The organism is Paenibacillus senegalimassiliensis (assembly GCF_001486585.1).
Taxonomy (GTDB): domain Bacteria; phylum Bacillota; class Bacilli; order Paenibacillales; family Paenibacillaceae; genus Fontibacillus; species Fontibacillus senegalimassiliensis.
The window spans coordinates 57,672-173,014 of sequence record NZ_LN909046.1 but is presented as its reverse complement, the minus strand read 5'-3'; the positions used below and the strand labels follow the sequence as shown (position 1 = coordinate 173,014).

The window sequence follows — 115,343 nt, the reverse complement described above, 5'->3', positions numbered from 1 at the left end:
AAATATATCCTTTGCCCATGCTGTATTGATAAGCAGTATAATCCACAAGGTCCCCACTTTGGTCAACGTATACATATTTGTCTTCGCCGAGTTTGGCTTTAGCTGCCTCGCCAAAGGCGAAGTAATCGTCCCATGTCCATCCGATTTCCGGTGCTTGCAGATCAAGCTTGTCAACAACCGTCTTGTCATACACCATGCCAAGTGCTGCGACACCTAAAGGCATCGCGTATTGTACACCTTGTACTTTACCCCCATCCAATACAGTAGCTTCTATATATTCAGAATTTACATCCTTCAGATCAGCCAGCAAGTCTCTGCCGGCATAATCATTTAAATAAGCTGCATCCATCTGGATGATGTCCGGTGCTTTCTTAGCCGAATACTGTACGGCAAGCTTATCGTAATAGCCGTCCCAACCAGAGAACTGTGTTTGGAAATTCACGTGCGGATTAAGCACCTTATATTGCTCAATAGCCTGTAAAGTAGCATCATGACGAGCCTGAGATCCCCACCAGGCAATGGTAAGGGTCACCTCTTCACCATTGCCCCCGCCGTTAGCTGCCTTGGAAGATTGATCTGACCCATCTTGTGCGGCGGTATTCACAGGACCCCCATTTCCTCCACAAGCACTTGTTACAGTCACCAGTACAATTAAAGCGGTTACAAAAAACCATTTTTTAAAATTTCCCACTGATTTTCCCCCTCTTAATTCATCATGGTAAATAACAGCTGTTTCTATGTTCGATAGTAGCATCAGGGGTATATCCCGTATAGGATAGTAATGAACAAAAAAGTTTCACTATTCACCTGAATCATTTCTTTAATAGCTCACTTGGGCTACACCCACAATATTTCTTAAATAAAGTGCTGAAATAAGGCACATTGTTGTATCCTACCATCTCTGAAATCTCATAAATCATATATTTTCCTTCTATTAAAAGACCCTTGGCCTTTTCAATTCTCACTCGAATGACATAGTTGGTAAATGTCTCACCCGTTACTTTTTTAAATAATTGATTCAAATAATTTTTAGAGATATAAAGCTGTTGAGCCAGTTGCTCCAAGGTAATATCTTCAGCATAATGCTGATGGACATATTCAACCATATATTGAACTGCCTTTCGATGTTTCTCATGAATCACGGGAGTTCTAGCCTCCACCCGTTGAACAAAATCTTGTAAAGAGGATTGCTGTTCCTCTGAGTGATTGCTTCCTTCTATAACATGCTCATATTGCTCTAATAAACAGCGCGTTGCTTCATTCGCTGACTCTTTAATGTTCTGCCAATTTGATCTCACACTACCTGCGGCATAACGAAGGGATAACCCTAGATAAGTCATAATCTGATGACCGATTAATTCTCCTATTCGGCGCGTGTCTTCCTGAATTGTCTGCTCACAAATATCGCTTGAGGCTTGAATTAACAAGGAAGCATGATTTCCAAATAACCAAACAAAGCGAAAAGAATATTCTTCCTGCTCCATAATCTCTTCTACAATATTGGTGATCGCAAAGCGGAATAAATTCCAATCCGCATTAGACAACCCACGAATGCGTTCCGTCCAGGATATTTCGGTAATTATGGCGACATGCTTACTCTGCTCCCAAAATGCCAGGTTATCAGGGAGTTGCTGAGGTTGTTCCTGACCGTTCAGTAGAGAGAGTAGCCACTCTATTTCTGATTGGCTGTTCAGCATTCGTCCATTCTCCAATCGGTCAAGATACGTTGCCTCTAACTTCTCTATAGTTGTGGTCAATACACTGGCAATTTGCTCTAGCGTGACGGGTTTAGTCAAATAATCATCCACACCTAATCTTAATGCAGTTCTTGCATACTCAAAATCGTTGTACCCACTTAAGATGACAAAGCGTCCGGCAAATCCTTCCGACTTTAGTTGCTCTATCATTTCAATTCCGTTGATATAGGGCATATAAATATCGGTAAGTACAATATCAGGTTTTATTTCTCGAATTAATTGAATACCAGCTTGTCCATCAATCGCTTCACCTGCAAATTCAGCAGCAAGCTCGCCCCAAGGGATCGCCGCCCGCAGCCCCTTGACTACTTGAAAATCATCATCAATAATTGCAATTTTCCACATCAGAATCCTCTCCTTGGGAAGTTAAAGATGTAACGATGGGCAGACGAATCACGGCCTGTGTCCCTCCATAGGAAGATGGCATTAACTGAAACCCATATTCCGCTCCGAATAAAGCTTCAATACGCTCACGAACATTACGCAATCCGTATCCTCCTCTGGCACTGCGTTGCTCATGCCAGTTGTTAGGCAACTCGCAACCGTCATCGGTAATTGTAATTTCCAGAGCTTTGTCTACCTGCTTCAACGATATCATTAGGAGCGCTTCTTTTTTCCCGTGAAACCCATGTATAAAAGCATTTTCAATGAAAGGTTGAAGAATTACTTTGGGAACATACCAATTCTTGATTTCCTCATCCACTTCAAACTGAAATTTCAACCTATCCTGCCAACGTATTCTCTGAAATGATAAATAACTTTCAATATGGGCTAATTCCTCTCTGACCATAATCAAGTGATTCGTATTAGATAGGGATAATCGAAAGAACTGACCCAGATAGGACAACATATTACTAATCTGATGCTGACCCGCTTCAATAGCCATCCAGTTAACCTGATCCAGGGAATTATATAAAAAATGTGGATTAATCATCATTTGCAGGGCTTTAATTTCAGAGACCCGCTGCCGTTCATGTTGCTGTTCCAGGGAGTCATATAGTTCGTCTATCCGCAGCGTCAGTTTCTCATAACCCTGAAATAATCTTCCAAATTCATTTTTATAGCCCGTTGGAAGCGTTGTCCTTTTGCTTAATGAAAAATTGTTCATGGCATTCAGTAACATAGCAATAGGCCTTACAAACTTGCGGGACAGAAATATGGCAAGCAGTAAGATCATGATGATGCTGACGATCCCTAAGCCTAAAATAATTTGTGTCTCCTGCAAACTTCCCTGCATAAGCTCTGTCCAGGAAGTAATCTCAACCAGGGACCATTTAGAGGACAGCGAAGATGACCAGACTAAGAGTTCGTCTCCGGTACGCTTGGACCCCGTCGAATTCATATCAATCTGATGCTTGATATCATTGCTGTTCTCTAAGAAAAAGGCTGTATCGCCTGTGCTCGTAATCAGCTTACCCGTATCATCAAATAGAGCAAGCTTGGAACGGGCATCATCAGTAGCAATAATCTCTTTGAAATTGGACATTCGCACATTAAATACCATTACAGCATTGGCTCTATTAAAGCGGTTGTAGACTTTCCGGGCGAAGCTGATGACCTGAACTTCTCCGTTATTGGATTGAATGGTTCTCCCGCTTAACCAGGTGTAGTCTGAATTGCGTAATAAATCATACCACTCTTCCTTCTCCAAACTATCAAGAGATAAGAACTGAACAAATTCCTGTAAATTGTAAGAAGGGGTAAGATCAGAATAGACATGAATAGATTGAAGTAGCGGCATGCTGAATACATAGTTATTCAATTGTCTACGGATATCAGCCTGTCCCGTCACTCGATCGTAGTTATCAACATCACCCAGCAACTCCTCATAAGTTGAGCTGAAGTTCTGTGAGGCGGTGCTTGAGCTTTGTTCAATATCTACCAAGTTGGTATTTAATTTCTTGTGTAATTCAATTAACAGCTTCTGTTGGTAATAGGACGTATTTTCTGCGATATCCCTTGAGCCATTAACGTAAGTTACCGTGATTACGATTCCCACTAGAATTGTCACGATAAGAGCAAATCCAAAGAAGAACACCACATCAATTCTTAATGATTTAAATGGATCTTTGAACAATTCATACACCTCCGGTCATCCATTCATGAGTAAGTAAAGAAAAGAAAGCTGCGAATTTTCGCAGCTAACTTTTTAATTATAAGCATAAATGATTAACCGGCCATGCTTCTCCAGACGGCTAGCCTTTAAGTGCTCCGGCAGACATGCCCTCTACAAAGTGTTTCTGCGCCAGGAAGAAAATAATGACAGAAGGCATAATAGAGACAAGAGACATAGCAAGCATCTGCCCCCATGGAACCGAGCCTTGGGAATCGATAAACAATTTCAATGCCAGGTTAATCGTATATTTCTCGATAGAGTTAATATATATCATCTGTCCGAAAAAATCGTCCCAATTCCACAAGAAAGCGTATATTCCCACAGTCACCAGTGCTGGTTTTATGAGTGGGAGCATGATTCGCCAATAAATACCGAACCAGTTACATCCGTCAATTTTTGCAGCCTCATCTAACTCTTTGGGTACGGAACGCATAAACTGAACTAGTAGATAGATAAAGAAGGGACCTCCGATGCCCCCTGCCAACAAATGGGGAATATAGAACGGAAGATACGTATTGATCCAATTCCATTGACTGAACATGACATACTGCGGAACGATCGTCACCTGAGTTGGCAGCATCAAAGTGACCAGCATAATAGCAAACCAAAGCTTGCGAAGTGGAAAATCCAATCTGGCGAAAGCAAAAGCAACCAGACTGCAAGAAACGATACTTGTGAATAACACGCCTAACACCAGTTCAAACGTATTGATGTAAAAATGGGTAAACGTAAAGTTCGGAACGGATACCCAGCCCTCGCTAAAATTAGACCAGTGCGGTACCTTGGGAAACAGACCTGCCGAGCTCATCTCTTCATTGGTTTTGAGCGAAGCCCCTAGCCACCAGAAGATAGGATACATCATAAGCAGACTGACCGCGAGAAGAGAAAAATGATTTATCAGCCGTCTGGCTGAACCGCCTACTCTCATTATTTTTTCCCTCCTTGCGTTTCATAGAATACCCAATACTTCGAGGACCAAAAGAGCACCCCGGCAAACAAACCAATCAAAATCAACAGAATCCAGGCCAATGCCGAAGCATAACCCATATGGAATTTGGTGAAGGCCTGTTCATACAAATACATGACATATACAAAGGTGGATTTAACAGGACCGCCGTTAGTGATAACAAAAGCCTGCGTGAACATTTGGAAGGTATTGATCATGGATTGCACGCAGTTAAACAAAATCATAGGGGATAGCATCGGCAAGGTTATGGAGAAGAACTGCCGAGCTTTTCCCGCTCCATCCACCGAAGAAGCCTCGTACAAATCGCCGGGAATTTGCTTAAGCCCCGCTAAGAAGATAATCATAGAAGAACCAAATTGCCATACCATTAGCAGAATTAACGTACCCAGCGCATACTTGGGATCAGCAATCCAGGAGGGACCTTTGATGCCGAAAATACCCAAGAAGTCATTGATAAAACCGTTTCGACTAAAAATGTTCTTCCACAGAATCGAAACCGCGATACTTGTTCCGATTAATGAAGGGAAATAAATCATCGTTCTGTAGAAGGAGATTCCTTTAATCTTGCGATTCAGCATCATGGCAACGCTTAGCGCGAACATCAAGCGAAGAGGCACGGTTAACAATACGAATACGATGGTTATTTTCAAAGATTTTGGGAAGATATCATCCATCGTAAAAATTTCCTTGTAGTTAGCCATTCCAATCCAATTAGGCGCTTCAAGCAACGAATAATCAGTGAACGAATAATACAATGACATAATCATCGGACCCAAAGTTAGTAGAAAGAACCCTATCAACCAAGGGGATAAGAACAAATACCCGGCAAAGGGAGCTTCCCAACTTTTAAAGCGCTTACTAAACCTAGAACGCTTTGTTGCAGGAATGCCGGTAACAGGCTGATTCACGCGAATGTTATTCATGCAGACTCTCCTATCTCACACTTATTCACCACTTGGGTTCATTATAAGTGTTGGCTTTTCTGCCTTGAAGGAGAGGAATGAATGCTTTTCTTTCACTATTTATCGATTTTTCAGGTGAACCTAGACTACCGGTTCATCATATTTTCCAAAACCACCCTCGCAAACGATATTCTTATCCAGAACTTCTCTCAGATTTTGCTTGGACTCCTCCAGCTTTCTTTGAGCTCCTTCAATCTCCGCAATTTTCGCCTGAATGACCTCAATTTGCTCAGCTTTGGTAAATTCATTCTTGGCGACCATTAATTTGACGTCATGAATGGAGAAGCCCACCTCAAGGCAGTTCTTCACAACATTTAAGTGGCGGACAATCCCCACTTCATAGTTCCGATAGTTATTTTGGTCTCTCAGTACATATTCCTCAGGGATCATGCCCATCTTCTCATAGTAACGAATTGTAGATATTGATAGGCCAACCCTTTCGGCCACTTCGCTAATTTTCATCATAAACACCTCATTTTTTCCCTATTGCTATAAAGTATACTTCATAGTTTACAATCCTGATAGTGATGACAGTTAAACCGTTAGCTGCCTCATTATTATAAATATAAAGGAGACAAGAAGATGCAAGCTCTAACTCACACTAGTCAGTTCCAACAATCCAACGATTTCAATAACATCGTCTTGGAGCGCCGTTCTGTTAAGGTTTACGATCCAGAGGTAAAAATTAGCCGGGAGGAAATGACTGAAATTCTGTCTAAAGCATCCCGTGCGCCCTCTGCAATTAACATGCAGCCCTGGCGTTTTCTCGTCATCGACAGCGCCGAAGGTAAAGAAAAGCTGGCCAAGCTAGCCTCCTTCAATCAAACGCAGGTACAGACCGCTTCTGCTTCCATTGCCATATTCTACGATGTGAACAACATTGAATATATAGATGAGATTTTCAGCAAAGCCGTGGAACTGGGATACATGCCGCAAGATATTATGGACATGCAAATGCAACAACTTAAGCCTTATTATGCAAACGTAACTGCAACCGAACTTCACAACATGAACTTGATCGACGCAAGTCTCGTATCAATGCAGTTGATGCTGGTTGCTCGTGCTCATGGTTATGATACCAATCCTATGGCTGGTTATGACAAAGAGAAGATTGCAGAAGCCTTTGGCCTCGACTCCAACCGTTTCCAGCCCGTCATGTTAATTTCCATAGGAAAAGCAGCCAAAGAGGGTTATCCTTCCTATCGTCTGCCAGTTGAGACAACTACTACTTGGGCTTAACCTGGCGTTAAATTCTGTTATGTTAGAACAAACAAGAACGGTCTGGAGTCCTCAACGGAGTCCCAGACCGTTCATTACATAAGGACGCACCAGATCTGCAAGCCTATCCACTCGATCTTTATCCTCCGCATTTAACCAATACAGCGCAGCTCCATAGATTGCCGAACCTGTCATGGCCGCCATGATCTCTAGGTAATTTCTCTCCGCTCCAGGGTAGGTATCTCCTCTCAGAAAAATATTTTCTATGGTCTGCTGTAGCATTTTCTTGATCTTCTTATCCACCAAGGTTGCCATGGAATTAGAGCTCATTCTACAGATACGGTAAAAGTCTACAATATACCCGTGCGTCGCCAAGATCAGCTGGGTGCATATCTCATCTGTAAATTCCCCTGCATTCTTCACTTGTTCAGGAATCATCTCATGGAATACCTCTTCTGTAACTTCTTCAAGCAAAGCGTATTTATCCTCAAAATGAGCATAGAATGTGGCCCGGTTAATGGTAGCATGTTGAGCAATATCCTTAATGGTAATAGCATCAAATCCTGTGCTAAACAACAAATCTCTGAACGCTTCTCTAATGAGCTGTCGTGTGCGCAACACCCTCGGATCTTCCTGATTTACCATGTTCAACCCCCTTTTTAGACATCAAATATTACATTGTGTTGCTTAAGCAACGTTCCTCTAACTCTGCTGATTGAAATCATATCCATGCCATATTATCATCTTATCAAACAGGTGTTGCTTAAACAATCTGTGACTGATTCTTTTGAAAGAAGGGTTTATGTTGAATACCAAAGCATATCGAATTCTGATATTTGGCGCCGGCGTGATTGGTAGTGTATACGCCCTCCGGTTCGCACAGTCGGGACTGGATGTCACCATCCTGGCACGGGGAAAGAGATTGCAAACGTTACAAAGGGAGGGGCTAATCTATAACGAGCACGGAACAAATAAGCAAATTCCAATTCGAACGATTGAAGCTCTTGATGATGACGACATCTATGATTTCATTTTCGTCCCTGTCAGATATGATCAGTCCGAAGCTGCTCTCTCGGCGATCCAGCATAATCGAAGCAAGAACATTGTCACCCTGACCAACACCATTGGATATGGCCCTTGGCTGGACATTATAGGCGATCGTTTGCTTCCGGGATTCCCGGGCGCCGGTGGAGATATTAAGGAAAATGTCCTATATGCTCAATTCGGATCTGAAAAACATCAAGGAACCATTTTCGGGGAAATCGATGGAAGGATGACCGAGAGAGTGAATGAACTGGCTCAACTATTTGAATCGGTGGATTTGCATTATGAAGTCCAAAAAGACATTCAGGCATTCCACATTTCGCATACGGCATTAGCCATCGTTAACAAGCATTTCTATACCGATGACGGCATGATGAGCATAGAGCAAGCAAGAAGTGAAGATATCTTAAGCAGGATTGCTAGGGATATTAAGCACAATATTCAACGGGTCGAGCAAGCTGGTATTTCGGTAATCCCACCTGAAACGAAGGCCATGGGACAATTACCGCACAACGATATTATTTCTCGTTATCGCCAGATGCTGAGCAATGACTTCATTATTGATGTCAAGCTTGGGAACCATGCGATTAGCCAAAAGGCCGAAATTCTGTTATTGGACAAGATGTTTCAAAGTACGTTCAATTTGAGAGGAGGATTATGATGAAAGCTATTGCTTTGACAAGCTTTGGAATCCCGGAAGTGCTGAAGGAACTGGAACTGCCAATTCCCTCACTCACCGATACACAGGTGCTCATCGAGATGCGTGCTTCTTCCATTAATCCGGCAGATTATTTATTTCGCAACGGCGCGATTCTCCAAAGTCCCATGGCCCACAAATTTCCGGATCAATTGCAATTGCCTTTGGTTCTTGGTAATGAAGTAGCTGGCATCGTTCAAGAAGTAGGCAGGAAAGTGACTCATTTCAAACCGGGAGATCGTGTTATGGGCATGATTCAACGAGGTTCTTATATGGACTATGTTGCGGCGGAAGAAGATCATCTTGCCGTCATCCCTGAAAATGTATCCTTTGATGAGGCAGGTGCTGCTCCCACGGTTACCCTGACAGCCTGGCAAGCACTATTCGAGCATGGTCATCTTCAACCGGAACAACGTATTCTTATTCATGCGGGGGCTGGAGGAGTGGGACATGTAGCCGTCCAGTTGGCCAAGCAACATGGAGCCTATGTTATTGCGACCGCGAGGAACTACAATCATGATTTCGTTAGAGCACTTGGTGCTGACGAGGTCATCGACTACACCAAAGTCGACTTTACGACCCAAATAACAACTCCTGTCGATATCGTATTGGATACCGCCAAGGACCCCTCCACTTTCGGCACAGGGTTACCAGGTGAGATGGGAGAGAAGAACTTCTCGGTTATCAAGGAGGGTGGAACTTATATTTCAATAGTGGCATTTGGCATCAGTCAGTATCCGAAGGTACGCAACATTCACGCCCATTTCTTCCAAGCTCAACCCAAGCGTACCGATTTCGAATTCATTGCTGACCATATGAAAAACAATAAATTAAAGATCCATATCAATGAGACATTTGCCTTCACCGCTCAGGGCCTGCTTCAAGCTTATCGCAAAAGTGAAGAAGGCCCGAAACGAGGCAAAGTTGTCATCACCAAAACCATCAAGTAAGTAAATTTGAACGATGGTTCGTCTATCCACCCATTTAATATATTTTTTTGGCGCAAATATTTATTAAAAAATGTATATTATTCCCTAAATTTTTGCGCCAAACTATATAATTCCTTCCATTTAATCAAAAATCCTGCTTGAATTATCTAAATTTTACTCTATAATCTCTAGTTAAGAGCGCAAAATCCAAAGAAAATTTGCGCCAAATTATCTGGAGGTGCTTAATGAATATCAATACCATTATTCAGAAAGACCCGTCCCACCCATCGCTAGGCAAGAGAGCCACAACGTTGCGTCTGCTGCTGGCTTTTGTGCTGGCTGTGAGCAGTCTGGTCAGTTTGGCCCCCGCAGCTTCGGCCGCAACGTTTACTCCTGCCGAACTGGACAGTCCGCTTAACAATCCATTTAAGGGCTGGGCGCCTCCCGCTACTGGCGGACCGTATGCGCAACCGCACAAGCTGGTCTATGCCGGTGTCACCTGGAAAGAACTAGAACCCACCAAAGGCGTCTTCGACTGGAACGCCATCGAAACCAAGTTCAAGTTTGATTATTGGCGGAGTCAAGGTGTGAGAGTGGTCTTCCGGCTGTTGCTGGACAATCCGACTGGCTCCGCACATCGCGACATCCCCGACTGGCTTTATAACGAAATGCTCACACAGGAAGGAACAGCCGGCACCGCTTATCAGGACAATACCGGCGGCATGGGAACCGGGAACAACACAGGCTTCTCTCCTAACTACAGCTCATCCATCCTCCTCGCCCGCCACAAAGTGTTGCTTGATGCCATTGCAGCCCGCTACTACACCCAAGATGCTCCTATTGCATTTGTCCAAATTGGCTCGCTGGGTCATTGGGGCGAGTTCCATACCTGGCCTTATGTCGGCCCTAACAATGAACAGAACTACACGGGGGCATTTCCACCCAATGCGATCTCCAATCAATTTATTCAGCACTATATTGATGCCTTCTCTAATAAATCCGACCGCATTCAGGTCATGATTCGCCGAAGCGTACAACTAGCTTCTACCCACGGACTGGGCATGTTTAATGACATGTTCGGGGACCAACCCAGCTTCGATTCGTCCTGGGGCTGGTACACTGGCACACAAAATGGCTACTGGGATGATATCGGCCAGTTGCAGCCGGCTTATGCGAATTTCTGGAACAACGCGATCTCGGCCGGGGAATTCTATGGTGGCGCAGGTGGACTGCAAGCCAGTCTGACGAGCGGCGCAGGATTTACGGAAACGATGCGTCAAGCCGAGCTTAGCAAGCCAAGTTGGTTGGGACCCAATTCCCCTGCCTCCTACGCAGTGGGTGGACCGTATCAGGCCAACATGGATACCTTGAAGAAACGCATGGGCTACCATCTTGTCGTCAAGCAAGTAACGCACAACGATTCGGCTGCCAGCGGCTCCTCGCTGTCGGTATCGCTTAGCATAGAGAACAAAGGTCTCCAGCACTTTCCGTTCAACTGGCCGGTTGAGTTGCAGATTCGCAGCGGTTCTACCGTCGTTGCCCGGACTATCACTGACATCCAGCTCAAGAACTGGAAGACGGGTACCTATGCTCACACCAACTCCATCACCATCCCGTCAAGTCTAGCAGCAGGTAACTACACCGTTGCACTAGCCATTCTCGACCCGGCAACAAATACGCCGGCCGTGGATTTTTCCAATACCGGTCGCACGACCGACGGCGCCTTCCCTGTGAGTACCATTAATGTCACGTCAGGCACCGGTGGCGGTGGTGGCGGCACTTCAATCGTTGTGGATGGCTCCGCCTCCGATTGGAGCGCTATCCCCGCTCTAGCTTCCGGAAGTTCATCCGTCGCCACACTGAAAGGAACACGAGTAGATTCCAATCTTTATCTGCTGGTGCAAGGGAGTGGCTTGACCGATTCCGGGGCGTTCTATATTAATGCAGATAACAACACCGCAACTGGCTACAATGCAACAGGCTGGCCAAACAGCGGTGCGGATTATTTGCTGGAAAACAATACGCTCTATGCATACACCGGTACGGGAAATAGCTGGTCCTGGAACCAGGTAGCAACACTTGGAACCAGTCAGTATGCCAAGAATGCCTCCGTAGTTGAAATTGGCCTGCCGCTGTCGGCAATTGGCGTAAGCTCAGGGCAAACTATCCGGGTGGGTTATATCCTCGCCGGTTCGGTCGCAGAACGGCTACCGGGAGAGAGCGGCACTTTGCCCGCGCTTGAACTATAACCAAGCAAGATAGGCAACAACCTTGAATGTGTTTTGACGTTTAGTTTGCTCCGCATTGAGGTATAACCTTGCCTGTGCTTTGATAACAATAGATAAGGTGAAGTGCTCCCTGTCAAGTAGACAGTGAATAAAACAAAAAAGCGATTGGACATATCCCTCAGTTTAAATGAAAAACTGGGGGAGTTTTTCATGTGTTTCTGTCGCTTTCACGTACCTTGGACGCTTCCTAAGAATTACGGCTTGGAGTCTAAGCGCACCCATAATCCGATAATATCGCTTTTTGTTGTAAATCCCTCACTTTCCTATGCTCCAGTCATAATGCGAATTCGAATCCTGCCTAAGACATTTTCCTCCTTGCTCACTCTTCTCACTCTTATCTACATACTTTATCAAAACTTTATTTTAGCTATGGCACAACTTTATTTTCGTTTGATACATTGTGAGCCAATCCCAACCTAGGAGGCAAACTCATGACAGAAAAAGTACAGACCCCCGTCCTTGAGCTAAAAGGACTCACAAAGATAATTCGCCACAAAACCCTTGTAAATGATTTGAGCTTCAGCTTGAACCAAGGGGACATTTATGGTTTTCTGGGACCAAATGGTTCAGGAAAAACGACTACCCTGCGCATGATTACCCATTTAATCTTTCCCACCTCAGGAGACATCTTTATCCATGGTCATTCGGTTACAAGGGACTATCGCAGAGCCCTGTCCGTCGTAGGAAGTATTATTGAAAATCCCTCATTCTATCTCAATCTGACGGCGATACAGAACCTCAAATTAAGTGCCAGCTTAGCCGACACACCCGTCGGAAGCTCAAGAATCAATGAAGTCCTGGAGATTGTAGGCTTGGCAGATGCCAAACAGGATAAAGTAAAAACCTATTCGCTTGGCATGAAGCAACGACTTGGTCTCGCCAATGCCCTGTTATGCCACCCTGCTATCATTATACTGGATGAGCCTACCAATGGTGTTGACCCTGCCGGGCTTCGGGAGATGAAGGCTTTGATCAAGCGCCTGGCTCAACAGGAGCACATTACCTTTCTCATTTCCAGTCATATGCTGCGTGAAATGCAGGACCTCTGTAACAAAGTAACCATTATACAAAAAGGCAAGCTGGTGGAGACAGGACGGGTTCATGAGCTTCTCGCCAGCTATCAAGTAGATAACCTGGAGGATTTGTTTTTTGCCTGTGTAGAGGGGGATCAGCTATGAGAAGGATCGGTGTTCTGGTTCAATTTGAAATAAAAAAGATGCTGTTCTCCCAAAGCACCGCTATTTACACGGGAATCTATTTGATTAACTTTATCATCTCTGCCATCTTCTTCAACATCATGGGAAGTGACGGAACTGTACTCACAGCAGGCAATGCGCAGTCATTTCCTATTCAGCATTTGCAGGCCAGCTTCCTGTTCACCGGAATCTTTGTAGCTATCTATGTCGGGCAGATTATTTCCCAGGAGCGAGCACAAGGAACCCTGAAGCTGATCCTGACTCGCGCTACCTCCCGACTTGAATACTTTATAAGCAAGGTCGTGTCTATCCTTTTGTTTTCCGTATTTGTAACTCTGATGATGATTGCTTTAGGCTATGGGGTAGGTATGCTGTTCTTTGGGTGGGGAGACACCCTTAGCTTCTTCTCTGTAACAACATCTGGCCTTCCGGGAGTAGGCCTTACGCTATTAAGCGGACTTGCCTTCGCGTTCTCCTATTTTGCCTTCGGGATGATCGCGATGGTGGTGTCCATGCTTTCAAGCCAGTTTCTCATCAACACCACCATGATTGGAATCGCTCTTATGATGGGACAATACTTTGAATTACTCCCCTCCATCAAGCAATATACGATTTTTCATCAGATGCTGTTTTTTCATATCAATATATTTGAACAGCCGTTTGACTACAACCTGCTGAGCTTTTTTATTCTGCTGGCGTATTGCGCAATTTGTGTTCTGCTGGGTTACCAACTTCTAAGAAAGAAAGACCTGTATGTCTGATATCGGGAGGATAAATTCATGAAAAAGCAATTACGCCATGATTTCCAAAAATGGATCGTTCAAAAAAGATATTGGATGATTTTAGGGGGCGTACTTCTATTTAGTCTGGGCTATGCGGTATATTTGGTGCAGAAGGGCTTACCTGGCATGGTGGTCATGGAGCTTGGACTTTCACAGCTTCGGCCCCTATACTGGCTGCTTTGCTGTTTTATGATAGGGGATGTGATCTCCAGTGATTATCATTATAAGACCATGAAGACCACGATTCCGTCATCGAGCACCCGTACGGCTTATTTGATCTCCAAGTCTGTTACCTCTGTGGTCATTTGCCTGTTACTCTTATTTGCTCATATGACAAGCTCTTTTATTGTGGTATACATGTTCTCGCCTCAAATTGAGTGGGGTCTGTTGGGAGAATTATTCGCCTCGGCAGCTATCGGTGCATTCATCACCGTTATTTTTCTGGTCGGCCTCATTACCCTGTGCATGATACTTACAGAGAATGAAGCAGCCACCATTGGCTTCTCCATGGGCACCATCTTTATCATGCTTGTCTTAGAATCATTGAAGCAGCTTGCAATATATATCCCCACCATGCAAATGATTACATTAAGCTCAACCCTGCATTCAAGCCTGACCACCGGCATGACGATCATCGGCGCCCTTCTTTTATCGGGCATCCTGTTCATATGGAGCAGCATAAGCATTTTCAGAAGCAAGGATTTATTTATATGATTGGAACAGGAGGCTGTTATGAGCAGAAAAAATATACTTATTATTGAGGATGAATATGACCTGGCGACAATCATTCAAACTTATCTGACGAAGGAACAATACGATACGGAGATATGTGCTAGTGGCAATGATGCCTTGGCAATATTGGACAGATTTCAGCCCCATATGGTGCTGTTGGACTTAATGCTGCCTGGCAAGGATGGCCTAGAAATTTTGCGTCAGCTCCGATTGAAGACCGCCATTCCTGTTATTATCATTAGCGCGAAGGAGACTGAATTGGATGTCATCCTAGGGCTAAAGCTTGGTGCAGATGATTATATGACCAAGCCCTTCTCCATTAAAGAGCTCGTAGCTCGTATAGATGCCCTTTTCCGGCGATTAAGTCCAACTCCACTCACTTCAGAGGGGGATCATAAAGTCAAATTTGACCAAGTATTGGTTGACTTTTCCTCCCGAATAGTGACTCTTGGGGAGAAAGCTGTCAATCTGACAGCGAAAGAATTTGATCTACTGGCATTTATGTTACGACACCCGAAGCAGGCGCTTAGCAAAGAGCAAATCTATGACCAAGTGTGGGGATTACATGAATATGGGGATATCAACACGGTTGCCATCCATATTCAGAAGATCAGGGAGAAGTTGGGACAAGCCCATCATATAACTACCCTTCGGGGCATTGGCTACCGATTTGATGGAGAATTTATATGAAGGACAGCATCATTCGCCGTTTAGTCATCATATGCTGCCTGATGTGTATCTTCCCACTGGTTATGGCTACCTTTTTGGGACAGGTGCAATTTGTCTGGTTTGTCTTTTTCCTGTTAACCCTTCCCACCCTGTTTCTGACTGTATTAATTACCCTTTTTATTAAAAAGCGCTTGATCTCCCCCTTAAGCATGTTAGTAGAACAAGCGAATACCATCTCCACAGGCGATTTATCTCAACCCATTGTATATGAGAAGGAGGACGAGATTGGACACTTTATCGCCTCCTTTGACCGCATGAGAACTAATCTGTACGTACAGCAGCAACAACAGCAGCAATTCGAGATTGAACGTAAAAATTTCATTAATGGCATCTCTCATGATCTTAAGACTCCCATCGCTTCCATTTCAGCGTATATTGAGGCTCTGCAGGATAAGATGGCAGCAACACCGGAGGAAGAGAAGCATTACTTTGAAATCGTTGAAAATAAGCTGTCTGTGCTAACCGAGCTATCTAATCAACTTAGCCTGAGCTATACAACTCCCGACAGCTTGCATTTAACCTTGCAGGAGGTAGGCTGTTATGAGTGGTCTGTCGATCTGTTCAAAAGCGTTCGAAGTGAATGTCTCATTCGCGGTATTGCATTTGAGTTAAGGAACAGAATTGATGTCAACAATCCTGCCGCTATGTGTATCAATGTTTACCAGCTTGAACGAGCAGTCCAGAACATGCTGAGCAACGCTTATCGCTATACCCGCGAGCTATTAGCTGTTTCGGCCGAGATTAACGCGCATCGCTATGTGCTATGCATCGAGAACGATGGCGTGAGGCTTGACCCGGGCAAGACTGAAGTGATCTTCGAGCGATTCTATACCGAAGAGACTTTAGAGGCTCAGGGACATTTGGGATTAGGCCTGCATATCGCCAGGACGATCATTAAGTCCATGCAAGGAACGATAACGGCTGACGTAAATGCTGGCCTGATCAGGTTTGAGATGAGTCTGCCGCTCCAGAATTGATCATGCTCTCTCCGCTCAAAACCTCTACTAAAACGAATTATAAAATCTGTACTACTGGCTGCCGATATCAATTTCTTTAACTTGGGCATACCAATACCCCCATAGAAAACATATTATTTTTCATTGTTCTCTATGGGGGTAGCATATCATTTTACCCAGGGCGGTCTATTTCTTTGTGTTTTGATTAATCGCTACGACGATGGCCACCACCAACGTCAGCAGCGCAATAATGAGCGGCCGGCTGATGCCAAGCTCCTTGGCGATTTTCGCGCTGAGTCCGTTCTTCTCCCTCATTCAAAATATCCTTGCTCCGCATTGAGGTATAACCTTGCCTGTGCTATGATAACAATAGATAAGGAGCCGTGCTCGACACACGACTCCCCTGTACACTTACCGCTTTTAAAGAGCGGTCGGCTGTAGGGTTAGTTACGCGACTTGAAATAGACCGCATCCTTTACCCAGGGCGGTCTATTTCTTTGTGTTTTGATTAATCGCTACGACGATGGCCACCACCAGCGTCAGCAGCGCAATAATAAGCGCCCCAAAGCTGATCATGATCGTCAAAGCATCCTTAATCGCCACAGGCATCACCTCCCTTCCGGGAGATTAGCCGACCGTCCCTTTTAAGCCAGTTTCATGTACATGCTATATTATAGCAGATTTTACCTGTAAAACAGCAAAACAAAAAACACCTTCAAGAGTTAGCCCCTATCGCAAGATAGGCAGCATCCTTGAAGGTGTTTTGCATTACTATTTCTTCTTATAAAACTCATGATACAGCTTCATGAGCGCCCTTTTCTCTATACGCGACACATAGCTGCGACTGATGCCTAGCTCCTTGGCAATTTCGCGCTGGGTCCGTTCTTCTCCCCCATGCTCCAGCCCGAAACGCCCTTTGATGACTTCCTGCTCCCGCGCGTCCAAAATGTCCAGATTGCGATAAATTTTGCTCTTCTCCATCTTGAGCTGAACCCGATCTACGACCTCATCGGCCTCCGTGCCCAATATGTCAATTAATGTAATTTCATTACCTTCTTTATCCGTTCCGATGGGATCGTGCAAGGACACGTCCTTGCGGGTCTTCTTCAACGATCTTAAATGCATAAGGATTTCATTCTCGATGCACCGCGCCGCAAACGTAGCTAGCTTCGTACCTTTGTTCGGCCGGAAACTCTCGATCGCCTTAATCAGGCCAATCGTACCGATTGAGATCAAGTCCTCCAGATCCTCGCCGGTGTTGTCGAATTTCTTGACAATATGGGCCACTAATCTCAAATTATGTTCGATCAACAGGTTGCGACTAACCGGGTCGCCTTCGGCCATGCGCTGCAAATGAAGCGCTTCTTCAGCTTCTGTGAGGGGTTGGGGAAAAGCGTTGTTTTTGACATAAGAGACGAGCAAGGTAAGCTGTTTGATAAATAAAGCAATCGTACTGATCAGTCCGGGCAAGGATGACACCTCCTGAAGAAATGTGCATTTGTCTGCGGTCTGTTCATTTTATGTGGGCAGAGGCCCAGTCGTGCCTGTACGGGAAAAAGAAAAAGCACCGCCCCTTAAATAAGGTGGCGATGCTTTTATTAACCTACTGTGCAGCAAACAGCCCTCTAGCGTTAAACTTGCTGCTTATACCATTCCAGCGTTTCGCGAATCGCTTCGGAATGCGGGGTGGTGTCCGTGCCGAAAGCAGCCGCGTATTTGCCGTGATCCACTACGAATGGCTTATCGAACATATAGATCGTTCCCTTGACCTCCCGCATTTCTCCCCCGAACAGAGCAAGCATTTGAAGCAATGGCTTAGGCAGAGCACTGATTTTGGGCTTCTGACCAAGATGGGTGAAGACCAACTCCACGATTTGGCGGGTCGTTAACGTTTCCGCGCTAGGGATATGCCACACTTGGCCCAAAGCAGCTTCTTGCTCCCCAAGAGTAACCAAGCCACGTGCATAATCACGAATATAAATATAGGTATGTGGTGCATCTACATTTCCTAATACCCCAGCCGCTTTTCCAGCCAATACCGCCCGGAATACCCGCGCACCCAGTGCGGATTCGAGCACGCCAGGGCCATAGAAATCCGGAGCGCGGCCAATTGCTACGCGAGCCTTACCGCTGCGGTGGGCATCCAGCAATGTCTTCGCCATGGCAGCACGCACGATTCCCTTGCCGTCGGTCGTCCGTTCCGGCAAATTCTCCTTCAGGGGTTGATCGGTGGGTCCATACATATACAGATTATCCCCGTATACCAGCTTCGCTCCCGTCGCTTCGGCTGCTCCCAAGATACCTTCCGTAATCGGTGGGAACAATTCCGGCCAGCGGGTATATGGAGCTTTGGCACAATGATAAATGACCGTAGCCCCCTGACAAGCTGCCAAAATGCTTTCACGGTCAACCGCATCTCCCTTCACCACCTGCACCCCGGCGGGAACCTTTGCGGCTCCACTCCGGTTCACCATACGTACCTGCTTGCCGCGAGCCAGCAGCTCATCCATGACCGCCCTACCCAGCGGCCCGGTGCCAATCACAACGTGTAGTTCCTCCTTGTTTGCCATACCCTGTCTCCTTTTTTGTGAAAAAGTATACAAAGCTCTTGTAGAGAATCTTATACATGAATTATACAAACATAATTAACTTAAGTAAAGTTTTTTAATCATGTTCACCTTTCGACAAGGACTAAGTATTTTTTTCCAAAAGTTGCAGGTGTTCTTCATAAAATCCAATAATATCCTCTGAACCAAATTGTTGCGCCGTCAGATACGTCCCATAGAAAATCGTAAACAGCACCTTACTCGCCGTATCAATGGAAATCAAAGGATTCAACGTGCCTGCATCATGGGCTTCCTCCATGGCACGCGTGAATAAATCGAGCATATCCGGTGTCGCCCGCCCGGCTTCAATATGCTCAGGGAATAGCAGCCGAACCTCAGCTTCGCTTAATTCCGGCATGGCGGGATGCATATTCATTTCCGCCAGAAATGAAATCAGGCTGGGCAGCAAGCCCGGCTTATCCTCAGCTTGATTGGCCACCTGAATAAGCAGATGACGGATGGCGTCGAAGCCCCGTTTTTGCAATGTATCAATCTCGATAATGCGCTCTGTCAACCATACCCTCATGAAGTAGACCAACACATCCTCCTTTTTGGGGAAGAACTTGAAGAAGGTCACGCGAGATACCTCCGCCTTACGGCAAATATCCTCCAGCATTACCTCATGAAACATCTTCTTCTCGATCAATTCGAGAGCGCTATGATAAAGAGCCAACTTGGCACGCGCTTTCTTTAATTCCCTAAGCGGAATATTGGATAGTCCCATATTCACCATCCCATCTCATAAACTTAACTCGTGTTAATTATTTTATTCATGATTACATTTAAAAGTCAAGCTACAAAAAAACGGAGACCCCGCTTCACATTCAGCGGGACCTCCGGCTATTCTGTCAAATCAACCTTTTCAGTGTTTAGATATGGTGCGTAACAGGCTCTGCTACGCTACCTTCCTGACTATGCTCCTTGGAGACGAGCGGCGTTGGCTCCTGATTCGTAGAGCGCAGCGGCAACTCCTTCAGGAAGAAGACCAGGATGAACGCAACGACCAAGACCAAAGCCCCCGTCAAGAAGACCGTGGATAACGTGGTGCCCAGAGCATCGCGAATCCCTTGAATCATTTGGGCGAACAGCACTTGCGCATCCGCTGGCAAACTCGCCTGAGTTTGTTCAATCAGCGGCTTGTTCATTAACGTTTGTGGGTTGGCAAAAGCCAACATCTGCTGGGACACCTGCGGGTCTAAAGTGCTCAAATCCGGCGCCAAAGATGATTGCATCGTGGCTTGCAAGTTTTTCGCCAGATTATTGGACATAACCGTCCCCATCACGGCAATCCCGATCGTACCACCCAGGTTACGGAATAACTGAATGGACGCTGTTACGACGCCAAGCTCCTGGTGAGGCACTGCATTTTGCGTAGCCAGTGAGAAGACCGGCATACCGACGCCAAGTCCAAAGCCGAATACAATCATGCTAAGGACGGCCATAGGCACATTGTTCATAAAGACCATAATCCCTACACCAGCTACCATGATTGGCACGCCGATCAGCGCAAATTGCTTGTATTTGCCCTTCTTGGCAATCAATTGCCCTGTCACTGCACTGGAAATAACCATAACAATCGACATCGGCATCGTCACGTAACCAGCATAAGTTGGGGAGATACCGAGCACACCTTGCACAAAGAACGATAAGTAGACCAATGCCCCCATCATGCCGAAGTTCATAATAAATCCGATAATATTGGAAATCGTTACTACACTGTTTTTAAACAAATGCAACGGCAAAATCGGATTTTCCACCTTGGATTCGGCAAAGATAAATAGAAGTCCGGATACCACGGAAGCCGCCAATAAGCCCAGAATCTGCACCGATCCCCACGAATACGTTGTTCCCGCCCATGAGAAGGCAAGCAATAGTGGCACAATGGTGGTGGTCATAAGCAAAGAGCCCCAATAGTCGATGCTCTGGGAGCTGCCGCGCTCCACTTTCGGAAATAACATCATGATCATGACAAAAGCTACGATACCCAGCGGCAAGAAAATCCAGAACAACCAGTGCCAGTCCAGATGATCGACCAGATAACCGCCAAGTGTAGGACCAAGCACACTGGAGAATCCGAAGATTGCTGTCATGTAACCCATCCATTTACCACGCTCACGCGGCGGGAAGAGGTCGCCTACGGAAGTGAAGGCGCTTGACTGTATAATCCCGGCACCGATCCCTTGAAGCCCGCGATAAGCGATAAATTGAAATACATTAGAGGACGTCCCGGTCATGAAAGCCCCTGCCATAAATAGCAAAATACCAATAAGCAAGAACGGCTTCCGCCCGTACATATCGGACAGCTTCCCTACCAATACCGTGGCAATCGTTGACGTTAGCAGATAAATATTAATCGTCCACGTGTAATAATCCATGCCGTCCAGAATTGAAATGATTCGAGGCATAGCCGTGCTCACAATCGTCTGGTTAATCGCCGCAAAGAACATGGCAGCCATAACCGCGATCATGATTGAAACTTTACGTTTCATTGTTAAGTGTTCCATGGTGTTTCTCATCTCCGTTATGATTGATTTTCTATATTTGAGAGCATAACGTCAAAAATCCGGCGCAAATGCTGCAAATCCTCTTCCTGCAATTGATCAAATACGTTCTCAAGCATTTCCTTCTGCTTCTCACCGACCTGTCGATTCACTTCCCGACCCTGCTCGGTAATCGAGATATGAACCACCCGGCGATCATGCTCCGAACGCTCGCGACGTACATAGCCATCCGTAATCATGCGATCCGTAATCCCCGTAATGGCCGCTGATGTAAGACATAATGCCTCCGCCAATTGAGATACCTTCTGCGTGCCTATCGTATCGAGCATGTGCAGCATCTTGAACTGCGGAAAGCTCAGATTGTATTCTCCCCCGCGCTTCTTCCATTCCTGGGTAATCGTTTTGATCAAGGTCCCGAAGGTTGAAGTCACCTCAAACAACTCGTCTCTTCTCGTCAATGAGCTAATCCTCCTTGTCAATCCTTGCCGATCGCTGTCCTGCTTAGTTAAACTTTGAATTAGTTTAGTACTTAAATATTTTAGCATTTAACAATATACCTCTTAATGATTGCCTCGTCAACTCAAAAAATGTAACAAAAAAAGCCGTCCCCGGTCTAAGCCAAGGACAGCAATGGTCATACAACATCTATTCGGATTTTATTGATCATATCCCTCATAATGAAAATTACTGAAATCTGCATAGCTACCTTGGTGCATCTGCATATCGTGAGCGGCTATGCCAACAAAGTTGCCTGTAAAGCCGCCAGATAGAAAGCTGATCGGCTGAGCAGCAAATTGCGCTTGCCAGCCTGCTTCAGCGGGATGATCCTTCATATGCGGCTCTTCTGCCCGGCAGTAGAACCGGGCTTCCGTGCCCCGTACCTCTACTGCCAGATGTACTGCGCCCTCGTTCGGAAGAAGCACCGGCTCTGGCTCCAGAATAACCTCGTCTCCGGCGCAGCGCAGCAAACGCAATACCTTGCCCTGAGATTCCTCGTGACTAATATACGCATAGAGATAATTGTCTTCGTTCAGATACAGCAGCAGCCCCGCCATTTGCAAATAAGTGTATGGCGCATAGTCCAAGCAGGTCTCCGCACGAAAGTGCACATCCCGCTGACGAATCGCCAGCAGATGATGCCGGAACAAGCTCTGCGGGGATTCCCCCGCGGTTAGCCGTAAATATCCGGGCCGTTTCTTCAAGGAACACCAGCTTTCGTTGGGCATCATCCGCAGCGTGTTCCATTCGGATTGCAAAACATCACCATCAAAATCGTCTTGAAATCGATAAGGCAGCGCATGACGTCCCCGCCCGGAATCTTTGTCACTGGCAGGCTTCTCACCCGAAGCAGTAAGCAAAGTCTCCCGAGGTGCAGGGACCTTAATCTGCGGGGTGTTCCCCCCTGCGGATAGCCGCAGCCAGCCCTCATCATCCCAATACACCTGCTGCAAGGCCGTCTCTCGGCCGAGAATGGCATATTTGCCCTCTACCGGACGTGTGCAGAGATGGGCCATGTACCACTCTCCCCCCGGCGTTTCCACCAAGCTGCCATGACCAGCACATTGAAGTGGTAATGCCGGATCATCCCTTGAAGTCAGCATCGGATTGTGCGGGTCAACCTCATAGGGGCCCTCCAATTGCAGGGATCGGGCAACCGTAACGGCATGTCCGCTGCCCGTCCCCCCTTCGGCCGTCACCAAATAATAATATCCGTTCCGCTTGTAGATATGCGGAGCTTCCGTCTTCTTCAACGCCGTGCCATCAAACAATTTAATCGGCTTGCCCACCAAACGCCGCTGGCGAGGATCATACTCCTGCATAACGATACCACTGGACTTGTTGCCTTCCGGAATACGGTAATCCCAGATTTCGTTAAGCAGCCACTTGCGTCCATCCTCATCATGGAACAGGGAAGGATCAAAGCCGCTGCCGTTCAAATAGATCGGTTCCGACCATGGCCCATTTATGGAAGGGGCCGTAATCAGATAATTATGTACATCCTTGAAGGGCCGCCGGGTGCTCTTGACATCACTATAAATCAAATAGAACAGCCCATCATGCCAGCTTAGCTGAGGTGCCCATACACTGCAATCCTTCGGGTTCCCTCTCAGATCAACCTGGTCAGTCAACAAATCGGTGCAATGCTCCCAATCCGTTAAATTATCCGATCGATACACACGCACTCCCGGCAACCACTGAAACGAAGATACCACGATATAGTAAACATCCCCAGCCCGTAAGATGCACGGGTCCGGGTTAAAGCCGCGCAAAATCGGGTTCTGAATTATCGTTCTCAAACTCCCAGCCTCCTTCTGACAACCTGAGGATGCGATAGAAAAAGTGCTCCTCGGCTTCCCCGAAAACCTCTTGCCTGCTCCAAGCCTCTTCCCCGTGCTCGCAACAGGCAGCCCACGGTACCCGGCTAACTCGTAGTTCGATGGCCCTTGTCCCCAATCCGTATTCTCCATAGCGGACCGTCTTCTCCCGGCCCGAGTCATCCCAAGGGTCCCAGCCCTGTCGATGAATATGTTCCCCCAGCTCACAATTCACAAAGGATGTAGCCGCGTGCTCGCGCCAAGGCCTGCCAAGGAACACCGAGCCCTTGCCCACTTCAGGCTCTGCGCTCAAGCGACATCGGGAGAACACATATCCCGCCGCTTGCTCCGGCGCGGTCGATGCCGCTGTAATATAGCCGGGACTGAGCGGATTCATGCGGGCCAAACTATGAATCTCACAATCTTCAAAATAAGCCGTCGCCCCGCCAAAGATAAAATCGATATTCCCCTCAATTCGGCACTGATCATAAAGCTGACGATACTGCTGATGATGCTCCCTTAACGGAAATCCCCCGAACGCGGGCCGGGTCAGTGGATAGGGTGGCAGTGGACCCGTGAACAAGGTATCCTGCTGCCCTATCAACCTACAATGGCGAAAGACCGCCAGATCACAATGCGCATAGACCGCCAGTGCCTGGCCAGCTTGCTCCCCTGGTCCGGCTGTATTTTCAATGGTCAGATGCTCCAGCACTAGGCGGCTTCCCCCAAGAAACAGGGTTGGCGTTGCGAAGGTTCCGATTTCCTCGCCCGCTTCGTTAAGCTCCGTCGCATGACGATTCATGCGAATCACAACCTCGCCCAAACCAATCAGGGCCAGATTTGAGCGGTCAATTCGCACCATCTCTTCATATACACCAGGATGGATATAAATGATTGCCGTCCTATCAACCGGCTGCCGTTCCGCCAAATCCACCGCTGCTTGAATGGTCGAGGTATCACATCCCGGATGCTTCCCTACCCAAAGCTTCATTCCGTCGCCTTCTCCCCTAGATGATGGAGTCCCGAACATAATCAGTTAGCCCAATAGATGTTGTCGCAAGAACGCCAGCCAATCTGTGCGCATCTCGGCCGTTTCCATATGACCGCCGCCGGTCATGATAGATTGCCAATGCTTTGGACGTCCCGCAGCCGCATACGCCTCTTGCAAGCCTTGATCCAGCAGCCGTACGCCTTCCGGTGGACAGAGACGGTCATGAATGCCCGTCAGGCTCATCCGGGGGCGTGGCGTGATTAGCTTCTGAATATCCAGTGTCGTAAAATGCTTAAGTAGCCCCGGAACATAGTAATAAAATCCGTGGTGATCTAGTCCCCGTTTGGCAATCAGTGTGGCTGCATCCACCTGGCCGCATAGATCCACTACAACCCCGATGCGTTCATCAAGGGCAGCCAGCCACCAGGCCATCAGTCCGCCCATCGACATCCCCACAGTCGCCAGACGTGCCGTGTCTACATCCTCACGCGTACAAACATAGTCAATAAGCCGGTGGCTATCGTACAGCATCATGCCCCACAGGACACGTCCCTGCCACAGCATCTCCTTGACAAGTTCATGCTCACTCTTGCCGCTTCGTTCATAAAATCCCCACATATCGATGCAGCAGACGGCACACCCCAATTCCGTCAAGACCTTGACATAAGGAGGCTGCTGCAAATAAGAGCTGCCCTCCAATAACTCCTTGCGACCATGCGTATAGTTACCCCCGTGAGAGTGATTCACCACGACTAATGGAAAAGGACCCTTCACCTTCATCGGCTTGGCAAAATAAGCCGGGACCGGCCCCTCCCCGTTCAGGTCCAGCAACAGCGTCTCCAGTACATAACCTTCCCGCCGCTCTTCCTTCAGCAGGCGGGACGTCAGCGCCCCTCCCTGCGGTAAATCACCCAGCAAACGCCATAGCTTCTCACGTTGCTTATCTGCCGTGTCCCCCGAACAAGATTCCTTTGAATTCATAGACGCACATCCTTACTTTGGACTAACCCGCTCATCGGAAGGAATAACCTCAACCTGCTCCACCAATTTTTCTGGCTGCTTCGTGTGCTTTGATGCGCAGTCACGGAACTCAACGCCTTCCCCATTCTCGACATAAAAGGCAGGGCCCACATGATTCTCCACCGTAACACGATTGAATGACACATCACGTACATTGCCGAGGTAAAATCCCCGCCCTGCCATTTCCTCAATACCGGCCATCATGGCAGGCACCCCTGGAGTCGGATGCTCCGCCATAGAAATATCTACGTCCGTGAAGGTGACCTCCGAAATATAGCGTTCTGCCAATCCGTACATAAATCCGGCGGCGGCTTGCACTTGCCGGGCCGTGATATGACTGAAGTGAACTCGCCGAAAGCAAGGCGTCTCCTCGGTGATGGGGTACGGATTTTTGTCCCAGACATAACGTTCCTTGCCACGAGGGCCGCAGAAATAATACAGCTTCAAAATAAACGGACAAATAACATTGTCCATCACGATGTTGCTGATACGTATATCTTCCACTACGCCACCCCGGCCGCGTCTCGATTTCAAGCGAATGCCGCGGTCTGTATGCTGGAACACGCAGTTGCTGATCGTCACGTTTCGAATGCTGCCGCTCATCTCACTACCAATAACGACCCCGCCGTGTCCATGAACCATTGTACAGTTCACAATCAAAATATTTTCACAAGGTACCCGTTCCGATGCATCTTCGGTCCCGGCTTTGATCGCAATACAGTCGTCGCCAACATCAATATGGCAATTACTGATGCGCACATTACGGCAGGATTCCGGATTAATTCCGTCTGTGTTGGGTGAATCGGCGGGGTTCAGAATGGATACGTTGTCGATTGTCACATCGGAGCAGCGAATCGGATTTACTGTCCAGCTTGGTGAATCGGTCAGATTTACATCCCGAATCGTAATTCGCCGACAGCGATCGAAGCTGATCAGCTTGGGCCGGGGGAAGGCTAGCGTCTCCGGAGCGTTTCGGTGCATATCCCACCAAGGCTGGCCATTCCCGCGAATTGCCCCTCCGCCCGTAATTGTGACCTGCTCCAGGTCCTCCCCGTACAGGCAAGAAGCGTAAACCTCCCGGTCCACACCCTCCCAGCGGGAAGATACAACCGGATAATCCGCAGGATCGGTGCTGAACGACAGCACCGCCCCCGGGCTTAGCCGCAGCTCGATACGACTCGCCAGCCGCAGTGCACCGGTCAGGAAGGTGCCGGCAGGGACGTATACCGTCCCTCCCCCAGCCTGAGCGGCCTCGTCGATGGCCTGCTGAATCGCTGCGGTGGACAGCTTGCTCCCATCCGCTCTTGCCCCGTAATCGACAATGCTACGCACCAGCGGCCTCCCCTTTCCTAAGTGCCTCATATTCCGCACAGGCCAGCAAGAATGCACCAACGCCCTTCTGGTCATTAACAATAATCGGCTCGCTAAGATAGTAGGCGTAAGTGCCATCCCTTTGATCGGCACCTCCAAGCCCGGCTACCTGACAATTCTTGTTCAGGTTCAGCCAGCCCTCCTTGGTCTCCAGTACAAATTCAGCAATCAGACCACTGAACGCATGGTCCAGCACATTGTTCCAGTTCCCATCCAGCAAGCCCAGACGCTCCCCCTTTGCCAAAGCATAGACGATCATCGACGAAGCCGAGGCTTCCAGATAATTTCCTTTCCGTCCGCCCATATTCACGACCTGATACCACACACCACTCGCCGGATCTTGCACCTTCCGCAGTGCAGCTAACAACTCATTGAACATCCGCTTCAGTTCCCCGTAGTCGGGCTGGGTCTCTGGTAACAGTTCCAGTACATCAGCCAAAGCCATCACCAGCCAGCCCAGCGATCTGCCCCAGAAGTTCTGAGATAATCCCGTCTCCGGATCACACCAAGGCTGTACCCGCTTCTCATCCCATGCATGGTAGAACAGCCCACTCTTATCATCGCGCGTATGCCGTTCACATAACAAAAATTGCTTAGTTACATCCTCCAGTCCTTGCTGGTTCTCATACTCTAGCAAATACTCCAGATAGAACGGTGCCCCCATATAAAGCCCATCAAGCCAGATTTGGTAGGGATAAATCTGCTTATGCCAGAATGCTCCCTCTGACGTCCGCGGATGCGTGCGCAATTGATCCCGCAGTTGATTGGCCGCTAACCGATATTTCTCCTCCCCGGTCTCTCGATAAAGCAGGAATAACAGCTTGCCGTTATTGATATGATCGATGTTGTATTCATCCTTGCGATAACCCCGAATGCTGCCATCTTCGCCGATAAAGTGATCCATATTCTCCTGAATATATTGGAAATAACGTGGGTCACCCGTTTGCTGCCACAAATTGGCGAAGCCCTTAAGCACAACCCCGTAGTCATAAGACCACTTCCCGCCGTACCCCTTATCCTCATACAATTTTGGCGTACGCTGCATCACCGATTCCGCCATTTTTTTGGCCCATGCTGTATAAACTGTCTGTTGCGTCAACTTTATTCCCTCCCTATTTCCTGATACTCTGCTTCATATTCGCTAATGATTTTGCTGCCACCTGACTTTTTCCAATTCTCTACAGCAGCCTTGAAGCCATCGGCATCAATCTTGCCAAGAATATATTGATAGGTCGCATCGGTAATGATCTTCTGTAGCTCCGACCCTTGTGTATTGAACGTCTCCGATTCCAGTGAATAGGCGGGGTTCAGTACGGCATAGCTAGCATTCTCGGCAATGAGTTTATCTGCTTCGACCTTGAGTGGATCCGCATCATGAATTTGGAAGCCGGACTCCTTCGGGCGGGAAGCCGCAAACGGCTGCACCTCCTGCTTCCATACATCAGAATCGATAATCGTGGCCGCCTGAGCGTCATCCACCGTATAATGCACATCCTGAATACCGTAAGTCATGAGTGCATAGACTTCTTCATTCATCAAATCATTAACGAATTTCAGAATTCGCTTGAGTTCAGCTTCGTTCTTCACCTCGGATTTGGGAAAAGCCAGCAGCCCCCCAATCCCGTTATTAGCCGCCCAAATGGCCCGTTCGCTATCATTGCCCGTCACCGTAATATCGTTCACCAGCACCAATTCCATATGATCCTGAATGCCTTTGGACAAATTCTTCAAATTTTTGCTATCGAACAAGGCACCAACATAAATGCCAGCCTTCCCTTGAGCAAACTTCTCTTGTTGATCTGTCTTCGCCGTCACGGCAAAGTCCTGATTTATGTAACCGTTATCATACAATTCCTTCATAAAACTTAGCGTTTGGAGATAACCCTCGGTCTCAAATTCCGGCGTCATCTTGCCGTCCTCGCTGACCTGCCAAATATTTGGTGTGCCAAAATAGGAGCCCAAGGTCTTGAACGCCCCATAAATAAGATCATTGCGGTCCACGAACCCGGTCGTATCGTTAACTCCGTTCCCATCCGGGTCCTGCTCGGTGAAAGCCTTGGCCACCTGCATCAGTTCATCCGTTGTTTTCGGAACTTCAAGGCCCACCTTATCCAGCCAATCTTTGCGAATGACTACGCCGTTGCGAGCCAAATCCTTTTGCAGCGGAATCCCATACAATTTGCCTCCTATAGAAGCTGAACGGCGCGTATCCTCGGAAATCGCCTGCAAATTCGGAAATTCGTCCAGATAAGGCTCCACTTCCCAGAACATGCCTGATTTGAGCGCGCTCCGCACGGATGAATTGTCGAGAATCGTCAATGTCACAATGTCTGATAGTGAATCGGAAGCCAGCGCTGTATTGATTCGTTCCTCCTTGGAGGCATCCGGTACCCAGGAGAATTTAATTTCCGTATTGGTTAACTCTTGAATTTGTTCCAGTACCGGTCCCGATGGTGGAGAAGCAGTATGCAGGACATTGAGCCAGGTAATCGTAGCTTTCTGATTCAGGTCAATCGCCGCAGTGCCGTCTCCCCCGGATTGCCCGTTGCCGCCTGCGCCCGATGAACCTCCGTTCCCCGTTCCTCCTCCGCAAGCGGATACCAGCAGCGCACCGCAGAGCAAAACAACAGCCGTTCTCAACCATCTAGCAGACATGGTTTCAACTCCCCTTTTCGTTTGTTATGGGCAAGCTACATAAAATTCTCTTATATCTTCCTCTTCTACACTAAAGCAGAAGCAAGAATTCCAATTAGCGGCGAATTGGTCAATATACTCCGTCTTCGCCAAGCTTCTTCGCCAGCTTGTTAGAGCCAACGACGAGAAGCAATCCCACCAAGCCTTTGAACAAGCCTACGGTTGTACTGAAGCTGAGCTGCCCGTTCTTCAAGCCGGCGGTGTAAATATAAGTATCAAATATTTCGGCCACCTCGCGGTTTAACGAGTTCAGCAGCAGGTACATATGCTCAAAGCCAAGGTCCAGCGTGCTGCCGATTTTCAGAATAAGGAGTGTGATAATAACCGGGCGAATCGCCGGCAAGGTCACATGCCAGGTCTTGCGCACTCTTCCTGCCCCATCCATCTCCGCAGCCTCATAAAGCTGGGTATCCACGACGGTGATCGCGGCCAGATAAATGATGGTTGACCAGCCTAGCTCCTTCCAAATGATCTGACCGATATATACCGTCCGCAACCATTCCGTTGAAGTCAGGAAGCTGATCTTGGGCAAGCCTACCGCGGCCATCAGTTCATTTAGGACGCCTCCGTCCAAGGTCAGAAATACGTACGTAATGGACACAATGATGACCCAGGACATGAAGTGGGGAATATAAATCACCGTCTGAATGATATTTTTGAACCATTTGCGGCTCACCTCATTCAGCATGAGCGCCAATAGAATTGGCAATGGGAAGAAAAAGATCAAATTCATGGCAAACAAGATCAGCGTGTTGCGCAGGAGCATAAAGAAAGTAGGCTCGGTGAACAAACGAATAAAGTGCTTGAAGCCAACCCATGGACTGCCCGTGATGCCCAGATAGGGCTGGTAATCCTGGAAGGCGATAATCAAGCCGCCCATAGGCAAATACTTAAAGACCAGAAAATACAAAACGCCCGGAAAAATCATAAGATACAGTAGCTTATTGCGCCGTATTCCGGCCCGGAACGAAGAGGTTTTGTGCTTAGGGTCCGGTCCCACGGTTAGTTGCTCTGGATCAATGACAACGGTGCCTGATGCTTTCACGGGGTTAACCTCCTTCAATCTCCAAGGTGGTGTGGTAACTCGCACCTTTAGCGTAAGGCACCGCCCCTATTCCGTATATAATCATTACATGATAGCGATTTCAGTTCAGCTTGTATCGCGGTTTTGCGGCTTGTGGACCTTAAGCTATGATTATGAGCTAAGCTAATGAGCATCTGCTTCTACCTGTTGTTTTGTCCCCCTATAGAACACCTCAGAATGGGATTATATACGGAATTCCAGACCCCTGTTATGGTGAAGCTGGATACGTTAACCGATTAGGAGGAGGATTCACTTCATGGCGCAAACCTTACGCAAAAGAACAACCATCGGCAGCCGCATTTTTACTATTGTTAACAGCACGCTTCTGGTTCTGATTGCTCTTATCTGTTTGCTTCCCTTCATTAATGTCATCGCCAGTTCCTTCGCCTCCACCCAAGAGATGGTGGCCAAGCGCTTTATTCTGTTCCCTACTACCTTCTCACTGGATGCTTACAAATACATTCTTTCTACGCCTACGATCTTCAAGGCGCTGGGAGTTTCCATCGGCGTCACCCTGGCAGGCACGGTGGTCAGTATGATCTTGACCTCTCTGATGGCATATGGCTTATCGCGAACCTATCTATACGGAAGGAATTTCATCAACTTCGTGGTTGTATTCTCCATGCTGTTCAGCGGCGGGATGATTCCTACCTTTCTCGTCGTTAAGAGCGTTCACTTGATCGACTCCTACTGGTCCATGATCATTCCTGTAGCCATCAATGCCTTCAATCTGATCATTATGCGCAACTTCTTTCAGGCACTTCCGGATAGTCTGGAGGAGTCGGCCAAAATTGATGGCTGTACCGATTTCGGTGTGTTTTTCAAAATTATGCTCCCCCTGGCCTTGCCCTCCATCGCCACCATTTCCTTATTTTACGGCGTGGCCTACTGGAACACTTATATGAATGCCATTCTCTATATTAATGACTCGCTCAAATGGCCGATCCAGGTATTGCTGCGGCAAATCGTCATCGTCTCCAGCGGCATGCAGGCGGATAACACGTCGGTGGACGTCATCCCGCCAGCGCAAACCATCAAGATGGCTGTCATCGTCATCGCCACAGTGCCTATGCTGCTCGCCTATCCCTTCGTACAGCGGCATTTCGTCAAAGGGGCTTTGCTTGGCTCGGTCAAAGGATAGTCAGCCAGAGGCCGGGGCGCGGAGCTTTCCTCTAAGTGGAAAGCTTCCGTCAACTCACATGCATCCCTTAGTTGGCCTGCTTCATCCGGCGGAATTCTCCTGGCGTGATATGTTCTTTTTTGCGGAAGGAACGGATAAAGTTTTGCGAGTTGTGATATTGCAGCCGTTCGCCGATTTCCTTCACGGTCATATTGGTCTCGACCAGCCATTTCTTGGCCATTTCCAGGCGATAGCCCATCAAATATTCACTGAATGTCATACCGTATTCCTTACGGAATATGCTGCTGAGATAATTGGGATTGTAATGCAACCGGTCAGCGATGTAGTCCAGCGACAACTCCTGGTCATATTCAGCCCGGACAATCGCAGCAATCTCTTCAGATAAGCTGCGGAACTGCTGATTCGTCTTGTCCTTGATGCTCCGCACCATGGGGAAAATGACCTCGCTAACCAGCATACGTTCGATCTCCTCGGGATTGCGGGTGTCCAGCAGCACATGATAGAGCGCATAATTGTTCTGGGTTAATAGCACTTCGATTCCAAGCAGTTGCTCCAGTTGAATCAGATTGTTCACGAACCGCACGAGAGCAACCTCGAAGTTCATGGAGTTCTTGTTCTTCTTCATCATTTCAGCGAGCAACAGATACAGACTTTGGCTTACCTGCTCCTCATCGCCCAGGCGAATGGCATCGAATAGCTGGGATTCCAGCTCTACCGGATAATGCAGCAGTACAGAGCCGGACAGGACCATGGAGATATCTTGGTAGAAAATAATTGATTCCTTGCCAAGGTTCAGGCGATGATGTAAAGCCTGTTTACCCATTTCGCATGCCAGCTTGCTATCCAGTAAGCTGTCGTAGATCTCGCTGATGCCAACGCTGATCGATGCCTTCAAATATTCACGGACGCTTTTCATCAACAGGGTGGCTTTCTCCAGCACTTGCTTGCGGATATCCTGTTCACTCTGCCCCTTGAACATCAGAATGGTGGCCTGGGTCTTGTCATTGAGCAAGATAGGCAGCATACGCTGGTCTGCGGAAATGTTCTCTTCCACCAGCTTATTGATGGCCAGCAGCAGCAAATCCCGGTCGGAGGCCAGGCGGTCGCCCAGATGATCCAGTTGAACGAGCATTGTGACAAAGCGCCAGCCCTCCAGTTCGTGGTATCCAATTCGGTCCAGCTTCTGAGCTAATTCCTCGGCCGAGACCCGGCTGCGGAACAAGTTCAATATCAACTGCGTCTCAAGCTGCGGACGTTCTGCCTCCATGAGACTCTCCAAGCTTTGCTTCTCGGAGACAATGGTATCGATAGAAGAGATAATCCACTCGATTTCGTTCTTGGCGGCGGGAAGCGTATCTCCAGGCAGCCGATGCTTGATTTGCTGAATGGGCTTCGTATAACGGGAAGCAATGACATAAGCAACAATGACGATCAACAAGGTCAATACCAAACTTAACGTAACGAGGCCAAAGCGGGTCATTTTCAGCGCTCCCGCAATCTCCTCTTGATCCAGCACCGTCACATAAGTCCAATTGTTATAACTGGATTTGGCGTAAATAAGCTTGGCAGGCAAATGGCCGCCTTCCGACTTCTCCGGAGTCAGTGTCCCATTTGAATCACCGGCAGCAGCCAGCTCGGCAATCCGTTTCAGTTCCCCTGCGCTAAGCAGGCCTTGGCCTGGATGCGTTTCATACATCAAGTCTCCCTGCTTGTTCAGGATAAACACTGGGGTAGACTCCTCCGTCTGGATCATCTGGTCTAACGTTTCCAGGGAGATATCCGAGAGGGCAATCGCCTGCTTTTGAGTAGAGAATACGGGCAGCGTATTCACAAACCGGATACCGGTATCGGTACGAATCCAGAACAAGCTTTGTGATCCAGGCTTAATATACATATCCACGAGTTGCGCACGTTCTTCGTTGGTTAGCAAGGTCAGGCGGCCATCAGCCACCTGCCAGTTATGTACCAGGCTGATCAGGGCATACTCCGTCCCCTCCATCCCCATGGTGGCGATATAGTTCAGTTGCGAATTTACATTGCGGTAAGCGATGAAGTCCTGTGCAGTAAGCGGATTGTTTACGACTTCGCGAAAGGAGGTGGTTGTGCTGTAAGTATCAAAGGCGTATTCGATGCTCTGGATTTTGTGTTCGAAGTTGTTTTTTGTTTGCGTAATGAGACTCTGCTTGCTTCCGGCCACCCGCTCGATGACCGAACCTACAGTACTGAAATAAATATAACTGCCAAATGAAGCGACGAGACCTACGCCAAGAATCAGAATAGGGATAAAGATTTTGTAAAACATCCTGCCTTTATTCATAACCATTGCCCCTTTTTCCAATAGATACCACTCTCATTATAGCGCTTACAGTAAATTAATGACAAACTAATTTTCACGTGTGCATAGTTTATTTTAATTGACTTTTTTAGAATTTGAGCCTTAAAATGAAAACGTGAAACCTATTCTGCTTATTTGGAGAAGATACGATGCTATGATTACGATTAAAGACATTGCCCGCGTAGCCGGCGTCTCCCACACCACGGTATCCCGGGCCTTGAACGGGAACCCGCTGATCAAGAAGGAGACTCGGGACAAAATTGAGAAAATTGCCGCCGAAATGAACTATGTGCCTAATTTCAGCGCCAAAAGCCTGGTCATGAAGAAATCCTATACGATCGGCCTGTTCTTCTCCAGTATCGATGAGGGAACTTCGGACAGCTTTCTGGTCGAGGCCATCAAGGGAATTCATCATGCCCTGGACGAGAATTACAGCCTTACTGTACACGGCATCGACGGCATCCTTCATCTGGAAGGCATCTCCTCCCAACGCTTCGACGGCATTCTGGTTATGAGTCAAAGCGAGGCCGACAATGCCTTCATCTATCACGTCAAGCGTGCAGGGATTCCGCTGGTTGTGCTTAACCGCCAGTTGGATGATCCGGGCATCGCCAATGTGGTAGCTAATGATCGCGAGGGCGTGCGTGAAGCACTGGATTATGCCATCGCCCAAGGACATCGCCGACTAGCGATTATCGAGGGCAAACCCGGCTTCAAATCAGCGGTTGAACGCAAGCAAGGTTTCCTGGAAAGCTTACTCTCTCATGGCCTTTCACTCCCCTCTACCTACCAGATGGTCGGGGACTATAGCATCGATAGCGGATACCGGGTCATGGAGACGTTGTTATCCCTTCCCGAACCGCCAACGCTGGTCTTCTGCGCCAACGACGACATGGCCATTGGAGCGATGAACGCTTGCTTCGCGCATAACATCACGATACCGGATCAAATTTCTTTTATCGGCTTTGACGATATCGTATTCGCCCGATATACCAACCCTGCTCTCACGACGATTCGCAAGCCCGTGGCTGATATTGGGGAGCTTGGCACCCGCACACTGATTGAATTAATGCAGCCGAAGAACGGCGACTCTACACAGGATGTAACAACGGGTGGGCAAGTATTTGTGCCGACAAGGCTGATGACCCGTCACTCGGTAGCCAAACTTTAAGAGGTCGTTGCTTTCTTGCAGAAACATTTGAGTTGCTCACGTACCCGTACGCTTCCGAAATCGTTTTCTCCAAAAACGTTTAGCTCCGCTACTTACGTCCCTAGATTCATGAGGGCTCAAGCGTTTTGGAAAAACACACATCGGAAGCATAGCCTTCGGTCCTAGTTAAGCACAATTCGGAGCCTATTGACCTCTTGAGAATTTTTTCACTTATGACTCCGTGTTTTTTTACTCAAAAATGTTCACGTGTGCATTCACCATTCTGTTATTCTCACTCTATTATAAAAGGAGACGATGATTTCTATGTCCACCATTCTATCCCGCACTCTTTATCCTAATCTGCCCTCTTATCCGGAACGTGTCATTCAATTCGGTGACGGTAACTTTCTCCGCGCCTTTACAGTGTGGCAAGTTCAGCAGATGAACAACCAGAATTTGTTCGAAGGCAGCGTCGTTATGGTCAAAACGCTGGCCAGTCCGCGGAACGAGCATTTCGACAACCAGGACCACCTTTACACTGTGCTGTTAAACGGAATTATGGATGAACAAACAGTACGCAAGCCGGAGATTATGAGCTGTATAAGCCGTATCGTGGACCCTTACAGCGAATATGAACGTTTCCTTGCCTTGGCCGAGCAGAATTCCCTGGAATTCATTACTTCGAATACTACCGAAGCGGGCATTGCCTATGATCCGAAGGACCGTCTGGACGACGGACCTCAGAGCAGCTTTCCCGGCAAGCTGACGGCTCTGCTCTATCGCCGTTTTCAACTTGGCAAGAAGGGCTTCACCATCATTCCTTGCGAGCTGATCGACCGTAACGGAGAACAATTGCGGGACATCGTGCTCCGTTACGCAGCAGACTGGAACCTGGGCACCGACTTTATCCGCTGGACCCAGCAAGAGAATACCTTCTGTTGCAGCCTGGTTGACCGGATTGTCCCCGGATTCCCGCATGACACGGTCGCCGAGTGGGAGCAAGAGCTGGGTTACAGCGATCGGCTGATGGTTACGGCTGAACCTTATCTGCTTTGGGTCATCGAGGGCCCTGAGGAAGTGGCCGAGCGGCTTCCCTTGCGGCAAGCTGGAGTTAACGCCGTCTTCACCCAAGACATGACCTTATATCGCGAGCGGAAGGTGCATTTACTGAATGCTCCGCATACTGCCATGGCTGCCCTGGGTCTACTCGCTGGTATTTCTACCGTTGAAGAGACGATGACCGACCCCGATTTCTCTGTATACGTCAAGCAGCTACTGGAAGACGAACTGATTCCAATGCTGGATTTGCCAAAGCCGGAGCTGGAGGAATATGCTCGCACAGTTAGAGAGCGCTTTCTGAATCCTTTTATCCGGCATGAGTTGGCTTCAATCTCCTTGAACAGCGTGTCGAAATTCAAGGCCCGGTTGCTGCCGATACTTCTACGCTACCAGCAGGAACGTGGAGAATTGCCGAAGCTGATCACGCTTGCCCTGGCCGCCCTGCTACTCGCTTATCGTGGAGATCGTCTGGAGCGCAAGGATAATCCTGAGGTATTGGCTCTGTTCGATGAAGCCTGGCAGCAGCCGGAGAATTTGGTTCCATCGATTTTGCAGAAGAGTGAATTGTGGGGCGAAGATCTTACCAATATTCCGGGCCTCACCGCAAGACTTAAGGAGGACATCCAGCAGTTGGATGCTCTGGGTGCCCGGGCCGTAATACAAAAGACGGGAGGCGAAATTCCGTGCAACGATTAATGAAAATGAACGCTCGCGACAATGTCGCCGTAGCCTTGCAGCCCATTGAAGCTGGTGAGAGTCTGGAATTTCAAGGCTTACAGCTTATTGCTCATGAAGCGGTGCCTCAAGGACACAAAATGGCTCTGCAGCCCATTGCAGCAGATCAGGATATCATCAAATATGGTTATCCCATCGGTCATGCTACCCTGGAGATCGCTGCCGGAGATTGGGTGCATACGCATAACGTCAAGACCAACCTTGCCGGAACCGAGCAATATGAATATGTGCCAGATTTACAGCCGGTAACTTATCCTAAGCGGGATTTAACCTTTGAAGGTTATGTCCGGGGGAATGGTAAGGCAGGTATTCGCAATGATCTCTATATTGTGCCAACGGTGGGTTGCGTCAACGGTATCTCCGAGTTGTTGATCAGTGCCTTCAAGGCAGAGCATCCTGATCTGGGGGCATTCGACAATATTACCGTGCTTAAGCATCCCTACGGCTGTTCACAACTTGGCGACGACCACCAAATGACCCGCAGTATTCTGCTGGATATCGTCAAGCATCCCAATGCCGGTGGTGTGCTCGTCATGGGTCTGGGCTGCGAGAACAATATTGTAGCCGAGTTCCGCGAGCGGCTGGGTGATTATGACGAGAACCGCGTCAAATTCCTCGTCGCCCAAGAGGTAGAAGACGAACTGGAGGCCGGACTGAGGCTGCTGGAGGAGATTTACGAAGCAGCCAGATATGATCGACGCGAGTCGGTGCCGCTTAGTGAGCTGAACGTCGGCTTGAAGTGCGGTGGCTCCGATGGATTCTCGGGTATTACAGCCAATCCGCTGCTTGGTGCTTTTTCCGACTTTCTCATCTCGCAAGGGGGCTCCACCATTCTGACGGAGGTCCCCGAAATGTTCGGGGCCGAGAAGATGCTGATGGCTCGTGCCGAGAACCAGGAAGTATTTGAGCAAATCGTTTCTCTAATCAACGATTTCAAGCAATATTTCCTGTCCTATGGCGAGCCTGTATATGAGAACCCTTCGCCCGGCAACAAGGCTGGCGGCATCAGCACGCTGGAAGATAAGTCGCTGGGCTGTACCCAGAAGGCTGGCACCGCCCCGGTGGTTGACGTCCTGCAATATGGGGAGAAGCTACGCAAGAAAGGCCTGAGCCTGCTGCAAGCGCCCGGCAACGACCTGGTCGCCTCCTCCGCCCTGGCTGCGGCGGATTGCCAGCTTGTGCTGTTCACTACCGGCCGCGGCACACCGTTTGGCAGCTTTGTGCCAACGGTGAAGGTAGCGACCAACGAACAATTGTTCAAGCGCAAGCAGCATTGGATGGACTTCAACGCTGGAACTGTATTGGAGACGCCAATGCAAGAGGTACTGGAGCAGTTTATCACTGATATTATCGACATCGCCAGCGGACGCAAGACACAAAACGAACAAAACGAAGTTCGTGAGCTGGCCATATTCAAAACAGGTGTCACCTTGTAGTATGTGTTAGGAGGAGTAAGCATGTCACTTACCGTATTTATTGCCGGTGATTCCACCGCAGCGCACAAGGGAACGACCGAGAAGCCAATGACCGGCTGGGGGGAGTACCTTCAGGATCATTTCGACGACTCCGTACGGATCGATAACCGGGCCGTCAACGGTCGCAGTACAAAATCGTTTCTGGATGAAGGTAGACTGGAAGCGATTGAACGGGATTTTCAACCAGGCGATATTCTGCTGATTCAGTTCGGTCACAATGATGGTAAACAAGAGGACCCAGCACGTTATGCCGATGCCGAGGGAGCGTACCCGGACAATTTGCGCCACTTCATCGCCACAGCCCGTAAGCTAGGAGGCACGCCGGTGTTGCTCACCTCCGTCAGCCGTCGCATGTTCACAGCGGAAGCAACGCCCGACCCGCTGGCTGTGGGCATTTATCCGCAGGTGATGAAGCAGCTCGCAGCCGACTCTGGCACGCCCCTGCTTGATATCTTCACCGCCTCCCAGCGCCTTTACGGCGCACTGGGCGAGGAGGGCTCGCGGCATCTGTTCATGCATTTGCCGCCGGGTGCCCATCCGAATTATCCTGATGGTATCCAGGATAATACCCACTTCTCCGATACTGGCGCCCGCCACATCGCCAGACTGGTTGCCCAGGCCATCCGCCGTGCGGAAGGATTGGATACGCTGAAGCAACATCTGCTGGGCGGTGCGGTCGGCGTCGACGCTTAAATTCAAGCAGGCAAGAACCTCAGGCATAACTTCTGCCAGGTCCTTGCCTGTTTTATTTCATTTTCTTGATCTGAATCAAGAATAAACCGGGCAGGCAGTGTTAAGATGTGAACTAACAAAGAAGAAGCCCCGGTTCCCAAGCAACCGGACAAGGAGGATTTGACTCATGGAAAAGCTAACATTAGGATCATTGCAGGATTATCAGACGGACAAGTTCACGAAGCGTATTGCCTTCAAGAAAGGCGAAAGTGTCGTATTTGTACTGAATTTTATACCCGGACAAGGCTTGCCCACCCACACTCATCCCGGTACAGAGGTCTTTATCTTGGCTCTGGAAGGCAACGGCACCGTAACGGTCAACGAACAAGCCTCTCCGCTGAACAAGGGCGATATCATCCATGTGGAGGGAAGCGAAGCCTTCGCCTACACCAACTCCGGACTTCAACCTGCCAGCCTGTACGTGACTTTGACCAAAGTCCCCTCCCCGGAATACGCACAAAATATTTAATAACAGCAAAAGGATAGGCTCTGCGGCTAAATGATGATTACAGCCGAGTGCCTATCCTTTGTTTATGCTTTCCCTACTTGTGTGCCTATGCTTCCTATAAGAGGTTGTTCAAAAAGTCACCTTCCCAGAACGAAGTTGTTCAAGGAGTGAACTCGACATCAAATCTTGAATTCACCCGGGCCTTCCGTTGCTCACGTACCCACTACGTACGCTCCGCTACTCAGTCCCTAGCTTCATCCAACTCAAGCGTTTTGAAAAAACGCACATTGAAAGCATAAGCTTCGGTCCTGAAAATTCAACTTTTTGAACTCGCACTATAACTGAATGATCGACTTCTCCCGAATGGAGCGGTAAGCTGCCTCCATCAGACGGGTCAGCTCCACCGCCGCTTGAATATTTTCCTCAGCCTCGGTTCCCTGCTGAATATGACTAATCCATTGGCTGAATGCACTTGGACGCCGTTCTGGCAGCGGCAGTTCCTGCCAAGTCTTGGCAAGTTCCTCCCCTTGCTTCGTGGTACGAAGCAGCAGCTTCGGCTCAGGTGTCCCGTATAGCAGTGTGCCTTCCGTACCGTGAACCTCGATGGTAAACGGCGAGAAGGCATTGACGAAGCCCGCCTCGACGATGCCTAGGGCACCGGATGGTGTAGTCAGTGTCAGCACCGCATTATCTTCCACCGGCTTGCCCGTTATGTACCCGAACTGAGCAGTGACTTGAACAGGTGCTTCGCCCAGGAATAATCGGGTCAAATAGGCGGGATGGCAGCCCAAATCAATCAGCGCCCCGCCGCCACAAGCCTCCGCATCGTAGAAATGCTCGGGCAACCAGCCTGCCAGAGACCCATTATGCGATAAACGTACACGTACCTGAGTGACACTTCCGAGCAATCCTTGACCCAAGGCTTCTGAAATAGCCAGCGTATAGCCGTCATTCAGCCGCGGCAGGGATACGGTCAGCTTCACATGATGCTTCTTGACCTCATCCAGAATCTCATTCACTTCCTGAAGCGTAGGAGCCAGCACCTTCTCGGTAAAAATATGCTTGCCCGCACGTGCCGCTGCTACCATCACATCCCGGTGCATATTGGTCGGAGCATCCACAATTACGCCATCGATGTCACTTGCCAGCAATTCATCCAGTGTATCAAAGAACGGAACGCCCAGCTTGGCCGCCTGTTCCCGGCCTCGTTCCGGCAATTCGTCCCATACTGCCGTTATCTCCGCATCTGGATGTGCCTGAGCCTCCTTCGTGTAGTCCCAGGCATGCACATGCCAGAAGCTAACTTTCCCTATCCGTATAGCTGCCATAATAACCATCCCTCCCAGGGTGAGTAAATATCTCTAATGTATCATACGTCTGGCTGTATTTTAACCCCGTTTGATCTCCAATCCACACAAGCTTAATACGAACTCCACGAACATGGCGTTGGACCAAGAGAACCACTCGCGAGTATACTCATCCGGATTATCCTTGTGGAAGCCCTCATGAACGAGCCCGGTCCCGGCATCCGTGCGTTCGAACATACCCAGAATCTCTTGCTTCTCGGCCTCTTCCGTCGCTGTAATGCCCTGAATGGAGAGCGCGATATGCCAAATATAATTTTCCGGCGTATGTGGGCTTCCAATGCCCTTGGCATATTCCCCTTCATAATAGTAAGGGTTTCTCTTGCTTAATATCATTCGCCGCGTGTTCAGGTACACCGGATCTTCCTTGCCGCAATAATCTAGATAAGGCAACGACAACAGACTTGGCACATTGGCATCATCCATCAGATGAACGCCACCAAGCCCGTCTACCTCATACGCGTACACCGGACCAAATTCCTCGTCCTGGATAAGAGCAAACTCCCGGATTCCCTGCTCAATTTCCTGCCGCAAGGAACGTGTCTCCTGCTCCAGTTCCCCGTCCTGATAAGCCAACTCATTGATCTCCAGCAAATAGCCAAGGACAACCACGGCGAACATATTGGACGGTACCAGATAGCCGTACTTGCAGGCATCATCACTCGGACGGAAGCCAGACCAGGTCATCCCGGTATATCCCGTCTTGCCCGGCAATGTATTGGTCTCGCCACCATTTTCCCGGACGAACGTATACTTTGACTGCTCATCATGGTGCTGCTCGATGCGCCACGTCTGCAAAATCAGCTTGGCCGCCTGCTTGAATTCCTCCGTGAAGTGCCGGGTCTCCCCGGTATTCTTCCAATATAAATAAGCTAATTGAATAGGATAACAAAGCGAATCCACTTCATATTTGCGTTCCCAAATCCAGCCCGACATCTCGGTCAGGTCCGTATGGTGGCCGTGGAAATTGTCAAATTCGTTAAAGGCATTGGCATAAGGGTCCCGCAAAATATTGCGATATTGAGCAGCCAGCACCCCTTCAATCACTGCCCGCAAATCACTGTCCTGGCCGGCGGGAATCAGGTAAGGACGAAGCTGGTTGACGGAATCCCGCAACCACATGGCCGGGATGTCCCCGGTCAGCATAAACACGGTGCCATCTTCCTGACGGCGGATCGTCGTTTCCAGCGTATTCTGGTAACAACGTTTGAACATATCTACAATTTTAGGACGGTCTTGCAACTTCTGCTCTACCATAGCAATAATATCAGCCTGCGTAAGCGGTTGAGTCATCATCATTCTCCTTTTTCCTGTCATCATAAATTCATCATCAATTCAGTCATCATCACGCTGTTCCAGCTCAAGCTCGGTTGTCCATCAGCTTGTTCACTACGCATCAGTCAGTTCCCCGGTCAAGATAGCGGCCGCTTCAAGCAACATCAGTCCACTTAGTTGCACACTGAGCTGTACCGGAAGCGTAGGCGGTTCCTTCCAGGAAGGGCCGCACAATCCCGATGGTTGCAGTACCCCTGCGTTCCAGAGCCGCTCCGCGTTGGCCAAAATGACACCGCGAACTCGCGGACATTCCGGATCTACCCGAAGCAATTCCACCAGGTAACGAATCAGGATACCCTTGAACAATCCCGTATCATCGATGCCCTCATCCGGAAGCAAATCGCTATCCGGCTCACATACCTGGTCGAAGCAAGCCGCCGAAGTTCTTTGCGCCTGCTCCAAATATGCGGCATCCCCGGTGCATTGATACAGCTCCACGCCCGCCCCGATGAAGACCCCTTGGCAATACGTAAATGTCCATTCCTTATCGATCTGTCCATCCCCCAGCCGATTAATACCATCCCAGACAAAGCCTGTGATCGGGTCTACCAGATGGGTTAGATTCCACGCGTAGATCTTCTTGGACCAAGCCAGATTTTCGCTGTCTCCAAATCTTCGGTAGAGCCGGGCGGCCAGAATAGCAGCAGTGGCATTGGCTGGCGTGTTTTTATAATCAAGTTGGTCCTTCTTCCAGGCCATGCCGCCCCCAAAGTGTTCGTTCCAAGCCGTCTTGATGTCCTCCCAAAGGTCCAGCGTCTTTTCTTTATACCATGAATCGCCGGTTGTGTCATAGGCACGAAGCAATGCCAACGCCGTCCATTCCATATCATCATAGTAATTATGCTTGAACGTATTCCCGTTATAGCTCTCCAGACTGTGACAGAATCGGGCGATACGCTGCGGCAGCTCAGCCTCTCCACTCCGTTCCCATGCATCTACCAGCACGTCCAGAACATGCGCTTGCCACCAATAGTAGAAGTTCTCCCCTTCTTTGCTGGCTGCTTGCGGATACCACTGAGCCAGAATCCCCGTCTGCTCATCCGTATAACAAGTAAACAGGTCATTATGCATTTGTGCTGCCCGTTCACTCCAAACTCCGGTATATTTTGCCGAAGGCCTTCTTGCGCTTGTTTCTGACATTCGTCTACCTCCTCTGCCCTTGGCCATTTGGTTCAATTCCTGGAATGAATGGCCGACATCATTTCCAGCAGCATTGTCCCGCTAAGCTGCGAGCTAAGCTGTACAACATCTCCCGGCAAGGGGCGCTTTGCCCATTCCGTACCGAAAAGTGGCAACTCGGCCTCGTCTTGCACCGTCCAGACTCCTTCCGCTTGCGCCGTTAAAAACCTGGTAACTTCTTGATACTCAGCCGCCTCTAAGGACAATTCCGCCACATAGCGCATTAGAATTCCTTTAAATAGCCCGGCGTCGCCATTCCCTTCATCGGGAAGCAGTCCGGAAGCAAGCTGCACCAAGCGGCTCTTCACCATACGGAACGTGCGCATTGCTTCCTCCAGATAGGATGGCTGACCTGATAACCGGTACAACTCCACGGAAGCTCCGATAAATACACCTTGGCAATACGTGAACTCCCAATCCTTATCAATGGTTCCGTCTCCCGTCCGATTCATGCCGTCCCAGACGAAGCCTGTATCGGGATCGACCAAATAGGCCCGCTGCCAATCATAAATCCGTTGTGCCCAGGCCAAATCCTCCTCATTCCCGAAGCTGCGATATAACCGGGCAGCTAGAATGACCGCTGGGGCATTAGCCGGTGTATTCTTGTAATCCAGTTGCGACTTCTGCCAGGCAATCCCTCCGCCCATGGCGTCATTCCAACCCGTCTGGATATCCTCCCAGAGCACCCGAACCGCCTGCAAATACCTGGGTTCGCTTGTGGCCTGGTAAGCACGTAGCCAAGCCAGCGCCATCCATTCCATATCATCGTATAACTCATTAGGCCAGACGCCACCATTGCGTCGCAACAGCCCATCATATAATTGTCCCAGGCGCCGGACATAATGATCTTCTCCCGTACGCACCAGCCCATCTACCAGCGTATCTACGGCATGGGCCATCCACCAATAATGAAAAATATCGTTGCCTTCGCCGTTCTCACAAGGGGTCTGGATATCATACATCAGGATGCTTTCGTTCCAGAACTGCTGGTCCAGTGCCTGCTGCGCCCGATCCGCCCGGACTCCCCATAAGCCTGTCGTTGTCTGATTCATCTTATCTCTCCTATCCCTTAATTCCACTAAAGGCAATGCCTTGGATAAAATAACGCTGCAGCAGCAGGAACAACACCAGAATCGGTAAAATCGCCACCAGCGCCCCTGCCATCATCGGACCATAATCGGTCTGGTAGTTGTAAGAGAACGCCTGCAGTCCCATCTGAATCGTTGCCTTCGCCGGATCATTCAGCACAATCATCGGCCACAAGAAGCTGTTCCATCCAGCCTGGAAGGTGAAGATCCCCAGCGTCGCCAAGGCTGGCTTGGTCAGCGGTAAATAAATACGCCAGAAAATTTTAAACTCTCCGCATCCTTCAATCCGTGCCATCTCCATCATGTCCTTCGGTAAAGTCAGGAAGAACTGGCGCATGAAGAAGACCGCAAAGGTCCCCGATGCCCCGGGCAGAATAATTCCCCAGAACGAGTTCATCAAGCCGTAGCCCCCGCTACCAAACAGATCATTGCCGCCCATCAGCGGAATATGCCGCAGCACGTAAACGCTTGGAATCATCGTGACGATGCCGGGAACCATCATGGACACCAGCAGCAGCCGGAAGAACGGTTGATTCATCTTGAAGTTCAGCTTGGCGAACGCATACCCACTAAGCGATCCGAAAAACAGATTAAGCAGCACGCCGGAAGCAGCCAACACGAAGGAGTTCCAGAAGTAAAGGCTAAACGGGACCGTCGTGAACGCATTTAAATAATGCTCAAAGGTCAAATTTGTCGTGACCCACTTGATCGGCATGCTGAACATTTCCTCATCCGGCTTGAAGGAGGTCAGCAAACTCCAGTAGAAAGGCAGGAACATAATGATTGCGATAATGCTGCATAGCAGATAGAACAGAATATTTAACGTCCGTTTTCTAACTGGAAGCCCCAACTTCATCGGGGAAATATGTTTCTCCCTTGTTACGCCCATTTCCCTCATACGATCGGCTCCTCTGCCTTGGTAAGCTTCATGCTGATCAATGAGAAAATAAGAATTGCCATCGCCAGCACGAAGGCTTGCGCTGAAGCATATCCCATTTGCAGTTGATTGAAGCCCTGCTGATAAATGAGATACACCGGCGTCTTGGTCACATTGGCCGGTCCACCCTGCGTCAAGACAAACGCCTGGTCGAACAATTGCAGCGCGCCAATAATCGCCAGGATGCTGACAAGGAAAGTCGTTGGCCGCAGTTGTGGCCAAGTGATATAGCGGAAACAGGCGAACCGTGAGGCCCCGTCCAGACGGGCGGATTCGTATAGATAATCTGGCACACCCTGCAAGCCCGCCAAATAAATGATCATGTTGGAGCCTACCGATTGCCATAAGGTCATCAAAATAATGGAGATCATAGCCGTCTCCGTCTGCGATACCCAGGCGGGACCGGCGATGCCGACATAAGACAGCATTCCGTTAATTAACCCATATTCGGGATGCAGCATCCAGATCCATACCGTCGCCGCGGCAACCGCAGAGGTTAACGTCGGCAGGTAATAGAAGGTGCGAAATAGCTTCACCCCACCCTTGCTCTTGTTCAGCAGCATAGCCAGTAGCAATGAAATCAGGATATTGAACGGAACGAACACCACCGCATAAAACAACACGTTGACGAAAGTCTGCCACAACAGCGTATCGCCGATCAAACGACGGTAATTCTCCAAGCCCACCCAATCGTTTGTACTCAGCACGTCGTAGTTGGTAAAGCTCAAGTAAAGCGCCATCACGACGGGGATGACCATGAATACGGCAAATAGCAGCATAGTAGGTGTGATAAACAGATAGCCCATTCTGGCTTGATGCCGCTCCAGCTTATTAATGGATGCCATTTTCCCTTCCCCCTTTGGCGATCGTTCTACTTAACGACCGCATTGTCCGCAAGCAACTTGTCACCTTGCTCCTGGGCCTTCTTCAATGTCCCCTCGATGCCTTGCTTATTTTGCTGTAATAGCTCCAGGCTGGGAATCAGCGCATTCTCCTCCATCACGGAATACCCCGGATGCGTTGGACGCGTCTTGGCGAATTCCAATGTTTCCGTGAACGGCTTCCAGAGTGGATCGGCTACGAAGAAGTCATCCTCAAGCGCCGGCTTGAAGCCCGGCATATTCAGACTTGTTTTAGCCCACAACATGGCGTTATCCTTATTGGCCGTCCACCATTTGATAAACTCCCAGGCTTCCTCCGGATGCTTGGAGCCTTGCGGAATAACCAGCCCAAAGCCGCCCATGACGCTGCCCTGATCCCCTTTTGGACCGCTTGGCGGTGGCACGATACCGTATTCCAGGTCCTTCCCGTATTTGTTGTAGGTGCTCATCATCCAAGGTCCGGTGTACAGCATGGCAACCTTGCCGGTAACAAATGCATCATTTCCCTCGCCTAGCCCTTCCTCGAATCCAACCTTATATACCTTGTTGTCATTCAGCAGACGTTGCCAAAATTTCAGGACCTGCTTGCCCTGCTCGCTGTTGAAGCCCGTCTTCCCGTCTTCACCAAGCATTTGCCCGCCAGCTTGCTGCAAATACATGCTAAACAGACCAGGATCGGCCATGGAGAAGCCAGCAACCTCCAACTTGTTGCCGTTCCACTTGGTCAAAGCGGTGGCGGCCTTCTCTAATTCATCCCAGTTGGTCGGTGCCTCTAAGCCCGCTTCCGCAAACATTTTCTTATTGTAGAACAACGCCCGTGCGTCTACCGTTAACGGCAATCCATATAACTGCTCGTTGTAGGTTAACTCCTTGAGCGATTCTTCATAGAAATCTCCTGCATTGATTCCGTCCCGGGTCATGTATTCATCTATGGGACGTAGCACGTTCTTGGGAGCATATAGTGAAGTTCTCCAGCGATCCCAGAACAGAACGTCTGGTGATCCACCGCTTGTCGCAGCCGTCAGGAATTTCGTAATCATATCCTGCTGAAGCACGTATTTAACCTCGATTTTATCTTGTGACTGGTTGAATGCATCTACCATTGTCTCAAACTGCTTCTGTCCTTCTCCGCCCCAATCGCCCCAAAATGTCAGTTGGACCTTGCCATCCTTGCCCTCACTGCCTTGGCTTCCCTCATTACTACCTCCGCACCCAGCCAACAGAGCGCCTAGCATAACAATCACCAATGTAACCATAAGTCCTTTTCTCATGCCCAAAACCTCCCTTTTCGTTTCAAACATCATGGTTTTTGAAGCGCTTTCAATAGATAAAGTATATTAGCATAATATCATTATGTCAATAACTCACAAATAATTCTCCTGGTATATAAAAAAACTCCCTGATAGCTTTTATGAAAGCTATCAGGGAGTTGCTTATTACCTTGCTATGAGAAGTATTCTTTAGGCTTATTCACCCTTGCGAACTACGAGCAGGTCCTGTAGATTGGCCCGGAATCAGCTCAGCAGACAGCTTAATTTTGCTGGCTACCGGTCGCTGCTCCATGATCTCCATCACATTATCGATTGCTAACTTGCCCATACTCTCTTCGCCTTGGCGCATATGGGTGAAGACATAACCTTCCCCCATTCTGAACTGTGGATTATCGAAGCAGATGATTGAGATGTCCTCTGGAATACTCATTCCCAGCCGTTTGACCGCGGCCTTGGCAAGCAAGGCGATATAGTATTCAATCGCAAAGAACGCAGTAATCGCCGGGTTAGCCTGCAAATGCTTCATAATCTTCTCAATGTCCCGCTCGATGTTCTCGTCGCTGAACGAGTTCGGCAAGGTGGAGGTCAGATTGCACACCCATAGACTGCGGTCTACCGCCACCCCTCTTGCCGCATGAGCCTGCACAAATCCCTCAATCCGGTCCTCTACTGCCGAGGTATCCACCGGGGGCGGGGATAACAATGAGATATGGGTATGATCTAAGTCAAATAGATATTCCGCTGCCATTGAGGCTGCCGCAGCATTATCAGTGCTGACGGAAGCTGCTGCAACGCCCTTTAACTCACGGTCAATCAGCACCAGCGGGAATTGCTTGATCACCAGCTTCAGAATTTCCGCATTGAAATACTCTCCTTGAGCGGGGAACACAATCAGGCCGTCCACCCCAAGCTCCAACAACTTACGGATGGTCTCTTCCTCATTCTCCTGAACCCCAAACGTCCGGCGCAACACCACGTAACAATCCCGTTCGCGTGCCGCATCCTCAATACCGTAGATAAGCCGGGTACCATAACTGCCCGCGAAGTCCGTCAGAACGACACCTATTAACTTCCCGGTACGCTCTTTGCCGGAGGTAAACCTTCTTCGTTCAGACTCTGGACCTCCCGCTCCCGCGGCCTCAAATCCCTCCGATTCGGGGTCGGCCACAAAGGAGCCCCGCCCCGGCTTCCGCACGATGAACCGCTCGGCCGCGAGCAGTTCCATTGCCTTCTTGCTCGTAATCCGGCTTACATGGTATTCTTCGGCCAGCTCTTTTTCCGAGGGAATCCGATCCCCTGGCTTATAGCCGTGGTCTATAATTTTCTTCTTTACATCATCGAATATTTTTTCGTACATCGGCTTTGACGAGGCTGTTTCGTTCATACCCATCCTCCTACACATCCTTACAGACTTACAAGAAATTGATATATACAATAATATATCATGATATATATCCAATGTCGAACGATGTTTAAGTAGTATGCTATAATCAAGGCACCGCAACGAAGTTGTTAGTCTACTTTTGCATATGAGAGGAGTACGCTATGTTGTCCCGCAAATTCCGACATACCACCGCCGATACGGCTTCCCGTATCCCAACCCCACCTTCATCCCCCCGGAATGTATGCATCCGAATGGGAGTTGGCTTTCTCTGTACCGCTATCTTCATGATGCTCCTGACCTGGAGCACAGCAAGCGAACATAGCCAAGCTGCAGCAATACCAACCAAGCCAGCCTCCGAGAATGCCCCGGATAACGTAATGCCTGTGAAGCAGAACCGTTTGCCGGAAGGCAAGGGCTTTGTCTACCTCGACGAGATTCTCCCGGATGCGCTGTACGATATCCGCTATTACAGCGACGAGAATTTTATCGGCAAACGCATTGATGGTTATAACGCACCCTTCGCCATCATGACTTTGAGATCTGCGCGGGCCTTGAAGAAGGTAAGCGACGAGGTCGATAAGCAGGGATACCGGCTGAAGATCATTGATGCCTACCGCCCGCAAAAGGCAGTAAATCATTTTGTGGCCTGGTCCAAGCAGCCGGGGGCCACCGAGATGAAGGAAATATTTTACCCGGATATCGACAAGAAGAACTTGTTCAAGCTGGGTTACTTGTCCTCCAAATCGGGACATTCCCGTGGCAGCACCGTCGATTTGACCCTGGTCTACAAGCGAACCGGCGAAGAGGTCGATATGGGCAGCCGAGTAGATTTCCTTGGTACAATCTCAGCCCATGGTGCGAAGCACCTGACCAAGGAGCAGCGGACGCACCGTTATATCCTGAAGACCGCGATGGTCAAGCATGGCTTCAAGCCATACAGTAAGGAATGGTGGCATTATACGTATAAAGACGAGCCTTACAAGAATACCTACTTTAATTTTGATGTCGAATAGTCCTATATTCCCCTACCATTTCAAACGGTAGATGCCCTTGTTCTCCAGGCCGCGAATGTACGGTGTCCATTCCTCCGATTCCGGCGTGGTGGACAAGGCATCCTCCGCCATTTGCAATTTGGCATCCAGCGCATCGATATGATGCAAGGCTACCGCTTCGGCAATCTGAGGTTGCACCGGACTGCCCCATTCCCCTAAATTATGATGCGACAACACCAGATGCTGTAATCCGACCACCTTGGGCGAATCAAGCGCAATGCCAAGGCGAATCGCCGCTTCGGTAATCCACTGGGAAGCCATGGAGATATGTCCAAGCAGCTTGCCTTGCGTACTATATTCGGACACGATACCAAGTTCGGCCACCAATTCCTCGGTTTTGGCGATATCATGCAAGATAATGCCAGCCTTTAACAAATCACGATTCAGGAAAGGGCGCTGTCCGCACAGGAATTCGCCGATCTCCAGCATTCTTACGGTATGATAAGCCAATCCGGCAAAATAGGCATGATGATGCGTTTTCGCTGCCGGATACACGGCCAGCTTCTCCTCCACCTTGCCTACACAGAACTGAACTAGCGAGCGAATCTCTTCATCCTTGATTTCGGCAATGACCCCTTGAATGGTCTGAACCAGTGTCTCCGGGGTAATCGGCGCTGAACGAATGAAGTCTGTCAACTTCACCTCATCCTCTGGCTTGACCGGGCGAATCTGCATCACCTTAACTTGCAGTTTCTCGCGATACGTTTGCACAAGTCCTCGAACCTTAACCAGTCCCATGGGGAAAAATGTTTCTTTATCTGTAGATGAGGCGTCCCAGAACTTGGCCGGAAGCTCCCCGGTGGCGTCACACAGGACCATATCGAGATAATCCTTGGGCGGATTGGCATTTGTCTGCTTCACTTCCAGCGTTTTCAGCAAATAGTAGCCTACGAATTCGTCCTGAGTTTTTAATTGATTAATTTGCGTCAACGATAATTCCTCCCGAAGCTATAATATCCCTATTATACATCGGGACTGTGAAAAGCTCAGCCCAAAAACACCGATTTCTATGACAAGAAGCCCCGGCAGGTGCCAAGGGCTTCTTGTTGTTAAGCTTTGAGCAAGTTGATTCGCAAATGCTGTTGCTTATCTTCCCGCATTCTCAAGCGCATTTTTGACAGCATCCACCACTTTGGCAGAAAGCTCCTTAACGCCATCCGTATCCCCGAACGCTGCCGGACGATATCCGTATTTATGCAACGGACCTTCCGTAGTCGGAGTTTCAATTTCGTCCTTGACCGTTTTCTCGTCTTCCGTCAATTGCTCTACCGGCTTCACCTTGCTGTTCTCGTCAAGATAGAATACTTCCATCTTGAATGGCACGTTATTCTGCACCGTAACCATGACGTAAACTGAACGCTCTTGATCTACTCCGGCAAAAATGCCATTGATATATGCAGCCTTGTACGGTTCGCTAATTTCAGCCTTCTTATAGGCATGATCTACAGCCGCCTTCAACGCATTGCTGCTGCTTGTTGCGCCAGCAACCGCATCTACTGTCGCTGCACGTTCTCTCGTCCCGGCAAACAACAGGTCACGAGTCAAAATCGGAATGCCTCTGACCACATCAGCATAAGCCGACTCTCCACGGTCAATCATGTTAACGCCAACCCGGTACAACTTCAATCCTACAATAACACCGTTACGCAGTGTGACATCGGCGCGATTCGTTCCTTTATCATAAGCATCTCCGTAAGCAGTGAATTCCCCATCCTTGTAATTGCCCTGTACCTTTGAGGCATTATTCAGCAGATCAGCAAAGGCGGCTCTGGCCGACATGGACAAATTCTCTTCGCCCACAATCGGTGTCATATTTGCGCCCTTGGCGATAAGCCCCTTCTCCAGCTCCAGCACTAATGTTTGTTGCTCATCCGTCAGCTTGTCATTAGCAACCAACTTGCCGTCAGCCCCGAACAAATGAACTTTGACCTTGGTAACCAGGTCCTCCTGAATGTCAGCTAATACCAGCACTTTGGACAAATTGTCTACTCCGGCAAAGGTACCCTCGAAATATTGAACCTTGCCAGGAACCTTCAAGGCCTTCTCAAATGCTCGTTCCACGGCCACGTTCCAGCTATGACAGCTCTCCGTTGCCCCGGATATTGCATCCACGTCATTGTTGAAATCAGCTACATACGAGCCTTTCTCCAGCAGCTTGGCGACCATAGGTGCATTGGCCTTTACCACATCCGCATACGCCGTGTCGCCACGATCCAGCAGGTTAGCCCCCAGTCTGTACAGCTTCACATCAACCAGCTTGCCATTACGGATATAGATATCGGCTCGCTCTACGCCCTTATCACGGGCTGTACCGTAAGCGGAGTAGAATCCATCGATATATTTCGAGTCGTTGTTCACCTTTGCATTCTGCTCGGCATCCCAATAAGCGTTTGCTGCAGCTTTGAATTCGGCCTCTTGGCCTTTCACTGCAGCCGCTTCGCTTCCGTTCGCCAGCAAGGCCGAAGCGAGAGATTTAACAAGTGCCGCTTGTTCTTCCGTCCATTTGGCTTCATCTACGGCATTGCCGCTGGCATCCAGTGGATACACTTTGACGTCCGTGCGCTTCGTGGCATCAAAGCTGGCGAACACCATATATTTGCCTTCAGAATCTACACCCATGTGCTCACCAGCAAAGTAAGTTACCCCTTGCGGCTTCTCCTTCAAGGCTCTCTGGAAAGCGCGGTCGACGGACAGCTTCCACCCTTCGGCAGAACGGGTAGCTCCTGCTACAACGTCCACTTTGGCAGCTTGCTCTTGCGTCTTGCCTAGCAGATTCTTCTTCATGATTTCATAAGCCTGCCACAGGCCGCTGTAATTGCTGCGCGCATCCCGGTCGATAAGCTTGGGACTGGTTCTGAGCAGTTCCAGCGCGCTTATCTTCCCATCCTTAATTGTAACCTTGGCTCCCTCAGTTCCCTTGGAGTATGCATCTCCGTAAGTAACATATACGCCATCGGCATAGCGGCTTTCGGCGGGTTTAACAACCGGGGCCTGTGTTTTGGCCGGCGTTGTTGTCTTTGCAGGTGCCGGAGTCGTCTTGCTAGGCGTCTTGGTCGTTGGTGTCTTCGTCGTCGTTTTACTTGGTGTGGTCGTTTTCGTAGGAGTCTTCGTTGTTGGTTTGGCAGGTGTCTCCTTGGCTGGCGTTTCGGCAGCTTCCGAAGCTGCGGATACGGCGTCGATGCCCGTCAATTTAAATCCGGACACCCCTACCGTCAACGACAAAGCTGATAAGACCAATGTCGCACTAATGGTAATACATATTAACTTTTTCAAAATAAAATCCTCTCCCTCATGAAATTCATCGGACGTTGCCCTTGCTTATGTATGTTCATGATGTTTACCCCAACTTTTATCTGCCCTTCGCCCGAAAATGACGAACCATTCTCCGGGCCGTCGCGCCCCTCCCCGACCACGCAGGTATTGTTCAGACCACTCACTTGCAGTAACGTGAAATCATTCACATAACAAGATAAAAAAATAATTTGCAAGCGGTTTCCACTATAGTAGGTAATTCGTCGCAGAATTGCTGTACGCAAAATCACAGGCACTGAAATATATGTCACCCTCATGTAAGAAGCCTCTTTTTCAAAACAAAAAAAGATCGCACTAAGGCGACCTTTTCTTGTTTTGCAGCCATTACATACTTGCCTGTATAGCTTAAATAATCAGATGCTGCCAACCGCAATCCAGGTGACACAACCGTAATTAACCGAACTGTCCTTGAGTCTGGAGACCGTTAACACCGCCGAATCCGCAGCTTGCTCTTTGAGCGTCGCATAATAAGCAGAATGATTCGTCATGGCTACGATCACGAACTCGGATGAGACAAACGGTGCCTCAAAGGTTATGACGATTTCCGTCTCGGCTTCATGTTGTTGCAGCAAGAATGCGGCCATACCGAATTGCTGCTGTGCGACTCCTCCGCTGGCGGCTTGCACCGGAGCAAAGGTGAGGTGCTCGGGGCCAAATGCTCCGGATTGCACATGATGACTGCCCACCGATTCTGCGCCAAGCTGCTGTGCACCGACGGCTCCTGCCGCCAGATGCTCCTGTTGCACTGCTCCTGGCTGCAAGTGAGCGGAACCAACCGCTGCTTGATTCAATGCTTCAGCATCCACTGCCCCTGGTTGCAAATGCGCGCGTCCAATTGAAGCGGGCTGAATGTCCTTGCCGTTGATGCCATCCTCCGGCAGCAATCCCTGTTGCAGCACTTCAGGAGCCAGATGCTCCAATTTGATCGTTTCGGCCACAAGATGATAGCCATTGACCGAACCGGCTGACAGATGCTGCCCGGCTACGCTAGCCTCAGCCAGATGAGAAGAGCACACAGACCCTTCGCTCAACTTATCCGCCGTAACTACTCCCCGTTGCAAAGCCCGTTCCGACACCGAATCAGCCGCCAAATGCCCCGCTTCCACCGCTAGCGCGCCCAATTGCTCCGACGTCACTGAACCTGGGCTCAGATGCGCCGCTTGGATGCTTCCTGCTGCCAATGCTGCTTCGTCAACAGACCCGTGAGCCAGATGTCTGGACTCTACCGACTGAAGCCCCAGCTTCCCGGAGGTTATACTGCCTTCAGACAATTTTGAAGAAGTTACGGACAAATCGCCTAATTTGTCTGTGGTCACACTTTCAGGAGATAACTTCAAGCTTGTAACCGCGTGATCTTGAAGATGCTGCGAGAAGACAGCTCCCTCGCCCAGATGCTCCTCTCGGACCGCCCCCTCTTGCAGCAGTCTTCCATCTACACACCCCGGAGCAAGATGAATCCCGTGAACTGCTCCCAGCGCCAGATGGCCTGACGTAATTTGCCGCCCTCCGATCGCCGCTTCAGTAATCGCACCAAAGCCGATGGACCGCATCGTCACGCTGCCCGTTCCCAGCTTCTCCGCCGTTACGCTACCGGCTTGCAAATGTTGGGTACCAACTGCTCCCGAGACGAGATGTTCTCCTGATACCTCAGCATCCCCCAGCTTCTCGCCAGTGACGGAACCATCAGCCAAATGCCATTCCTGCACCGCCGATGGAGCCAATTGTCCGGCCTGCACCGAGGCGGGTGCCAGATGAGTGTCCGTGACTGCGCCGGGGGCTAGATGACCAGACTGCACAGCGCCTGGAGCTAGGTGACGGGCAAGCACGGCTTCATTGGATATTTTCCCCGGGAGAATGCTCTGATCGGCAATTTTGGAGGAAGTAATGGACTGCTCAACAATATGTGAGGTGCCCACGGACTGGTCGCTAAGCTTGGTGAAGAGGATCGACTTGTCGGCAACATGCCGGCCTTTGATTTCTCCATCTCCAATATGAGCTTGCCCGATGCTTCCCGTCTGCACATGCCCGCCGGTTATTGCCCCTGGCTTGATATGACGGGAATCAATGATCCCTTCCCCCACATGATCTCCTGTGATGCTCCCTTCCTGCAACTGGTCTGTCCCTACACTCGACCAGGCCAGATGCTCCTGACCGATCTGCCCTGGGGCCAGATGTCTTGGTGAAACGGCATGATCCGCCAAATGGCGGCTCTCCACAGCTCCTTCGGCTAGCTTACCCGAAGTTACAGAAGTGTCACGCAGCTTGGATGTCGTAACGGATTGATCGCCCAGCTTGGAAGTATCCACCGCTCCATTCGCCAACTGGGATGCCTGAATTGCGCCGCTACGAATTTTCTCGCCCGTGATGGCTTGATCCTGCACCAAGTCCGACGTAATCATCCATTCGCCGAGATGGCGACTTTGGATCGTTCCTTCCGCCAGCTTCTCGCCCGTGATGGCCCGGTCGGCCAGCTTCTCCGGTGTGATACTGCCATCCGCCAATTTCTCCCCGCGAATAGATTGGTCACGGATAGCTCGGCCCTCGATGGACCCCTCCGCCAGATGATTGCCGTTCACCGACGATGGAGCCAGCTTCTGGGAGGTTACGGCCTGATCAGCCAGCTTGGCATTCTCCACCGCATAATCCGCAATCCAGGCTGTGCCGATGGAGCCACGCATAATCCGGGACGCATCAATGGTAAATGGAGCAATTTTCTCTCCCGTTACAGCAGCATCGATGAGATCGTCAGTGTAAATAATGCCCGCTTCCTGATGGGGTGCCGCCTTTTCCACCAACAACTCATTTAATCCTTGTTGTTGATTCCGGCCCAAGGCAGCCTCCTTCCCCGGCAGACCAGTTGCCAAGTTAGGCTGGTCCTTCTTGGGAGGTGCCGGTGACAGCGTTGGCGTCTGATGAATATGAATCTCCTTCGTCTTGGATTGCGCCGATCCTTTCCGTTCTTCCAACATCTTTAATTCATTAATCTCGGGATTATCCACATAGTAGAGCGATTTCTTCGCTCCGCCGGATTTTACAGGCTTGATCTTTTTCAGAGCCGCCCTCTCCTTTGCCAAAAGATGATCATCTCCGGTATCATATGCGGATAATTAGGCACTTGTCACAGCCTCACCCGAGAAGGGCAATCAATGTTCGCGCAGCCACACCGTCATCTCTCCCTCCCCCCGGTTCGCCCAGGCATAATACGGAATAAATTTGAGCGTCACCTGCTCCTCGGAAGGATGGGCAGCAGAGCTGTACAAGCCACCTTGCCAGCCCTGCTCCGACAGTCTGATTCCCTCAGCCTCCACCGTGACCACCCCACCAAGCAATTCCTTGGCCCAGGTATCACGCAAGGCGGCAGACCTTGGCAAGATCATCTCATGCAAATGAGGCCCTTGGTCCGCTTCTTCAAGGCAGTAGACCAGCGGTCCACGTTGCAGTGCCACCTTCCCGGCATTGGCTCTCACAAGCGGATGGCTGTACATCCGGGTAACAGGCATTTGCAAAGTCAATTCCACCTTATCTCCAGCCTGCCAGTCCCGCTGCAGCAAATAGTACCCATTCCGAACTAGGGCTGCATCCGGTGCCTGAACCTCTCCGTTGACCACTACCTTCGCTTCAGGACACCAATCAGGAATGCGAAGAGCTAACGTGAAGTGCTCTACTCCTGCTGGCTCCACCGCAAATTGAACGGTCCCGTCCCAAGGGTAATTCGTCGTTTGCGCCAGCTTGACTGCTCCAGTCCCTACCTTAAGCTCCGCTTCCCCGCCAATGTATAGATGGGTGTAGAGGGTATCCCCTTGAACTGAATAGATATACTCACCCAGAGAGGCCAGCAATCGAGCCACATTGGGCGGACAGCAGGCACAACCGAACCAGCCCTGACGTACCGGCTTAACGTGATCTACGCTATGATTGCCCCCTCCGCAAGCCTTGGGATCTACCTCAAGCGGATTGACGTAGAAGAAGTGCTTCCCATCCCTGGCCATACCACCAACCACTGTGTTATACAGTGCGCGTTCCAGCACATCGGCATATCTCGATTCGGGAGCAATGCGCAGCATCCGATGGGCAAAAAAGATCAGACCGATGGAGGCACAAGTCTCCGCGTATACCGTATCATTCGGCAAGTTATAGTCAAACGAGAAGGCTTCGCCCTGAGGCATGGAGCCTACTCCGCCGGTAATATACATCTGCTTCCCGGTCACGTTGTCCCATAGCTTCCGGCAAGCGGCCAGCATCGTGTCGTCCCCGGTCATTCCCGCTACGTCAGCCATCCCTGCCAGCATATACATGAGCCGCACGGCATGTCCGGTGGCCGTCTCCTGCTCTCTAACGGGGAGATGGGCCTGATGATATTCCAAGTCCACTCGTTCCCCCACCGTACCGGGCCAGAAGGTCTTGCCGCCTCGTTGCTTGAACTCCTCTTCGAAGAACGACGGCTGTTGCCCGCGCTGATCCAGAAAATACTGACTTAGCTGCAAATAACGCTCTTCCCCTGTCACCTCATAAAGCTTTACCAGCGCAAGCTCAATCTCCTGATGCCCATCATAACCGGCCAGCTTGCCGGGCTCGTTACCGAATACTTGATCAATATAGTCCGCAAATTTACTCACCACTTGAAGTAGCTTGTTTTTCCCCGTAGCCCGGTAGTAAGCAACCCCTGCCTCGATCATATGTCCAGCGCAATAGAGCTCGTGACACTCCGTCAGATTCGTCCAGCGTTTATCCGGCTCCTTCAACTGAAAATACGTATTCAGATACCCATCCTCCCGCTGAGCCAGAGCAATAATATCAATCATTTCATCAGCAATTTGCTCCAACTGCGGATTTGTATCCGTTTCCAAAAGATAAGCCACCGCTTCCAGCCATTTGGCCACATCACTATCCTGGAACACCATCCCATAAAATTCACCCTGCTCCAAGCCGGCGGCAATCCGAAAATTACGTACCGCACCACTAGGTTCGGCTGCCTCGACCCGATCATTCAGCGCCTCCCACTGATAGGGCACCACCACATCCTTGACCAGACCAATATAATAACTCCAGAAATCATCCTGAATTCGCACTTGATGAAGCGCCACTCTTTCGGACCCTGATTTTGTATGATTAGCTTGCACCACGAGATATCCTCCTTTGGGGAAATAAGATACTAACCTCCTTCATTTTAGCTCATCTGATCCAAGCAGCCCATTCATCCCCTCAACCGAAAATTACAATATTTCACACTCCTTATCCTGGAAAAATATCCTGGAGATTCTGCCTAATTGCTCGCAACACAAAAACGCCCGCCACAGCCAAGGCCGCACGGACGTTACATGTTATTATTAGTCCTCCAGCTCTTCCTCAGCGGGCTGCTGCCGGGCCGCCAGCAGGAACAACACAATTAAAATAGCGGCAATTAGCGCCATGAAAGGAATCGTGATAAAACCAAGCCACCCGCTGCCGAGGTAATCCACGTTGCAGGGAACCCCTACCTTGCAAGGAAGCAGACGGGATAAGGCAGGGATTTTTTGTTCGGCGTAGTGATATACGGATATTGCACCTCCCACGATGCTAAGCAGCAGAGAGTACGGAATGATATGCCGATCCTGACGATACGCTGCCACTCCCAGTAGCAGAACCTGGGGATACATGAAGATACGCTGGAACCAGCACAAGCGGCAAGGCTCGTAGTGCAGCACCTCACTCAGGTACAGGCTGCCCGCCGTAGCCACCAGCGCCACCAGCCAGGCCATATAAATACCGTAATTCCTCAGAAAAGCCCGCATACCCTGTTATTCCTCCCGTCTATCCCCTCTATTTTGCCAATTCCAGATCAATGGTCTTCTTAAGCGCCTCGTAATCTCCCAGATGGCCAACATATTCAATACCGTTGATGAAGAAGGTCGGCGTGCTGTCCACCCTCAGCTTGTTCCCTTGCGCCAGGTGCGCCTCAACCTCACTCTGGTAAGTCGCTTCGGCGATGTCTTGTTGCAGCAGGTCGTAATCAATCGGCAATTCCAATTGCTTGGCCAGCTCTACCAGGAACTCCTGGGAGGCCCATCCGGCATTTTCTTCTCCCTGATGCTCGTAAATCGCATCAAAATAAGGCCAGAAGGCTTCCTGATCCTGATGATACACGGCTTGTGCAGCCAGCGCTGCTGTGAAGGAATCCGTGCCGATAAACGGCAGGTTCATGAAGTAGAAGGCCACCTTGCCTTCATCTATGTAGTCTTTAACCAGGCTTGGCTTAACCAGTTCATTGACGCTCTTGCAGGCCGGACACTGATAGTCCCCGAATTCCACCACTTTGACTGGCGCGTCAGCTTGTCCCAATACGGGCAGATTGGCATAATCAAATTCCGCAGCCTTCGGTGCAGGCTGGAACGCCAATACGGCAATGATCAGGACGATCAGTAGTCCCACCGTCGTGAACCAGATCAAACGTCTCGTTTTCATCTTTTGCTGCTCTTTTAATTGCTCGGCTTTGCGCCGGGCCAAGGCATTGGTTTTGGTTTTTGGCGGCATGCGACCCCTTCTTTCCTTATCATATAAATTGTATTAATCCTGCAACCATTCTAGTTACAAAAGCTGGATTCGTCAAGCCGGACAAAAAAAGCAGGCTACCCCCTTGAAGTCGAAATACATGGGATAACCTGCCTTCCGTTAGCCTGAAATTGCTTGATGTTTCTGACAACCGTTCCGAAAACCAGGCTTAGCCCTCGTCCGTGTTCTTAGCCTCTGCATCCGGCTCACTATCCGCTGCACCCGCATCCTCCGCTGCCGTATCCAGCGTTTGTTGCAGAACGACCGCAAGTACCTCTTCCGGCTGAGCGTGCAGGATAATGCCTTTCGGCAATTCGACCTCGCTGGCTGTCAGCTTGTCACCAACATCAAGCGCAGTAATATCTATCTCCAGGCTTGCAGGCAATACGCCCGGCAGCCCCTCTACGTCCAACTCTGTTGCCTGAAATTGCAGAATGCCTCCAACCTTGGTGCCTTGCGCTGTACCCGTAAAGCTTAAAGGTACTTTTACGCGAATTGGCTTGTTCTTGGATACCTGCTGAAAATCGGCGTGAATGATTTCTCCTCTGCGCTGTTGAAGGTCCTTGATCAACACTGGCAAGGTTTGTCCTCCTTCTACCTTCAGGTCGAAGAATTCCGATCTTCCCGTACGTGCTACCTTCACAAGCTGCTTCACATCCACATGAACCGCAAGGTTCTCGGACTCGCCTCCATAAACGACGGCCGGAACACGGCCATTTTGTCTCAACTCGCGCAGCGAAGAGCGATGGAATTCCGTTCTGGGCGTAACGTTTAGTTGGAACGTGTGATGGTTCGTACTCATCTTGCAACAACCTCCTCAGAATAGTTCCCTGTCTGGCGCACATCGGCGCCCTACTCATATATTACCCATCTTTTACAACAACCTACCAAGAAACTCTCAATTTCTTGAATAAACTTTACATAGAGTTATAATTTTTACATAGAGTTTACAAAAGTATGCAATTCGCTTCTTTCCGGCATAGTAAAATGAGGAGGAGAACAGCTAACTTGCCTGTTCTTCAGTCAGAATCGTCACTTAAAGCGGAGGTCATACAAATGGCGCTTACGGGAATCAAAAAACTAGGACCACGGTACTTGAACCGCGATCTCAGTTGGGTGGAATTTAATCGGCGTGTGCTATTGGAAGCAAGGGATTCAAGTACCCCTTTGCTGGAGAGGGCCAAATTTCTGTCCATCGTCTCCAGCAACCTGGATGAATTCATGAGTGTGCGTGTCGCCGGCATACAGGATCAAATCCGGGCAGGATATGTGAAGAAGGACTTTACGGGTTATACCCCAGCCGGGCTGTACAAGCGTCTAATCAGTCGCATCTCGGCCATGGTCACCGAACAGTATCGTACCTTCCGGGATATATCCAGGCAGCTTGTTCGGGAAAATATCATGTTTCTCAAATACGATGATCTGAATATGGCGCAGCGGAAATCGATGGAGACCTACTACCACGATATTGTCTTTCCGGTCCTCACTCCGATGGCCGTCGATCAAAGCCGCCCATTTCCACTGGTACATACGGGATTTGTCTATTTATCTGTCGTGCTCAAGAGAGAGAACGAGCCGCAAATCGATGAGGACGGGGAAGAGAGATCCCCTTATTTTGCCATTGTGCAAATCCCGTCGAACTTGTCCAGAATTATTCCCTTACCGAACCATTCCAACAGTAAGAAGCAAGCGTTCATCCTTATTGAAGAACTGATCCGTCATCATATCCAAACGTTGTTCAGCGGTTACGAACCGCTAGCCGTTCATGAATTCAGGCTTACGCGTAATGCGGACTTGGCCTTTGATGAAGAAGGCGCCGAAGATTTGCTGGAGGAGATCGAGAAGGAACTGCGGAAGCGGCGTTGGGGCTCACCCGTCAGGATGGAAATTCAGAAGGGTATTCACCCTTACGCCCTTGAATTACTAGAGGATGAATTTGAGGTCGGGGAAGCGATCTTCGAGATTGACGGACCGCTCGATCTCGGCTATCTCGGCCGCTTGCCCGGTGCGGTCAAAGGGTATCCCAAGCTCCGTTATCCCCAAATTGATCCCGTATATCCACGGGAATTCGGGCACAACACCGATTTCTTTGAAGTGTTGCAAGAACGCGATGTGCTGATGTACCACCCTTACGAGAGCTTTGATGCGGTCACCGATTTTATTGACCAGGCCGCAGAGGACCCTGCGGTGATGGCCATCAAGATGACCCTCTACCGAGTCAGCGGCAATTCTCCGCTGATTCAGGCTTTGGCCAATGCCGCTGAATCCGGCAAGCAGGTGACCGTCGTCGTGGAACTGAAGGCACGCTTTGATGAGGAACGTAATATTGCCTGGGCGCGCACGCTGGAGAAGGCCGGCTGCCATGTCGTCTATGGTCTGGTCGGATTGAAGACCCATGCGAAGATTTTGCTTGTCGTTCGCCAGGAAGGCCGCGACCTCAAGCGCTACATTCATGTAGGGACAGGTAACTACAACGATACCACCGCCCGCCTGTATACCGATATCGGCTTGTTTACGACAGACCCGCTTATCGGAGAAGATGCTTCCCAGTTGTTCAACCTGATCACGGGATACTCGGAAGCGGGGCATTGGAAGACGTTGACCGTCGCTCCCACCAGCATGAAGGACAAGCTGTTTGAGCTAATTCAACGGGAAGCTGGACATGCTGCTGCAGGAAGACCAGCACGAATCATTGCCAAGATGAATTCCTTATCCAATCAGGAAATGATTGATGAGTTATATGAAGCCTCGTCGGCTGGCGTCCATATCGATTTGATTGTGCGTGGTGTCTGCTGTCTTCGCCCCGGTGTTGAAGGGCTTAGCGAGCAAATTACCGTACGCAGTATCGTGGACCGCTTCCTCGAGCACTCCCGCATCTATTATTTCGAGAATGGGGGGCAACCGGAGGTCTATATTTCGAGTGCTGACTGGATGACACGCAACCTGACGCGCCGGATTGAACTGATGTGTCCAGTCACCAAGGAGGACACCCGGGAGACCTTGGTCCAAATCCTGAATCTATCACTTGCTGATAATGTCAAAGCAAAAAGGCTGGTATCCAGCGGAAAGTATGAACCGATCCGCAATACCCAGCCAGATTGCCGCAGCCAGTTCTCCGCCCACCAGATTAATCTGTGGAAGACGGATGAACCGACCAATCTAGTGTAATCCCCCAAGCTCGCTTGAAGCTTTTGGCCGCAGTCGCAAGCTGCCTGATTTCCAGGTAAGTTTGGCTGCGGCTTTCTAATTTCAGCCGCAAGGCAGCCCCTTTCAGCTCCATCTCCCGAATCTGTACCGACTGTGTCTCGCTGGCATCCATAGCAAGAGCAACCTCCACCAAAGCACCCAGTCTTTCAACTAACTCATCATCCTTGTCCTTAAGCAGACCCCGATATACGCCAAAGTTTACTTTCTTGCCATGGTTGGCTGGGTAATCCACAATCAAGCTGCATAATACAGCTTCCCGATGGGTTAAGGCCCCAAGGGGGGCTTGAGTCATCCAGTACAAGGTATGCTTATCATATTGATGGTAACGAATGTCCCCACCAATCTTATATAGGCGCGAAGCAGTCTGCAAGAGCCGGCTGATTTGCGGCTCCTCTGCACCTGCTAGCAAATGGTAAATCTGTTCAGCATGACGGCTTACTTGGCGAAAATGCTCCCGTGGGGCTTGCGTATGGAAGGTAAGCAGGGTCTCGGCCTGACGCTCGAGTACCTCGGCCGCAGCAGGTAACTCCAGCCCTAGCGTATTTTGGAGCAGGCCTTCGCGCAAGCCGGCGCCGCTAACCTGACAGTAGATGGACCCGATCCGCCGCAGAACGGTGTACAGGATAAGCGTACCTGGCACTATAATATCCACGCGCGACTTGGATAATCCGTCCATGCGCTTACGCTTGTCCAGCGGCAGGTCGGGGAGCGTTTCGGCATAGTGCCGAAGGCTGTCCGTCTCCAGCAGATAGTTATGGGCCAGGCGGAGTGGATACTTCCGCCGCCGCTGATCCAGCTTGCCCAGCGTACGTATAGTCCCTCCCAAGCCGATAAGCGGCAAGCCCGGATGTGCATCGATCCAGGGTAAGCCGCTCAGCAAGCGCTCTACCTCGCTCTGCAAGCGCCCGATCTGCTCAGCCGTCCAAGGCTCTGAAGCCGGTCCGAACCTCACCTGGGCATTGACGGCTCCAATCGGCAGCGATACGCTGCTTATCATACGCCGTCCTTGGAACAGCGCAATCTCCGTGCTCCCCCCGCCGATATCAATAATAAAGCCGTCCTCGTTGGTCATCCCCCCAGCTACGGCCACGAAGCCGTAATAGGCTTCCTGCTCTCCGGTGAGAATCTCAATGTCCAGACCAGTCTCGGCTTCCAGCAAAGCCTTGATTTCTTCAGCATTTGCCGCGTTGCGAATCGCTGCCGTAGCCGCAACTCGGACTTGTCCGCAAGCATAAGCTCGGCAAACCTCGCGAAACTGGCGAAGAATAGGCACAATAGAGAGGATTTCAGCCCGCTCCATCGCTCCCTCCGGATTCATTTTTTCACTTAACCGAGCCGATTCCTTCTTCTCATTGATGAGCCGATAAGCACCTTGCGGCGCCGTTTCATATATAGCCAGCCGAATGGAGTTGGAGCCGATATCAATAATGCCTATATTAGTATAGTTAGTCTGCATATAGAGTTACTCCTGTGATCCTAATAGAGTTAGTTCAAATAGTTGATTTTAATTCACTTTATCCCAAAAGCGACCAAAAATAAACCATATTGCAAAAAAAACCGGCGCACAACGGCGCCGGCCTATAGGAAACCCGCAAAACGGTTGGAAAAGCTAACCCTGTTATTCTTCGATGCTGCGAACCAATTCAACCACTTGCTCAGCGGTCTGCATTTGCAATGCTTTGGCTGCCAGTTCCTTCATTTCTGCTCTAGACAACCGGGAAATTTGCGAACGTGCTGGCAAAATGGAGGTTGCGCTCATGCTGAATTCATCGAGACCCAAGCCGAGCAGCAGCGGAATGGCTGTAGCATCGCCTGCCATTTCACCACACATGCCAGCCCACTTGCCTTCCTTGTGAGCAGCTTCAATCACCATGCTGACCAGACGCAGAATCGCCGGGTTGTATGGTTGATACAGATAGGAGACACGTTCATTCATGCGGTCTGCGGCCATCGTATATTGAATAAGGTCATTGGTTCCAATACTGAAAAAGTCCACTTCCTTCGCGAACTGATCCGCCAGAACGGCAGTTGAAGGAATTTCTACCATGATACCCAGTTGAATTTCGTCGGATACTTGAATGCCCTCAGCCTTCAATTTATCCTTCTCTTCCAACAGCAGCGCCTTGGCCGCCCGGAATTCATCCAACGTAGCGATCATCGGGAACATAATCCGCAGCGGTCCATACACACTGGCCCGCAACAACGCGCGAAGCTGAGTACGGAAGATATCCTTCTGCTCCAGGCACAGGCGAATGGCCCGGAAGCCCAGGAACGGATTCATCTCCTTCGGCAGGTTCAGATAAGGCAACTCCTTGTCGCCACCAATATCAAGCGTTCTGACGACAACAGGCTTGCCTTCCATCTTCTCCAAGACGGTCTTGTAGGCGTTGAACTGGATGTCCTCGGAAGGCAGTTCTGTACGTCCCATGTAGAGGAACTCGGTCCGATACAGGCCTACGCCCTCCCCGCCGTTCTCAAGCACGCCCGTCACATCGTTAGGAGTCCCGATATTAGCCGCAAGCTCCACGTGCACGCCATCCTTGGACTCTGTCTTGACCCCGCGAAGCTTCTTCCATTCTTCGATTTGACGAAGATGGTTGTCGCGTTTATCCGTATATTCACGAATAACGTCTTCACTAGGATTGACGATCACATGACCGTCCAAACCATCCACAATGACAAGATCGCCACTGTTCACTTGCTCCAGCACATCCTTGGTTCCGACCACAGCCGGGATCTCCAGGGAACGAGCCATAATTGCAGAGTGCGAAGTACGTCCGCCAATGTTCGTGGTGAAGCCCTTGACATAATTACGGTTTAATTGCGCCGTATCCGATGGTGTCAAATCCTCGGCAATGACGATGACTTCTTCGCTGATATCAGCCGGATTAACATAGGTCAATCCAAGCAGGTGCGTTAATACTCGCTTGGTAACGTCCCGCATATCTGCGGCGCGTTCTTTAAGATAGGCGCTCTTCATGTTCTCGAACATGGTGATGAATTCAGATGCCGTTTCATCCAGCGCAAATTCTGCACTAGCCTTAGCCGATTGAATCTTATCGCGAACCGGAGTCAGCAGTTCAGGATCGTTTAGGATCAGCAAATGAGACTCAAAAATCTCCGCTTTTTTCTCACCAAGCTCTTGAAGCGTGCGCTCTTTGATCGCCTCAAGCTCCTGCTGGGATTTTGCCAGTGCATCATCCAGACGCGCAAGTTCTGCGGCCGGATCAGCAGCTTCCCGGCGAGTTACCGTGTAGTCGGGATGCTCCAGCTTAAATGCCTTGGCAATAGCCACGCCGGCGGAAGCGGCAATACCGGCAATATTAAGCATTCACTTCTCCCAACCCTTCGTTGACCATGACATCAGTGAGCGCTTGAAGTGCATCTGCGGCTTCTTCTCCTTCAACGATCAGCTTGAACGAATCTCCTTGCTCCAGACCCAGGGACAATACACCAAGGATAGATTTCAATGTTACTTTCTTGCCGTTAGCCTCTGCAAAGGATTCGGCTCCTTTAAATTTATTTGCTGTATTAACCAGTGCCGTAGCCGGGCGTGCGTGAATTCCATCCTCATCGGTAATTCTGAACGTTCTTTCCATATTCAATCCTCTCGCTTTCTGCTTATAATTTAGGTAGATGTATATGATACGCTCCCTTTATTGTAAGGGATGGCGATAACCAAAGCCAAATGTGTAACGGATACAAAAAAATAAAAGCATGAGCTAATAGAGTCTCCTCTCATGTATCAAAGCCACCTAGGGATATGTTACCCCGGATTCACGCGATACAATCAAAAAAACTATAATCAACTCATGCCTGATCGAATCAGTCACACATTGTGATTATGAAGTTAGTTGGTTACAGTTCAAAAGTATAACAGAGCTTTTTTTCACATGCAAGCGAAGTCTATTGAACATTCTCCGGAGCGACACGGTGCAAATGCAGCGTCAAGTAGCTGACCTCTGCCTGATACACCGGCATCTTTAAACGCTGCTCCATGATCAGGGTAAGTTTCTCGGCCAGCAGATAAAGCGAAGGGTATTCCTTCTCTAGCAAGCTAGCCAACTTATCGACTTCGCTCACTTGTTCACCCCGGCGTACCCGTTCAATGGCAAAACGCAAATGCGTCAACAAACGGGAATAATCCAGCGAATCCCTCAAGATCGTAAAGTGGAGTTCCTCTTCAATAATCTTGACCAAATCGGCAATCAATTGAGCATGTCCGCGAACCTCGCTAATATGACGGTTGGTCATGGCGCTATTGATGTGCAGGGCAACGAACCCTACCTCGTCCTCGCCCAGATCAACTCCCATTTTCCGATGAATCAAATCAATGGCATATTGCGCCAGCTCAAATTCCAACGGATAGATTTCCTTTGTTTCGAACAAGAAGGGATTGTGGAAAGCGAGATCCTGCTCGGCACGCTTGATTGCGAACGCCAAGTGGTCCGTGAGAGCGATATGAATATGCTCATTAAGCTGTACATCCGTCTTTCCGGAAATATACATAATGATCTCGCCAATCGTCTCGATTAACTGCTCATCCACCTGAGGTACGAGTTGCTTATATTGCTCCTGTTCTTGCTGGCTTGTGAGAATAAACAGTTTCTCAATCGCTTCCAGCGGGATCGAGTCTCCCGTCTTGCGATTGAATCCGATGCCTTTGCCGATTACAACGACCTCGCCATGCTCCGGGTGTCTTGCGATAATGACGTTGTTGTTCAACACTTTGGCTACGCTTAGGCTGTTCACAATCGGTTGCACCTCTTCTTGTCTGATTCTCGGAAATCGCTTACACCCATTATAATCGATTTGTTTCGCTTCTGTCAGCCGATTTCACGGCAATTTGAAAGCGTCCTCGCCCAAGCAGGGCGGGACGCTGCATTTCTTGCATTCAGTTATCTCTATGCCAAGTTACCTTTCTCCTTAGACATTGTCAAGCATCAACCAAAGAAATTTCATGAATAAATTAAGGTCTTCGGCTGATAGCTCATTCCTCTTCTAGATTTGAGGGTCCAAAGGAGGCTCCACAATCTTCGGAGCAGGCTGCTCAGCCTGTGGCTGTGGCGGAAGAACCGCAGCCGGTTTGTTCTCAACGGAAGCCGTGAACGGAGCTGGTGTAGAAACGACCTTACCCTTGGTCAAGCCCTGGATCAGCTTATCCAGTTCAATTCCCGATACGCTCTTCAGCATATCCGGTGCCGTAGCCATCAGTTCAGTTACATAATTGCTAACCCGTGCGGCGCCTTCACCTTTTCCTGTATCCACTACAGTCAACTTATCGATGCTGGACAACGGCTCAGCAATTTGACGGGCCAAGTCAGGCAGCATCTTGACGACAATATCGAGTACAGCGGCTTCGCCAAATTTCTGGAACGCTTCAGCCAATTTCTCCTTCGCTTCGGCTTCAGCCAAACCACGCAAGCGGATAATTTCCGCATCGGCGGTACCTTTGGCACGTTCGGCATCGGCAATAGCCAGACCTTCGAGACGCTTCTGTTCCGCAGAAGCCTTGGCTTGCGTCTCAATCGAATATTGCAAGGCATCGGCTTCCCGCATTTTACGGGCTTTGTCGGCTTCGGCCGCTTGTTCTACCGCATAACGATCGGCATCGGCTTTCTTCTTCACTTCAGCATCATATTGTTTCTCACGAACGGTAATTTCTTTCTCTTGCAGGTCAATTTCCCGTTCCTTACGCACGAGTTCGACCTTCATTTGCTCCTCGACCATCAACTGCTTGGCTTTAGCCTCCTGGATATGGTAGGCCTGGTCCGCTTCCGCCTTGGCCGTATCCTGAACCTTCTTAAAGGAAGCTACCTTCAGTTCCTTATCCTTCTCGGCTTCGGCAATGTTGGTATCACGCAGCACTTCCGCCTTCTGCCCGGATTCTTCGGCAAGCGCCTTCTGAATCCGCGCATCCCGCAGCGCTTCCGCCTCGGCAATGTCGGCATCCCGCTTAACTGCAGCGATCCGTGGTTTACCCAGCGCTTCCAGATAACCGTGCTTATCTCTTACGTCCTTAATGGTGAAGGAAACAATTTGCAGACCCATCTTCTTCAAGTCGCGGGCAGCAACGCCTTGCACTTCTTGAGCAAATTTGTCGCGGTTACGGTATACTTCCTCAACCGTCATGGAGCCCAGAATGGAACGCAGATGACCTTCCAGTACTTCCTGCGCCTCACCCTTCAGCGATTCAATAGGCTTGCCCATGAATTGTTCGGCTGCTGTCGCAACATCCTCAATGGAGCTCCCTACTTTGATAATCGCAACCCCGTCCGCGGATACCGGAACGCCCTGCTCCGTATATACTTCAGGGGTCATGACATCAAGCTTGTGAGACAGCAATGACATGAATTCGGCCTTTTGGAAGATCGGCCAGATAAATGCACCGCCACCACGCACGATTTTGATTTTACGACCGGACTGGTCGTCAGAAATATTTTTGTTGCCCAGGAATGAACCCGTAACGATCATCGCCTCATCCGGGCTAACCGTTTTGTATCTAGCCCAGAAGGCCAGACCCAGAACCAGAATCACCGCAATAACAATCAAAGGAATAAACAAAAAATCCGGAATGTTCTCAAAAAACAACTCACATCAGCTCCCTCTTCTTGATTAGATACTTCGTTTCGTCGCTACAATGAGCCAGTATCCAGTTCCGACACCTGCACAGTCCCTTCCTTCGTCGTATCTACCACGACGACAGACGTACCGGCGGGAATATCTTTGCGATCCCAGCTAGAGGCAATGTGAATCGTATTGCCAGCGACTAGCCGTATCATGATCTCCCCATAACCCTGTGCCGGAATCGGAACGGTGACCTCGCCCATTTTTCCGGGCAGTTCAGAGTTTGAGAAGCCGGTAGAATTTTCGCTGTTTTCCATGGGCTTAACGTAGGCGAAATAGACCCCCACTGATAATAAGCCTGCAATCAATATAGACGCAATCACGATGACTGCCGGACCAAGTCCGGTATAACGGGTTAGCAAGATACCCGCTCCACCAAAGGAAGTAACCGCCGAAGCCGAAATGACCGGCTTCAGGAAATCAACGGACATAAAATCGAACAGGCCGTCCAGCCAGCTTCCAATCAGATCCCCCAGCACCGCGCTAATGACTGCGAACAAGGCCCCTCCAACAAAACAGCCCCAAAACAGCGTCTCCATGCTCTCTCCCCCCTCTGCCCAAAATATGCAACTCTAATTGTTTCATACGTTCTTCCAGCCCTTTTGTTTCAAAAAAACGGCCGGACTACAGGGCTAAGCCCCTTCAAATCGGCTTTGTGAGTGGATTTCCCCGCTCATAGGGACATGCGGTAAATCTCCAAAACATCCGCTTTGCCCAGCACCGCAAAATTGCCGAAGGGACCGAACCGGACTGCCTTGTCGGCCATCGTCTCTAGCTGGCTGTCATCGATGCCATAGTCGGCCAGGCGGCTTGGAGCGCCGATGGAAGACCAGAAGGCCCGCAGCGCCGCAATACCCTCAAGAGCAACCGTCTCATCATCCTTACCGGATGGATCGATATGGAACACCTTCTCCGCCAGTCGCTTGAACCGGGCAATATCATGATGCAAATTGTATTTCATCCAGTTCGGGAATAGAATAGCCAACCCGCCGCCATGCGGAATATCGTAAACTGCGGACACGGCATGCTCGATGTTATGAGTCGCCCAGTCACCGGAATACCCCATGTCGAGTACCCCGTTCAAGGCCATCGTACCGCATAGCAAAATCGTCGCCCGATGCTCTTCGTTCTGCAAATCCCCGGCCAGTTTAGGAGCCGTCTCGATGACAGTCCGTAGTAAAGCCTCAGAGAATTCATCCTGTAACGGAGTATTACTCGTGTGATGGAAGTAATGTTCGAACACATGCGACATAATATCGACCATGCCATATACCGTTTGCTCCTTGGGCAAAGTTATCGTGTAATACGGGTCAAGAATGGAAAATGCGGGATAGGCGAGTTTACTTCCCCAGCCCAACTTCTCCTGCGTAGCTTCGTTAGATATGACGGAGTTCCCGTTCATCTCCGAACCCGTGGCTGCCATCGTCAGCACCGTGCCTAGCGGCAGGGCCTCCTTCGGCACCGCCTTATGCTCCGCAAAATCCCACATATCGCCTGCGTATTTAGCCCCTACCGCAATAGCCTTGGCACAGTCGAGCACGCTTCCTCCACCAACCGCCAGAATCAATTCAATCTCCTCAGACCTGCACAACTCAACACCGCGGTGAACTGTCGACAGACGTGGGTTGGGTTCAACGCCGGGCAGTTCCGTCCATACGGCCCCGATCTCCTGCAAAATAGTAACGACCTGATCATACAGACCGCTGCGTTTAATGCTGCCTCCCCCATAAACGAGCAGCACCTTTTGCCCATATGCAGGTACTTCGGTTCTTAAGGCTTCCAATTGACCTTTTCCAAAAATAAGCTTCGTTGGATTACGAAATACAAAATTGTCCAACCTGTATTCCTCCCCACTGTTATGTACGACCTGAATAATATTGACATCGCCGTAAGCGCCTTCCACCTTGATTATACCGTCAAGGGCAAGCCAATCACAAACCAAAAGCACGACTTCAGGCCCTAAGTCCCAAAACAAAAGAAGCCGTCCCGGTCTTGATCTCCCCGAGACGGCCTTGCTTCTTGTTCAGACTTATTGCTTGCCGTAACCGGCCGATAAAACAAACCGCTCAAATGCCGCTCGTCCTTCGATAGTTGTCTTGAACACGCCTGCATGCTCAAGAATTTCGGCAAATTTACGCCCAACCTGATCGCGGAGCAAGGCATCTGCCGCTTCCCAGCTCAATGTCCCTGCGGCATTTGCCACCAGTTCCTTCACCCATTCCGCATGCACAGCGAGCGGGGCAGCAGGGTCAGAAATCGTCTGCTCATAAAGAGCAGTATTTCCTGCCAGAATGTCGGCGATATCCGCCAGTTCTTCCTTCAGGCGGCCAGGGAGAATAGCCAGACCCATGACCTCAATCAAGCCGATATTCTCTTTCTTAATATGATGCATCTCGCGATGGGGATGGAAAATCCCTTCCGGATGCTCCTCGCTCGTGCGATTGTTCCTCAGCACGATATCCGCTTCATATCCCCCGTCAGCGCTGCGCCGAACGATAGGCGTCACTGTATTATGCGGCACCGATTCACCGTTCTCCTGGCTAAAGGCCAGCACCTCTACGGATGGATCGCTATAGGTCTTCCATTTCTCATACAGGTCATCCGCGGCATCCAGTACGGTTGCCGGGTCCTTCCCATTAATACGGAGTACGGTCATCGGCCAGTGAACAATGCCTACGGTGACCCCAGCAAAGCCGGGATGAGCATATGAGCTTTCCACAGGCGCCTGCTCCAGCGGGAACGTGTGCCTTCCCCCCTGAAAATGGTCATGCGTCAAAATCGAGCCGCCCACAATCGGCAAGTCAGCATTTGAACCAATGAAATAATGCGGAAATGCCGTGGTGAAATCCAGTAAACGTTTAAATGTATCCCGCGTCAGCTTCATCGGTACATGATCGTGGTGGAACACGATACAATGCTCGTTGTAATAGACATACGGAGAATATTGGAAGAACCAAGGTTCTTCGTTTAACGTTAACGGGATGACCCTCAGGTTCTGTCTGGCCGGATGATTCAGCCGACCGGCATAACCGACGTTCTCCCGGCAGAGCTGGCATTTGGGATATACCGGAGGAGGCAGCAGCTTCGCCATAGCGATTTCCTTCGGATTCTTCTCGGGCTTCGACAGATTAATCGTAATCTGCATCTCCCCGTATGTCGTGGACTGATTCCAGGCCACATTTTGCTGTACCCGATCCATACGAATATAGTTGCTATCCACCGACAGCTTGTAGAAAGCTTGGGTAGCAGCTTCGATCCCCTGCTCACTCTCCGTTTTGCGGAAGGCTGCGATCGTCTCAGACGGTCTGGGCATCAGCAAACCCATAATTTTAGCATCCAGAAGATCCCGATAAGTTGCTGTATTCTCTGGAATCAGTCCGATTTCGAGACCATAGTCAATCAAAATTTCAAGCGGCTCCTGTGGTCCTGGCAATACCTCCGCAGCAATAACACCAGCATATGGTTCATCAAAAGCAAACAACTCCATCAAGCGGTTCCGCGAATAGTCTACATCCCACCAATCGATCATCCCATGCTCAAGCGCATAATGGACCAACCGTTCAATGGCATGCCGGGCTTCCTGACCCTTGTTCTCTCCTGCTCCCATTGCTTCTCTCACTCCTTAATCGTTGTAGCCATTCGGATGATTCTCATGCCATTGCCATGCGCTCTGAATGATATCTTCCAGCTTATCGCGAGAAGGCTGCCAGCCAAGAACAGACCGCGCCTTATCCGACGAAGCAATCAATACCGCCGGATCTCCGGAGCGACGTGGGCTGATGACCACAGGGAAATCGCGTCCTGTTACACTTTTTACCGTCTCGATAACTTCCTTCACCGAGAACCCTTGCCCGTTCCCGAGGTTGAATATATCGCTTGACCCGCCCTCTTGCAAATGAGCAACTGCACGCAAATGAGCATCGGCCAAGTCGCTTACATGAATGTAATCGCGGACACAGGTACCGTCAGGAGTGCTATAGTCATCACCGAATACCTGAATCGAGGGGCGCTTGCCTAAGGCAGCTTCAATAATTAACGGAATCAGATGGCTTTCCGGACGATGATCTTCGCCAATCTTACCACCATCATGGGCGCCGGCGGCGTTGAAGTAACGCAAGGAGACGTATTTAATGCCTAGAACCTGATCGAACCAAGCCATCATCCGTTCCATCGTCAGCTTCGTTTCGCCATACACATTGGTCGGACGCGTAGGATCGCTCTCTTCAATCGGTACCTTCTCAGGTTCACCATAGGTTGCTGCCGTCGAGGAGAAGACAATTTTGCGCACATCTGCCTGGTCCATCGCTTCCAGCAGGCATAGCGTGCCATACACGTTATTATCATAATATTTCACAGGGGCCTTCATGCTCTCGCCTACCAGTGAGTTGGCTGCAAAATGAATGACCGCTTCAATCGAATTCTCCGAGAATAATTTGGCTAACAGCGCCTTATCACGTAGATCACCTTCGTAGAACTTCCCGCCCAGCACCGCCTCGCGATGCCCGGACTGCAAATTGTCAATAACGACTACCTCTTTGCCTTGACTAAGCAGCGCTGCCACCGTATGCGAACCGATATATCCCGCTCCACCAGTCACCAAAATTGCCATGTTACTTCTCCCCTTTCATTTCATGTACTCCGTCGCCCACACCACACACATAGAATTCGCCTTCCAGCCCGGTCTGCTCCTGATAAGCCTTGCCCACCTCAGCCACAAATCGGTCTACGGATGCCTCGTGCACCAGAGATACCGTACAGCCTCCGAATCCAGCGCCGGTCATCCGCGCGCCAAGCGTTCCGTCGATCTTGCGAGCTTCCTCAACCATCACATCTAGTTCCAGACAACTTACTTCATATAAATCCCGGAGCGAATCATGGGATGCGTTCATCAGCTCACCGAAGGCCTTCAAATCATTGCCGCTGAGCGCCTCCACCGATTGCAGCACCCGAGCGTTCTCTTCTACCACATGTCTGGCACGATTGTATAATACCTCGTTAGCAAAATCGCCCTTCCACTGCTCTAGCTGCTCTGGCTTCAGATGGGCCAGGTAGTTCAGCTCAGGCACACGTTTCTGTAGAATCTCCAGTGCAGCATCACACTCCGAGCGGCGCTCATTATATTTGGAATCGACCAGCCCGCGCCGCTTCTTCGTGTTGCTAATAACCAACTTGTATGCGCCGGTGCGGAAGGGAACCAGCTTGTATTCCAGCGTGTCACACATCAGTAGAATTGCCTGATCCTGCGCCCCATTGGCAACTGCAAATTGGTCCATAATGCCGCTGTTCACGCCTACATATTGGTTCTCTACCCGTTGGGAAAGCTTGGCAATCTCCACCTTGTCCGTCTCCTTACCCTCCATGCTCAGCAAGGCAAAGGCCGTCACCACTTCAATGGATGCGGAGGAAGACAGGCCTGATCCATTGGGAATCTCGCCATGGAACAGCAGGTCATACCCACTCGTTAGCGGAACGCCCATCTTCTTCAACTCCACAGCAACCCCGATGGGATAATCAGTCCATTCGCCGGTTTTCTCTCTTCCGAGCTCCTCCAGAGCAATCTCTGTGGTAAAAGGAAGATTAGTTGAAGCGAAGGACACTTTACCGTCCTGACGCTTGCGAATAGCCAGCGATGTGCCAAATTCCAATGCTGCCGGAAATACGTAACCTCCGTTATAATCGATATGTTCGCCGATCAGGTTAACACGTCCTGGCGCATTAAACACGCGAAGCACAGCGCCATTATCCTCATATTTAGACATAAACAATTGTTCCATTTCCTGTTTATTCATTAATTAACACCCCATCGTCATGGAATCATTACTTCATGTATCCAGTATAATAAAGACATGCCAAATTGATAATGAAGGATTGCGAGTTGTATATAGATAAATGTGACTTTCGAAGATAGAATAGAAGAAGGAACATACCAAAGGAGACAACGAGTATGAATCGAGAAACCTACAGTGCAGCGGCTAACCCCGAATTAGAAGAAGCCAAGGATCTGCATGTGCTGTTTGCAGGGGAAAGTCAGACCCTGCCGGATCACCGGCTGGGGCCCAAGGTGTACGATTATTTCCTGCTGCACTTTGTGGAGCAAGGTAAAGGCTGCTTCCGCACCGAATCCGCTGCTTACGATTTGCGCGAGGGAGATTGCTTCCTGATTCTACCCGAGCAGTTGGTCAGCTATGCGTCCGATTTGACCGAGCCTTGGCGTTACCGCTGGATCGCCTTTGCCGGGACCAGAGCCGCAGAACTCGTCCAACAGGCTGGATTTGCACCCGAGCAGCCCGTGTTCCGTCATGGTCCGGAAAGTCCGATCCCGGCTATGTTAGACCGTGTCCTGCGGGCCTTCCAAAGTAAAAAGACCAGCGCTCATTTGTTATCGCTGGGTCTTCTCTATCAACTCATGGGGGAAGCTCAGGAGACACTGGTCAAGGAATCGGCTTTGCCCGCCGGTGAAGCGGGTGTACAGCGCATCGTCAAGCAGATGATCCACTATATGACCAGCCAGTACGCCCACCCTGTATCCATCGAGCAGATGTGCTCTTCATTAGGATATAATCGGGCGTACTTATCCCGCATCTTCAAGCGTGCTACCGGACTTGCCCCGGTTACGTATTTACTGAAGCTACGAATTGATAAATCCCGTCAGCTTCTTCGCGAGCGCCCGGAACTGTCCATCGAGCAAATTGCCGCCTCCGTCGGTCTGACTGATCCGTTGTATTTTTCGCGGCAATTTCGGCGCTTCCATCACCAATCCCCCAGCGAATACCGCCGATCCGTCAGCGGTGCCAATAAGCCAGCACCGTAGCTTTCTTATTCACCCTGAATTGCAGGAGCATCAGCGGAGCCAAAGCCTAGCCGACGGCCCACCTCACCCAATACCACACCAATCGGTTCGTTTATGAGCAGATCTGCCCGGTGGTCATAAGCTGTGGCTGAAGCGTTGAGCAATACGGTTCGTTCTCCCCGGAAATAAGTGACCAGGTGTGCCGCCGGCTGTACAGTCAGCGAAGTTCCCCCAATCAACAGCATATCTGCTCCGGCAATGGCCGTCACGGTACGCTCAATAACCCCATCATCCAGACTTTCACCATAAAGCACTACATCCGGCTTAATCACACCTCCGCAACTGCAATAAGCCACGGTATGCTCGCTCCTCATCACCTCGTCCAAGGTATACGCCCGCCCGCAGCCCAAGCAGGTATTGCGATGGATCGAACCGTGGAGTTCAAGCACCTTACGGCTTCCTGCCAGTTGATGCAATCCGTCTATGTTTTGCGTAATAACGGCATCCAGCTTGCCCGCCCGCTCTAATTCAGCCAGAAATACATGCGCAGCATTGGGCTCTGCTTCGGGATGAATCATCTTTGTCTTGTAGAAATCATAGAACACTTCCGGATGCTGATCGAAAAATCTTCGACTCAAAATCTCTTCCGGAGCATAAGGCGTATCATTCTCCATCTGATAAATACCCGCAGCGGAACGAAAATCGGGAATTCCACTCTCCGTAGAAACCCCTGCACCGCCAAAAAATACGATTCTTTGGCTCTCCTTCACCCACGAGGTTAATTGCTCTATAGCTGTCATGTTATTCTCTCCCTTCCTATTCAATTATCAACTCATCGTATCCTTGGATTAAAATATCTGCATCCCTGAGATAAGAAACAGCCGTAGCTAGTTCCTCATTAGCTTCAGCCAGACCAATCGTCAGGCGAGCCCCCGCATACCGGCCCATCTGCATGTCTGCATTGCTGTCTCCAATAACTATGGCTTCCCCGGGCTCAACCCCAAGCTCCCGGCAGGCCAGCAACGCCATATCCGGCTCCGGCTTGCCTCGCTTGACCCGATCCCGACCCACAATACTCTCGAACTCATTTTGGATACCCATCCACGTCAAATGCTCCAGCGCTTCAGCGGTGCCGTCTGACGTAACAACGCCCAACTTCAGCCGAGCAGTACGGCACATCTGTACGAACTCGTATAGCCCCGGGAGTGGCCTGGCCTCCCGCCGTTCCCTAAGCTCTGCCATGGCCAAGGCGTTAAGCCTCCGTATCGCCATGATCGCCTCGTTCCACGGAAGTCCCGCAGCGTATAGGGAAGAGGCCAGCAAGGCAGTGACCTCGTCTTCCGTTCCCATAGCGAGAGGACCTTTTTTATCGTAAGCCACAACCCGGCCCGTCTCGTCCATCTGCACCCCCGGCAAAATAGCCTCCTGCAGCGCCTCGGCGTATCCCAGTGCCGTGAGCTCCTGACGAACCAAACGAATCAGCGTCTCAGCCCAGCTACCCCAAAGCCCCATAAAATGCAGGATTGTCCCATCCTTATCAAATAATATGGCCTGACACTCTATCGCTTTACCTTGTACCCGAATGATCGCCATTGCTTATCTCGTCCCTTCATAGGTCGGCATACCATCAAACCTGCTTTCCTAATTATAACATTTCCATCGGCCTATGACGCCTTACGACATTCAAGGGTTCGCCACATTTGAAATCGCTAACAATTCATTAATTGTGATTATTATCACAATTTTAAATCGCTGAACATCGTATTTTTAACTTAAGCTAATATTTAAATTTTTAAACTTTAAAAAAGAAGCCAGATCTGGAGGAAGAGAGCAACCATGAGCATACCGGTATCAAGTAGCCATACGCAAGGCGAGGTGTTTTTTCTTAATTTGCGTTTCCTGCTAATCGTTTGCGTCTTTGTGGGCAATGCCATCGAGCCCCTCATCTGGCGGATGGATAGTATGTACTCGCTGTACCAGTGGATTTTCACCTTTCATATACCCTTATTCGTGTTTGTTACCGGCCATTTCGCCAAGAACAATCTGAAGGGAGCACCTGGCCGGAAGGTTATGCTGCAAATCGGCTTGCAATATCTGATCTTCCAAAGCCTCTACTCCATCATGGATGCGATATGGTTCCAAGTCGATTCTGTTCATCGCTCCTTCTTTGCTCCTTACTTGCTGCTCTGGTTCCTTGCCAGCCATTTGGGATGGCGGGCCTTTATGTTGCTCACCCGCCAGTGGCCGCCGAGCCGACAACTCGCTCTTTCTGTTATTCTGGCTGTTCTTGTCGGCTACCTGCCGATTGATGGTGTATGGCTCAGCATTTCACGAACCTTCGTATTCCTGCCCTTTTTTGTACTGGGCCATCATTACTCTGGACGGCTGCTGTCCTATTTCCAAAAGCCCAAGATTCGTATAGCTGCCATCTGTGCTTCACTTGTTTGGCTGCTCATCCTCGGCCTGGGCCTGCTTCATATCGCACCCGGCTGGCTATACGGCAGCTTGACTTATAAGGAACTAGGCTCTGCGGCCTGGATGACCGGCTTGTTCCGTTTACTGTTGTATCCTGTACAATTACTGGCAGGTCTGGCCTTCCTAGGTTTCGTTCCTATCAAGGCCGGCCGAATTACAGAATGGGGCAGTCGTACGTTGTATGTTTTTTTACTCCATGGCTTTGTCGTACGTATCGCCGCCCTGTCTCCTATTTATAAGCATATTGATAATCAAGTTGGAGCACTGCTGCTTATTATTGCGGCTGCTGCGCTTACCATACTGCTGACCCATCCGCTCGTCCGGCGATGCACTGCACCGTTAATCGAACCTCCTGTGCAATGGTTGCTGGCACCGGAACGCCATACGCTGAATCAACCCAGCACAGCAAGCAAGTCCTAGCTCACCTATAGTGCGTATTTAACTTTAGACCATAAGGTCCCCAAAGGGGGACTTTTTGCGTTATTTCAACTTTCTGCTCCCAGGCTCGTTTCAAAATGGATATACGTGGTAAATAGAACATACGCAGTCCAAAAATGGAGCAAGGAGGGATATGATGGCACGAAATCACAACAAAATGACCCGAGAAGAGGCCGGACGTTTGGGGGGACTGGCCACTGCCAAAAATCATGGCAAGCAATTTTACCAGGAAATTGGTCAAAAAGGCGGCGAAGCAACTTCCCGAACTCATGATCGGGATTTTTATCAGGAAATCGGCCAAAAAGGCGGCGAAGCAACCTCCCAAAAACATGATAAGGACTTTTATCGTAAAATCGGCCGTAAAGGCGGGGAATCCCGCAATAAAACATAATAAATCGACTCTAGTGTCTAAATCTCCGGTAATCCGGGGATTTTTTATTTTGTGTAGAAAGAATCGCGTCCCCATGCGGGCTCTCCCATAGATATGCTGTAGAAAAAGCTACCTACTTGTGATAGACTTTAGAGAAAACCTTTAGCGGTGTAAAGCTACAAAATACACTCTATACCTGGGGGGAGAAGGAATCATGACAGCCAAGAAAATGCGTTCAGATATGATAAAAAAAGGCTTCGACCGTGCGCCTCACCGCAGTTTGCTGCGAGCAGCCGGCGTAAAGGAAGAAGATTTCGGCAAACCGTTCATCGCGGTCTGCAACTCTTATATTGATATCGTACCTGGACATGTGCATCTGCAAGAGTTCGGTAAGATCGTTAAAGAAGCCATCCGGGAAGCCGGAGGCGTTCCTTTCGAGTTCAACACCATCGGGGTAGATGACGGCATTGCTATGGGACACATCGGCATGCGCTACTCCTTGCCTAGCCGGGAGATCATTGCAGATTCGCTGGAAACTGTCGTTTCCGCCCACTGGTTCGATGGCATGGTCTGCATTCCCAACTGTGACAAAATTACACCGGGCATGATGATGGGCGCCCTTCGCGTTAATATTCCGACAGTCTTCGTTAGTGGTGGACCGATGAAAGCTGGCGTGGACAGCAAGGGCCGCAAGCTCTCGCTTACCTCTGTCTTCGAGGGCGTTGGTGCACACCAAGCTGGACAAATTGATGATAAAGAGTTGCTTGAGCTTGAACAGTACGGCTGTCCAACCTGCGGCTCCTGTTCCGGGATGTTCACAGCCAACTCGATGAACTGTCTGGCCGAAGCTTTGGGCCTGGCATTGCCTGGTAACGGTACAATTCTCGCCGTCGCTGATGAACGCCGTGACTTCGTGCGTCAATCCGCTAAGCAATTGATGGAACTGATCAAGATTGATTTGAAACCCCGGGATATCGTAACCCAGGAATCCATCGACAATGCGTTTGCTCTGGATATGGCGATGGGCGGGTCCACCAATACAGTGCTGCATACCCTCGCTTTGGCTCAGGAAGCCGGGATCGAATATTCATTAGAACGGATCAACGAAGTAGCTAACCGCGTGCCTCATATCGCCAAGCTGGCACCCGCTTCAGACCTGTTCATTGAAGACGTACACCGTGCCGGGGGCGTGAGCGCCGTGATTCATGAGCTCTTGAAGAAGCCGGGGGCTGTATTCGGTGATCAAATGACCGTCAGCGGCAAGACGCTTGCCGAGAATGTAGCAGGTTGCGAGATTACGGATCACAGCGTAATCCGTCCTATTGATAACCCTCACTCAGAAAGAGGCGGGCTTGCCGTTCTCTTCGGTAACCTGGCTCCGGAAGGTTCTGTAATCAAGGTAGGGGCCGTTGATAAGTCCGTTGGCGGCTACCATAAAGGCCCTGCCATCTGCTTTGATTCCCAGGAAGAAGCCTTGGAAGGAATTGCTTCCGGGAAAGTCAAGGAAGGCTGCGTCGTGGTCATTCGTTATGAAGGTCCTAAGGGAGGTCCTGGTATGCCAGAAATGCTGGCTCCAACCTCGCAAATCGTTGGGATGGGACTCGGTGCCAAGGTTGGCTTGATTACCGATGGACGCTTCTCTGGAGCCTCCCGTGGTATCAGTATCGGTCATATCTCTCCGGAAGCCGCGGAGGGCGGCCCGATCGCCTTCGTCGAGGACGGAGATATCATTGAACTGGATCTCAACAACCGCAAAATCGAATTGCATGTCAGCGAGGAAGAATTCAACAGCCGTAAAGCAAATTGGAAGGGCTTTGAGCCGAAGGTCAAAACCGGTTATCTGGCTCGTTATTCCAAACTGGTTACAAATGCCAGCTCCGGCGGCGTAATGAGAATCTGACCTGTATGAATTGCAATTAAATAACTTAAAGAAGCCGTTCCTATAGAGGAGCGGCTTCTTCTTTGATATTACATTTAAAATCAACTAAGGACGGGTCGGGACAGTGGCTGCTGCACCTAATAAAGCTTCCTCCTCATGCTCTTCGGGCTCCGGCTTGTTCTCTGCCGCTGCCGTAGGCAGCTCCTGCTTGACAGGTTCCTTCTTCACCGTGTGCTGACGATGGGAACCATCCTCCGTGAAGGTACCCAACAAATGGTCCATCGGCATAACGATCATTTTGGGTACAAGCTCCAGGGAAGCTTTTACCCTTGAAGTTCCTGCGGGATGAATCACGCTCATTAATAATTTTAGATAGATCTGAGAAGACCAGGCGAACCAGCCCTTTGGCAAATCCGTGACAATAAAGCCAAACTTCTCTGTCCCCCGATTAATCATGCTAACGCCATATAGAGCCTTAACATCCCTTAACTCAGGGTGCTCCAGGATATATTCAGCCAGCTTTGGCAAGCTCTTCTCCACGCCTCGAATCATTTGAATAGCCAATTGTACCGACGTTCTCGAACGCATCCCAAACTCAAACAGCTTCTGGTTATCGAAGTGAAGCTCCATTACCCGATCACCATTATCCAGCGATTTTCCTTCGTTTAAAGGAATCGTCTGACCATGATATGGGCGAATTCGGAAATGTAGCAGCGGCTCCTGCTGATTTGGCGTTTTGATTTGAAATAGAAGGTGGAACAGCTTCTCCCACAACAGCCATAAGGATACAACTACCCGCTTGAACCAAGAGATTTTGGCAGGACCCTTACGTTTGGAAGACGCCGCCTCAGGTTCCTTGGAGTTTCGCCGGGCGGTCTCCCCGTCCTGAATCATATCGTCAATGCGGATGCTTTGCAGGCCGCGCTCATCAGCTACCTTCAACACCCGTTCCAGAGCTGTCAGCATTTCTCCGGGAGCCCCGCTATTGGCTCCAAGGGTTGAACCACAATCATGGAGCAGGAATACCTCTCCGCCCCGCAACTTCTTCATCATACGCTTGAACAGGCGATCGGCGCCAACCCTTTGCCGCCAGTCACCAAACATTGCCGACCATAACACAATTTGCGTATTATTACGGTTGGCGAAGTCGAACAAATTCACGATTCCCCATGGCGGGCGATAATAGTGGGAATCGATGCCGGTAACCTGACGAATAATCGCATTGGTCTTCTGAATTTGCTTCTTCACCTCAGCAGGCCCCATAAGCCAGTTGGTCTTATGTACATAGTTATGTGAGCCGATCAAATGTCCCTCATCATGAATGCGCCTAAGGAGTTCAGGATGCTTCTCAGCATTGGAGCCCACGACGAAGAAGGTCGCCTTGGCATCATGACGTTTGAGCAAATCCAGTAATTGCGGTGTATATTTCGGGTCAGGACCATCATCAAAGGTAAGTGCAAATTTATCCGCTGCAGTTCCATGCTTAAATACACGAAAACCGAAAATCCGGGTAATCAATCCAGGTATAAACGCATAAAGCGTCGAGATGTAAAACAGCCATAGCAGCAAAGTTTCCATATTCTGCTTTCCCCACTTCTCTATGATCAATGCTTTTGGCATGCTTCCAAAAAGCATGGCATCTACACTATTTTATCACAGACGTCTGTAGATTAGGCGCATTATTTTGGGAAAGCGATGGAAACGGTTCATTCCCGGGAAGCCAGCAGGTCCATCGTGCGGCGAAATAGCTCGGTAGCCTGATGTACAGAGCCAGCAGGCCGGTTCTGTACCAATACAGCCACAGCGTATTTAGGTTGGCTCACCGGACCGTAGCCTATGAACCATTGATGATTAAGCTTATGGCCTGATTGGATCACTTCAGCAGTGCCGGACTTTCCGGCCAGCGGCCACCTGGCTTGCTGTAAGGCACGGCCTGTACCGCCTGTGACCGTAAGCCTCATCCATGACAATAAATGACTCGCCGTTCGCGGGGTAATCTGTCCCGCTGCCGAGTCTGTCCGCTGAATAGGAAGCTTTGTCAGCAGCGAGCCATCTTTATAGCGGATTTCGCTGACTAGACGTGGAGCTGTCACTTGACCCCCATGCAGCAAGGTCACGACCAGGTTAGCTGCCTGGAGGGGAGATACAAGCACGTCACGTTGGCCGATGGCAGATTGAGCTCGAACTCCCCCGTCCGCTTGTGTAACATCGCTGAATACCCTGCCAGCTTCCTCCTGGTCAAGTTGTATCAGCGGTTCACCATCAAGAAAATGCTGATCCCTCCAGCCAATCGTACGTCCCAAGCCAAGTTGATCAGCAGTTCTGCGAATAGCTTCCGTGCTTAGGCGCTCTCCCAAGGTAGCAAATACGATATTGCAAGATTGGGCAAAACCTTGACCCAACGTCAGATCTCCATGCCCGCCCTTCTTCCAGCACGATAGCCCATACTTTCCGTAATGTCCCTCACAATGGAACTTCTCGTCTGGCGCACTTACCCTTTCCTCTAATGCAGTTGCAGCAATGACAGTCTTGAAGATTGAGCCAGGAGGAACGGCCTTAACAGCCTTGTTCGACCAGTTTCCTTGTGCAAGATCGATCTGGTAAGGGGTGTAATAAGGCACGGACACCATAGAGACAATATCTCCTGACAAGGCATCCAGCACCACGATAGCTCCTTCTCGCACATTCATGTCAGCAGCCAGCTTCTCCAGCTCTCGCTGCAAGTCCCCATCCACCGTGGTCCGGATTTGCAACGGATAATACTTGCTGGCAGCAGCATTTAAGCGAGTATCTATCCCCCCAAGCGGTTCTCGCCTTCCATCTACCATATAAGCGGCCCGGATTCCACCAATACCTCGCAAAAAGCGGTCAAAAGTCTTTTCCAATCCCGCGGCTCCTACCTGTAATGATAAAGACAAGCCGGGGCGTTGTTGTTTCTCCCGCAACTGACGAATAACGTCCGGGCGTTGTCCGACATAGCCTAGCCACTGATTGCCCCGCTGCCCAGCCTCATAGCGGGTCACATAGGGCAACACCTCAAGCCCCTCCATCAGGGGTAGCGCTAAGGCAGCCTCATGATTAAGCTTAAGGGGTTCATCCCTTTCATTTTTGCGGGTAGACCATGCATAGGGCCTCTCTAACGTCTCCCACTTGTATTGCAATTGGGAAGCCGAGGTGCCCAGTGCCGTAGCTAGTTCAGCCAGCTTATGCTGCTCCGGTAATTTATGAATAGGAAATAACGTGGGGGTCCAGTTTATTTCACCAGTCAGCGCCTTACCATTGCGGTCCAGAAAATGCCCCCGGCCCGAATCCAGTTCCACTCCCTCCTCCCGCTGACGGACGGCCAATTCATTCATAGTCTTGCCACCCACCGTAATCACTCGAAAAGCGGAGTTCATCTGAATCCAGGCTAGCCGTAAAGCAAAACAACCTATGATGACAGAAAAGGACAGAAGAAGATAAAAAATTCGTTTCTTAAGTAGTAGCGACATGAAGTCCCCTCCTTCTCTCCCCATTATTTCCCGGGAAAACAGACCGTAAACCAATATACTGAGTAATCGAGGGGGAACAAAATAAAACAGCCGGTATCACCCCAAAAGGAGGATATCGGCTGTAAGGATAAGCTGTATTTTATGCGTTACACTGCTAGATTAAACCGTAAACTTAGACAAGGATTCCTTTAAGCCAGTCGACACGTTTTCGAGCTTGCTCGACAACTGTACCAAATGCTCACCCACCGTCTCCTGCTCATTACTCAACGAGGCAACTTCTTCAGAGGTTGCTGATGATTGCTGAGCAACCGCACTTACGTTGCTCATCGCTTCAGACAGTACCGATTGGGAATCGTTAAGCTCGTCAATGGAGGTCGTTACTGAATCCAATTGACGCACAAAGCCTTCCATTTGCTCCTGCACGGAAACAAAGATTTGACTGGTTTCCTGCACAGATGTAATCTGCTCTTGGAAGAGCGGACTAGCATCAGACAAGGCCTTGACCGTCTCGTTCATTTCTTTCTGAATCGTATCCGTGATCTCGCCAACCATGGTGATGGATTGACGCGATTGATCGGCTAATTGACGAATCTCATCGGCAACCACCATGAATCCACGGCCTGCTGCACCGGCACGAGCTGCTTCAATCGTAGCGTTCAGAGACAAGATGTTCGTTTGCTGTGTAATATTTTGCATCACATCCAGCACTTTCATGACAGAGTTCGTGCTTGCCTTCAGAGAATCAACCTTCTCCGTCAATGCGTTAATCATTTCAACCGTAATGTTCGTCTTCTCCAGCAATCCGTTCAGATACTCCGTACCTTGTTGGCTGGAGCTTTCTACTTGGCGAGCTGCCGATTCCATCTCTTTATTACTCTGAATGACGCGTTCCATTTGACGGGAAATGTTCTCTGTCAACTCGTTACCGCGTTCAGCTTCGTTCGCCAAGCTTGTTGCCCCGTTGGCGATTTCTTCGGTAGCTACAGCAATCTCTTTAGCAGACAAAGCTGTCTTGTTGGAAGCCTGCGCCAATTCAGTGGCTGTATCCAGCACATCCTGCGCAGAGTGGTTACTTTGCTTAACCAACTCCGTAATTTTCTCCATCATCACGTTAAAGCTTTCTGTCAATTGCCCAATCTCATCCTGTGCCTTGGTTTTCATGCGGACGTTCAGGTTACCCTGCGAGCCCTCTTCCATGAGGTTTCTCAGCTTGCCGAGTGGATGAGCGATCATGCGGACCATCCATATCCCGATCAATACGGCAATAATAGCTACAATGATCAAAGAAAAGATGGTTACCAGCATAATTTGGTTGGCGCTTTGGGCGAGTTCACCAGCATCAACGGTTCCCAACAATTTCCATCCCGAAACCTGTTCATTAAACACAGCCAATACCGTGCTGCCTTTGGCATCTTTGGTGCGAAGGCTACTTGAAGGTGCATCTCCAGCCGAACTCAAATCAAACTCCGTTGCCTGACCTTCATCGCCAGCTACCGAGGAAGCAACGACAATATTATCCTTGGTCAACATTTGCAGCTTGGAGTTGCTGCCTAGATTAACCTCTTGCAGATAGCTTGTCAGTATATCGAGATTGACATCAGCCACCAACACGAAGCGTTTCATACTGTTGACACTTTGAACTGAACGAGCCAATCGGAATACTTCGGCGTTGGTGGATTCAGAAGGAACTTGAAGCCACATCGTCTTTGTTGCTTCGCTCAATTCCTTGAACCAGGCCTCGTCCCGAACACTGCTCAAGAAGGCCGTGTTCGCACTTCCCGAGGTAACGTCCTCGACAATTTTGTCGGCGGACAGCATGTACACCGCAGAAATTCCTTTTGTAGAGAATGTTAGCGTATTCAAGCGCGTTCTCATTTTATTAGTTGCAGTAAACCGATCATAGTCTGTAATGTCCGACAAGGAAGCATCCATTATTGCACTTTGCATCTCATCGTCCAAGAACATTTGCTGCAAGTTTTCTTCATATTTTTGCATCACAATGTCCAACTTCTGAGAGGTTTGAACAATGGTTTGCAGGTTGGCATTTTCCGCATTATCCTGAATGGTGCTCTTGGCCATCTGTGTAGACATAATGCCGATCGTTAATACGAAGAACATAATAGCGATAAAGAAAACTAAAAACAATCGAATACCCACTGATTTGGAAGGATTAATTTGCTTAGGGAGCTTGTCTCGCAATGATGTCAAGGTAGACTTGAAGTCGAAGCTAGCCGCACTCTTCGGCTTTTTGTTTGCTTTTACCCCTGCCCCTTCTCCCTTCTTTTTCTTCTGCTTCTTCTCGCTGTCCGTTGTTTGGTCCTCGTTCTTTGGAACCAGACTCATGTTGATCACCCACCACTCATAATAGTCGCACCCCCAAGACTGGGCTTGAGGTCATGCGTAAATACTGCCATTTTCAACATTCATCGTTAACTGTCAGATGACATTTTTAACGTTCTCTTCTTAATATCGGCTATGTATGGCCTAGATTTTAAACAATCCTAACAAAAAAGTCCTAAATATTAAAAAATAGGCCTTTCGTCCCATCGGAAGAAAGACCTAGTAGCCTATTGCATTTTTTGTTATTTCTTTTTTCGCATCATATCAAAATAGGAAACGGGGTGATCCACCTTCATTTTAATTCGTTGCAGAGGGTGTCTTGCAGCATCGAGCACATTTCCTTCTTCATCATAGATCGCTTCCACCACTTGCTTGAAGAAGGTGTCGCCTGGGCCAAAGAACTCCACCTCTTGCCCCGGCTTGAAATGATTCCGTTGCTGTATAGTCGCCATACCGGTAGCCGAGTCATAATCCATCACTAATCCGGCAAAATCATACGGAGCCGCCTTCTCCTCAGGCTCATAAATATGATCCTCATGGTCAGGGGTATCATAGAAGAATCCGGTGTTCAGCGGACGATTTGCAGCCTTGTTGATTTCCTCAATCCATTCCGGCTTCAGCACGTAATTGTCCGGGTCAGCCATATAGGCATCGATCGCTTTGCGATAAACATTCACAACCGTAGCTACATAATGAATGGACTTCATCCGGCCTTCAATTTTGAAGCTATCCACACCCACGTCCACCAAATCAGGCACATGATGAATCATACATAAATCCTTGGAGCCCATCGTAAAGGCATTGTCCTGCTGTTCAAACAATGGCAATTGCGTTACACCCAGACGGAACGGTTCCGGCGCCGGGCTTTGCATCGCCTCTTCCTCAGACACCCAGGTTTCCTCTTCACGAGCATCCTCGAACAAATCGTATTTCCAGCGACAGGATTGACAGCAGCCTCCCCGATTAGAGTCACGATCCGTAAAATGGTTGGACAATACACAGCGACCAGAGAAGGAAGAACACATGGCTCCATGGATAAAGGCTTCTATTTCAACATCAACATGACGTTTGATTTCTTCGATTTCCTCAAAGCTCGTCTCACGACCTAGCACGACGCGCGGCAGTCCCTGATCCTTCCAGAACTTGACCGTCTGCCAGTTGACCGTAGATTGCTGGGTGCTCAGATGCACCTCCAACTTGGGCACTACACGCTGAGCAGTCTCAATAATGACCGGGTCAGCCACAATAATCGCAGAGATACCTGCCTCGTACAAGTTGCGCAGGTATTCTTCGATGCCCTCCACATCTTCATTATGGGCATAAATATTCGTAGCCACAAACACCTTGGCTCCGTATTTCTTGGCAAATTCTACGCCTTCCCGCATTTCCTCAAAGCTGAAATTGTCCGCGTTGGAACGAAGGCCATATTTCTGTCCTCCAATATACACGGCATCCGCGCCGTAATGAACAGCGAATTTCAGCTTCTCCAGATTGCCCGCTGGCGCGAGCAGTTCCGGTTTGACCAGTCGGTTGCGCTTACCCGCATATTTCCGGACATGTGTTTGTACCGTTTGCATCTTCGTTCACCTCTTGCTTTTTCATTCAATTTAATAAACCTGCTCCTTGTAGAAGAAGCCAAAGGAAAGTTCACGTTCGGGGTCCTGTATCTCGCGAATAGCATCGATCCAGGCCTCATCCAACTCGTATTGTTCAGGGTCCTGAGCATACGTATCAATCGCTTGTCGATAAGAAGCGATAACTGTCTCATTGTATCCGATTGGCTTTAATATCGTCTCGATTTTAAAGCTGTCCACATCAGCCGCCATCAACATATGAAGATCTTCCAATATGCAAATATCGTCTGAACTCATAATATGTGTTCCGTTGACGTCTTCGTAAATAGGAAATTTCTCGTCCCGTCGCTCTGCCTCAATGAGGAATAACCCGCGGGTCAGCCCGAGATCGCTCTGTGGATCAACCGGACGCCCTTGATGAGTCATATAGCTTTGTACAAGACTGCGTTTGGAATGGTAAATATTTGTCATCCCATGCACTTGAACCTCTGCCTCGATCTTTAACGCAGGGTGCATGCCTGTCAACTCATCCATATTCAGTTCGCGGGCCAAAACTACACGCGAAGCCCCCTTGCTTCCCCAATAATTGGCCGTTGCAAAATTAGTCGTCGTCATCTCGGAGTTCCAATGCAGGTTCAATTGCGGCGCTTCCTCCCGCACAATTTGCAACACTGCCGGATCGCCGAATTCCACCGCATCCACACCCAGCTCTGCGAGACGCTTCACATAACCCCGCACATCCTCCAGGATATGATTGCCCATCAGATTATTCACGCGAACGTAGACCTTTGCTCCACGCTCATGGGCGATGCGAACGGCTTCACCGATGTCCGGCAACTCCATGTCGCCGGGGAGCCTCATACCGTATTTGGCCTCGCCAATCAATACGGCATCCGCCCCGGCTTGCAAATAACGCTCGAGTTCCTTCAGCGAGCCGGCGGGAACCAACAGTTCCGGTTTTCTTGTCATACCTGTCTACCACCTTTAATTATTGGCCATGGCCTTGCTCTTCTCGATATTGCTCAAATGCTCTTTATAGGTCTTGGCGAAGAGATGCTCTCCACTACCGTCCTTCTTCGTCACATAAAATAGATACTCTGATGCTGTTGGCGCCAGCGCTGCCTCTACGGACTTCAAGCTTGGTGCCGCAATCGGCCCCGGCGGCAAACCTGCATACAAGTAAGTATTATAAGGGCTATCCACGCTACGCAAATCTGAATGAAGCAATCGTTCCTTCGGCTTGTCGAGTACATACTGCACTGTCGCATCAATTTCCAGCTTCATATCTGCCTTCAGACGATTGTAGATGACACCGGCCACCATGCTGCGCTCCGAATCTGCCACTACTTCCCGCTCCACCAATGAAGCCATCGTCATCAGTTCATTTAACGTAAGCCCGCTGGCGGTCAGCTTCTGATCAAAATCCGCAATCGCGCCTAGCCGTTTACCGGTTTCTTCGAACATACGCGCCACGATATCCTGCTCTGTACTGCCCTTCTCCAGCTCATAGGTTTCGGGGAACAAATAACCTTCCAGGCGATGAGTAAGCTGATCATCCTCCGGGATATCTGAGAGCAGTTCTCCACTTAAGCCCGATGCCTCATCTACAATCCCCAAGAAGATGTCTTGATCCACCAGACCTTCCTCCGCCAGCTTCTCAGCCATCTGTTTGACGGTAAAGCCTTCCGGGATGGTAAAACGAATCATCTCTGCCTTAACCACATCGCCCGAGTTCAGCTTACCGATGATCTCGTCATACGTCACCCCTGGATTCAGATCATAAATGCCGGCTTGGAAGCGACTCCCCTCCGACTTCCATTTTAAATAGGATACGAATAAAAATGAATTTTTAATTAATCCCTGTTTTTCCATTATATCTGCAATACCCGACGTTCCTGTCCCGGGCTCAATCGTGATGCGAATGGCTTCCTCGGATTCTGGAACAGGCTGCATTTGCGTATATACATAGGTTCCTGCTGCCGCTACAGCAATCACAGCAAGCAGCACCAATATCAATAACCACTTCATTACCTTCTTCAACAGCTCAACCCCTTTACAGCCAAAAAGAGCGGTTAAAAATCCCGCTCTTCCCAGACCGATCTATCATGCTCCCCCATTAATAGTTACTACTATTCGGGGAAAGTCAATTCGTCGTAAAGCTCGGATACGTTCTCCCATTCATCATCGTCGTCAATAGTGGTCAGCTCTAGCTCATCACCCGACGTAATGATTTTGAATATTTCCGGATCATCACCTGAGGATGCACTCTCAAGTCGAAGCACGGCATACGCAGCCCCCGCTACGTCAAATTCCTGCACGACCTGATAATAGGAGGCGCTTCCTGACTCGTCCTCAAGCTCCACAACGGGGCCAAAGGTATCACGAACGCGCGAGGTAACTACAACATCGCTTGCTGAATACTCAGTCATGTTGATCTTCCCCGTCGAATTCATCGATCAGCGTGTTGAATGTTTCCTCAACAATTTCCCATTCCTCGTCGCTTTCGATCGTGTACAGCTTAAGATCGTCGCCGTCTTCCTCGTAACGGAACGCGTATACCTCTTCGCTCTCCTCATCCTCATTCTCGTCAGAATCCAGAGGAACGACCATCATATACTTTGCATCCGAACCGTCGACTTCGAATTTCATAATCACTTCGAACTCTTCTTCATTGCCCTCTTCGTTGGGGATATAGATAATTTCCGGTTCTTCTTCATTTCCGATACGATCCTTAGCCATGCGCGATCACCCTCACCTTTTACTCATAGAATCCAAATAATTTTGAAGAATCAAACCTGCAGCCATTTTGTCGACGACATCCTTGCGTTTCTTCCTGCTCACATCTGCTTCCAGCAACGTACGATGCGCGGATACAGTCGTTAGCCGCTCATCCCACAGATGGACCGGCAGGTTCAGCTTACTGCGCAAATCCTCGGCAAAAGCCATGCATATTTCTCCACGGGGACCGATCGTGCCATTCATATTTTTCGGCAAGCCTACGACGATCGCTTCAACCTCATGCTCTTTCGCCAGTTCGCCAATACGATGGAACTCCGCGCCTTCCTTGCGTCTTTCGATGGTCTCCACCCCTTGGGCGGTCCACCCGAAAGCATCACTGATGGCGACTCCGATCCGCCGATCCCCGTAATCCAAACCCATTATCCTCATGCCTTGCTCCTAACGATGGCCCGCCATATAATAGCGCACCAGTTCTTCGATCAGTTCGTCGCGTTCCTTCTTGCGCACCAAGCTCCTTGCATTATTATGGCGCGGTATATAGGCCGGGTCACCCGACAATAGATAACCGACGATCTGATTAACCGGGTTGTATTCCTTCTCCTGCAGTGCTCCGTAAACCGTAAGAAGGATTTCCTCCGCGGACGCTTCCTGTTCGTCGCCCTTGACATTAAATTTGACGGTTTTATCCATGGAGTCCATGATGACACCTCGCTTCTTCGACATACGTCTTGATGACCGTAACAGTGATAGCCTTAGTCTAATCCTACTATATCATATCATGGGTTCCATAAGGAAATTTTCACCGGACCACCCTATCTATTGATGGAAGCTACTACGCTTGGGCTGCGATCCAATCGGCAGCAGCCTTCAAGGCTTCGCTTAGCTTGCTGGCATCCTTGCCTCCAGCTTGAGCCATGTCCGGACGTCCGCCGCCCCCGCCGCCGCACACCGCAGCTACTTCCTTCACTAGCTTACCAGCGTGAAGTCCTCGTTTGATTTCCTCCTGCGGTACAACAACCACAAAGCTTACTTTGTCCTCCATCGGAGAACCCAGCACCAACACGGCATCCGGCAGTTTGACCTTCAATTCATCGGCCAGCGTACGGAGCGCATCCATGCTTCCTGCTTGAACCTGAGCAGCCAGCAGCTTGGTTTGTCCCACGCTGATAACTTGACTGGTTAATTCTCCAGCTTCAATGACGCTTAACTTACTTTGCAGCGATTCATTCTCACGAGCCAATTCCTTCAATTGCTGGAACAAGCCCTCAATTCGCTTCGGCACATCGTTGACATTTGCTTTGAGTTGACCGGCAGCTTGCTTGAGCAACTCAAGCTGACCGTCCAGGAACAGATAAGCTCCGCGTCCCGTAACCGCCTCAATCCGCCGCACACCGGAGCCGATGCCGCTTTCGCTCACAATTTTGAGCAACCCAATCTCCGAAGTGTTGTTCACGTGGCAGCCGCCACACAGCTCTAAGCTGTAATCGCCAATTTGCACAACGCGGACGATATCACCGTATTTCTCGCCGAACAGGGCCATGGCCCCCATCGCCTTGGCTTCATCAATCGGCTTCAAGTCAATGTTGACCGGCAAGGCATTCCAGATTTGCTCATTCACACGGCGCTCGATTTCGACCAGCTCCTCGGCAGAGATGCTGCCAAGATGAGAGAAGTCAAACCGCAAACGTTGAGGTTCAACTAAGGACCCCGCCTGATTGACATGCTCACCCAAGGTATCCTTCAAGGCCTGATGCAGCAAATGCGTCGCTGTGTGATTTTTCACAGTATGGCCGCGTTGTTCTTTATTAACGGCAGCCGTAATATCGGCATCTACGTGCAATTCGCCAGAATTTACCGTGACCTGATGTACATGTTGCCCTTGTGGAGCCTTGAACAGCCCTGTAACCTCCGCGTTGCCGGATTCGCTGCGAAGCACTCCCTGGTCACTCACTTGGCCCCCGCTTTCTGCATAGAACGGTGTGGATGCCAGTATGACTTGTCCAGATTGCCCCTCACTTATTACATCGACAAAAGCATCGTCCACGATTATAGCTACAATGCGGGTAGGGACTTCAAGCTCATTATATCCAGTGAATTCGGTTTTAGTCGTAAAGTCGGCAAGTACACCGCCTTGCACCTTCATGCTACCACTATCATGGCGGGCAGCCCGGGCACGTTCCCGTTGCTCTTGCATGGATGCTTCAAACCCTTCGCGATCCACTCCCAGACCATGCTCTGCTGCAAAGTCCTCGGTTAAATCGAGCGGGAACCCGTAAGTATCATACAATTTGAAGGCATCTGCACCGCCGATCAAGGTACGCCCTTCCTCCTTGGCTTTCGTGCTGATCTCTGCCAAGATAGCCAGTCCATCGCTTAGGGTCTCGTGGAAGCGTTCTTCCTCCGCACGAATGACCTTTTCGATAAATTCCTGTTTGGTCACTATGTCGGTGTAATAAGCACCCATAATTTCCCCTACCGTGCCTACCAGGTTAAACATAAAGGGTTTATCCATTCCAATCAGCTTGCCGTAACGAACAGCGCGGCGCAACAGACGGCGAATGACGTAACCACGGCCTTCGTTAGAAGGCAGAACACCATCAGCCACGGCAAATGCTACCGTACGGATATGGTCGGCAATCACCTTTAAAGCCACATCGCTCTCTTCGTTAGTCCCGTACACCACTTTTGCCAGTCCGGCTGTCTTTTGAATAATCGGTTGGAACAAGTCAGTATCAAAGTTGGAGTTCACATTTTGCAAAATGGATGCAAAGCGCTCCAGACCAGCCCCGGTATCAATATTCTTGTTCGGAAGTGGTGTGTAACTGCCATCCTTGTTATGGTTAAACTGCGAGAAGACCAGGTTCCACACTTCCAGGAAACGTTCATTCTCTCCGCCAGGGAAGCACTCGGGATCGGAAAGATCACCGTAAGCATCTCCGCGGTCATAGAAAATTTCCGTACATGGCCCACAAGGCCCTTCCCCGATATCCCAGAAGTTGTCCTCCAGCTTCACAATCCGTTCAGCAGGAATGCCTACCTTCTCGTTCCACAGCTTATAAGCCTCTTCATCCTCAGGATATACCGTGACGGACAATTTCTCCCCGTCAAAGCCAATCCAGTCCTTGCCTGTAAGGAACTCCCAAGCCCACGTAATGGCTTCTTCCTTGAAATAATCACCAATCGAGAAGTTGCCCAGCATTTCAAAAAAAGTATGATGCCGGCGTGTCTTTCCTACATTCTCGATGTCATTGGTACGAATGCATTTCTGCGAATTGGTCAAACGCGGATTATCCGGCTTGACCCGGCCGTCGAAGTAAGGCTTGAGCGGTGCCATCCCCGCATTGATCCAGAGCAGAGATGGATCGTTATGAGGTACGAGCGAGGCACTCGGCTCGATTTTATGACCTTTGCTGGCGAAGAACTCTAGCCATTTGGAACGAATTTCACTTGCTTTCATTAGTTTGACCCCCTGAATAGATATCAATCTGGTTCCCTTTTGAAAATACAAAAAACGCCCCTGAACATCAGGGACGATTTAATCTTAATCGCGGTACCACCCTGGTTATCACAAGACTCTGCCGCCATCAGCCGCAAGAGTTACCTGTAATCGCCTCGTTAGTCCGGTAACGGGGACCTGCCGGTGGATTTATGTCCACACTCCGAAATCAGCTTTCCGTTCAGGCATATTTCGAGTCCTCTCAGCCATCTCTCCAAGCAGCCGCAAAGGCATCTGGAGCGAAGGGACCCTTCTCTGATAAATCCGCCGGTTGAACGTACTTCATTTCATCAACGTTTTGGGTTCATTCAACAACATATCGTTTTAAGTATAAAGGGCAGATATGCCGCTGTCAATGCGCCTTTCACATCGCTTTGCGCCGCACGAAATAAGCGTGGAAATGCTGCAGAATGACTTTAATGACGGCAAAAAAAGGTACCGCCAAGATTAAGCCTGGAATACCGGCAATCTCTCCACCTATCAGCAGCGCCAAAATAATCATCATCGGGTGCAGACGCAAGCTGCGTCCCACCACCTGCGGGGATATCACGTTGCTTTCAATCGTTTGGCAGAGCATATTGACGAGTAGAACAAGCAGAACCATCTTCCATGAAATTGTGGTAGCCATCACCATAGCAGGGGCTGCCCCCAGGAACGGCCCCAGGTACGGGATGATGTTACAGATCGCCACAACGCCGGCAAGCAGTAAAGCAAAGGGCATTCCAATCGATATGTAACCGATATAAGCCAGTACCCCGATGATGACGCAGACCAGGAATTGACCTCGCACGTAGTTGCCCAAGGCCTGGTCAATTTCTTTGAGCAGCGTAATCATGGATTTTCGCCGGGAACGGGGCAAGTATTGCAGCATCAGCCGCTCAATCAGTTCAATATCCTTGAGAATATAGAAGATGAGGAACGGAATGATAAATGCGTTGAATACCACCTCAATGGTCGCTCCGATATTGTCCAGAAACCGGGTAATTCCTTGGGCCATTCTGCTCTCGAATTGGTAGAACCAATGATTCATCCCCATACGGACGCTCCCTGGCAAGATTCCGTTATCAATGCGGTTCATCATTTGCTGGGTATGAATGGTCAGTTCCGGCAAATGCTCCCCTAGCTCCTCTACCTGCTCCACGAACATTGGAATAACATTAATCAGAATGACCGAAAGAACGGTTAGAAACACCGCATAGATCAGTAATACAGCCATGGTCCGGGGTACCTTTCGCGCACCTAGCATTCGGACAACTGGATTAAGTACATAGGAAATAATTACTGCCACGACAAATGGAGCAAACACGGCTTTGAGAAAATGGTATGCCAGTGCAAACATAGGTCGAAGCTGCCAGACAAAATAAAGAATAATCAGCCCAAGCAGCACCCAGACGGCATAGCGAAACAGCTTATTTTTATGAAGCTCGTCCCTCGGCTCCATGACTTATCCCTCTCTTTCAGCTTTCGTACAGTTCATTATTGGCCTAGAGAGGGAAAAATATGAAAGAAAATAGGAAAAGCCCGCCTTAGACCACATATGTGATCTAAAGCGGGCTGTTGTCCGTGTTATCATAGGCAGTTATCGTTTAACGATTTTGCTTCAATTGTTCATAATGGGCAAGCGCCGCTTGGTGAATCGGATGGCCAGCTTCCAGCCCAGTGTAACGGGTGAGAGTTGCTGAAGCACCCGCTTCCTGCAACGAAGCCTGCAACTCTACGGCCTCCGGATCATCAGCGGAGACGAATAATAGCGCCATCCCCATCGTCTTGGCCAGATGGTCATAGCCAAGTTCATGCTCGTAAGCCTGCTTCGCCGGAGATACCAGGCGGTCTCCAGCGGACAGCTTGCGGATTGGTGAACGGCCAACCCGCGAAACCTCGTCCGTCAGTGCCGGATTTGCGAAACGCTCCAGAATCGTTTCAATATAGGCCTGATGCTCGGTCTCTGAGAAGCCATGCTTCGCCACCAATACCGCTCCGGTCTCCGACAGAACTGAGCGTACATGCTGGACGACCTGCTCGTCGTTCATCGCCTCTTGGATCGTGGCATGGCCTTGCAGATATCCCTTATAAGCAGCCGAACAATGGCCGGTATTTACTGTAAACAACTTGCGTTCAATATAAGGCTCCAGACGTTCAACATAATGTACACCCTCTACGCGGTGAAAGCCTGGGAACATTTGTGATTCGTCTACCGCCCATTCATAAAACGGTTCAACCACCACTTGAAGTGGATCTTCATGCTGCTGCAACGGAACAATCCGATCCACAGCCGCATCGGGGAAGGCTACATTCTCCTCAGCCCAACGCCGGGTATCTTCGTCCAACCCGGCATAGACATGCTCCTTAAGCTGGGAGCTACCTCCAATAGCATTCTCGCATGCAATGACATGCAACTTACCCTGAGTGCCTTCCGCTTTGCGCAGAACGAGTCCTTGTGCAATGGTTCCTGCTATATGCTTGAGAATCGATACGCCAACAGCCGTGGTCACCAGATCGGATTCCGCAATCGCCTGCGCCGCTTCTGCAGCAGCCGTCTTGCTATTGATTGCCGTCACGCCGGTAACGATTACGGTCTCTTTCTGGTCACTGGCCAGTGTAACCGGATATTCCTTGCGCCGTGCCAGCTCCGAAACAACCGTATCATTCACATCTACGAAGCATACTTCATATCCCGAGCCCGATAACAACAGCCCGATGAAGCCTCTCCCGATATTTCCTGCGCCGAAATGAACTGCCTTCATGCTTCCATTCCTCCTTCAAGGATGTCCGCAACCTGCTCTTCCGTTGTAGCATTCATAATACGCTCCAGATTGGATTCATCCGTAAATACCATGGCCACATTCGTTAATACTCCCATATGATCTCCACCTGCAGCGGCGATGCCGATGACGATAAAGGCTGGCTCATCCCCGCCAAAATCGACTCCTTCCGGGAAACGAACTACGGACAGCCCTGTAGACGAAATCAGCGATTTCGCTTCCTTGGTACCGTGAGGAATAGCTAGCCCGCCGCCCATATAAGTAGAGACGATTTCTTCGCGTTCGAGCATTTTATCAACATATTCTTCCGTGACATGACCTGCTTGAACGAGCAAATTGCCCGCCATCCGAATCGCTTCATATTTATCTTTGGCTTGACCATTCAGGATAATTTTCTCTTTAGACAGTAGTTTCATTGTAGCTCTCTCCTTTTTATGTCAGTTCCTATCAATGCAAATCCTTGGTAAAGCTCTTAAACTCAGATGTGCTCAAAATAGTCTAGCAGTTCTGTGGCTAGAAAATTGCGAATATCCTCACACCTTCCCGTCTCCAGCAGCTCGATTAGTTCAGGATTTAACAGCATCGCACTAATCTCGCTAAGCACCTCCAGGCTTTCGTGAGGCAACTGGCGTGGGGCGAGCATGAACAGGATCGCGCCAACCTCGGTATCTCCATCCAACAGTACAGGCTCGCTTAAGCGAAACAATGCCAGCGAACGGTAATTCACGAAACGGGTTCGGGTGTGAAATAACGCTAGCGATGTACCCGGTATGACCTGGCTCGCCATCTTCTCCCGTTCAAGCAGGCGGTCCGTCACGGCCTGCACGTCTGCCACGAGAGTCGCTTCCTCAGGTCCAGGCTTGGTAGAAGTCATATATACCGTGGCAACCCGGCTCATTTCCTCTAAAGCCGATGTTACCGTCTCGCGTAGTGAACAGTTCGCATTTTCGAGCTCAATCACCACAAATTGCTGGAGCAGGCTGACCACCTCATTTAAGGAGGAGGTTAACCCTTGCAGCTTTTCAAACGCCCGGGATTTAACCGGTTGCTCCGACTCGGGGACAGGCTTGCGAGATTTCAAGGTCGTATCCTGAACATATTGCAGCAGGCGTGCGCTGTCCTCCTCCGTCAACAATGGACTCAGCTTGACGTAACGATCAGCGGGCAGTGGCAGGTCAATGGTAGAAATGATTAAATCATAATCTTCCTCTGGCAACCGCTTGGCCTCGTACCATGATACATTACCCAAAACTTCGATCTGTGGCATCTCTTTGGCTAGCCGCGTAGCCAATAATTTCGAGGAGCTCAGACCGCTGGAGCAGACCAGAATAGCCCGGACATTGCGCCCTAACTGATTCAACCGCTCAATCGAGGCTCCAAAGTGCATAACCAAAAAGCCAATTTCCTCATCTGGTACATCCAGATCGGCAATGCTCTCATTCATCGCCTCGCGCACGATGATGAACAACTCCTCATAATCCTTGCGAATCGCTCCAAGCAGCGGATTGCGAATTCGCGAGCCTTCACGAATCCGCTTGAAGGCTGAGCCCATATGCTCCAATAATCCGCTGCCCAGCAACCGGTCCTCCTGAAACGGAATTCCCGTCCGTTTCACAACATTCTCGGTCAGCCGGTAAACCGTATCCACCAGTTCCAAGTCCGCTTGCACAAGATCCGGGGAGGCGTCCCTCGCCCGGTTAAACAAATGAATAATATAACCTATCTCCTCGGGGGGAAAGCGCAGCGACAGCTTCTCCCCCAAGCTCCGGGCAAAGCGAATCGCCTCACTTTCATCCCGTTCATTCCCCGATGTAGAAGCAGATTTCCCCGGATCTGCTACAAAAATGCCCGCCTTCATCCGATTAATGCATACCGAGAGGTGAATCAATAGCTCTGTATAGGCATTTTCGGACAAATGCTCCGTCCAGTCCCAATTCATTTCCCACAAGGTATTCTCTACCGTCATCAGATTGTGGGTTCCAACGATGGTTAACAGCTTCGAAATGGCGGATGAGCCCTGACTTTCCATCGACCCTCCGATCAGATCGGAGTAATCCAAATGATCGACCGCCAGTTGGCATAAGGCATCACGCTTGCCATGCTCCTTGCCGGAAAGCTCAACCCCATAACCTCTGCGGCGAACCAATTCCAGATGGAACCGTCTAACCCAAGGCTCTACCTCATCCAAATCATTGCTTATGGTCGCTACCGTTACCTTCAAGCTGTGAGCCAATGCAAATAGCTTGCATGGCTCGTGCTCTTCTAGCAGACGGCAGATCAGCCAAATCTTCCGTTCTTCTCCGGAATAATCACTAGGATTATCCACGAGCAGCAGTCTTCTGGCTTCTTGTAGCCGCTCTCCCTCGTCATTGCCACCGGAGTCGCTCCATACCGAGATTCCGGTACCGGATTTACGGTGAAGCACCAAGCCAAAGAAGGCGAGAATCTTCTCAATTTCGTCCAGCTCCCGATGGACGGTTCTGACGCTAACATTGATTTCTGCCGCAATTTCTGCGGCAGTCATTCCGTTTTTACGTCCGAGGAGGAGAATGAGGATTTGCTTTTGCCGTGCGGTAACCTTCCTCATTATCTGACCTCCTAAAAATAGACGCAAAACACCGGCGAATTAGCTCGCCAGTGTTCTGCCCCCTCATTGTAACTGGCGCAATTAACTTTTCAGTCGTTCAACCAGTTCATCATATTTGGGACTCTTCAAGAAGTTGTCGATGGAAATATGCTCTGCGTCCGGTTTGTTCGCAATGGCACGTTCCGTTAATGTTTTTTGTGTAATGACGATATCAGCATCCGCAGGGATTTCGCTAACTGCGGAATTGACAACCGTGATGTTGATACCGGCATCCTGCAGTTTCTTTCTCAAGACCGAAGCCCCCATGGCACTCGAACCCATCCCGGCATCACAAGAGAACACGATTTTGTTAACGTTTTGCTTCTGAACACCCGTCGTTGCCGCAGATGCAGCAGCTTGGCTCTTCACTCCTGCCGATTTCATTTCTTTCACCTTGGCAGATGCTTCATCCAAGTCCATTTCCTCGTCGTTTTGCTTGCCCGTCTTAAGCAACAAGGCAGCGACAACGAAGGAAGCAATTGTTGCGGTAATTACACCGCTGAACATTGGCAGGAACCCGCCTCTAGGTGTCATCGCGATGTAAGCGAAGATACTACCTGGCGAAGGTGAACCGGAAAGAGCTGCACCCGTCAGTTGGAATGTAAATGTACCAACCACACCACCGGCAATAGCTGCCAGGATCAATACAGGTTTCATCAAAATGTACGGGAAGTAGATTTCGTGAATCCCGCCCAGGAAGTGGATAATCACTGCCCCTGGTGCAGATTGTTTTGCCGAACCGCGTCCTACCAACCAGTAAGCGAGCAGGATACCAAGGCCTGGACCTGGGTTGGATTCAAGCATGAACAACATAGATTTACCTACACGAGCCACTTCTTCTGCTGCGATTGGTGTAAGTACACCATGGTTGATCGCATTGTTCAGGAACAACACTTTACCTGGCTCAATCAGCAGATTGACCAAAGGAATCAGTCTGGCTTCCATCAGGAAGTTTACGCCGGAAGATAATACTTGGCTAATACCTTGAACGAACGGCCCTACGCCAGCATAGGCACCCAGTGCCATAATCCCACCGAAGATCCCGATCGAGAAGTTGTTAACCAACATTTCAAAGCCGGAACGAATTTTACCATCAATCGCTCTGTCAAACTGTTTCATTACCCATGCCGAGAGCGGACCGACGATCATCGCTCCAAGGAACATCGGAATGTCTGCCCCTACGATAACCCCCATCGTGACGATAGCACCGGTAACGGCACCACGCTTGCCGTGAATCATCTGTCCACCGGTATAACCGATCAACAGCGGCAATAAGTATTTGATCATCGGGTCAACTAGCTTGGCCAAGTATTCACTTGGAATCCAGCCGGTTGGAATGAAGAGGGCGGTGATTAACCCCCAGGCAATAAATGCGCCAATGTTAGGCATAACCATGCCACTGAGCGCACGTCCGAACTGCTGTACTCTGACTCTTACTCCGCCAGAACCTGTTTTCTCTTTCGTTTGTGCTATAGCCATAAAGAGAAACCTCCTTAAAATGATGTACGGACCATCAACAATCTTGACTTGTATGACTACCGTGTTTCTATATTCATCCTAATTCAAAGCGCTTTCTTTCTCAATCAAATCAAAATACGGTTTCGTCATGATCATTGTTGACAACATTTGAGAAGTAGTTCCCCCAGGTTAATAAAAAAGCTGTCCTCTCTATTATGTACTAAATAGGGGACAGCTTCTGGCATTTCCGCCGGACGTCATGAATACTTTATAAAGTAGCTCGGGCACATACTTATATTTACGAGGAAGCATGCATTTGCGGGAAATCTTGCACCATTTCCTCACCGAAGAACAGATCGTCCAGGGAACTGAGCGTACCGTCCTCTTCAACTTGGTAGACGGACATTTTATCTCCGTTTACCGTCAATTCAATAAAGCAACCCCAGCAGTAAAATTGATGGGAACCAATCTTCCCAATATCCTTGGAGCTGCAATTTGGACATTTCATCATCCATTTATCACCTATCCATCAACAGAATTCATGGTTTTTCAAGCAGTTCGTCGCTGCTAGCGGGGACCATGATCGCATTCTCCCCGCGGGTCATTTCCGGTGTGAAAGGCAATAGCTTGCGCCCTTCCAGCAAATCGGTGAAAAACCCGTCGCTAATTTCAATTCCAGTAATTGTGTTTCCCAATTCATGCTCAAAATAAACATCCGTCATAAAACCTAACTGAATTCCGTCCTCAGTCAGAACGGGTAATTCCTTCAATTTGACAGTTCCTGTCAAGAAGGTATTCTGTATATTCTCAGCCTTCCATTTGCGGATGGCCTGTTGATTACGAATCATAATCGCATCTTCCCCATAGGCGACAATGTCTTCCCAGAGCACCACCTTGACGGAGGAACTCCAGCGCAGGCGATTCTCTAACTGAATGCCTGCAATCGACCAATCGTTATTCAGCATCATGTCGATCACTTTCCCCACCTGCTTGCCTTGATCTACATCAAAGACAGCCAGGCCGATCATTTCCTGCATTCTCATGGCGATAAGGACACTCCCCGCTGGGCAAATGGTTGACGCGCAGGCAACTTACATACCCTCCTTCCCCAAAATCGTCATAATCCCGATAAAAGCTGCCCATTATTTCCTTCTACGGAGACGTTCCAGGATGGTTCCAATTTTTTGGGCGACATCAGCAATTTCTTTCCTAGTATTACCCATTCCTACACTAAATCGAATCGCTGAACGCAAAAAAGTTGTCGGAAGCTGCATAGCCTCCAGCACATGAGAAGGCTCAAGGGACCCAGAGGTACACGCTGAGCCGCTGGAAGCGGCAATTCCCTCCATGTCCAAATTCATCAGCATCGTCTCCGAATCCACTTCCGGAAAGCTGATATTAACAATATGCGGCAACCGCTCGGACGGATGACCGTTCACATGGAAGCCCTCGCTTGGCAATCGTTCTCCCAAAGCCTCCAGCAATGCCGCGATCAGCATACTCTCATGGGTGTTGCGGGCTGCCCGCTCTTCCACCGCCAGTTCTACCGCCTTGGCAAAGCCGGCAATTCCGGCCATATTCTCCGTTCCCGCACGCCGCTTTCTCTCTTGAAGTCCCCCATACTGAATCGGGTCCAGTAGTACATCCTTGCGTACATAAAGAGCACCAACGCCTTGCGGACCATTTATTTTGTGGGACGAGAAGCTCATGAGATCCACCGGGAGATCACGGCAGGATATCGGAATAGAGCCAAGTACCTGTACAGCATCTACATGAAACAAAATTCCCCGTTCCCGGGTCATCTCTCCGATTTCCACAATAGGCTGCAGTGTGCCCACTTCATTATTTCCATACATGACGCTGACCAGAATCGTATCGGGGCGAATGGCCTCTGCGAGTTGCCCAGGGTCCACTCTTCCCGTAGAATCGACTGGCAGGTAAGTCACCTCAAAGCCCTTCTGTTCCAAACGTTCACAAGTATGAAGCACTGCATGATGTTCTACAGCCGTAGTGATAATATGCCGTCCGCGGGTCTTGCGAGCCTCGGCTGCACCAAATAGTGCAAGATTGTCACTCTCCGTTCCTCCGCTGGTAAATACCAGTTCATCCGCACGGCAACCCATTCGTGTGGCAATGGTATCACGCGCCCCGTTAACAAGACGTTTGGCCTCTCGTCCGAAATAATGAACACTCGAAGCATTCCCATATTGATTGCCCATCACATGCATCATCGTCTGCACCACATCCGGATGAATCGGCGTAGATGCTGCATGGTCCAGATATATATGTTTCATAGCCGTTAACCACCTTAGTCCACTTACTGACAAATTTTGAGCGATTTTAATTCTATATTATTTTGAACAAAAAAACTACTCATACCTTGCAAATGTATCTTCTTGGCGCACTATTTTTAGCGTGGTTCTTCCTTTAAACGCAAATTTAATGCATAATAAATATAACGTTATAATGATTGGTAAAGTTTGGAGGAGATGCTTCGTGCGGAAAACAGCCGCCCCGTCTAACTTAATATCTCGTATTCCGGCAAGCTGGAGCCATTTCAAATCCAAGCTATTGCTCAAGTATACAATATCTTATATTTTAATGTTTCTTGTTCCGCTCACACTGGTCACAGCACTCGTTTATGAAAGCGCCGTCAAGAGCTTGCAGACCGAAATCGAACAAGCCAATGTCAATCAGCTCAGTCAGGTCAAAACAACCATTGACGAACGGATGAACGAACTGCAAGAAATCGCCACTAAGATTTCCTATGATGAACGTTTGACGCCGTATATGCTGCGCCACCCCTTATATAGCGGCGATGCCATTCGAGCATTGGCCAGCTACAAAGCGAACAGCAGCATTTTGGAGGATCTGTTCCTGTATCTCCACAAGGATACGATTATTTATTCTTCAACAGGACTTACCTACGTGGATGTTGTCTTTGAGCGCATGTACAAATTTGAAAATTGGTCCAATGAAATGCTGCTTCAGGATTTAAACGAATTGAAGCAACCTATGATGCGGCCAGCAGAGAAAGTGAGCGTCTATTCCCGCAGCGATCCGATGTTGACCTTTCTGGTTCCAATCAAGCCTAATGATCCATATCCTTACGGAACAGTCGTCTATTTAATGAAGGAATCCAAACTCACAGGGGTCATGGATTCGATCTTGAATGACTTCGCGGGCAGTAGCTATATCTTTGATCAGAAGGGAAAAGCATTAACTATTAATAACCATGGATCAAGCCTGCCGGAACCTGATTTGATGGCATTGCCTTCGCTGGAGCCAGGTATCCACAGCCTTTCTATGAATGGCGAGAAATATTCAGTGGTGGTGGTCAAATCCCAATATAACGGCTGGACCTATGTAACCACGATGCCAAGCTATCAGTTTTTTGGTCGGGTGGCTCACATTCAGGAACTCGTAGTTATTGTCTTCGGGATCGCCGTCCTGACAGGCATTATCGCAGCCATGCTGCTGGCCAGACGGCAATATCATCCCATCAAGGATTTGATGGAGTTCGCCAAGCTGAAGACCAGTTCACCGGATAGCAACAAGATTCGTAATGAATGGGAGTGGATTCGACAGACGCTGCATGATTACAGCGCGAGAATAGACATCCAGCAACCCTACGTTCGTAATCAGTGTTTGATGCTTCTACTAAAACATGGCAAACCAGACGACCCAGAAATCGCTCAAATGATGGAGGGTTCCGGTCTGATACTGCCGCAAGGTCACGGCTATTATTTCTCTGTCATATTGGCATGGGATGAAACGGGAGAGGGGGATAAAACCTGGGAGGAGCAGCAGAACCTGCAGGAAATGCTTAGTGAATTTGAACTGGCGGAAATGAATACCCATATCTACGGGTTGGAGTTCTCGCCAGCAGAGCAGTTTGCCTTAGTTGTATCGTTGTCTGCTGAGAGCAAAGCCGAGGCTGAGGAACGGGTTCTTACTATAATTGAAGCGATCAAGGTGCTGGTTATTGATAACTCTAGGGTCGTTCCGTATTTCGGAGTAGGCACCTTGTATGAGAGCCCTGCCGACTTGAACCAGTCCTTTATTGAAGCTTCGGCTGCCTTGGAATACCGCATGGTGGGCAGCAATGGACGCGTAACTTATTTCGAGCAAATTGCCGAGCTGGCGGTTCCTTCAGCCGAGACATTCTGGCTTCCACGTAAAACAATATTGAAGTTGGAGCAAGGACTCAAACAAGGGAATGAACTGGTCGCCAATCAGATGATCGCCGCTATTATTGATGAATTAAAGGTTGAGCCACTCTCAGTCTCCCTGCTGCGCTGCATTTGCTTCGATTTATTGAATTCACTGCTGCGTACGGCTTCTGAACTGGGGATGAACGAGGTATTCCTGAATTTGTCCAGCTTGACCTCGTTTGAATCATTGGAGGAACTTGAGGCTAAACTGGGTTCACTCGCTTCTCAAATCTGCTTGCAGGTAGAACGCAATGCCGAAACCGGGCAACATTCGTTAATGGATGATATCGTAGATTATATAGATCAGCAATTTGCCGATTACACCCTTAGTTTGGAGCACGTTGCCCTCAGGTATTCAATTTCCACATCCTATCTGAGTCGTTGCTTCAAGGAGAAGACAGGTCTTAATTTCTCGCAATACATCTGGCAATGCCGTATGCAGGAAGCCATTCGCCTGCTCGTTAACACCTCAGCCCCGCTCAAAGAAATTGTCGAGCAGGTGGGTTATTTGGATGCGCCGAACTTCATCCGCAAATTCAAGAAGGAAACCGGGCTTACCCCAGGCCAATATCGCCGGGAACATGCTGCCAAGGGGCCTGCAAATAATAGCTAAAATAAGCGACGTCCCCAAGCTGACTTTATAGCCAGCCTGGGGACGTCTTTATTCCCTTACCTTACTTATATTCTTCCTAGCTATCTTGCTGCAAAATATGATCGACCAATTCTTCCACCGGTACAGTGGCCAGCGCAATCGCTGTATCAGTCACCCCGTAGTAGATGTACAGCAGGCCGTCCTTCACCACATTCCCTGTCGGGAATACGACGTTGGGAATTTGATAGCCGAACTTCTCATAATACGTCTCTGGCTCCATGATGAAGTTATGCGTCCGCGCAATCACCTTCTCCGGATTCTCCAAATCTAGCAGCAGCGCACCTACCCGGTACACGATCTCATCATCCACCCCGTGATACAAGACCAGCCAACCCCGGTCCGTCTTGATCGGCGGGGTTGATCCTCCGATCTTCCGCGATTCCCACGTCATATTCTCCGCCTTCGCCAGCAGCTTCGGCTCTTCCCAGTGAATCAGATCCTCCGAGTACGTGATCCACATCGCGGCCTTCTCCGTACCATACTCCTCGCCGATGTATTCCTCTGGACGGCGCAGCAGCACGAACTTCCCGTTGATCTTCTCCGGGAACAGGATGTTGTCCCGGTCGTTGATATCCAGCGGCGTCGTATCGGCCACAAATTCCCAATCAATCAGGTTCTTCGAGGACAGAATCGACGAGCGGGTCAGCCAGTGCCCTTCCTCTTCTCCCCAGCCGTCCGGATATTCCGGGATCGAACGCTCCGGTACGCCCCGGCCGGTCGGGTAATAGCTCATCGCGCAAGGACGCAGCGCGTAGTTCAGGTAATACGTATCGTCAATCTTGACGATACGCGGGTCCTGTACGCTGCCATACGGGAAGCCCAGCATATCTGGGGTCACGATCGGCTCGTCCTTCACATGCGTGAAGTGTACTCCGTCCTCGCTCTCCAGCAAGCCCAGATAGTTCTTGCAAGGGGTCAGTGAACCCGCCGTCCGCTCGATCATATAGAATTTATCATTATCCAGAATAACGGCCGGGTTAAATACGGTCACCATTCTCCACTCATATCCACCAGGCACTACAATAGGGTTCTCCGGATGTCTTGTAATTTTCATCTCTATCTGCCTCCTGCTCCATCTATTTGTCTCCCGAAGGGAAGCCAGCCCCCAGAGATCAAGTCTCGGAGGGCCAACTGGCCTTACACTATTCGCTTAATTGCTCTTCCATTGGTCGTAAGCTTCTTGATAAATTTGCTGCATGCGATCCCCGCCCATTTTCTTAACGGTCGCTACATAGTTGTCCCAGTTGCTCATCGGCTCAGCGCCAGTGACAAACTTGGCTTCCATTTGACGAACATAAGTAGTCAGATCAGAAGTCAGCGTTGTTACTTCAGCTTGTTGCTCAGGAGTGAGGAACAAGGTCGGGAACGGAATTCTTGCTCCACGATCCAGCAATTTCGTCTTGGATTCGCTATCCACCCATACTTCAAAGTCGGTCTTCAACCCTTTGAAGATATCATCGAAGGAAATCGTTGGTGCTGGAATTCCATAGTTCGGAGTCAGCGTTGCACGATATTCACCAGGGTCCATACCATTTGGCGGATCTAAATTCTTCTTAACCCGGTTTTCCTTGTCGGTATACTCCCACAGTACTCCCTCAGGTCCTTTATTAAATACCATGGCACCTTCATAGGAATACAGATAGTCAACCCAACGCATGGAAGCTTCTGGAGCAGGATTACTAACACTGATAGCAAATGCACCTGTTGTTACGCCTTTGTTCTTGGCGATAGCTGGCTTGTCCACCATATCGCTGACGATGGGTGCAAACATTGGATCATCGGTGCTTGGCTCGCCTCCAAGCGTCATGTAAGCATTCCATTCGGAGAAGAGGCCAACCTGATTGTTTTGGGCTTTCGCCTTTTTCTGTTCGGCCGTTTGTGAGAATGATTCATGATCGAGCAGGTCTTCTGCCCATAGACGATTCAAGAAGACGAGGTACTCTTTATACCCTTCTTCCATTGGTGTGTAATGAACCACATCCTGGTCATCTACATAAATCTCCTCTTCATAGATACCGAATGCGCCTAGCAGCCAAGTACGGATATCCCGGAGACTCGGCGTGGAGGCTGAAGATAACGGAATTTCGTCTGCCTTCCCGTTTCCATTTGGATCTTCTTCTTTAACGCGTTTCAAATAAGTGTACAGTTCTTCTGTAGTTTCCGGCAGCTTACCCATGTTGAGCTTCTCCAGGAAGTCGCCGTTATACCACATTGGGTTGCGGTACCAAGGTTGGTTGAACTCGATTACCGGCAACGAGTAGATATGCCCGTCTGGAGCTGTAATGGACTTGCGTACATCCGGGTTCTCTTCAAGCACCTTCTTGAAGTTAGGCGCATAATTTTCAATCAGATCTTCCAATGGAATTAAGATGCCTTGTTCCCCATAGTTCATTTGCTCAGCCGGAGTCAGACCAGCCGCATAAAATACGTCCGGATATTCACCACTGGCAAATACGAGGTTTTTCTTAGTTTCAAAGCTGTCTTTCGGTGCATTATTGAATACAAATTTGATGTTGGTCAGCTTCTCCATATCCTGCAGTACAGGCATTTCATTCCAGTTCTGCAAACCTACATCTGGTGCCATCATGGTTAATGTGATCGGTTCTTCAACAATCGGGAATCCATCCTTGCTAACTACATTGGTCTCCGCATTCCCGCTAGCCCCGTTCTTTTGAGTGTTACCGGAGCCTCCGCAACCGGACAACAATGTGACGACCATAGCGGTGAGTAGAAGCAGGACCCATCCTTTTTTACTTCCCTGCATTAGTAAACCTCCCTTTTAAACTTATGTTGATTATATAATAAGCGAAGGACCAGCCCTCGTTATTATCAGGAAACTGCATGATTTTTACTATAAGCGTATCAAATTAAGGCTTAACCCTTAACCGATCCAATCATGACTCCTTGTACAAAATAACGTTGTAAGAAAGGATAAACGGCAACCACTGGTAAAGTGGACACAATAATTACCGCATATTTGACCAATGAGGCAATTTCCGCTTTATTCGCCATGGACTCGGCAATATCGCCACTAATGGCAGCTCCCGTCGTCTCTGCGGACATCTCCTGAAGCACCAGGATTTGACGCAATACCATTTGCAGCGGATATTTCATCTCATCGTTCAAATAAATCAAGGCCGGGAAATAACTGTTCCAATGACTGACCCCATAGAATAACGCCATAACCGCGATAATTGGGGACGACAGCGGCAGCACAATGCGTATGAATAATCTCATATTAGTAGCTCCATCCACATGGGCGGCTTCTTGCAATTCCTTAGGAATGGTCGAATGGAAGAACGTCCTGGCCACGATGATATTCCACACCGATGCCGATACCGGCAAAATCAAGGCTCCAATTGAATTAATCAACCCCAGGTTCTTGACCATCAAGTAAGTAGGGATAAGTCCTCCACTGAAGAACATAGTGACCAGGAACATTCCCATGATTAGGCCTCGGCCCACGAAGTCAGAACGACTTAAGGCATACGCAGCCGGTAGAGTAACTACCAGATTCAGCATCGTTCCGATCAAGGTATAGAAAATGGTATTACGGTAACCGATCCAGATCTTTGGATTATCGAATACCAGCTTGTATCCATCAAAGGTAAGCCCTTTGGGGAACAACCACATCTCCCCCGAACTGACAAATTTGGGGCTACTGACGGAAGCACTGATGATGTAAATAAGCGGATACAACACCACGATCAAAGCGAGTAACAGATACACATAATTTAGAACTAGGAACAATCTATCTGATTTGGATTCTTTAATTGTTGTAACCATAGCTTCGTCCTCCTTTCTCTACCATAGGCTGGTTTCGCTCGTTCGCTTAGCAACCTTGTTGACGGTAATCAGCAAGAGCGCATTAACGATGGAATTAAACAAACCGACGGCGGTGGAGAAGCTATATTGAGCGCTGACCAGACCGGAGCGGTATACAAAGGTTGAAATGACGTCTGAAGACTCCATATTCAGCGGATTTTGTAGCAGCAATACTTTCTCATAGCCGACGCCTAGGATATTCCCCATGTTCAGAATCAGCAAAATGGTAATTGTGGGAATAATGGTCGGCAAGTTAATGTTCAGCACGCGTTTAAAGCGGCTGGCACCGTCCATAATCGCCGCTTCATGGAGTTGAGGATCAACCCCCGCCAAAGCTGCAAGATAGATGATGGTGCCCCATCCTGTGCTCTGCCACACGCCAGACAATACATATACAGTCTTGAACCAGCGCGGGTCTGTCAGAAATGCCGGGGCTTCAATGCCAAAGAATTCGATCATGCGCACAATCATACCGGATGAAGGCGACAGGAACGTAATAATCATCCCCGCCATAACCACCATCGAGATGAAATGGGGTGCATAAGTGACCGTCTGCACGGTCTTCTTGAACGCTCCGTTCCTGATCTCGTTGAAGGCTAGGGCCAGAATAATCGGGAGTGGGAAGCCGATGGCCAGTTCATAGAAGCTAAGGCTCAGGGTATTCCACAGTAGGTCCCAGAAATAATAGGAATCAAAAAACCGCAAGAAATGATCGAATCCGACCCATGGGCTGCCTGTGATTCCTTTAACCGGCGTAAAATTTTTGAACGCGATTTGAATTCCGTACATCGGACCATAATGGAAGATCAAGAAGTACAGAACCGCCGGGGTTACGAATAAGTACAGCTCCCAGTTCTTCAGCATTTTACGGCCGAGGGAGGATTCGCCGGTTGCGTTCCGGGTGATGCCGGATACTTTCCGGCCGCTTTTCTTCATATCGTATTCTCTCCTTTCTCTTTATCCAGCTTGTTCACGTCTGCTTTCGCCCTCACTATTTCTCTGTTTGGTTGGGCCGCAATTGCTAACGCTTACAATTCAAATTGTAGGGAATCAGATCTGACACCGTAAATATGTGGATTCTGAATTGTCATGTCAGCAATGGCCCAAAACCCTTTCATATCAAGGTTTTTTTGTTTTTACATTACGTTAACATCGACCATCCCAAACGGCTAAATGTGTCAAACATGCATTCATGAATGCGTATGCAAATGATACATATTGTGATTTATTCGAGGGTGTGTAAATCTGCATACGAATGTGTCTTGACATAAATCCATGTATTTTCGTTTTCCGCTTGTTGGGTTTACAAATGAATTAGGAGGGATTGATATGGCGCGGACAACCGCCCACCTGATCTCCCATTCGCATTGGGATCGGGAATGGTACATGCCCTATGAATATCATCACTATCTATTGACTGAGTTAATGGACACTTTGCTTCAGACCCTGGAGCAAGATGAACGCTACCGCCATTTCCACTTGGATGGACAAACCATTATATTGGAGGATTATCTTCAGGTTCATCCGGAGAAAAAGGAACTGCTGCACAAATACATCCGTGAGGGACGCATCAGCGTGGGCCCTTGGTATGTGTTGCAGGATGAATTCCTTACCAGTTCTGAGGCCAATGTGCGCAATTTGCTGATTGGTCATCAAGACGCAGAGCAATATGGAACCGTATGCAAACTGGGCTACTTCCCGGATTCCTTCGGTAATATGGGCCAGGCTCCTCAAATGCTGAAGCAAGCTGATATTGAAGTCGCAGCATTCGGGCGAGGCGTGAAGCCTACAGGCTTCGATAATAAAGTTGAGGACTTCTCGGGTTCAGAGTTCGAATCTCCGTTCTCGGAGATGTACTGGGAATCCCCGGATGGCTCCGTCGTACTGAGCCTGCTGTTCGCCAACTGGTACAGCAACGGGAACGAGGTTCCGGTGAACGCCGAGGAAGCCACCCTCTATTGGAACAAGAAGCTGACTGATGCTAAGAGGTATGCCTCAACCCCGGAATTACTGTTTATGAACGGTTGTGACCACCAACCGGTGCAGACGGACTTGCCGGCTGGACTTGAAATAGCGAAGCAACTATTCCCTGAAGTAGACTTCAAGCATTCCAGCTTCGAGGAATATATCGAAGCTGTGAAGCGGCAGCTTCCGGAGCAGCTTGCCACTGTAAGCGGGGAACTGCGCAGCCAACATGCGGACGGTTGGGGAACGCTGGTCAACACGGCATCTGCCAGAATCTATTTGAAGCAGATGAATCAATATGGACAAACCTTGCTGGAGAAGGGAGCCGAACCACTAGCAACCTTGGCTTCTATCACCGGAGCGACCCCCTATCCGCACCAGCCATTGACTTATGCCTGGAAGACGTTGATGCAGAATCATCCGCATGACAGCATCTGTGGTTGCAGTGTGGATGAAGTGCATCGTGAGATGGTCACCCGGTTCGACAAGAGTAAGCATATGGCTGAAGCGGTGATTCAGGAGAGTCTGAGGGCCATTGCCGGAAATATCGGTACGCTTGACATTAAAGCCTGGGATAAGGAAGCCATTCCTTTCACAGTGTTTAACACCTCCGGTTGGGCGCGCAACGGTACAATCAGTGTAGAAGTGATTGTCGCGAAGCGCTACTTCAAGGAAGGCCCTAACCCGGCTGCGATTGCAGAAGAGCTGGATAAGCTGCCAATAGACCTGCAAGAAGGAAGCCTGCTGGATGATGAGGGTCACGCCCTGTCTGTACGTGTGGACGACCTTGGATCTCAATTTGGCTATGAGCTGCCGAAGGACCGATTCCGGCAGCCCTACATGGCCCGCAAGATCCGCCTTACCTTTGAGGCACCAGCCGTGCCCGCACTAGGCTTCCGTACGTTTGCCTGGCATCCACAGGGGGCCAAGTCTGCCGCCCTGCCAGAGTCGTCACCATTAGTCGTGACAAGTAACGGCATGGCTAATGAATTTCTAAGCGTTCATTTCCATGACGACGGCTCTTACGATCTGACAGACCGCCAAACCGGTCATACCTTTCACAAGCTTGGGATTTTCGAAGACTGCGGAGATATCGGCAACGAGTATATGTTCCGGCAGCCGGAAGGCGATACTGCCTTGACTACGCGTGGCCTTCCTGCAACGATTACTTGCGTAGAGAAAGAACCTTATCGTGTCACGTATGAGATTGTTCATGATTGGGCCATTCCCGAAGCCGCAGATGAACGTTTGCAGGCAGAACAGCGCAAAATGATTCAATTCCGCTTGCGTAAGGCCGGAAGAAGCCAACAAACGTTGCCCTTCCGCCTGACTACACGCGTGAGCCTGGAGCGTTCAGGCAAAGGCCTGCTCATTTCTACTTCCTTCAATAATCAGGCCAAGGATCATCGCTTACGCGTGTTGTTTCCAACAGGCCTGCAGGCAGAACAGCATTTGGCAGATTCTATCTTTGAAGCTGCGAAGCGCGACATCACGCCCGCACCAGAGTGGACGAACCCAAGCAATGCCCAGCACCAACAAGCCTTCGTCAGCGTGTCGGATAGCCAATTGGGCTTGACGGTAGCTAATAAAGGCTTGAACGAATACGAAGTGCTGCGAGATGGAAGCAACACCATCGCCATCACATTGCTTCGGTCTGTTGGCGAGTTAGGGGATTGGGGAGTGTTCCCTACCCCTGAAGCGCAATGCCTTGGCGAGCACACGGTGGAATATGCGGTGTTCCCTCATCGCGGGGATGCGATCCAGTCTGAAGCTTTTGCCGAAGCTTATGCATTCCAGATTCCATGGTTCCATATCCAGCATGAGCTCAAGCAGGGACATCTGCCGACAACATATAGCCCGTTCACCTGGGAAGGTTCCGGGCTGGCCTGGTCGACCTGCAAGCTGTCCGCACAAAATGATGTTGTGCTTCGCTGGTACAATCTGAACGGCCAGGCCGCCAAGCTTGGCATTAAATCCCATGTTCCGTTCACTGCTGCTTATCACAGCGATATTCTGGAGCGCCGTCATGACAAGTTGGAGCCACAGGGGGATCA

At 49.6% G+C, this 115,343-nt stretch carries 96 protein-coding genes (2 of these 96 cut by a window edge); 23 read left to right on the top strand and 73 right to left on the bottom strand.

Annotated elements, in window-relative coordinates; genetic code table 11:
• From BN3279_RS14860 to BN3279_RS14835, 6 genes are all read right to left on the bottom strand, one after another.
• Nucleotides 1-691 carry the 5' portion of an ABC transporter substrate-binding protein gene (locus tag BN3279_RS14860; RefSeq protein WP_059051966.1) on the bottom strand. The gene continues 644 nt to the left of window position 1, outside the view, so the window shows 691 of its 1,335 coding nt (coding positions 1-691); it begins with the start codon at nt 689-691; the stop codon falls past the left edge of the window.
• Nucleotides 692-812: 121 nt separating this feature from the next.
• Nucleotides 813-2,102, bottom strand: a complete 1,290-nt coding sequence (locus BN3279_RS14855; protein WP_059051965.1) for a response regulator transcription factor — start codon at nt 2,100-2,102, stop codon at nt 813-815.
• Complete coding sequence (locus tag BN3279_RS14850; protein WP_059051964.1) at nt 2,080-3,834, bottom strand: sensor histidine kinase; 1,755 nt, start codon at nt 3,832-3,834, stop codon at nt 2,080-2,082. The genes BN3279_RS14855 and BN3279_RS14850 overlap by 23 nt, the downstream gene beginning before the upstream one ends.
• A gap of 118 nt (nt 3,835-3,952) precedes the next feature.
• Complete coding sequence (locus tag BN3279_RS14845) at nt 3,953-4,801, bottom strand: carbohydrate ABC transporter permease (RefSeq protein ID WP_059051963.1); 849 nt, start codon at nt 4,799-4,801, stop codon at nt 3,953-3,955.
• On the bottom strand, nt 4,801-5,763 hold the full coding sequence (locus BN3279_RS14840; protein WP_059051962.1) for a carbohydrate ABC transporter permease: 963 nt from the start codon (nt 5,761-5,763) through the stop codon (nt 4,801-4,803). The genes BN3279_RS14845 and BN3279_RS14840 overlap by 1 nt, the downstream gene beginning before the upstream one ends.
• Before the next feature lie 120 nt (nt 5,764-5,883).
• Nucleotides 5,884-6,264 carry a MerR family transcriptional regulator gene (locus BN3279_RS14835; RefSeq protein WP_059051961.1) on the bottom strand — a complete coding sequence of 127 codons (381 nt, stop codon included), beginning with the start codon at nt 6,262-6,264 and terminating at the stop codon, nt 5,884-5,886.
• A 120-nt stretch (nt 6,265-6,384) separates the two neighbouring features.
• Here BN3279_RS14835 and BN3279_RS14830 point away from each other — a divergent pair, with 120 nt between their 5' ends.
• The gene (locus BN3279_RS14830; RefSeq protein ID WP_059051960.1) at nt 6,385-7,041 is read left to right on the top strand and encodes a nitroreductase family protein; all 657 of its coding nucleotides are present in this window, start codon (nt 6,385-6,387) and stop codon (nt 7,039-7,041) included.
• A 51-nt stretch (nt 7,042-7,092) separates the two neighbouring features.
• Here BN3279_RS14830 and BN3279_RS14825 read toward each other — a convergent pair whose 3' ends face one another.
• Nucleotides 7,093-7,665: a TetR family transcriptional regulator gene (locus BN3279_RS14825; RefSeq protein ID WP_059051959.1), complete on the bottom strand. Its 573-nt coding sequence runs from the start codon at nt 7,663-7,665 to the stop codon at nt 7,093-7,095.
• Between the two features lie 160 nt (nt 7,666-7,825).
• On the opposite strand from BN3279_RS14825, the gene BN3279_RS14820 reads away from it, so the two are divergent.
• The 8 genes from BN3279_RS14820 (at nt 7,826) to BN3279_RS14785 (ending at nt 16,394) form a co-directional block, all read left to right on the top strand.
• Nucleotides 7,826-8,725: a ketopantoate reductase family protein gene (locus BN3279_RS14820; protein WP_059054441.1), complete on the top strand. Its 900-nt coding sequence runs from the start codon at nt 7,826-7,828 to the stop codon at nt 8,723-8,725.
• A complete protein-coding gene (locus BN3279_RS14815; protein ID WP_059051958.1) occupies nt 8,725-9,711 on the top strand; it encodes an NADP-dependent oxidoreductase in 987 nt (328 codons plus the stop codon). The genes BN3279_RS14820 and BN3279_RS14815 overlap by 1 nt, the downstream gene beginning before the upstream one ends.
• A gap of 224 nt (nt 9,712-9,935) precedes the next feature.
• On the top strand, nt 9,936-11,939 hold the full coding sequence (locus BN3279_RS14810; RefSeq protein WP_059051957.1) for a DUF4832 domain-containing protein: 2,004 nt from the start codon (nt 9,936-9,938) through the stop codon (nt 11,937-11,939).
• A 470-nt stretch (nt 11,940-12,409) separates the two neighbouring features.
• Complete coding sequence (locus BN3279_RS14805) at nt 12,410-13,156, top strand: ABC transporter ATP-binding protein (protein WP_059051956.1); 747 nt, start codon at nt 12,410-12,412, stop codon at nt 13,154-13,156.
• Nucleotides 13,153-13,935 carry an ABC transporter permease gene (locus BN3279_RS14800; RefSeq protein WP_059051955.1) on the top strand — a complete coding sequence of 261 codons (783 nt, stop codon included), beginning with the start codon at nt 13,153-13,155 and terminating at the stop codon, nt 13,933-13,935. The genes BN3279_RS14805 and BN3279_RS14800 overlap by 4 nt, the downstream gene beginning before the upstream one ends.
• Before the next feature lie 18 nt (nt 13,936-13,953).
• Entirely contained in the window at nt 13,954-14,670 is a 717-nt protein-coding gene (locus tag BN3279_RS14795; RefSeq protein WP_059051954.1) for an ABC transporter permease, read from the top strand.
• Between the two features lie 18 nt (nt 14,671-14,688).
• Nucleotides 14,689-15,378, top strand: a complete 690-nt coding sequence (locus BN3279_RS14790; RefSeq protein ID WP_059051953.1) for a response regulator transcription factor — start codon at nt 14,689-14,691, stop codon at nt 15,376-15,378.
• Nucleotides 15,375-16,394: a HAMP domain-containing sensor histidine kinase gene (locus BN3279_RS14785; protein WP_059051952.1), complete on the top strand. Its 1,020-nt coding sequence runs from the start codon at nt 15,375-15,377 to the stop codon at nt 16,392-16,394. The genes BN3279_RS14790 and BN3279_RS14785 overlap by 4 nt, the downstream gene beginning before the upstream one ends.
• Before the next feature lie 165 nt (nt 16,395-16,559).
• Here the strand turns inward: BN3279_RS14785 and BN3279_RS24365 are convergent, their stop codons facing one another.
• The 14 genes from BN3279_RS24365 to BN3279_RS14725 form a co-directional block, all read right to left on the bottom strand.
• Nucleotides 16,560-16,688: a hypothetical protein gene (locus BN3279_RS24365; RefSeq protein WP_262362537.1), complete on the bottom strand. Its 129-nt coding sequence runs from the start codon at nt 16,686-16,688 to the stop codon at nt 16,560-16,562.
• Between the two features lie 174 nt (nt 16,689-16,862).
• Nucleotides 16,863-16,982 carry a putative holin-like toxin gene (locus BN3279_RS23815; protein WP_392396872.1) on the bottom strand — a complete coding sequence of 40 codons (120 nt, stop codon included), beginning with the start codon at nt 16,980-16,982 and terminating at the stop codon, nt 16,863-16,865.
• Nucleotides 16,983-17,144: 162 nt separating this feature from the next.
• Entirely contained in the window at nt 17,145-17,843 is a 699-nt protein-coding gene (sigK, locus tag BN3279_RS14780) for an RNA polymerase sporulation sigma factor SigK (RefSeq protein WP_018753111.1), read from the bottom strand.
• Between the two features lie 161 nt (nt 17,844-18,004).
• Nucleotides 18,005-18,943: an NAD-dependent epimerase/dehydratase family protein gene (locus BN3279_RS14775; RefSeq protein ID WP_059051951.1), complete on the bottom strand. Its 939-nt coding sequence runs from the start codon at nt 18,941-18,943 to the stop codon at nt 18,005-18,007.
• A gap of 121 nt (nt 18,944-19,064) precedes the next feature.
• The gene (locus BN3279_RS14770) at nt 19,065-19,703 is read right to left on the bottom strand and encodes a TetR/AcrR family transcriptional regulator (protein WP_059051950.1); all 639 of its coding nucleotides are present in this window, start codon (nt 19,701-19,703) and stop codon (nt 19,065-19,067) included.
• Nucleotides 19,704-19,848: 145 nt separating this feature from the next.
• Nucleotides 19,849-21,483: an MDR family MFS transporter gene (locus BN3279_RS14765; protein ID WP_059051949.1), complete on the bottom strand. Its 1,635-nt coding sequence runs from the start codon at nt 21,481-21,483 to the stop codon at nt 19,849-19,851.
• A gap of 17 nt (nt 21,484-21,500) precedes the next feature.
• A complete protein-coding gene (locus tag BN3279_RS14760) occupies nt 21,501-21,938 on the bottom strand; it encodes a MarR family winged helix-turn-helix transcriptional regulator (protein WP_059051948.1) in 438 nt (145 codons plus the stop codon).
• Nucleotides 21,939-22,136: 198 nt separating this feature from the next.
• Entirely contained in the window at nt 22,137-23,768 is a 1,632-nt protein-coding gene (locus BN3279_RS14755; protein WP_059054439.1) for a glycoside hydrolase family 43 protein, read from the bottom strand.
• The gene (locus BN3279_RS14750) at nt 23,737-24,786 is read right to left on the bottom strand and encodes a pectinesterase family protein (RefSeq protein WP_059051947.1); all 1,050 of its coding nucleotides are present in this window, start codon (nt 24,784-24,786) and stop codon (nt 23,737-23,739) included. The genes BN3279_RS14755 and BN3279_RS14750 overlap by 32 nt, the downstream gene beginning before the upstream one ends.
• Before the next feature lie 45 nt (nt 24,787-24,831).
• Nucleotides 24,832-25,767, bottom strand: coding sequence for a dienelactone hydrolase family protein (locus BN3279_RS14745; RefSeq protein WP_059051946.1), 936 nt, complete (start codon nt 25,765-25,767; stop codon nt 24,832-24,834).
• A gap of 12 nt (nt 25,768-25,779) precedes the next feature.
• A complete protein-coding gene (locus tag BN3279_RS14740; RefSeq protein WP_232436863.1) occupies nt 25,780-27,138 on the bottom strand; it encodes a glycoside hydrolase family 28 protein in 1,359 nt (452 codons plus the stop codon).
• Nucleotides 27,131-28,237, bottom strand: a complete 1,107-nt coding sequence (locus BN3279_RS14735) for a glycoside hydrolase family 88/105 protein (RefSeq protein ID WP_082673181.1) — start codon at nt 28,235-28,237, stop codon at nt 27,131-27,133. The genes BN3279_RS14740 and BN3279_RS14735 overlap by 8 nt, the downstream gene beginning before the upstream one ends.
• A gap of 41 nt (nt 28,238-28,278) precedes the next feature.
• The gene (locus BN3279_RS14730) at nt 28,279-29,832 is read right to left on the bottom strand and encodes an extracellular solute-binding protein (RefSeq protein WP_059051944.1); all 1,554 of its coding nucleotides are present in this window, start codon (nt 29,830-29,832) and stop codon (nt 28,279-28,281) included.
• Between the two features lie 109 nt (nt 29,833-29,941).
• A complete protein-coding gene (locus BN3279_RS14725) occupies nt 29,942-30,799 on the bottom strand; it encodes an ABC transporter permease (RefSeq protein ID WP_232436915.1) in 858 nt (285 codons plus the stop codon).
• Nucleotides 30,800-31,211: 412 nt separating this feature from the next.
• On the opposite strand from BN3279_RS14725, the gene BN3279_RS14720 reads away from it, so the two are divergent.
• Nucleotides 31,212-32,096 carry a carbohydrate ABC transporter permease gene (locus tag BN3279_RS14720; protein WP_059051943.1) on the top strand — a complete coding sequence of 295 codons (885 nt, stop codon included), beginning with the start codon at nt 31,212-31,214 and terminating at the stop codon, nt 32,094-32,096.
• A gap of 67 nt (nt 32,097-32,163) precedes the next feature.
• Here BN3279_RS14720 and BN3279_RS14715 read toward each other — a convergent pair whose 3' ends face one another.
• Entirely contained in the window at nt 32,164-34,413 is a 2,250-nt protein-coding gene (locus BN3279_RS14715; protein WP_059051942.1) for an AraC family transcriptional regulator, read from the bottom strand.
• Between the two features lie 172 nt (nt 34,414-34,585).
• On the opposite strand from BN3279_RS14715, the gene BN3279_RS14710 reads away from it, so the two are divergent.
• The 5 genes from BN3279_RS14710 (at nt 34,586) to BN3279_RS14690 (ending at nt 40,051) form a co-directional block, all read left to right on the top strand.
• Nucleotides 34,586-35,602 carry a LacI family DNA-binding transcriptional regulator gene (locus BN3279_RS14710; protein ID WP_059051941.1) on the top strand — a complete coding sequence of 339 codons (1,017 nt, stop codon included), beginning with the start codon at nt 34,586-34,588 and terminating at the stop codon, nt 35,600-35,602.
• A 303-nt stretch (nt 35,603-35,905) separates the two neighbouring features.
• The gene (locus BN3279_RS14705) at nt 35,906-37,336 is read left to right on the top strand and encodes a tagaturonate reductase (RefSeq protein WP_059051940.1); all 1,431 of its coding nucleotides are present in this window, start codon (nt 35,906-35,908) and stop codon (nt 37,334-37,336) included.
• Nucleotides 37,324-38,811: a UxaA family hydrolase gene (locus BN3279_RS14700; protein WP_269745658.1), complete on the top strand. Its 1,488-nt coding sequence runs from the start codon at nt 37,324-37,326 to the stop codon at nt 38,809-38,811. Before BN3279_RS14705 ends, BN3279_RS14700 begins: the two co-directional genes overlap by 13 nt.
• Before the next feature lie 3 nt (nt 38,812-38,814).
• The gene (locus BN3279_RS14695) at nt 38,815-39,543 is read left to right on the top strand and encodes a rhamnogalacturonan acetylesterase (RefSeq protein WP_232436862.1); all 729 of its coding nucleotides are present in this window, start codon (nt 38,815-38,817) and stop codon (nt 39,541-39,543) included.
• Between the two features lie 166 nt (nt 39,544-39,709).
• Entirely contained in the window at nt 39,710-40,051 is a 342-nt protein-coding gene (locus tag BN3279_RS14690; RefSeq protein WP_059051937.1) for a cupin domain-containing protein, read from the top strand.
• 314 nt (nt 40,052-40,365) lie between these two features.
• On the opposite strand, the gene BN3279_RS14685 is transcribed toward BN3279_RS14690, so the two are convergent.
• The 8 genes from BN3279_RS14685 to BN3279_RS14650 form a co-directional block, all read right to left on the bottom strand.
• Complete coding sequence (locus tag BN3279_RS14685; protein ID WP_059051936.1) at nt 40,366-41,358, bottom strand: Gfo/Idh/MocA family protein; 993 nt, start codon at nt 41,356-41,358, stop codon at nt 40,366-40,368.
• Between the two features lie 60 nt (nt 41,359-41,418).
• On the bottom strand, nt 41,419-42,687 hold the full coding sequence (locus tag BN3279_RS14680) for a glycoside hydrolase family 125 protein (protein WP_089153482.1): 1,269 nt from the start codon (nt 42,685-42,687) through the stop codon (nt 41,419-41,421).
• Nucleotides 42,688-42,783: 96 nt separating this feature from the next.
• A complete protein-coding gene (locus BN3279_RS24030) occupies nt 42,784-43,869 on the bottom strand; it encodes a glycoside hydrolase family 76 protein (protein ID WP_059051934.1) in 1,086 nt (361 codons plus the stop codon).
• 32 nt (nt 43,870-43,901) lie between these two features.
• The gene (locus tag BN3279_RS24025) at nt 43,902-44,960 is read right to left on the bottom strand and encodes a glycoside hydrolase family 76 protein (protein WP_059051933.1); all 1,059 of its coding nucleotides are present in this window, start codon (nt 44,958-44,960) and stop codon (nt 43,902-43,904) included.
• Nucleotides 44,961-44,970: 10 nt separating this feature from the next.
• Nucleotides 44,971-45,885 (bottom strand): carbohydrate ABC transporter permease, encoded by a 915-nt coding sequence (locus BN3279_RS14665; protein ID WP_392396883.1) that lies wholly within the window; start codon nt 45,883-45,885, stop codon nt 44,971-44,973.
• 5 nt (nt 45,886-45,890) lie between these two features.
• Entirely contained in the window at nt 45,891-46,778 is an 888-nt protein-coding gene (locus BN3279_RS14660) for a carbohydrate ABC transporter permease (protein WP_059051932.1), read from the bottom strand.
• A 26-nt stretch (nt 46,779-46,804) separates the two neighbouring features.
• Entirely contained in the window at nt 46,805-48,085 is a 1,281-nt protein-coding gene (locus BN3279_RS14655; protein ID WP_059051931.1) for an ABC transporter substrate-binding protein, read from the bottom strand.
• Between the two features lie 199 nt (nt 48,086-48,284).
• Nucleotides 48,285-49,469 (bottom strand): GntR family transcriptional regulator, encoded by a 1,185-nt coding sequence (locus BN3279_RS14650; RefSeq protein ID WP_059051930.1) that lies wholly within the window; start codon nt 49,467-49,469, stop codon nt 48,285-48,287.
• Nucleotides 49,470-49,633: 164 nt separating this feature from the next.
• On the opposite strand from BN3279_RS14650, the gene BN3279_RS14645 reads away from it, so the two are divergent.
• Entirely contained in the window at nt 49,634-50,482 is an 849-nt protein-coding gene (locus tag BN3279_RS14645; RefSeq protein WP_198343583.1) for a M15 family metallopeptidase, read from the top strand.
• A gap of 12 nt (nt 50,483-50,494) precedes the next feature.
• Here BN3279_RS14645 and BN3279_RS14640 read toward each other — a convergent pair whose 3' ends face one another.
• The 8 genes from BN3279_RS14640 to BN3279_RS14605 form a co-directional block, all read right to left on the bottom strand.
• Nucleotides 50,495-51,451 carry a 3'-5' exoribonuclease YhaM family protein gene (locus BN3279_RS14640; RefSeq protein ID WP_059051929.1) on the bottom strand — a complete coding sequence of 319 codons (957 nt, stop codon included), beginning with the start codon at nt 51,449-51,451 and terminating at the stop codon, nt 50,495-50,497.
• A 156-nt stretch (nt 51,452-51,607) separates the two neighbouring features.
• Nucleotides 51,608-53,794 (bottom strand): FMN-binding protein, encoded by a 2,187-nt coding sequence (locus tag BN3279_RS14635; protein ID WP_059051928.1) that lies wholly within the window; start codon nt 53,792-53,794, stop codon nt 51,608-51,610.
• On the bottom strand, nt 53,791-54,090 hold the full coding sequence (locus tag BN3279_RS14630) for a hypothetical protein (RefSeq protein ID WP_059051927.1): 300 nt from the start codon (nt 54,088-54,090) through the stop codon (nt 53,791-53,793). The genes BN3279_RS14635 and BN3279_RS14630 overlap by 4 nt, the downstream gene beginning before the upstream one ends.
• Before the next feature lie 96 nt (nt 54,091-54,186).
• Nucleotides 54,187-56,907, bottom strand: coding sequence for a WIAG-tail domain (locus BN3279_RS14625; protein ID WP_059051926.1), 2,721 nt, complete (start codon nt 56,905-56,907; stop codon nt 54,187-54,189).
• Nucleotides 56,908-56,976: 69 nt separating this feature from the next.
• Nucleotides 56,977-58,953, bottom strand: coding sequence for a glycoside hydrolase family 127 protein (locus BN3279_RS14620; RefSeq protein WP_059054430.1), 1,977 nt, complete (start codon nt 58,951-58,953; stop codon nt 56,977-56,979).
• Nucleotides 58,954-59,160: 207 nt separating this feature from the next.
• Entirely contained in the window at nt 59,161-59,604 is a 444-nt protein-coding gene (locus BN3279_RS14615) for a disulfide oxidoreductase (RefSeq protein ID WP_059051925.1), read from the bottom strand.
• A gap of 28 nt (nt 59,605-59,632) precedes the next feature.
• A complete protein-coding gene (locus BN3279_RS14610; protein ID WP_059051924.1) occupies nt 59,633-60,343 on the bottom strand; it encodes a DsbA family protein in 711 nt (236 codons plus the stop codon).
• Nucleotides 60,344-60,530: 187 nt separating this feature from the next.
• Nucleotides 60,531-61,163: a 50S ribosomal protein L25 gene (locus BN3279_RS14605; protein ID WP_059051923.1), complete on the bottom strand. Its 633-nt coding sequence runs from the start codon at nt 61,161-61,163 to the stop codon at nt 60,531-60,533.
• Between the two features lie 254 nt (nt 61,164-61,417).
• On the opposite strand from BN3279_RS14605, the gene ppk1 reads away from it, so the two are divergent.
• Nucleotides 61,418-63,529, top strand: coding sequence for a polyphosphate kinase 1 (ppk1, locus tag BN3279_RS14600; protein WP_059051922.1), 2,112 nt, complete (start codon nt 61,418-61,420; stop codon nt 63,527-63,529).
• On the opposite strand, the gene BN3279_RS14595 is transcribed toward ppk1, so the two are convergent.
• The 10 genes from BN3279_RS14595 to BN3279_RS14550 all read right to left on the bottom strand — a co-directional run bounded on the left by BN3279_RS14595 (nt 63,489) and on the right by BN3279_RS14550 (nt 75,984).
• Complete coding sequence (locus tag BN3279_RS14595) at nt 63,489-65,024, bottom strand: Ppx/GppA phosphatase family protein (RefSeq protein WP_059051921.1); 1,536 nt, start codon at nt 65,022-65,024, stop codon at nt 63,489-63,491. The two genes, ppk1 and BN3279_RS14595, sit on opposite strands and share 41 nt — an antisense overlap.
• A 162-nt stretch (nt 65,025-65,186) precedes the next feature.
• The gene (gene ptsP / locus BN3279_RS14590; RefSeq protein ID WP_059051920.1) at nt 65,187-66,899 is read right to left on the bottom strand and encodes a phosphoenolpyruvate--protein phosphotransferase; all 1,713 of its coding nucleotides are present in this window, start codon (nt 66,897-66,899) and stop codon (nt 65,187-65,189) included.
• On the bottom strand, nt 66,892-67,167 hold the full coding sequence (locus BN3279_RS14585; protein ID WP_018753147.1) for an HPr family phosphocarrier protein: 276 nt from the start codon (nt 67,165-67,167) through the stop codon (nt 66,892-66,894). Before BN3279_RS14585 ends, ptsP begins: the two co-directional genes overlap by 8 nt.
• A gap of 307 nt (nt 67,168-67,474) precedes the next feature.
• A complete protein-coding gene (gene glcT / locus BN3279_RS14580) occupies nt 67,475-68,320 on the bottom strand; it encodes a glucose PTS transporter transcription antiterminator GlcT (protein ID WP_059051919.1) in 846 nt (281 codons plus the stop codon).
• A 249-nt stretch (nt 68,321-68,569) separates the two neighbouring features.
• The gene (locus BN3279_RS14575; protein WP_059054428.1) at nt 68,570-70,144 is read right to left on the bottom strand and encodes a flotillin family protein; all 1,575 of its coding nucleotides are present in this window, start codon (nt 70,142-70,144) and stop codon (nt 68,570-68,572) included.
• A gap of 59 nt (nt 70,145-70,203) precedes the next feature.
• On the bottom strand, nt 70,204-70,734 hold the full coding sequence (locus tag BN3279_RS14570) for an NfeD family membrane protein (RefSeq protein ID WP_059051918.1): 531 nt from the start codon (nt 70,732-70,734) through the stop codon (nt 70,204-70,206).
• A gap of 134 nt (nt 70,735-70,868) precedes the next feature.
• Nucleotides 70,869-72,032, bottom strand: a complete 1,164-nt coding sequence (locus tag BN3279_RS14565) for an iron-containing alcohol dehydrogenase (protein ID WP_059054427.1) — start codon at nt 72,030-72,032, stop codon at nt 70,869-70,871.
• Between the two features lie 192 nt (nt 72,033-72,224).
• Nucleotides 72,225-73,802: a UDP-glucose--hexose-1-phosphate uridylyltransferase gene (locus tag BN3279_RS14560; RefSeq protein ID WP_059051917.1), complete on the bottom strand. Its 1,578-nt coding sequence runs from the start codon at nt 73,800-73,802 to the stop codon at nt 72,225-72,227.
• Nucleotides 73,803-73,817: 15 nt separating this feature from the next.
• Nucleotides 73,818-74,804 (bottom strand): UDP-glucose 4-epimerase GalE, encoded by a 987-nt coding sequence (gene galE / locus BN3279_RS14555; protein ID WP_059051916.1) that lies wholly within the window; start codon nt 74,802-74,804, stop codon nt 73,818-73,820.
• Between the two features lies 1 nt (nt 74,805).
• Entirely contained in the window at nt 74,806-75,984 is a 1,179-nt protein-coding gene (locus BN3279_RS14550) for a galactokinase (protein WP_059051915.1), read from the bottom strand.
• A gap of 155 nt (nt 75,985-76,139) precedes the next feature.
• Between BN3279_RS14550 and BN3279_RS14545 the strand changes: the two genes are divergently transcribed.
• Entirely contained in the window at nt 76,140-77,006 is an 867-nt protein-coding gene (locus BN3279_RS14545; protein ID WP_059051914.1) for an AraC family transcriptional regulator, read from the top strand.
• A 5-nt stretch (nt 77,007-77,011) separates the two neighbouring features.
• Here BN3279_RS14545 and BN3279_RS14540 read toward each other — a convergent pair whose 3' ends face one another.
• Both BN3279_RS14540 and BN3279_RS14535 read right to left on the bottom strand, forming a co-directional pair.
• A complete protein-coding gene (locus BN3279_RS14540; protein ID WP_059051913.1) occupies nt 77,012-77,785 on the bottom strand; it encodes an NAD-dependent protein deacylase in 774 nt (257 codons plus the stop codon).
• A gap of 16 nt (nt 77,786-77,801) precedes the next feature.
• Nucleotides 77,802-78,578, bottom strand: a complete 777-nt coding sequence (locus BN3279_RS14535; protein ID WP_059051912.1) for an HAD family hydrolase — start codon at nt 78,576-78,578, stop codon at nt 77,802-77,804.
• A gap of 243 nt (nt 78,579-78,821) precedes the next feature.
• Between BN3279_RS14535 and BN3279_RS14530 the strand changes: the two genes are divergently transcribed.
• From BN3279_RS14530 to ilvD, 3 genes are all read left to right on the top strand, one after another.
• The gene (locus tag BN3279_RS14530) at nt 78,822-79,880 is read left to right on the top strand and encodes an acyltransferase family protein (protein ID WP_059051911.1); all 1,059 of its coding nucleotides are present in this window, start codon (nt 78,822-78,824) and stop codon (nt 79,878-79,880) included.
• Between the two features lie 154 nt (nt 79,881-80,034).
• Nucleotides 80,035-80,289, top strand: a complete 255-nt coding sequence (locus BN3279_RS14525; protein ID WP_059051910.1) for a KGG domain-containing protein — start codon at nt 80,035-80,037, stop codon at nt 80,287-80,289.
• Nucleotides 80,290-80,482: 193 nt separating this feature from the next.
• Nucleotides 80,483-82,168 carry a dihydroxy-acid dehydratase gene (ilvD, locus tag BN3279_RS14520; RefSeq protein ID WP_059051909.1) on the top strand — a complete coding sequence of 562 codons (1,686 nt, stop codon included), beginning with the start codon at nt 80,483-80,485 and terminating at the stop codon, nt 82,166-82,168.
• A gap of 84 nt (nt 82,169-82,252) precedes the next feature.
• Here the strand turns inward: ilvD and BN3279_RS14515 are convergent, their stop codons facing one another.
• The 19 genes from BN3279_RS14515 to BN3279_RS14425 all read right to left on the bottom strand — a co-directional run bounded on the left by BN3279_RS14515 (nt 82,253) and on the right by BN3279_RS14425 (nt 104,927).
• Complete coding sequence (locus BN3279_RS14515; RefSeq protein ID WP_059051908.1) at nt 82,253-83,725, bottom strand: polysaccharide deacetylase family protein; 1,473 nt, start codon at nt 83,723-83,725, stop codon at nt 82,253-82,255.
• Nucleotides 83,726-83,853: 128 nt separating this feature from the next.
• On the bottom strand, nt 83,854-85,638 hold the full coding sequence (locus BN3279_RS14510) for a peptidoglycan D,D-transpeptidase FtsI family protein (protein WP_059051907.1): 1,785 nt from the start codon (nt 85,636-85,638) through the stop codon (nt 83,854-83,856).
• Nucleotides 85,639-85,797: 159 nt separating this feature from the next.
• Nucleotides 85,798-87,981, bottom strand: a complete 2,184-nt coding sequence (locus BN3279_RS14505; protein WP_059051906.1) for a methyl-accepting chemotaxis protein — start codon at nt 87,979-87,981, stop codon at nt 85,798-85,800.
• Nucleotides 87,982-88,220: 239 nt separating this feature from the next.
• Nucleotides 88,221-89,555, bottom strand: coding sequence for a peptidase U32 family protein (locus BN3279_RS14500; RefSeq protein WP_059051905.1), 1,335 nt, complete (start codon nt 89,553-89,555; stop codon nt 88,221-88,223).
• Between the two features lie 30 nt (nt 89,556-89,585).
• Entirely contained in the window at nt 89,586-90,521 is a 936-nt protein-coding gene (locus tag BN3279_RS14495) for a peptidase U32 family protein (RefSeq protein WP_059051904.1), read from the bottom strand.
• A gap of 15 nt (nt 90,522-90,536) precedes the next feature.
• A complete protein-coding gene (gene mltG / locus BN3279_RS14490) occupies nt 90,537-91,592 on the bottom strand; it encodes an endolytic transglycosylase MltG (protein ID WP_082673087.1) in 1,056 nt (351 codons plus the stop codon).
• 89 nt (nt 91,593-91,681) lie between these two features.
• The gene (locus BN3279_RS14485; protein ID WP_059051903.1) at nt 91,682-91,981 is read right to left on the bottom strand and encodes a DUF1292 domain-containing protein; all 300 of its coding nucleotides are present in this window, start codon (nt 91,979-91,981) and stop codon (nt 91,682-91,684) included.
• Nucleotides 91,974-92,291 (bottom strand): DUF1292 domain-containing protein, encoded by a 318-nt coding sequence (locus BN3279_RS14480; protein ID WP_059051902.1) that lies wholly within the window; start codon nt 92,289-92,291, stop codon nt 91,974-91,976. Before BN3279_RS14480 ends, BN3279_RS14485 begins: the two co-directional genes overlap by 8 nt.
• Nucleotides 92,292-92,303: 12 nt before the next feature.
• Nucleotides 92,304-92,720 carry a Holliday junction resolvase RuvX gene (gene ruvX / locus BN3279_RS14475; protein ID WP_059051901.1) on the bottom strand — a complete coding sequence of 139 codons (417 nt, stop codon included), beginning with the start codon at nt 92,718-92,720 and terminating at the stop codon, nt 92,304-92,306.
• A 9-nt stretch (nt 92,721-92,729) separates the two neighbouring features.
• Nucleotides 92,730-92,990, bottom strand: a complete 261-nt coding sequence (locus BN3279_RS14470; RefSeq protein WP_018753169.1) for an IreB family regulatory phosphoprotein — start codon at nt 92,988-92,990, stop codon at nt 92,730-92,732.
• 133 nt (nt 92,991-93,123) lie between these two features.
• Nucleotides 93,124-95,748 carry an alanine--tRNA ligase gene (alaS, locus tag BN3279_RS14465; RefSeq protein WP_059051900.1) on the bottom strand — a complete coding sequence of 875 codons (2,625 nt, stop codon included), beginning with the start codon at nt 95,746-95,748 and terminating at the stop codon, nt 93,124-93,126.
• 403 nt (nt 95,749-96,151) lie between these two features.
• Nucleotides 96,152-97,228 carry an AI-2E family transporter gene (locus tag BN3279_RS14460; RefSeq protein ID WP_059051899.1) on the bottom strand — a complete coding sequence of 359 codons (1,077 nt, stop codon included), beginning with the start codon at nt 97,226-97,228 and terminating at the stop codon, nt 96,152-96,154.
• A 145-nt stretch (nt 97,229-97,373) separates the two neighbouring features.
• Nucleotides 97,374-98,531: a mannitol-1-phosphate 5-dehydrogenase gene (locus BN3279_RS14455; RefSeq protein WP_059051898.1), complete on the bottom strand. Its 1,158-nt coding sequence runs from the start codon at nt 98,529-98,531 to the stop codon at nt 97,374-97,376.
• Entirely contained in the window at nt 98,528-98,965 is a 438-nt protein-coding gene (locus tag BN3279_RS14450; protein WP_059051897.1) for a PTS mannitol transporter subunit IIA, read from the bottom strand. The genes BN3279_RS14455 and BN3279_RS14450 overlap by 4 nt, the downstream gene beginning before the upstream one ends.
• 62 nt (nt 98,966-99,027) lie before the next feature.
• Nucleotides 99,028-101,136, bottom strand: a complete 2,109-nt coding sequence (locus BN3279_RS14445) for a BglG family transcription antiterminator (protein WP_059051896.1) — start codon at nt 101,134-101,136, stop codon at nt 99,028-99,030.
• A gap of 81 nt (nt 101,137-101,217) precedes the next feature.
• A complete protein-coding gene (locus tag BN3279_RS14440; RefSeq protein WP_059051895.1) occupies nt 101,218-102,654 on the bottom strand; it encodes a PTS mannitol transporter subunit IIBC in 1,437 nt (478 codons plus the stop codon).
• Between the two features lie 277 nt (nt 102,655-102,931).
• Complete coding sequence (locus tag BN3279_RS14435; RefSeq protein ID WP_082673179.1) at nt 102,932-103,141, bottom strand: hypothetical protein; 210 nt, start codon at nt 103,139-103,141, stop codon at nt 102,932-102,934.
• A 31-nt stretch (nt 103,142-103,172) separates the two neighbouring features.
• On the bottom strand, nt 103,173-103,676 hold the full coding sequence (locus tag BN3279_RS14430) for a PRC-barrel domain-containing protein (RefSeq protein ID WP_059051893.1): 504 nt from the start codon (nt 103,674-103,676) through the stop codon (nt 103,173-103,175).
• A 99-nt stretch (nt 103,677-103,775) separates the two neighbouring features.
• Complete coding sequence (locus BN3279_RS14425; RefSeq protein WP_059051892.1) at nt 103,776-104,927, bottom strand: cysteine desulfurase family protein; 1,152 nt, start codon at nt 104,925-104,927, stop codon at nt 103,776-103,778.
• Nucleotides 104,928-105,129: 202 nt separating this feature from the next.
• On the opposite strand from BN3279_RS14425, the gene BN3279_RS14420 reads away from it, so the two are divergent.
• On the top strand, nt 105,130-107,460 hold the full coding sequence (locus BN3279_RS14420) for an AraC family transcriptional regulator (protein WP_316245758.1): 2,331 nt from the start codon (nt 105,130-105,132) through the stop codon (nt 107,458-107,460).
• 76 nt (nt 107,461-107,536) lie between these two features.
• On the opposite strand, the gene BN3279_RS14415 is transcribed toward BN3279_RS14420, so the two are convergent.
• From BN3279_RS14415 to BN3279_RS14400, 4 genes are all read right to left on the bottom strand, one after another.
• Nucleotides 107,537-108,553, bottom strand: a complete 1,017-nt coding sequence (locus BN3279_RS14415; RefSeq protein ID WP_059051891.1) for a glycoside hydrolase family 130 protein — start codon at nt 108,551-108,553, stop codon at nt 107,537-107,539.
• Between the two features lie 96 nt (nt 108,554-108,649).
• Nucleotides 108,650-110,263, bottom strand: coding sequence for an extracellular solute-binding protein (locus BN3279_RS14410; RefSeq protein WP_059051890.1), 1,614 nt, complete (start codon nt 110,261-110,263; stop codon nt 108,650-108,652).
• Nucleotides 110,264-110,373: 110 nt separating this feature from the next.
• Entirely contained in the window at nt 110,374-111,285 is a 912-nt protein-coding gene (locus tag BN3279_RS14405; RefSeq protein WP_059051889.1) for a carbohydrate ABC transporter permease, read from the bottom strand.
• Nucleotides 111,286-111,303: 18 nt separating this feature from the next.
• Nucleotides 111,304-112,260 carry an ABC transporter permease gene (locus BN3279_RS14400; protein WP_059051888.1) on the bottom strand — a complete coding sequence of 319 codons (957 nt, stop codon included), beginning with the start codon at nt 112,258-112,260 and terminating at the stop codon, nt 111,304-111,306.
• 393 nt (nt 112,261-112,653) lie between these two features.
• Here BN3279_RS14400 and BN3279_RS14395 point away from each other — a divergent pair, with 393 nt between their 5' ends.
• Nucleotides 112,654-115,343, top strand: partial view of an alpha-mannosidase gene (locus BN3279_RS14395; RefSeq protein WP_082673085.1) — the 5' portion only. Its footprint extends 76 nt past the window's final position; only the first 2,690 of its 2,766 coding nucleotides appear in the window; it begins with the start codon at nt 112,654-112,656; its stop codon lies beyond the right edge, outside the window.

Coding starts and splice junctions, on each gene's coding strand:
- BN3279_RS14825 (WP_059051959.1), bottom strand. CDS start 7,665: ATGGTAAATCAGGAAGATCCGAGGGTGTTGCGCACACGACAGCTCATT.
- BN3279_RS14855 (WP_059051965.1), bottom strand. CDS start 2,102: ATGTGGAAAATTGCAATTATTGATGATGATTTTCAAGTAGTCAAGGGG.
- ruvX (WP_059051901.1), bottom strand. CDS start 92,720: ATGAGGATAATGGGTTTGGATTACGGGGATCGGCGGATCGGAGTCGCC.
- BN3279_RS14515 (WP_059051908.1), bottom strand. CDS start 83,725: ATGGAAACTTTGCTGCTATGGCTGTTTTACATCTCGACGCTTTATGCG.
- BN3279_RS14530 (WP_059051911.1), top strand. CDS start 78,822: ATGAGCATACCGGTATCAAGTAGCCATACGCAAGGCGAGGTGTTTTTT.
- BN3279_RS14775 (WP_059051951.1), bottom strand. CDS start 18,943: ATGGCAAACAAGGAGGAACTACACGTTGTGATTGGCACCGGGCCGCTG.
- BN3279_RS14495 (WP_059051904.1), bottom strand. CDS start 90,521: ATGACAAGAAAACCGGAACTGTTGGTTCCCGCCGGCTCGCTGAAGGAA.
- BN3279_RS23815 (WP_392396872.1), bottom strand. CDS start 16,982: ATGCCTGTGGCGATTAAGGATGCTTTGACGATCATGATCAGCTTTGGG.
- BN3279_RS14715 (WP_059051942.1), bottom strand. CDS start 34,413: ATGAATAAAGGCAGGATGTTTTACAAAATCTTTATCCCTATTCTGATT.
- BN3279_RS14845 (WP_059051963.1), bottom strand. CDS start 4,801: ATGAGAGTAGGCGGTTCAGCCAGACGGCTGATAAATCATTTTTCTCTT.
- BN3279_RS14540 (WP_059051913.1), bottom strand. CDS start 77,785: ATGACAGCTATAGAGCAATTAACCTCGTGGGTGAAGGAGAGCCAAAGA.
- BN3279_RS14510 (WP_059051907.1), bottom strand. CDS start 85,638: ATGTCGCTACTACTTAAGAAACGAATTTTTTATCTTCTTCTGTCCTTT.
- BN3279_RS14705 (WP_059051940.1), top strand. CDS start 35,906: ATGTCCACCATTCTATCCCGCACTCTTTATCCTAATCTGCCCTCTTAT.
- BN3279_RS14690 (WP_059051937.1), top strand. CDS start 39,710: ATGGAAAAGCTAACATTAGGATCATTGCAGGATTATCAGACGGACAAG.
- BN3279_RS14720 (WP_059051943.1), top strand. CDS start 31,212: ATGGCGCAAACCTTACGCAAAAGAACAACCATCGGCAGCCGCATTTTT.
- BN3279_RS14800 (WP_059051955.1), top strand. CDS start 13,153: ATGAGAAGGATCGGTGTTCTGGTTCAATTTGAAATAAAAAAGATGCTG.
- BN3279_RS14505 (WP_059051906.1), bottom strand. CDS start 87,981: ATGAGTCTGGTTCCAAAGAACGAGGACCAAACAACGGACAGCGAGAAG.
- BN3279_RS14585 (WP_018753147.1), bottom strand. CDS start 67,167: ATGGAAAGAACGTTCAGAATTACCGATGAGGATGGAATTCACGCACGC.
- BN3279_RS14615 (WP_059051925.1), bottom strand. CDS start 59,604: ATGCGGGCTTTTCTGAGGAATTACGGTATTTATATGGCCTGGCTGGTG.
- BN3279_RS14750 (WP_059051947.1), bottom strand. CDS start 24,786: ATGAAGCTTTGGGTAGGGAAGCATCCGGGATGTGATACCTCGACCATT.
- BN3279_RS14525 (WP_059051910.1), top strand. CDS start 80,035: ATGGCACGAAATCACAACAAAATGACCCGAGAAGAGGCCGGACGTTTG.
- BN3279_RS14655 (WP_059051931.1), bottom strand. CDS start 48,085: ATGAGAAAAGGACTTATGGTTACATTGGTGATTGTTATGCTAGGCGCT.
- BN3279_RS14470 (WP_018753169.1), bottom strand. CDS start 92,990: ATGGACTCCATGGATAAAACCGTCAAATTTAATGTCAAGGGCGACGAA.
- BN3279_RS14425 (WP_059051892.1), bottom strand. CDS start 104,927: ATGAAACATATATATCTGGACCATGCAGCATCTACGCCGATTCATCCG.
- BN3279_RS14605 (WP_059051923.1), bottom strand. CDS start 61,163: ATGAGTACGAACCATCACACGTTCCAACTAAACGTTACGCCCAGAACG.
- BN3279_RS14535 (WP_059051912.1), bottom strand. CDS start 78,578: ATGGCGATCATTCGGGTACAAGGTAAAGCGATAGAGTGTCAGGCCATA.
- ptsP (WP_059051920.1), bottom strand. CDS start 66,899: ATGCTTAATATTGCCGGTATTGCCGCTTCCGCCGGCGTGGCTATTGCC.
- BN3279_RS14835 (WP_059051961.1), bottom strand. CDS start 6,264: ATGAAAATTAGCGAAGTGGCCGAAAGGGTTGGCCTATCAATATCTACA.
- BN3279_RS24025 (WP_059051933.1), bottom strand. CDS start 44,960: ATGAATCAGACAACGACAGGCTTATGGGGAGTCCGGGCGGATCGGGCG.
- BN3279_RS14410 (WP_059051890.1), bottom strand. CDS start 110,263: ATGCAGGGAAGTAAAAAAGGATGGGTCCTGCTTCTACTCACCGCTATG.
- alaS (WP_059051900.1), bottom strand. CDS start 95,748: ATGAAAGCAAGTGAAATTCGTTCCAAATGGCTAGAGTTCTTCGCCAGC.
- BN3279_RS14785 (WP_059051952.1), top strand. CDS start 15,375: ATGAAGGACAGCATCATTCGCCGTTTAGTCATCATATGCTGCCTGATG.
- BN3279_RS14815 (WP_059051958.1), top strand. CDS start 8,725: ATGAAAGCTATTGCTTTGACAAGCTTTGGAATCCCGGAAGTGCTGAAG.
- BN3279_RS14630 (WP_059051927.1), bottom strand. CDS start 54,090: ATGAGGGTGACATATATTTCAGTGCCTGTGATTTTGCGTACAGCAATT.
- ilvD (WP_059051909.1), top strand. CDS start 80,483: ATGACAGCCAAGAAAATGCGTTCAGATATGATAAAAAAAGGCTTCGAC.
- BN3279_RS14430 (WP_059051893.1), bottom strand. CDS start 103,676: ATGAGAATGCAGGAAATGATCGGCCTGGCTGTCTTTGATGTAGATCAA.
- BN3279_RS14550 (WP_059051915.1), bottom strand. CDS start 75,984: ATGAATAAACAGGAAATGGAACAATTGTTTATGTCTAAATATGAGGAT.
- BN3279_RS14790 (WP_059051953.1), top strand. CDS start 14,689: ATGAGCAGAAAAAATATACTTATTATTGAGGATGAATATGACCTGGCG.
- BN3279_RS14560 (WP_059051917.1), bottom strand. CDS start 73,802: ATGGGAGCAGGAGAGAACAAGGGTCAGGAAGCCCGGCATGCCATTGAA.
- BN3279_RS14805 (WP_059051956.1), top strand. CDS start 12,410: ATGACAGAAAAAGTACAGACCCCCGTCCTTGAGCTAAAAGGACTCACA.
- BN3279_RS14500 (WP_059051905.1), bottom strand. CDS start 89,555: ATGCAAACGGTACAAACACATGTCCGGAAATATGCGGGTAAGCGCAAC.
- BN3279_RS14665 (WP_392396883.1), bottom strand. CDS start 45,885: ATGGGCGTAACAAGGGAGAAACATATTTCCCCGATGAAGTTGGGGCTT.
- BN3279_RS14680 (WP_089153482.1), bottom strand. CDS start 42,687: ATGACTCAACCGCTTACGCAGGCTGATATTATTGCTATGGTAGAGCAG.
- BN3279_RS24365 (WP_262362537.1), bottom strand. CDS start 16,688: ATGAGGGAGAAGAACGGACTCAGCGCGAAAATCGCCAAGGAGCTTGGC.
- BN3279_RS14570 (WP_059051918.1), bottom strand. CDS start 70,734: ATGGAGACGCTGTTTTGGGGCTGTTTTGTTGGAGGGGCCTTGTTCGCA.
- galE (WP_059051916.1), bottom strand. CDS start 74,804: ATGGCAATTTTGGTGACTGGTGGAGCGGGATATATCGGTTCGCATACG.
- BN3279_RS14485 (WP_059051903.1), bottom strand. CDS start 91,981: ATGACTGAGTATTCAGCAAGCGATGTTGTAGTTACCTCGCGCGTTCGT.
- BN3279_RS14435 (WP_082673179.1), bottom strand. CDS start 103,141: ATGAAATGTCCAAATTGCAGCTCCAAGGATATTGGGAAGATTGGTTCC.
- BN3279_RS14735 (WP_082673181.1), bottom strand. CDS start 28,237: ATGGCGGAATCGGTGATGCAGCGTACGCCAAAATTGTATGAGGATAAG.
- BN3279_RS14840 (WP_059051962.1), bottom strand. CDS start 5,763: ATGAATAACATTCGCGTGAATCAGCCTGTTACCGGCATTCCTGCAACA.
- BN3279_RS14460 (WP_059051899.1), bottom strand. CDS start 97,228: ATGGAGCCGAGGGACGAGCTTCATAAAAATAAGCTGTTTCGCTATGCC.
- BN3279_RS14445 (WP_059051896.1), bottom strand. CDS start 101,136: ATGAGGAAGGTTACCGCACGGCAAAAGCAAATCCTCATTCTCCTCCTC.
- BN3279_RS14450 (WP_059051897.1), bottom strand. CDS start 98,965: ATGAAACTACTGTCTAAAGAGAAAATTATCCTGAATGGTCAAGCCAAA.
- BN3279_RS14405 (WP_059051889.1), bottom strand. CDS start 111,285: ATGGTTACAACAATTAAAGAATCCAAATCAGATAGATTGTTCCTAGTT.
- BN3279_RS14795 (WP_059051954.1), top strand. CDS start 13,954: ATGAAAAAGCAATTACGCCATGATTTCCAAAAATGGATCGTTCAAAAA.
- BN3279_RS14415 (WP_059051891.1), bottom strand. CDS start 108,553: ATGAAAATTACAAGACATCCGGAGAACCCTATTGTAGTGCCTGGTGGA.
- ppk1 (WP_059051922.1), top strand. CDS start 61,418: ATGGCGCTTACGGGAATCAAAAAACTAGGACCACGGTACTTGAACCGC.
- BN3279_RS14765 (WP_059051949.1), bottom strand. CDS start 21,483: ATGGAACACTTAACAATGAAACGTAAAGTTTCAATCATGATCGCGGTT.
- BN3279_RS14595 (WP_059051921.1), bottom strand. CDS start 65,024: ATGCAGACTAACTATACTAATATAGGCATTATTGATATCGGCTCCAAC.
- BN3279_RS14455 (WP_059051898.1), bottom strand. CDS start 98,531: ATGAAGGCAGTTCATTTCGGCGCAGGAAATATCGGGAGAGGCTTCATC.
- BN3279_RS14480 (WP_059051902.1), bottom strand. CDS start 92,291: ATGGCTAAGGATCGTATCGGAAATGAAGAAGAACCGGAAATTATCTAT.
- BN3279_RS14710 (WP_059051941.1), top strand. CDS start 34,586: ATGATTACGATTAAAGACATTGCCCGCGTAGCCGGCGTCTCCCACACC.
- BN3279_RS14770 (WP_059051950.1), bottom strand. CDS start 19,703: ATGGGACTATCCAATATTCCGCTTAGGGAATTAAAGAAAGCGCGTGCC.
- BN3279_RS14810 (WP_059051957.1), top strand. CDS start 9,936: ATGAATATCAATACCATTATTCAGAAAGACCCGTCCCACCCATCGCTA.
- BN3279_RS14400 (WP_059051888.1), bottom strand. CDS start 112,260: ATGAAGAAAAGCGGCCGGAAAGTATCCGGCATCACCCGGAACGCAACC.
- BN3279_RS24030 (WP_059051934.1), bottom strand. CDS start 43,869: ATGTCAGAAACAAGCGCAAGAAGGCCTTCGGCAAAATATACCGGAGTT.
- BN3279_RS14730 (WP_059051944.1), bottom strand. CDS start 29,832: ATGTCTGCTAGATGGTTGAGAACGGCTGTTGTTTTGCTCTGCGGTGCG.
- BN3279_RS14725 (WP_232436915.1), bottom strand. CDS start 30,799: ATGATTTTTCCGGGCGTTTTGTATTTTCTGGTCTTTAAGTATTTGCCT.
- BN3279_RS14745 (WP_059051946.1), bottom strand. CDS start 25,767: ATGAATTCAAAGGAATCTTGTTCGGGGGACACGGCAGATAAGCAACGT.
- BN3279_RS14610 (WP_059051924.1), bottom strand. CDS start 60,343: ATGCCGCCAAAAACCAAAACCAATGCCTTGGCCCGGCGCAAAGCCGAG.
- BN3279_RS14650 (WP_059051930.1), bottom strand. CDS start 49,469: ATGAACGAAACAGCCTCGTCAAAGCCGATGTACGAAAAAATATTCGAT.
- BN3279_RS14440 (WP_059051895.1), bottom strand. CDS start 102,654: ATGGCTATAGCACAAACGAAAGAGAAAACAGGTTCTGGCGGAGTAAGA.
- BN3279_RS14685 (WP_059051936.1), bottom strand. CDS start 41,358: ATGGCAGCTATACGGATAGGGAAAGTTAGCTTCTGGCATGTGCATGCC.
- BN3279_RS14545 (WP_059051914.1), top strand. CDS start 76,140: ATGAATCGAGAAACCTACAGTGCAGCGGCTAACCCCGAATTAGAAGAA.
- BN3279_RS14830 (WP_059051960.1), top strand. CDS start 6,385: ATGCAAGCTCTAACTCACACTAGTCAGTTCCAACAATCCAACGATTTC.
- BN3279_RS14660 (WP_059051932.1), bottom strand. CDS start 46,778: ATGGCATCCATTAATAAGCTGGAGCGGCATCAAGCCAGAATGGGCTAT.